Origin of the sequence: Bradyrhizobium betae, assembly GCF_050632175.1 — a bacterium.
Classification (GTDB): Bacteria; Pseudomonadota; Alphaproteobacteria; order Rhizobiales; family Xanthobacteraceae; genus Bradyrhizobium; species Bradyrhizobium betae_B.
The window spans coordinates 3404677-3516796 of record NZ_CP192576.1 but is presented as its reverse complement, the minus strand read 5'-3'; the positions used below and the strand labels follow the sequence as shown (position 1 = coordinate 3516796).

104 protein-coding genes, 2 tRNA genes and 10 pseudogenes (2 of these 116 running past the window's edge) are annotated in these 112120 nt (G+C 64.7%); 44 read left to right on the top strand and 72 right to left on the bottom strand.

Annotated elements, in window-relative coordinates; all coding sequences use genetic code 11:
* On the bottom strand, nt 1–228 hold the 5' end (the start) of the coding sequence (locus ACQ86E_RS16900; RefSeq protein WP_431206333.1) for a hypothetical protein. Its footprint begins 252 nt before the window's first position; the window shows 228 of its 480 coding nt (coding positions 1–228); the start codon lies at nt 226–228; its stop codon lies beyond the left edge, outside the window.
* A 194-nt stretch (nt 229–422) separates the two neighbouring features.
* Here ACQ86E_RS16900 and ACQ86E_RS16895 point away from each other — a divergent pair, with 194 nt between their 5' ends.
* A complete protein-coding gene (locus ACQ86E_RS16895) occupies nt 423–740 on the top strand; it encodes a hypothetical protein (RefSeq protein WP_431206494.1) in 318 nt (105 codons plus the stop codon).
* Between the two features lie 66 nt (nt 741–806).
* On the opposite strand, the gene ACQ86E_RS16890 is transcribed toward ACQ86E_RS16895, so the two are convergent.
* Complete coding sequence (locus tag ACQ86E_RS16890) at nt 807–2036, bottom strand: hypothetical protein (RefSeq protein WP_431206332.1); 1230 nt, start codon at nt 2034–2036, stop codon at nt 807–809.
* Nucleotides 2037–2106: 70 nt separating this feature from the next.
* Nucleotides 2107–2736: an NUDIX hydrolase gene (locus ACQ86E_RS16885; protein WP_431206493.1), complete on the bottom strand. Its 630-nt coding sequence runs from the start codon at nt 2734–2736 to the stop codon at nt 2107–2109.
* A 69-nt stretch (nt 2737–2805) separates the two neighbouring features.
* On the opposite strand from ACQ86E_RS16885, the gene ACQ86E_RS16880 reads away from it, so the two are divergent.
* From ACQ86E_RS16880 to ACQ86E_RS16865, 4 genes are all read left to right on the top strand, one after another.
* Nucleotides 2806–3231 carry a PaaI family thioesterase gene (locus ACQ86E_RS16880; RefSeq protein ID WP_431206331.1) on the top strand — a complete coding sequence of 142 codons (426 nt, stop codon included), beginning with the start codon at nt 2806–2808 and terminating at the stop codon, nt 3229–3231.
* Between the two features lie 159 nt (nt 3232–3390).
* Complete coding sequence (locus ACQ86E_RS16875) at nt 3391–4401, top strand: aldo/keto reductase (RefSeq protein WP_431206330.1); 1011 nt, start codon at nt 3391–3393, stop codon at nt 4399–4401.
* 13 nt (nt 4402–4414) lie between these two features.
* Nucleotides 4415–5728 (top strand): tetratricopeptide repeat protein, encoded by a 1314-nt coding sequence (locus tag ACQ86E_RS16870; RefSeq protein ID WP_431206329.1) that lies wholly within the window; start codon nt 4415–4417, stop codon nt 5726–5728.
* Nucleotides 5729–5930: 202 nt separating this feature from the next.
* On the top strand, nt 5931–6512 hold the full coding sequence (locus tag ACQ86E_RS16865; RefSeq protein ID WP_431206328.1) for a hypothetical protein: 582 nt from the start codon (nt 5931–5933) through the stop codon (nt 6510–6512).
* Between the two features lie 38 nt (nt 6513–6550).
* Here ACQ86E_RS16865 and ACQ86E_RS16860 read toward each other — a convergent pair whose 3' ends face one another.
* A complete protein-coding gene (locus tag ACQ86E_RS16860; RefSeq protein ID WP_431206327.1) occupies nt 6551–8110 on the bottom strand; it encodes an oleate hydratase in 1560 nt (519 codons plus the stop codon).
* A 94-nt stretch (nt 8111–8204) separates the two neighbouring features.
* Entirely contained in the window at nt 8205–10040 is a 1836-nt protein-coding gene (locus tag ACQ86E_RS16855; protein ID WP_431206326.1) for an AMP-dependent synthetase/ligase, read from the bottom strand.
* Between the two features lie 230 nt (nt 10041–10270).
* On the opposite strand from ACQ86E_RS16855, the gene ACQ86E_RS16850 reads away from it, so the two are divergent.
* Both ACQ86E_RS16850 and ACQ86E_RS16845 read left to right on the top strand, forming a co-directional pair.
* Nucleotides 10271–10846 carry a cysteine hydrolase family protein gene (locus ACQ86E_RS16850; protein ID WP_431206325.1) on the top strand — a complete coding sequence of 192 codons (576 nt, stop codon included), beginning with the start codon at nt 10271–10273 and terminating at the stop codon, nt 10844–10846.
* Between the two features lie 127 nt (nt 10847–10973).
* A complete protein-coding gene (locus ACQ86E_RS16845; RefSeq protein ID WP_431206324.1) occupies nt 10974–11291 on the top strand; it encodes a hypothetical protein in 318 nt (105 codons plus the stop codon).
* A 32-nt stretch (nt 11292–11323) separates the two neighbouring features.
* Here the strand turns inward: ACQ86E_RS16845 and ACQ86E_RS16840 are convergent, their stop codons facing one another.
* The 3 genes and pseudogenes from ACQ86E_RS16840 to ACQ86E_RS16830 form a co-directional block, all read right to left on the bottom strand.
* On the bottom strand, nt 11324–12595 hold the full coding sequence (locus ACQ86E_RS16840) for a flavin monoamine oxidase family protein (protein ID WP_431206323.1): 1272 nt from the start codon (nt 12593–12595) through the stop codon (nt 11324–11326).
* Between the two features lie 8 nt (nt 12596–12603).
* Nucleotides 12604–13304, bottom strand: a pseudogene (locus ACQ86E_RS16835) (RibD family protein).
* A 23-nt stretch (nt 13305–13327) separates the two neighbouring features.
* Entirely contained in the window at nt 13328–13990 is a 663-nt protein-coding gene (locus tag ACQ86E_RS16830) for an FABP family protein (protein ID WP_431206322.1), read from the bottom strand.
* A 140-nt stretch (nt 13991–14130) separates the two neighbouring features.
* Between ACQ86E_RS16830 and ACQ86E_RS16825 the strand changes: the two genes are divergently transcribed.
* The 3 genes from ACQ86E_RS16825 to ACQ86E_RS16815 all read left to right on the top strand — a co-directional run bounded on the left by ACQ86E_RS16825 (nt 14131) and on the right by ACQ86E_RS16815 (nt 18905).
* Nucleotides 14131–16254: an ATP-binding protein gene (locus ACQ86E_RS16825; protein WP_431206321.1), complete on the top strand. Its 2124-nt coding sequence runs from the start codon at nt 14131–14133 to the stop codon at nt 16252–16254.
* A gap of 321 nt (nt 16255–16575) precedes the next feature.
* Nucleotides 16576–17721 (top strand): helix-turn-helix transcriptional regulator, encoded by a 1146-nt coding sequence (locus ACQ86E_RS16820; protein WP_431206320.1) that lies wholly within the window; start codon nt 16576–16578, stop codon nt 17719–17721.
* A gap of 41 nt (nt 17722–17762) precedes the next feature.
* Nucleotides 17763–18905: a helix-turn-helix transcriptional regulator gene (locus ACQ86E_RS16815; RefSeq protein WP_431206319.1), complete on the top strand. Its 1143-nt coding sequence runs from the start codon at nt 17763–17765 to the stop codon at nt 18903–18905.
* Nucleotides 18906–18918: 13 nt separating this feature from the next.
* On the opposite strand, the gene ACQ86E_RS16810 is transcribed toward ACQ86E_RS16815, so the two are convergent.
* Nucleotides 18919–19167 (bottom strand): hypothetical protein, encoded by a 249-nt coding sequence (locus ACQ86E_RS16810; RefSeq protein ID WP_431206318.1) that lies wholly within the window; start codon nt 19165–19167, stop codon nt 18919–18921.
* 136 nt (nt 19168–19303) lie between these two features.
* Nucleotides 19304–20236, bottom strand: a complete 933-nt coding sequence (locus tag ACQ86E_RS16805) for a LysR family transcriptional regulator (RefSeq protein WP_431206317.1) — start codon at nt 20234–20236, stop codon at nt 19304–19306.
* A 137-nt stretch (nt 20237–20373) separates the two neighbouring features.
* Here ACQ86E_RS16805 and ACQ86E_RS16800 point away from each other — a divergent pair, with 137 nt between their 5' ends.
* Genes ACQ86E_RS16800 through ACQ86E_RS16785 form a run of 4 tightly spaced genes read left to right on the top strand, consistent with a single transcriptional unit; the run spans nt 20374 to nt 25130 of the window.
* Nucleotides 20374–21414 carry an ABC transporter substrate-binding protein gene (locus ACQ86E_RS16800; protein ID WP_431206316.1) on the top strand — a complete coding sequence of 347 codons (1041 nt, stop codon included), beginning with the start codon at nt 20374–20376 and terminating at the stop codon, nt 21412–21414.
* Complete coding sequence (locus tag ACQ86E_RS16795; protein WP_431206315.1) at nt 21411–22193, top strand: ABC transporter ATP-binding protein; 783 nt, start codon at nt 21411–21413, stop codon at nt 22191–22193. Before ACQ86E_RS16800 ends, ACQ86E_RS16795 begins: the two co-directional genes overlap by 4 nt.
* The gene (locus ACQ86E_RS16790; protein WP_431206314.1) at nt 22190–23062 is read left to right on the top strand and encodes an ABC transporter permease; all 873 of its coding nucleotides are present in this window, start codon (nt 22190–22192) and stop codon (nt 23060–23062) included. Before ACQ86E_RS16795 ends, ACQ86E_RS16790 begins: the two co-directional genes overlap by 4 nt.
* Nucleotides 23063–23069: 7 nt before the next feature.
* Nucleotides 23070–25130 carry a molybdopterin-containing oxidoreductase family protein gene (locus ACQ86E_RS16785; protein WP_431206313.1) on the top strand — a complete coding sequence of 687 codons (2061 nt, stop codon included), beginning with the start codon at nt 23070–23072 and terminating at the stop codon, nt 25128–25130.
* 104 nt (nt 25131–25234) lie between these two features.
* On the opposite strand, the gene ACQ86E_RS16780 is transcribed toward ACQ86E_RS16785, so the two are convergent.
* From ACQ86E_RS16780 to ACQ86E_RS16740, 9 genes are all read right to left on the bottom strand, one after another.
* Nucleotides 25235–25310, bottom strand: a tRNA-Phe gene (locus ACQ86E_RS16780).
* Nucleotides 25311–25507: 197 nt separating this feature from the next.
* A complete protein-coding gene (gene yacG, locus ACQ86E_RS16775) occupies nt 25508–25690 on the bottom strand; it encodes a DNA gyrase inhibitor YacG (protein ID WP_431206312.1) in 183 nt (60 codons plus the stop codon).
* 143 nt (nt 25691–25833) lie between these two features.
* A complete protein-coding gene (locus tag ACQ86E_RS16770; protein ID WP_015688969.1) occupies nt 25834–26463 on the bottom strand; it encodes a Maf-like protein in 630 nt (209 codons plus the stop codon).
* A gap of 155 nt (nt 26464–26618) precedes the next feature.
* Nucleotides 26619–27086 (bottom strand): low molecular weight phosphatase family protein, encoded by a 468-nt coding sequence (locus ACQ86E_RS16765; protein ID WP_431206311.1) that lies wholly within the window; start codon nt 27084–27086, stop codon nt 26619–26621.
* 71 nt (nt 27087–27157) lie between these two features.
* Nucleotides 27158–27655 carry a UPF0262 family protein gene (locus ACQ86E_RS16760; protein WP_431206310.1) on the bottom strand — a complete coding sequence of 166 codons (498 nt, stop codon included), beginning with the start codon at nt 27653–27655 and terminating at the stop codon, nt 27158–27160.
* Entirely contained in the window at nt 27652–28947 is a 1296-nt protein-coding gene (hisD, locus tag ACQ86E_RS16755) for a histidinol dehydrogenase (RefSeq protein WP_431206309.1), read from the bottom strand. The genes ACQ86E_RS16760 and hisD overlap by 4 nt, the downstream gene beginning before the upstream one ends.
* A gap of 199 nt (nt 28948–29146) precedes the next feature.
* Nucleotides 29147–29596, bottom strand: a complete 450-nt coding sequence (locus tag ACQ86E_RS16750) for a DUF2948 family protein (RefSeq protein WP_431206308.1) — start codon at nt 29594–29596, stop codon at nt 29147–29149.
* 82 nt (nt 29597–29678) lie between these two features.
* Nucleotides 29679–30338: an NAD-dependent epimerase/dehydratase family protein gene (locus tag ACQ86E_RS16745; RefSeq protein ID WP_431206307.1), complete on the bottom strand. Its 660-nt coding sequence runs from the start codon at nt 30336–30338 to the stop codon at nt 29679–29681.
* 25 nt (nt 30339–30363) lie between these two features.
* Complete coding sequence (locus tag ACQ86E_RS16740) at nt 30364–31302, bottom strand: SDR family oxidoreductase (RefSeq protein WP_431206306.1); 939 nt, start codon at nt 31300–31302, stop codon at nt 30364–30366.
* Between the two features lie 82 nt (nt 31303–31384).
* Here ACQ86E_RS16740 and ACQ86E_RS16735 point away from each other — a divergent pair, with 82 nt between their 5' ends.
* A complete protein-coding gene (locus ACQ86E_RS16735; RefSeq protein ID WP_431206305.1) occupies nt 31385–32038 on the top strand; it encodes a TetR/AcrR family transcriptional regulator in 654 nt (217 codons plus the stop codon).
* 12 nt (nt 32039–32050) lie between these two features.
* On the opposite strand, the pseudogene ACQ86E_RS16730 reads toward ACQ86E_RS16735, so the two are convergent.
* From ACQ86E_RS16730 to ACQ86E_RS16710, 5 genes and pseudogenes are all read right to left on the bottom strand, one after another.
* Nucleotides 32051–32874 (bottom strand): annotated as a pseudogene (locus ACQ86E_RS16730) (alpha/beta fold hydrolase).
* A gap of 125 nt (nt 32875–32999) precedes the next feature.
* The gene (locus tag ACQ86E_RS16725; RefSeq protein ID WP_431206304.1) at nt 33000–33509 is read right to left on the bottom strand and encodes a hypothetical protein; all 510 of its coding nucleotides are present in this window, start codon (nt 33507–33509) and stop codon (nt 33000–33002) included.
* A gap of 290 nt (nt 33510–33799) precedes the next feature.
* The gene (locus tag ACQ86E_RS16720) at nt 33800–34108 is read right to left on the bottom strand and encodes an EthD family reductase (RefSeq protein WP_375312305.1); all 309 of its coding nucleotides are present in this window, start codon (nt 34106–34108) and stop codon (nt 33800–33802) included.
* Between the two features lie 128 nt (nt 34109–34236).
* A complete protein-coding gene (locus tag ACQ86E_RS16715; protein WP_431206303.1) occupies nt 34237–35955 on the bottom strand; it encodes an FAD-dependent oxidoreductase in 1719 nt (572 codons plus the stop codon).
* A gap of 27 nt (nt 35956–35982) precedes the next feature.
* A complete protein-coding gene (locus tag ACQ86E_RS16710; protein WP_431206302.1) occupies nt 35983–36183 on the bottom strand; it encodes a hypothetical protein in 201 nt (66 codons plus the stop codon).
* 326 nt (nt 36184–36509) lie between these two features.
* Here ACQ86E_RS16710 and ACQ86E_RS16705 point away from each other — a divergent pair.
* Nucleotides 36510–36584 (top strand) — tRNA-Thr (locus ACQ86E_RS16705).
* Nucleotides 36585–36668: 84 nt separating this feature from the next.
* Here the strand turns inward: ACQ86E_RS16705 and ACQ86E_RS16700 are convergent.
* The 3 genes from ACQ86E_RS16700 to ACQ86E_RS16690 all read right to left on the bottom strand — a co-directional run bounded on the left by ACQ86E_RS16700 (nt 36669) and on the right by ACQ86E_RS16690 (nt 40365).
* Nucleotides 36669–37649: an outer membrane protein gene (locus tag ACQ86E_RS16700; protein ID WP_431206301.1), complete on the bottom strand. Its 981-nt coding sequence runs from the start codon at nt 37647–37649 to the stop codon at nt 36669–36671.
* 901 nt (nt 37650–38550) lie between these two features.
* Nucleotides 38551–38979: an MgtC/SapB family protein gene (locus ACQ86E_RS16695; RefSeq protein ID WP_431206300.1), complete on the bottom strand. Its 429-nt coding sequence runs from the start codon at nt 38977–38979 to the stop codon at nt 38551–38553.
* Between the two features lie 222 nt (nt 38980–39201).
* Nucleotides 39202–40365, bottom strand: coding sequence for a mandelate racemase/muconate lactonizing enzyme family protein (locus ACQ86E_RS16690; RefSeq protein ID WP_431206299.1), 1164 nt, complete (start codon nt 40363–40365; stop codon nt 39202–39204).
* A 221-nt stretch (nt 40366–40586) separates the two neighbouring features.
* Here ACQ86E_RS16690 and ACQ86E_RS16685 point away from each other — a divergent pair, with 221 nt between their 5' ends.
* Complete coding sequence (locus ACQ86E_RS16685) at nt 40587–41594, top strand: LLM class flavin-dependent oxidoreductase (protein WP_431206298.1); 1008 nt, start codon at nt 40587–40589, stop codon at nt 41592–41594.
* A gap of 91 nt (nt 41595–41685) precedes the next feature.
* Here ACQ86E_RS16685 and ACQ86E_RS16680 read toward each other — a convergent pair whose 3' ends face one another.
* The 6 genes and pseudogenes from ACQ86E_RS16680 to ACQ86E_RS16655 all read right to left on the bottom strand — a co-directional run bounded on the left by ACQ86E_RS16680 (nt 41686) and on the right by ACQ86E_RS16655 (nt 46296).
* Nucleotides 41686–42561, bottom strand: coding sequence for an amidohydrolase family protein (locus ACQ86E_RS16680; RefSeq protein WP_431206297.1), 876 nt, complete (start codon nt 42559–42561; stop codon nt 41686–41688).
* 13 nt (nt 42562–42574) lie between these two features.
* Nucleotides 42575–42967 carry a RidA family protein gene (locus tag ACQ86E_RS16675; RefSeq protein ID WP_431206296.1) on the bottom strand — a complete coding sequence of 131 codons (393 nt, stop codon included), beginning with the start codon at nt 42965–42967 and terminating at the stop codon, nt 42575–42577.
* A gap of 26 nt (nt 42968–42993) precedes the next feature.
* A complete protein-coding gene (gene hpaH / locus ACQ86E_RS16670) occupies nt 42994–43797 on the bottom strand; it encodes a 2-oxo-hept-4-ene-1,7-dioate hydratase (RefSeq protein WP_431206295.1) in 804 nt (267 codons plus the stop codon).
* A 2-nt stretch (nt 43798–43799) separates the two neighbouring features.
* Nucleotides 43800–44660 carry a fumarylacetoacetate hydrolase family protein gene (locus tag ACQ86E_RS16665; protein WP_431206294.1) on the bottom strand — a complete coding sequence of 287 codons (861 nt, stop codon included), beginning with the start codon at nt 44658–44660 and terminating at the stop codon, nt 43800–43802.
* A gap of 49 nt (nt 44661–44709) precedes the next feature.
* Nucleotides 44710–45326: pseudogene (locus tag ACQ86E_RS16660) on the bottom strand (flavin reductase family protein).
* 79 nt (nt 45327–45405) lie between these two features.
* Nucleotides 45406–46296, bottom strand: coding sequence for a Bug family tripartite tricarboxylate transporter substrate binding protein (locus tag ACQ86E_RS16655; protein ID WP_431206293.1), 891 nt, complete (start codon nt 46294–46296; stop codon nt 45406–45408).
* A 130-nt stretch (nt 46297–46426) separates the two neighbouring features.
* On the opposite strand from ACQ86E_RS16655, the gene ACQ86E_RS16650 reads away from it, so the two are divergent.
* The 4 genes from ACQ86E_RS16650 (at nt 46427) to ACQ86E_RS16635 (ending at nt 50270) form a co-directional block, all read left to right on the top strand.
* On the top strand, nt 46427–47227 hold the full coding sequence (locus ACQ86E_RS16650) for an IclR family transcriptional regulator (RefSeq protein WP_431206292.1): 801 nt from the start codon (nt 46427–46429) through the stop codon (nt 47225–47227).
* Nucleotides 47228–47422: 195 nt separating this feature from the next.
* On the top strand, nt 47423–48718 hold the full coding sequence (locus tag ACQ86E_RS16645; RefSeq protein ID WP_431206291.1) for an O-acetylhomoserine aminocarboxypropyltransferase: 1296 nt from the start codon (nt 47423–47425) through the stop codon (nt 48716–48718).
* Nucleotides 48719–48722: 4 nt separating this feature from the next.
* A complete protein-coding gene (locus tag ACQ86E_RS16640) occupies nt 48723–49505 on the top strand; it encodes an alpha/beta fold hydrolase (RefSeq protein WP_431206290.1) in 783 nt (260 codons plus the stop codon).
* A gap of 30 nt (nt 49506–49535) precedes the next feature.
* A complete protein-coding gene (locus tag ACQ86E_RS16635; RefSeq protein ID WP_431206289.1) occupies nt 49536–50270 on the top strand; it encodes an SDR family NAD(P)-dependent oxidoreductase in 735 nt (244 codons plus the stop codon).
* Between the two features lie 190 nt (nt 50271–50460).
* On the opposite strand, the gene ACQ86E_RS16630 is transcribed toward ACQ86E_RS16635, so the two are convergent.
* From ACQ86E_RS16630 to phnG, 9 genes are read right to left on the bottom strand one after another with little or no spacing between them, the layout of a single operon-like run.
* Nucleotides 50461–51072, bottom strand: a complete 612-nt coding sequence (locus ACQ86E_RS16630) for a pyridoxamine 5'-phosphate oxidase family protein (RefSeq protein WP_431206288.1) — start codon at nt 51070–51072, stop codon at nt 50461–50463.
* Nucleotides 51073–51094: 22 nt separating this feature from the next.
* Nucleotides 51095–51691, bottom strand: coding sequence for a phosphonate metabolism protein/1,5-bisphosphokinase (PRPP-forming) PhnN (phnN, locus tag ACQ86E_RS16625; RefSeq protein ID WP_431206287.1), 597 nt, complete (start codon nt 51689–51691; stop codon nt 51095–51097).
* Nucleotides 51688–52845 (bottom strand): alpha-D-ribose 1-methylphosphonate 5-triphosphate diphosphatase, encoded by a 1158-nt coding sequence (locus ACQ86E_RS16620; protein ID WP_431206286.1) that lies wholly within the window; start codon nt 52843–52845, stop codon nt 51688–51690. The genes phnN and ACQ86E_RS16620 overlap by 4 nt, the downstream gene beginning before the upstream one ends.
* An 11-nt stretch (nt 52846–52856) precedes the next feature.
* Nucleotides 52857–53555 (bottom strand): phosphonate C-P lyase system protein PhnL, encoded by a 699-nt coding sequence (gene phnL / locus ACQ86E_RS16615; RefSeq protein WP_431206285.1) that lies wholly within the window; start codon nt 53553–53555, stop codon nt 52857–52859.
* Between the two features lie 22 nt (nt 53556–53577).
* On the bottom strand, nt 53578–54375 hold the full coding sequence (gene phnK / locus ACQ86E_RS16610) for a phosphonate C-P lyase system protein PhnK (protein WP_431206284.1): 798 nt from the start codon (nt 54373–54375) through the stop codon (nt 53578–53580).
* Nucleotides 54368–55276, bottom strand: a complete 909-nt coding sequence (locus ACQ86E_RS16605) for an alpha-D-ribose 1-methylphosphonate 5-phosphate C-P-lyase PhnJ (protein WP_431206283.1) — start codon at nt 55274–55276, stop codon at nt 54368–54370. The genes phnK and ACQ86E_RS16605 overlap by 8 nt, the downstream gene beginning before the upstream one ends.
* Entirely contained in the window at nt 55273–56388 is a 1116-nt protein-coding gene (locus tag ACQ86E_RS16600) for a carbon-phosphorus lyase complex subunit PhnI (protein WP_431206282.1), read from the bottom strand. The genes ACQ86E_RS16605 and ACQ86E_RS16600 overlap by 4 nt, the downstream gene beginning before the upstream one ends.
* Nucleotides 56389–56390: 2 nt before the next feature.
* Entirely contained in the window at nt 56391–56999 is a 609-nt protein-coding gene (gene phnH / locus ACQ86E_RS16595; protein ID WP_431206281.1) for a phosphonate C-P lyase system protein PhnH, read from the bottom strand.
* Nucleotides 57000–57003: 4 nt separating this feature from the next.
* Entirely contained in the window at nt 57004–57417 is a 414-nt protein-coding gene (gene phnG / locus ACQ86E_RS16590) for a phosphonate C-P lyase system protein PhnG (protein ID WP_431206280.1), read from the bottom strand.
* Between the two features lie 170 nt (nt 57418–57587).
* Between phnG and phnF the strand changes: the two genes are divergently transcribed.
* A complete protein-coding gene (gene phnF / locus ACQ86E_RS16585) occupies nt 57588–58319 on the top strand; it encodes a phosphonate metabolism transcriptional regulator PhnF (protein WP_431206279.1) in 732 nt (243 codons plus the stop codon).
* A 104-nt stretch (nt 58320–58423) separates the two neighbouring features.
* Here phnF and phnE (ACQ86E_RS16580) read toward each other — a convergent pair whose 3' ends face one another.
* The 4 genes from phnE (ACQ86E_RS16580) to phnC all read right to left on the bottom strand — a co-directional run bounded on the left by phnE (ACQ86E_RS16580) (nt 58424) and on the right by phnC (nt 62040).
* Complete coding sequence (phnE, locus tag ACQ86E_RS16580) at nt 58424–59272, bottom strand: phosphonate ABC transporter, permease protein PhnE (RefSeq protein WP_431206278.1); 849 nt, start codon at nt 59270–59272, stop codon at nt 58424–58426.
* On the bottom strand, nt 59269–60153 hold the full coding sequence (phnE, locus tag ACQ86E_RS16575) for a phosphonate ABC transporter, permease protein PhnE (protein ID WP_431206277.1): 885 nt from the start codon (nt 60151–60153) through the stop codon (nt 59269–59271). The genes phnE (ACQ86E_RS16580) and phnE (ACQ86E_RS16575) overlap by 4 nt, the downstream gene beginning before the upstream one ends.
* Before the next feature lie 76 nt (nt 60154–60229).
* Nucleotides 60230–61165 carry a phosphonate ABC transporter substrate-binding protein gene (gene phnD / locus ACQ86E_RS16570; protein ID WP_431206276.1) on the bottom strand — a complete coding sequence of 312 codons (936 nt, stop codon included), beginning with the start codon at nt 61163–61165 and terminating at the stop codon, nt 60230–60232.
* A 65-nt stretch (nt 61166–61230) separates the two neighbouring features.
* Nucleotides 61231–62040, bottom strand: coding sequence for a phosphonate ABC transporter ATP-binding protein (gene phnC, locus ACQ86E_RS16565; RefSeq protein WP_431206275.1), 810 nt, complete (start codon nt 62038–62040; stop codon nt 61231–61233).
* A 174-nt stretch (nt 62041–62214) separates the two neighbouring features.
* On the opposite strand from phnC, the gene ACQ86E_RS16560 reads away from it, so the two are divergent.
* Genes ACQ86E_RS16560 through ACQ86E_RS16550 form a run of 3 tightly spaced genes read left to right on the top strand, consistent with a single transcriptional unit; the run spans nt 62215 to nt 64781 of the window.
* Nucleotides 62215–62874: a chloramphenicol acetyltransferase gene (locus ACQ86E_RS16560; RefSeq protein ID WP_431206274.1), complete on the top strand. Its 660-nt coding sequence runs from the start codon at nt 62215–62217 to the stop codon at nt 62872–62874.
* Nucleotides 62871–64064: an alpha-D-ribose 1-methylphosphonate 5-triphosphate diphosphatase gene (locus ACQ86E_RS16555; protein WP_431206273.1), complete on the top strand. Its 1194-nt coding sequence runs from the start codon at nt 62871–62873 to the stop codon at nt 64062–64064. The genes ACQ86E_RS16560 and ACQ86E_RS16555 overlap by 4 nt, the downstream gene beginning before the upstream one ends.
* Before the next feature lie 18 nt (nt 64065–64082).
* Nucleotides 64083–64781, top strand: coding sequence for a DUF1045 domain-containing protein (locus tag ACQ86E_RS16550; RefSeq protein WP_431206272.1), 699 nt, complete (start codon nt 64083–64085; stop codon nt 64779–64781).
* A gap of 129 nt (nt 64782–64910) precedes the next feature.
* Here the strand turns inward: ACQ86E_RS16550 and ACQ86E_RS16545 are convergent, their stop codons facing one another.
* Nucleotides 64911–65849 (bottom strand): dihydrodipicolinate synthase family protein, encoded by a 939-nt coding sequence (locus tag ACQ86E_RS16545; protein ID WP_431206271.1) that lies wholly within the window; start codon nt 65847–65849, stop codon nt 64911–64913.
* Nucleotides 65850–65972: 123 nt separating this feature from the next.
* Nucleotides 65973–68056 (bottom strand): annotated as a pseudogene (locus tag ACQ86E_RS16540) (methyl-accepting chemotaxis protein).
* Between the two features lie 384 nt (nt 68057–68440).
* Here ACQ86E_RS16540 and ACQ86E_RS16535 point away from each other — a divergent pair.
* The 3 genes from ACQ86E_RS16535 to ACQ86E_RS16525 are packed head-to-tail and all read left to right on the top strand — an operon-like array spanning nt 68441 to nt 73028.
* Nucleotides 68441–71257, top strand: coding sequence for a patatin-like phospholipase family protein (locus ACQ86E_RS16535; protein ID WP_431206270.1), 2817 nt, complete (start codon nt 68441–68443; stop codon nt 71255–71257).
* A 20-nt stretch (nt 71258–71277) separates the two neighbouring features.
* Nucleotides 71278–72234: a hypothetical protein gene (locus ACQ86E_RS16530; protein WP_431206269.1), complete on the top strand. Its 957-nt coding sequence runs from the start codon at nt 71278–71280 to the stop codon at nt 72232–72234.
* Between the two features lie 20 nt (nt 72235–72254).
* A complete protein-coding gene (locus tag ACQ86E_RS16525) occupies nt 72255–73028 on the top strand; it encodes a hypothetical protein (RefSeq protein WP_431206268.1) in 774 nt (257 codons plus the stop codon).
* Nucleotides 73029–73051: 23 nt separating this feature from the next.
* On the opposite strand, the gene ACQ86E_RS16520 is transcribed toward ACQ86E_RS16525, so the two are convergent.
* The 3 genes and pseudogenes from ACQ86E_RS16520 to ACQ86E_RS16510 all read right to left on the bottom strand — a co-directional run bounded on the left by ACQ86E_RS16520 (nt 73052) and on the right by ACQ86E_RS16510 (nt 74949).
* Nucleotides 73052–73822 carry an enoyl-CoA hydratase gene (locus ACQ86E_RS16520; protein WP_431206267.1) on the bottom strand — a complete coding sequence of 257 codons (771 nt, stop codon included), beginning with the start codon at nt 73820–73822 and terminating at the stop codon, nt 73052–73054.
* A gap of 11 nt (nt 73823–73833) precedes the next feature.
* A pseudogene (locus tag ACQ86E_RS16515) lies at nt 73834–74296 on the bottom strand (MarR family winged helix-turn-helix transcriptional regulator).
* A 44-nt stretch (nt 74297–74340) separates the two neighbouring features.
* Nucleotides 74341–74949 carry a TetR/AcrR family transcriptional regulator gene (locus tag ACQ86E_RS16510; RefSeq protein WP_431206266.1) on the bottom strand — a complete coding sequence of 203 codons (609 nt, stop codon included), beginning with the start codon at nt 74947–74949 and terminating at the stop codon, nt 74341–74343.
* Between the two features lie 142 nt (nt 74950–75091).
* Here ACQ86E_RS16510 and ACQ86E_RS16505 point away from each other — a divergent pair, with 142 nt between their 5' ends.
* From ACQ86E_RS16505 to ACQ86E_RS16495, 3 genes are read left to right on the top strand one after another with little or no spacing between them, the layout of a single operon-like run.
* Nucleotides 75092–76339 (top strand): HlyD family secretion protein, encoded by a 1248-nt coding sequence (locus ACQ86E_RS16505; RefSeq protein WP_431206265.1) that lies wholly within the window; start codon nt 75092–75094, stop codon nt 76337–76339.
* Nucleotides 76287–77900 carry a DHA2 family efflux MFS transporter permease subunit gene (locus ACQ86E_RS16500; RefSeq protein ID WP_431206264.1) on the top strand — a complete coding sequence of 538 codons (1614 nt, stop codon included), beginning with the start codon at nt 76287–76289 and terminating at the stop codon, nt 77898–77900. Before ACQ86E_RS16505 ends, ACQ86E_RS16500 begins: the two co-directional genes overlap by 53 nt.
* A 15-nt stretch (nt 77901–77915) precedes the next feature.
* Nucleotides 77916–79730: an ATP-dependent Clp protease adaptor ClpS gene (locus ACQ86E_RS16495; protein ID WP_431206263.1), complete on the top strand. Its 1815-nt coding sequence runs from the start codon at nt 77916–77918 to the stop codon at nt 79728–79730.
* Between the two features lie 37 nt (nt 79731–79767).
* Here ACQ86E_RS16495 and ACQ86E_RS16490 read toward each other — a convergent pair whose 3' ends face one another.
* From ACQ86E_RS16490 to ACQ86E_RS16455, 8 genes and pseudogenes are all read right to left on the bottom strand, one after another.
* Nucleotides 79768–81429 carry a tannase/feruloyl esterase family alpha/beta hydrolase gene (locus tag ACQ86E_RS16490; protein ID WP_431206262.1) on the bottom strand — a complete coding sequence of 554 codons (1662 nt, stop codon included), beginning with the start codon at nt 81427–81429 and terminating at the stop codon, nt 79768–79770.
* A gap of 82 nt (nt 81430–81511) precedes the next feature.
* A complete protein-coding gene (gene serA / locus ACQ86E_RS16485; protein WP_431206261.1) occupies nt 81512–82756 on the bottom strand; it encodes a phosphoglycerate dehydrogenase in 1245 nt (414 codons plus the stop codon).
* 286 nt (nt 82757–83042) lie between these two features.
* Nucleotides 83043–84275, bottom strand: coding sequence for a rhodanese-like domain-containing protein (locus ACQ86E_RS16480; protein ID WP_431206260.1), 1233 nt, complete (start codon nt 84273–84275; stop codon nt 83043–83045).
* A gap of 122 nt (nt 84276–84397) precedes the next feature.
* The gene (locus ACQ86E_RS16475; protein WP_431206492.1) at nt 84398–85519 is read right to left on the bottom strand and encodes a DUF1963 domain-containing protein; all 1122 of its coding nucleotides are present in this window, start codon (nt 85517–85519) and stop codon (nt 84398–84400) included.
* 290 nt (nt 85520–85809) lie between these two features.
* Nucleotides 85810–86713, bottom strand: a pseudogene (locus ACQ86E_RS16470) (PepSY-associated TM helix domain-containing protein).
* Nucleotides 86714–86909: 196 nt separating this feature from the next.
* Nucleotides 86910–86990: pseudogene (locus ACQ86E_RS16465) on the bottom strand (hypothetical protein); the annotation flags it as partial.
* A gap of 63 nt (nt 86991–87053) precedes the next feature.
* A complete protein-coding gene (locus ACQ86E_RS16460) occupies nt 87054–89381 on the bottom strand; it encodes a TonB-dependent siderophore receptor (protein ID WP_431206259.1) in 2328 nt (775 codons plus the stop codon).
* Nucleotides 89382–89590: 209 nt separating this feature from the next.
* Entirely contained in the window at nt 89591–90475 is an 885-nt protein-coding gene (locus tag ACQ86E_RS16455; RefSeq protein ID WP_431206491.1) for a dihydrodipicolinate synthase family protein, read from the bottom strand.
* A gap of 179 nt (nt 90476–90654) precedes the next feature.
* Here ACQ86E_RS16455 and ACQ86E_RS16450 point away from each other — a divergent pair.
* Together ACQ86E_RS16450 and ACQ86E_RS16445 are read left to right on the top strand one after the other, a co-directional pair.
* Nucleotides 90655–92068: pseudogene (locus tag ACQ86E_RS16450) on the top strand (FAD-binding oxidoreductase).
* Nucleotides 92069–92074: 6 nt separating this feature from the next.
* Nucleotides 92075–92740, top strand: a complete 666-nt coding sequence (locus ACQ86E_RS16445; RefSeq protein WP_431206258.1) for a GntR family transcriptional regulator — start codon at nt 92075–92077, stop codon at nt 92738–92740.
* Here the strand turns inward: ACQ86E_RS16445 and ACQ86E_RS16440 are convergent.
* Nucleotides 92694–93086, bottom strand: coding sequence for a hypothetical protein (locus ACQ86E_RS16440; RefSeq protein ID WP_431206257.1), 393 nt, complete (start codon nt 93084–93086; stop codon nt 92694–92696). The genes ACQ86E_RS16445 and ACQ86E_RS16440 overlap by 47 nt on opposite strands.
* 291 nt (nt 93087–93377) lie before the next feature.
* Here ACQ86E_RS16440 and ACQ86E_RS16435 point away from each other — a divergent pair.
* The 3 genes and pseudogenes from ACQ86E_RS16435 (at nt 93378) to ACQ86E_RS16425 (ending at nt 96434) form a co-directional block, all read left to right on the top strand.
* Nucleotides 93378–95398: pseudogene (locus ACQ86E_RS16435) on the top strand (YgiQ family radical SAM protein).
* 252 nt (nt 95399–95650) lie between these two features.
* Complete coding sequence (locus tag ACQ86E_RS16430; RefSeq protein WP_431206256.1) at nt 95651–95977, top strand: type II toxin-antitoxin system HigB family toxin; 327 nt, start codon at nt 95651–95653, stop codon at nt 95975–95977.
* Entirely contained in the window at nt 95964–96434 is a 471-nt protein-coding gene (locus ACQ86E_RS16425) for a helix-turn-helix domain-containing protein (RefSeq protein WP_431206255.1), read from the top strand. Before ACQ86E_RS16430 ends, ACQ86E_RS16425 begins: the two co-directional genes overlap by 14 nt.
* A 202-nt stretch (nt 96435–96636) precedes the next feature.
* Here ACQ86E_RS16425 and ACQ86E_RS16420 read toward each other — a convergent pair whose 3' ends face one another.
* From ACQ86E_RS16420 to ACQ86E_RS16395, 6 genes and pseudogenes are all read right to left on the bottom strand, one after another.
* Nucleotides 96637–96954: a hypothetical protein gene (locus ACQ86E_RS16420; protein WP_431206666.1), complete on the bottom strand. Its 318-nt coding sequence runs from the start codon at nt 96952–96954 to the stop codon at nt 96637–96639.
* A gap of 67 nt (nt 96955–97021) precedes the next feature.
* A pseudogene (locus tag ACQ86E_RS16415) lies at nt 97022–97561 on the bottom strand (acetamidase/formamidase family protein); the annotation flags it as partial.
* 73 nt (nt 97562–97634) lie between these two features.
* A complete protein-coding gene (locus tag ACQ86E_RS16410) occupies nt 97635–98462 on the bottom strand; it encodes an ABC transporter permease (RefSeq protein WP_431206254.1) in 828 nt (275 codons plus the stop codon).
* 20 nt (nt 98463–98482) lie between these two features.
* Nucleotides 98483–99310, bottom strand: a complete 828-nt coding sequence (locus ACQ86E_RS16405; RefSeq protein WP_431206253.1) for an ABC transporter ATP-binding protein — start codon at nt 99308–99310, stop codon at nt 98483–98485.
* Nucleotides 99307–100338 (bottom strand): ABC transporter substrate-binding protein, encoded by a 1032-nt coding sequence (locus ACQ86E_RS16400; RefSeq protein ID WP_431206252.1) that lies wholly within the window; start codon nt 100336–100338, stop codon nt 99307–99309. The genes ACQ86E_RS16405 and ACQ86E_RS16400 overlap by 4 nt, the downstream gene beginning before the upstream one ends.
* A gap of 307 nt (nt 100339–100645) precedes the next feature.
* Nucleotides 100646–101026, bottom strand: a complete 381-nt coding sequence (locus tag ACQ86E_RS16395) for a transposase (protein WP_431206251.1) — start codon at nt 101024–101026, stop codon at nt 100646–100648.
* A 195-nt stretch (nt 101027–101221) separates the two neighbouring features.
* On the opposite strand from ACQ86E_RS16395, the gene ACQ86E_RS16390 reads away from it, so the two are divergent.
* The 3 genes from ACQ86E_RS16390 to ACQ86E_RS16380 all read left to right on the top strand — a co-directional run bounded on the left by ACQ86E_RS16390 (nt 101222) and on the right by ACQ86E_RS16380 (nt 103439).
* Nucleotides 101222–102160 carry an acetamidase/formamidase family protein gene (locus tag ACQ86E_RS16390; protein WP_431206250.1) on the top strand — a complete coding sequence of 313 codons (939 nt, stop codon included), beginning with the start codon at nt 101222–101224 and terminating at the stop codon, nt 102158–102160.
* A 110-nt stretch (nt 102161–102270) separates the two neighbouring features.
* Entirely contained in the window at nt 102271–102729 is a 459-nt protein-coding gene (locus ACQ86E_RS16385; RefSeq protein WP_431206249.1) for an Rrf2 family transcriptional regulator, read from the top strand.
* Nucleotides 102729–103439, top strand: a complete 711-nt coding sequence (locus ACQ86E_RS16380; protein ID WP_431206248.1) for a class I SAM-dependent methyltransferase — start codon at nt 102729–102731, stop codon at nt 103437–103439. Before ACQ86E_RS16385 ends, ACQ86E_RS16380 begins: the two co-directional genes overlap by 1 nt.
* 7 nt (nt 103440–103446) lie before the next feature.
* Here the strand turns inward: ACQ86E_RS16380 and styB are convergent, their stop codons facing one another.
* Complete coding sequence (gene styB / locus ACQ86E_RS16375; RefSeq protein WP_431206247.1) at nt 103447–103932, bottom strand: styrene monooxygenase NADH-dependent flavin reductase subunit StyB; 486 nt, start codon at nt 103930–103932, stop codon at nt 103447–103449.
* Between the two features lie 24 nt (nt 103933–103956).
* Nucleotides 103957–105207, bottom strand: coding sequence for a styrene monooxygenase subunit StyA (gene styA / locus ACQ86E_RS16370; RefSeq protein ID WP_431206246.1), 1251 nt, complete (start codon nt 105205–105207; stop codon nt 103957–103959).
* Nucleotides 105208–105311: 104 nt separating this feature from the next.
* Here styA and ACQ86E_RS16365 point away from each other — a divergent pair, with 104 nt between their 5' ends.
* From ACQ86E_RS16365 to ACQ86E_RS16345, 5 genes are all read left to right on the top strand, one after another.
* Complete coding sequence (locus tag ACQ86E_RS16365) at nt 105312–106241, top strand: LysR substrate-binding domain-containing protein (RefSeq protein WP_431206245.1); 930 nt, start codon at nt 105312–105314, stop codon at nt 106239–106241.
* On the top strand, nt 106238–107293 hold the full coding sequence (locus ACQ86E_RS16360) for an LLM class flavin-dependent oxidoreductase (protein ID WP_431206244.1): 1056 nt from the start codon (nt 106238–106240) through the stop codon (nt 107291–107293). Before ACQ86E_RS16365 ends, ACQ86E_RS16360 begins: the two co-directional genes overlap by 4 nt.
* 123 nt (nt 107294–107416) lie before the next feature.
* Nucleotides 107417–107851: a DUF2846 domain-containing protein gene (locus ACQ86E_RS16355; RefSeq protein WP_431206243.1), complete on the top strand. Its 435-nt coding sequence runs from the start codon at nt 107417–107419 to the stop codon at nt 107849–107851.
* 27 nt (nt 107852–107878) lie between these two features.
* Complete coding sequence (locus tag ACQ86E_RS16350; RefSeq protein WP_431206242.1) at nt 107879–108793, top strand: M48 family metallopeptidase; 915 nt, start codon at nt 107879–107881, stop codon at nt 108791–108793.
* The gene (locus tag ACQ86E_RS16345) at nt 108759–108956 is read left to right on the top strand and encodes a hypothetical protein (RefSeq protein WP_431206241.1); all 198 of its coding nucleotides are present in this window, start codon (nt 108759–108761) and stop codon (nt 108954–108956) included. The genes ACQ86E_RS16350 and ACQ86E_RS16345 overlap by 35 nt, the downstream gene beginning before the upstream one ends.
* A gap of 54 nt (nt 108957–109010) precedes the next feature.
* Here ACQ86E_RS16345 and ACQ86E_RS16340 read toward each other — a convergent pair whose 3' ends face one another.
* From ACQ86E_RS16340 to ACQ86E_RS16325, 4 genes are all read right to left on the bottom strand, one after another.
* On the bottom strand, nt 109011–109307 hold the full coding sequence (locus tag ACQ86E_RS16340) for a hypothetical protein (protein ID WP_431206240.1): 297 nt from the start codon (nt 109305–109307) through the stop codon (nt 109011–109013).
* Complete coding sequence (locus ACQ86E_RS16335; protein ID WP_431206239.1) at nt 109301–110503, bottom strand: hypothetical protein; 1203 nt, start codon at nt 110501–110503, stop codon at nt 109301–109303. Before ACQ86E_RS16335 ends, ACQ86E_RS16340 begins: the two co-directional genes overlap by 7 nt.
* A gap of 146 nt (nt 110504–110649) precedes the next feature.
* Entirely contained in the window at nt 110650–111798 is a 1149-nt protein-coding gene (locus ACQ86E_RS16330) for a glycoside hydrolase family 5 protein (protein ID WP_431206238.1), read from the bottom strand.
* Between the two features lie 2 nt (nt 111799–111800).
* A protein-coding gene (locus ACQ86E_RS16325; RefSeq protein ID WP_431206237.1) for a GumC family protein crosses the window boundary here: on the bottom strand, nt 111801–112120 show its end. The gene runs 1816 nt beyond the window's last position; the window shows 320 of its 2136 coding nt (coding positions 1817–2136); the start codon falls outside the window, past its right edge — the gene reads right to left on this strand; its stop codon occupies nt 111801–111803.

Below are 112120 nucleotides of genomic sequence, written 5' to 3'. Positions count from 1 at the left end.
GCGGGTCAGCGCCAACGAGACCTGGCAGCGGAAATATTCCGAGGTCTTGGTATTGAACAGATACGTGTAGGACTTGCAGGTCGCGGTGTTCAGCTTGCCCGGGGCCAGGCCGCGGCTGCACGAAATCCGTTGGTTGTGGCTGAGCTGGTAGTCATCGGCCCAGGCGGTCGGCGCCAGCGCCGCCAGCAGCAGCCCGGCAGTCCCGCAAACTTTAACGACATGGCTCATTCGAATCATCCCCACCAATATTTTTGTCGAATTGCGTTCTAGACGGAAAGCGGAACATAGTCGCGCGGGGGCGAAGGGAAAATCACAAACTGCTGGCCAGGACGTGATGCGCTGCGGCGCTTTTGCGAATTGACCCGGAGTTGCCGTTCGTGATTTGTTCAAGCCGGACACCCCAATGACGGGGAGGATGGATGATGGCATTTTCAAAAAAGACATTTGCACTGGTTTCGGTTGCACTCGCAGCCACGCTCGGCGCGTTCGCCGCGCCAGCATGCGCGCAGGCACCGGCAACGCCGTGGGAGCTCAAGCCCGACACCGGCTATGCCTATGACAAGGACGGCAAGACCTTCTCCTACAAGATGGGCACCAGCAATGCCGGTGAACTCTTGAAGGGCGCGAAGAAGGTGCCGAAGGGCACGTTGTTCTTCATCGGCCAGAACGGCCAGCTCTACATGCGCAGCGGCCCGTATCTCGAGGGCAACGGCAAGTTCAGGTTCGGGTCGGATCAGTAGGCGCTCGCCGCACCCGAGATACTCCCCCTCGCCCCGTTGTTACGGGGAGAGGTGAGAGAGACCGCTCTAGAACGCCCCCGCCAATTCCCTTGCACCGGGTTTGCTGCTGTTGCTGTCCATCCGCGTATCCGTGATCGCCAGCAGCTTCGCCACCGTGTTGTGGCGGATCGCGACCGGGTTGCGCTCGTAGCCGCCGCGCTGGAAGAAGTTCGAGGTCGGCACCTGCTCGCGCATGACCTGCGGCATCGTCACCATGTCGAGGCCGGTGCCGTCGCCGGTGAGGTTCATCATCTCGAGCTCGGCCGCGGTGAGCGGGCGGGTATAGCCCTTGGCGCGCGCGAACAGCACCGATGTCAGCAGCTTGTGGGTCTGCAGCATCGGGCCGATGTCGATGTCGAGCACCATCGCATGCATGGCCCAGCCCTGCGCGGTGTTGCCGATCTTCTCGTGCTCCGACCAGGTGTCCGGCACCGACTTTGCGTGCGCCACCATCTTCTTGAGAACGGCGAGCTTGTGCTCGATCGCCTGGCGGGCCGGGCCTGAGGTCCGCGCCATCTTGTCGGAGAGCGCGCGAATGAATTCATGGCCTTGCTCGGCGAGCAGCTCGACGCTGTTGGTGGTCAACAGCTGATTGTAGCCCATCGCAGTCGAGATCGCGCGCTTGCCGCCATGCTCGATGCCTGCCTGCACGTCGTAATTGCCGGTGCCGCCAGTCTCGAACGAATAGACCCGCACCGCCTGCTCGCGCGTCAGCCCAGAGGCGAGCGCATAACGCGCATAGGCGCGCTTGAACTCCAGCTCGGACGCGGGCCGCTGCGGGGTGAACTGGTAGAGTTCGCGCGCCGCTTGCAGCAGATCGGCGACCACGGGAATCGGCTTTCGGGTCGGACGTTCAGGCGTTTCCTCCGGCTCCGGATTCACCGGTCGCTTCGGCCCGTTGTAGAGCGGCGGATGCTCCAGCACGTAATCATCCAGCGTCACCTGCTGTCCACTGCGCCGCTTGGCATTGCGGCCTTTGCGCTTCTCCGAGATCTGGCTCCAATAGGCGCCAGCCTCCTGGTCGAAAGCGGCACGCGCGGCCTGATATTCCCCGAGCTTGCGGCGATATTCGAGTACCGCCGGCGAGGCGCCTCCGCCTTGCGCAAAGAACTGCGACAGCAGCTGGGCCTTGGCATCGCGGACGGCCGGCGGCAGCGCGTCGGCCTCGCTGCTGCGCGCGGCGGGCGCGAGCAGGAGGAACGCGAGTGGAACCAGCGCCAGGGAAACTGTCAGGCCATTTCGAATCGATCGATGCATGCTGCCCTCTTAGCAGGCATCCGGTAACCGTCACGTTAACGCGCCGTTTACCTCTTTTTCGCGCCTTGCGTCACTTCCAGGCGAACACCGGCTGTTCCAGCTCGGTGACGCGGGTGGTCCGGCCCGCGAGGACCTCGCGGAACTGGTAGATCAGCGCCGCCGTCGGCGCGTGAATCAGGCTCATCTGGTGGTGGAAGCGGATCACGCGGCGCGCGCTTTCGGGGATGTCGGTGAAATCGAAAGCGTCATCGTGCTCGATCGTATCGAGCGCGATACGATGGACCGACGCGACCTCATCCGGGTTGGGCTTGATCGCGGCACTGTCCGCGGCCCAGACCACCACCGGCGTGATCAGATAGCCGGAGCGGGTCGGATAATCGTCGAGCAGGCCGAGCACCGCATCGGCAGAAAGCTTGAGCGCCAACTCTTCCTCCAACTCGCGCAGTGCCGCCTCGACCGGCGTTTCGCCGGAATCGCAACGCCCACCCGGCAGCGCCCACTGGCCGCGATGGGCACGCAGATGTGAAGCACGCTTGGTGAGCAGGAAAGCCGTGTCGTCACCGTCATTGGATTCAGTCAGCGCCAGCACCACCGCGGCACGCTTCAGTGCCGACGGCGCGGCCGCGTCGGGCAGCCGCGCGAAGGCCGCACAGGCCTCTGCGATATTCCGTCTGGTGGCATCGCCGAAAGCTCTCATGATGCTTGACTACACCATGACTGCATCTGATGAAACGAGGAGAGAGATGCGCCTGCAGGAATGGACGGTGAGATGACGAACAAGGCCGCCGCAAGGCTGAAATCAGACGGCTGGACGATACTGGAGACCACCGGCTTCCTGCATCTGATCGGCCCCTTGTGGGAGCGAAAGTTCGACGGCAACCACGAATTCGCACTCGCGACCGAAGACAAGCACCACAATCGCCGCGGCATGGTCCAGGGCGGCGTCATGATGACCTTCGCCGACCGCACCTGCGGCATGGCCGCCCGCTACGTCTCGGGCAGGGAGTATCTGGCGACGGTGCAGCTCGACACCCATTTCGTCGAGGCCGGCAAGATCGGCGACATCCTGATCTCCCGCCCCCGCGTGGTGCGAACGACGCGCAGCCTGATCTTCGTGAGCACGGAGGTCAGCGTGGACGATCGCTGCGTGGTGATGGCCAATGGCGTGTTCAAGATCTTGAAGGGGCCGGAGTAGGCGCGGTCAGGCTGCCATAGCCCTCTCCACGTCATTGCGAGCGCAGCGAAGCAATCCAGAATCCCTCCGCGGATACATTTCTGGATTGCTTCGCTGCGCTCGCAATGACGAAACGACACGGCTATGCTGCCGCCACAAAAAGCAGCAAGGACTTAGCCCATGCAATACCGCCAGCTCGGCCGCAGCGGCCTGAAAGTGTCGCCGATCTGCCTGGGCACCATGATGTTCGGCGGGCCGACCGATGAGGCCGCATCGAAACGGATCATCGGAAAGGCGCTCGATGCCGGCATCAATTTCATCGACACCGCGGACGCCTATTCGAAAGGCGCATCCGAAGAGGTCGTCGGCCGCGCCATCGGCGACAACCGCCACGCCTGGGTGCTCGCCACAAAACTCGCCAATCCCATGGGGAAAGACCCGAACCGCGTCGGCCTGTCGCGACGCTGGGTGCTGCAGGCCGCCGACGAAAGCCTGAAGCGACTCGGTACCGACCACATCGACATCTACTATCTGCACAAGGAAGACCATGCGACGCCGCTGGAAGAGACGGTGCGCGCCATGGGCGACCTGATCCGCGCGGGCAAGGTGCGCTATTTCGGCGTCTCGAACTATCGCGCCTGGCGCGTCGCCGAGATCTGCAACATCTGCGACCGGCTCGGCATCGACCGGCCCGCGGTGAGCCAGCCCTACTACAACGCCATGAACCGCATGCCCGAGGTTGAGCATTTTCCGGCCTGCTCCTATTACGGCCTCGGCATCGTGCCTTACAGCCCGCTGGCGCGTGGCGTACTCACGGGCAAGTACAAGCCGGACACGGCTCCCGACAAGGAGACGCGCGCGGGCCGCAACGACACCCGCATGATGCAGACCGAATGGCGGCCGGAATCGCTGCAGCTCGCGCAGGAGATCAAGAGCCACGCCGAGAAGAAGGGCATCACCGCCGGCCAGTTCGCGGTCGCCTGGGTGCTCAACTCCGCTTTCGTCTCGTCGATCGTCGCCGGCCCCCGTACCGAGGAGCAATGGGACGGCTACATCAGCGCACTCGACTATCGCTTCACTGCGGATGACGAGGCCCTGATCGACCGGCTGGTCGTACCCGGCCATCCCTCGACACCCGGCTACAACGACCCGGCCTATCCGATCGAGGGCCGCCGCGCGCGGACGGCGTGAGACGGAGACGACGATGGCGCTTGAAGACCGCTACGGCCTGCCGCTCTCCACCTCGTCGGATGAGGCCGCAAGCGCCTATCGCGAGGGCGTCGATCTCATGCTCGCGGGGTGGACCGGCACGGCGGAGACGCTGGAGCGTGCGATGGCGGCCGATCCGGATTTCGCGCTGCCTCAGATCGCCCGCGCCCGCGTGCATGCGTTCTACCAGCAGGGTGATCTCGCGCGGCAGAAGGCGGCGGTCGCGCGCGAGCTGGTCGCCAAGCGCGGCACCGGGCGTGAGCGCTCGCATGTCGAGGCGTTGGCGCTCGCGATCGAGGGTCGCCTACCCGAGGCGATCGCGGCGACGCTGAAGCACATCGAGGCGTGGCCGCGCGATGCCGTCGTGCTGTCGCTGCCGCTCGGCGCGTTCGGCCTGTTTGCCTTCTCCGGCATGGCCGATCACGACCGCGCGCGGCATGAGCTCTGCGAGAGGGTCGCGCAGCATTATGGCGAGGACTGGTGGTTCCTCACGATGTCCGGCTGGGCGATGACCGAGAACGGCGACGTCGCGCGCGGCCGCGCCGTCACCGAGCGCGGCTTTGACCTGCGCCGGGCAAATGCGCACGCCGCGCACGCGGTGCTGCATGCGATGTTCGAGGACGGCTCGATCGAGGCGGCCGATCGTCTCGTCGACGAATGGCTACCGACTTACGACCGCGCCGGCATCCTGCACGGCCATATCCGCTGGCACCAGGCGCTTGGCGCACTCGAGCATGGCGACGCCGCGCGAGCGCTTGCGATCTATGCCGATGTGCTGCAACCGAATGCGACACACGCGCCGCCACTGAACGTTATCACGGACGGCGCCTCGCTGCTCTGGCGTCTGTCGGCCTACGGCCACACTGTGCCGAAATCGTTCTGGCGCGAGGCCGATGCCGCCGCGCAAAAACTGTTTCCGAAGTCGAGCCTGCCCTTCGCCGACGTCCACATGGCGCTGTTCGCCGCGGCCACGCAGAATCGGGAAGTGCTCGCCGGGCGCCTTGCCGTGATCGAGCAACGCCTCGCCGACGGCAAGCTGCCGGCCGGCCCCGTGGTGCCGGCGATCTGCCGCGCGCTCATGGCCTTCGCCGACGAGGACTACGCGGCGTGCGTGCAAACGCTCACGCCTGTGCTCGCGGATGTCGCGCGCATCGGCGGCAGCCATGCCCAGCGCGAGCTGATCGAGGACACTTACCTCGTCGCCCTGATGCGCAGCGGCGAGTTGCCGCGCGCCCGCGCGATGCTGGACGCCCGCCTGCACCGGCGGCCGTCCCGGCGCGATACACGCTGGCAGGCGGAGATGGGCTAGCGCTGCCACGAAAAAAACATCGGTCTGGAGGCAAGTGCCTGCTAAGGACGCTTAGGGCGATCGGGGGCGAATCGCCGATGGGTGGCACCGTGGTATCCCAGGCTGGACCAGCAGCACGAACCGGATCGCAACCCATTTGCGGTTCGATGGTTGTCGGGCGGAACTTTCCCGCTTCCGTGGCCCCTGGCATGCGAGCCTGACGATGCGCCGCCTCCGCCGACCGGTACTGGCCGCCACCCTGATCGCGCTCGCAAGCCCTTGTTTTGCCGAGCCTTCCGCCCCGATCCCGGTCAACAATCCGCCGACGCTGCAAAACTCCTTCATCGACCTGCTGGCGCTGATGTCCGGCCACTGCAAGACGCTGAAGGTCGCGGGACGTGCGTTTGCCTGCAAGACGGTGGCTTACGCCCATGGCGACAAGGGCCGGGTCAATTTCGCGGTCGCGGTCGATGATCCCAGCGATGCGAACCACGTCGTCTCGTTCTCCGGCGAGAACGGCAAGCGCGCCGACGACAATTCCTACGAGCTGCCGATCGACCGCATGCTGCTCAACTCCAAGGACCGGCCCAAGGTCGACGGCCTGCCGGTGCCGGCGGAGCAGGCCTCCACGGGCATCTGCCGCCAGACCGGCAATTTCGCTGCCAAGAAGGTGAATGACGTCACTTGTTCGGCGACCGACAGCGAAGGCCGTAGCTACGAACTGCTGTTCATCTCCGACGGCACGCCCGTGAGCGTGCGCCGCATCAGGCAGTCGTCACCGTCGATCCAGGACCCTTTCAAATAGTGCCCTTCAAATAGCGCCCGTCCAAATCGCGGCCGCGGTCATGCGAACGCCTTTTCCAGCGTCGCGAAAATCACCGAAAGCGATTTGTCGTGGCGGGTCACCGGCGGCACCGGGCGATCGACCTTCATGAGCTGATAGACCGCCGTCTGCGCCGCGCGCACCGAATATTCGACCGTGAACACGACGTCCTCGGGGATCTCGACGAACTGGCTGACGAAGGCGAGGTTCACCGAATTCCTGGGCACCGGCAACGGCCGGTCGGTGACGTTGCGCGGCATGAACATGCTGGTGATGTAGGGCATCCGGCAGGGAATGCAGATCGAATTGTCGAACACGCCCGCATCGAAATTCAGGTGCCCGCACAGCTCCTTCAGGATATCCGCGCCGCCGCATTCGGACATCGGCCTGGCGACGAAATTGCCGATGCGGTCCGGATGCAGCGCGTAGCCCCAGAACACCTGCACGTCCTTCGGCTGGCCGGAGAAATGCGGCTGGTGATAGAGCACGACCGACAGCAGCCAGTTGGAATCCTTGAAGGTCACGAGGCCGCCGGTGCCGGCCCGGTTGCCGGAGAACGCTTCCATCTTGTCGAAGAAGCGCGGATCGCGGCAGGTCACGGTGAACGACTGCCACCATGATTCAGGGATCGAGGTGTTGAACGCGGACGGATTGCCGAACTCGGGGCGCCCCTTCGCGATGGTCTCCCAGAGCGCCCATCCCTGGCTGTCGGCCTTGGTCAGGCGCGGAGCCGGATCGGTCATGGAGCCGAGACTGGACGCATCCGTCATTGAGCCGTTCTGGAAGAATACGAGGTCGCCGTCCTCGATGCGGACATTGGCGATGCGGCTGTCGCGGTCGAGCACGAGACCTCGCACGCGCACGCGACCATCCTCGTCTTCGAGCGCCATGTCGGTGACGCGGGTGCCGCGCACGAACTGCACGCCCTGCCGCTTCAGCCAGTCGGCGAGCGGCCGCACGATCGAGTCGTACTGGTTGTAGACGGTGCGCTTGACGCCGGCGAGCGTCTCGATGCGCGGGAATTCGCTCATGAAGCGGTGCAAATAGCGCTTCAGCTCGACCGCGCTGTGCCAGGGCTGGAAGGCGAAGGTGGTCTGCCACATGTACCAGAAGTTCGACTCGAAGAAGCCGGCCGACAGCCAATCGGTGATGCGGCTATCGCCGAGCGTCTCCTCCGAGGCCTCCGTGAGCCGCAGCAGCTCGAGCCGGTCGCGTGCGGAAAAGCCCATATGCGAGACGTCGACCTTGAAGCGGTTGCGGTCGACCAGCCGCGCCTGCGAATGCGCCGGATTCTCCACGTTGAACGCGACGGTCTCGTCGCGCACGCTGAGGCCGGGACGTTCCAGCGAGGGAATATCCGACAGCAGATCCCAGGTGCACTCGTAGTGATCGGTGGTGAGCATGCGCCCGCCGCGCAGCGAATAGGCGCCATTTGCGAGCTGCGCGCCGTCGAGGCTGCCGCCGACCAGAGGCTGCGCCTCGTAGATGACGATATCGCGACCCGGCATCTGTGCATCACGGATCAGGAACGCCGCGCCCGCGAGCGATCCGATGCCACCACCGATGAAATACGCCTTCATGACTTGCCTCGATTGCAATTCGAATTCTCGCAGCGAGATTGCATGCGGGGCACAGGGCGGGATTGCGCTGGATCAAGCGCCGTGGACGCAGCGTTCAAGAGGACGTGAGTGGCTTCTTGGCGTAGATCTGCGCGATCTCGTCCGCAAAGCGATGTTCGAGCGCCGGGCGCTTGTTCTTCAGCGTCGGCGTGAGCAGGCCCGCCGCAATGGTCCAGGGGTCGAGCGTCCACCAGACCGCGCGCGGCGTCGCGTAGGATGGATAGGCCTTCACCGCAGCCGAAATTCGCGCCAGCAGCGCTGCCCGCTCCGACGCACCACCCTGCTTGCCGCTCGCCGCCAGCCTTTCCTTCTCCTGCACCCAGGCTTTGGCGTTGAGCACGACCAGAGCCGTGAGGAACGGCCGCTGCTCGCCGACCACCAGCGCCTGCTCGAACAGCGGATCGGCAAGGATCGCGGTCTCGAGGTCGACCGGCGCGATCTTCTCGCCGGTCGAGGTGACGAGGATGTCCTTGATGCGGCCGGTGATGGTGATGCGTCCGTTCTCGATGCGGGCCTGATCACCGGTGTGCAGCCAGCCATCGGCGTCCTTGACGCGCCGCGTCTCGTCCGGCTTGTGCCAATAGCCGAGCATCACGCTGGGGCCGCGCACCAGCAGTTCGTCGTGGTCACCGAGCCTGACTTCGATGCCGTCGAGCACGTGGCCGACCGAGTGCGGATCGTTGTCCTCGACCGTGTTGACCGAGACCACCGGCGAGGTTTCGGTCATGCCGTAACCCTGGAGGACGTCGAGCCCGAGTGACAGGAACAGCCGGATGACGGGCTCGGCGATCGGCGCGCCGCCGGAGACTGCGACCTTCAGGCGGCCTCCCAGTTGCGCCAGCACCTTGTCCGCCACGAGCCGCTTGAGCAGCGGCCAGGCCAGCCGGTCGCGCAGCGACAGCGCGCCATGTCCCTGCCGCGCGTCAAACCGCCGGCCGCCAATGGCGAGCGTGAGATCGAGCAGCGCGCGCTCGACGGCGCCGGCCGTTGCGCGGTGCTGCATGATCAGCGCGTAGATGCGCTCATAGATTCGCGGCACCGAGATCAGGACCGTGGGCCGCACCTGCTTCAGATCCTCCGACAGCAGCGGCACCGAACGCGCATAGGCGACGCAGGCGCCGGCCGCGATCGGATAGTAATAGCCGCCGGTACGCTCGAACGTGTGCGAAAGCGGCAGGAAGGACAGGAAGACATCCTCCGGCGAGGCTGCGATGCGATTCGCGATCGCCTTCACATTGGCGATGATGTTGTCATGCGACAGCATCACGCCTTTGGGCCGTCCGGTCGTGCCCGAGGTATAGACGATGGCGGCAAGATCGTCCGGCTTCACCGCAATGTCGGGCAGCGGCGAGGTCGCGCCCGATCCAGCCGCGAGCCAGTGGTCGAGCCCGACGATGCGCGCATCGGGCGTAATGAGCCCGCCCGCATCCGCGCAGACGACACGCTTGAGATGGTCGAGCGGCTGCCCGGTGGCCACGATCGCCTGCCAGCGCGCCAGCGAATCCACCAACAGCAGCAGCGCGCCGCAATCGGCGAGGATGTAGGCGATGCTGTCGGGGTTGTCGACCGCGTGCATCGGCACCGGCACCAGACCGCGCGACAGCGCCGCCTGGTCCATCGCGATATGCGGGATCCCGTTCGGCATCAGGATCGCGACGCGCTCACCGGGCGCAAAACCTTCAGCGGCCAGCGCCCGTCGCCACAGCTCGAATTCGGCGTCGATCTCCTTCCAGGACTGGCCGACCCAGCGCCTCGCATCCGCGTCGAAATGGCGATAGGCCTCGGCCGCCGGCGTCGTCTTGATGCGCCAGCGCAGCAACTCCGGCAACGTCCTCACCTCGGCAAGCCCGTGCGCCCGACTGATCGGCGGTTGACTGAGTAGCGCTGGCATGACGTCCTTTCGCAACTTGATCGATTCCCGGTGTATCTGGGACCTCGACCCTAGGCCAACCAGCCCTCGCTGCCTTGATCCTCAGCAAGGCGGCCATGCTTCGGAGCGACCATGACACGCGACCACGTTCGTGGGCACCAGAGCTGTCCCGAAACGAGGGAAGATCGGCATTGCCCGCATCGGCAGGCGCCTCGCATACTCGCCGCAACAGAATTCGAAAGCGGTCCTTCATGCCCAATCCCCTCCCCGCCCTCATCGTCGTCGACGTCCAGCGCGCGTTCGACGAGTGGGAGGCGGCGGGCAAGCGGCGCAACAATCCGGATGCGGTGGCGCGCATCGTCGATCTGCTGACGGCATTCAGGGCGCACGGCGCGCCGATCTTCCACATCCGCCACGAAGGCACCAAGCCGAACTCGTCGTTCCTGCCGTCGCGCTCCGGCTATGCGGTCAAGGACGAGGCACGCGAAGCACCCGGTGAGGCGGTGATCGTCAAGCGCGTCAACAGCGCCTTCATCGGGACCGACCTCGAAAGCCGGCTGCGTGCAGGCAAAATCACCACGCTCGTCATCTGCGGCGCCACCACCAATCATTGCGTGGAGACGACGACGCGGATGGCCGGCAATCTCGGCTTCGATACAAGGCTGGTGCGCGATGCGACCTGGACCTTCGACCGGATCGGGCCCGATGGCGACGAGCATTCCGCCGACGAGATCCATGCGATGACGCTGTCAAACCTCAACGGCGAATTCGCGCGCATCGTCGCCACCCATGAGGTGATCGCATCGCTCGAAGCCGTGCGACGATAAATCGCGCGCCAATCGATCAGTCACACGCCGTTAAATGGAACTGATCTGCGTCGTTTCGACGCCCGCCTCAATCGGAACGCTGGCGAGACGCTTCCGTTGTCACTCCACATTCAACTGGAGTGATGACATGAAGTATCTCTTTGTCGCAATGGCGCTCGGTGCTGCGGCGCTTGCCGGCGGAACCACGGCCAATGCGGCGGACAAGGCCAGCGCGAAGCCGAACGCGACAGCCGGCAAATCGACCGACCTCAGCGCGCAGCACAGGCGCCATCATCATGGCCACCGCCATCATCACTGGCGTCAACACTACGGCCACCATCGTCCACACTACCGGAGCTATGGCTATTACCCGCGTCACCACGGCTACTATGGCGGCGGACCGTACGGCTATTACGGCGGCGGCGGTCCCGGCGTGACCTTCAGCTTCGGCGGCAGCCGCTGGTAAGACAAAAGGCCCGCACCGCTGCGGGCCTTTTTCTATTCCCGCAAGATCCGCCCCGCTGTCTCCAGCCCGCTCGCCAATGCCGCCTCGACCGTGCCCATGTCGCGGCCGCGATAGAGCGCTTCGCCCGAGAACAGCACCGGGCCGTCGGCCCGCGCGAGGATCGTCTGCGCCGCACGCGTCCGCGGCGTCGCCCATGAATAGGCGCCGCGTGCGAAAGGATCGTGCGCCCAGTTGGTCGCGGCAGCCGCGACGAGGTCGCGCGCGATGTCATCGCGCGGCAGGCCGAAGATGGCGGCGAGCGAACCCAGCCCGGCATCGATCAGTCCTTGCGCATCGAGCCTGTCCAGCTCCGCGGTCCGCGGGCCGCCGAACCATCCGGTGAGCACGGGATACTCGTCGGGATATCGCGTCCACCACACCGGGATCGTCTGGTCCGACAGCAGGAAGGTCATGTCGGCGAGCTCTTGCCGGCGTTCGCGCCACCATGGCCGCGTGAACCGCAGCAGGATCTTGATGACGCTGCCGAAGCCGATGTCAGCCGCAGCCGCGGCTTGCGCGCGTGCGGCCGAGGGCAGAGCGATGTCGCGCAACAACGGCAGCGGCACGGTGAGGACGACGCGATCGCAGGTCTGCACGTCGCCGCCGGCGCAACGGACCGCCAGCGCGTCGGCCTCCTCCGTGATCTCCGACACCACGCAGCCAAAGCGGATCGCAACGCCGTGCCTGCGGCACTCCTCCGCCAGGAAATCGATCAGCGCGCCGTAGCCTCCGACGATGCGCGCCTGGATGTGGTGCCCGCCGTCCATCCATTCCTCGCGCAGCGCCAGCGTCGAGGCGCGCTCCGGGTCGGCGGCGTCGTAGCCTTCGACCATGCGTTCGATCGAATAGCGCATCCGCGCATAGTTCTCGCCGGAAAAATGACGGCGCAGGAAATCGGCGACCGTGAGGTCGTCCTTCAGCTGCCCGAGCACGGCATGCAACTCGGCCTCGTGCGGATCGTGGCGATCCTCACGCGACAACATGGCGCCGTCGAAGCTCCATTGCCGGCCTTCGATCAGCTGCGACGACAGCCCGGCCTCGCGCAGCAACGCGCGCGTGACGGGCGCATCGCCATGGATGAATTCGGCGCCGGCGTCGGCGGGGTAGCCGAATTCCGACGCCGGCAGCGGATGGATCCGCCCGCCGCAGCGCTCGCGCGCCTCCAGGATCGTCACGGTCCTGCCCGCACGCGCCAGCGCGCGCGCCGCCATCAGCCCGGCCGCGCCGGCACCGACGATGACGATGTGCTCGGATTGCCCCGACATGCCGATTCTTACTTGCTCGCGTCGTTCTGGATCAGGTAACGCAGCAGCAGGACGCCGCCGCCAAGATCCCGCGTGCTCTCCAGCGTCATTGCGGTCAGCGGCGCGCGCCGCTCGCTGTCGGCTTCGGTCGAATCGAACACGAAGGGTGCGCCCCTGGCGCCATCGATCGCGGGGCTGAGGATCAGGTTGAATTCGTCGATCAGGCCGGCGCGCAGGAACGCGCCATTGGCGACGCCTCCCCCTCGACCAGCAGGCGCTTCACACCGAGCTCGCGGTTGAGGATGTCCAGCGTCAGGGCCAGATCGATCCCGGACTTGCCGGCAAAGATATAGGACACGCCTTCGGCACGGAGGCCCGCGAGGTACGAATCCGGCACGCCTTCGGTCAGCACCACGACGATCGGATCGCCGCCGATGTCCGAGCGGCCCCAGCCGATCTTGCCGTGCGCGTCGAGCACGACGCCATAAGTCTTCGCATCGCGCCGCGCGATCCAGTTTTCGCGCGGAAACTCTTCGCGCGACGTCGCGGGATAAGGCTTGCCCTTGGCGAATTCCGAGCCGGTGACGCGGCCGATCACCCAGGCATCACCACCAAGCTCGTCATGGATCTTCTCGAACCAGTCGCCGCCAACGCCCTTCGGACGCCAGCGGCTGGGATGCGTGCGGCCATCCAGGCTGGAGGCCATCAGACAGATGACGTAGGGCTTCATGCGAAATCTCCGGACTTCTTTTCTCAGGCCGCCGTGCCGCTGCCTTGGGCGCGATCGTTCACGATCGCCGCGAGCGGATTGAGCTTCGGCGGCGCGACCATCTTGAGCGTGTTGCTGTCATGATGATTGAACGGCGCGCCGCGGACGAACAACTCGGTCTGGATCAGATAGGTCCAGCTGCCATCATCGTTGAAGGTGATATCGCAGCGGTAAGAGTCGGTGCGGAAAGCCTGCTCGAGAAAATCGGTCGAGCAGATCCCGTAGGCGGTGTCACCGCGCTTCGCCGTGACCGCGATCTTTCGATCGTCCGGCTTGGCGTTGCCGAACGCGAGCAGCACCTGTCCGCGCGGGATCGCCAGCGTCTGCATGATCAGCCCGGTCGCGGGCTCCCACAGCCAGTAGCCGACCTGGTCGTGGAAGGTGATGTCTTCCTCGGGCGTGTTGATGTGAATGTGATAGCGCAGCCCGTAGAGCAACTGCGGCCCGTTGGCTTGCGGATCGATCGGGTCCATCCGGATGTGCTCGATGAAGGTCCGCCGCTCCGGCCCCTCCGCCTTTGGATTGACGTCGATGCCCTTGTCAGCCTGCCAGACGCCGGCAAGACGGCGGAGCGGCCCGAGATTGGCTAGGCCGTCCGGGGAGACGTCCTCCGGTTCGGTGAAGATGTCGGCGGGAATGGGGAGCATGGGATTCCTCGGGTCGTTGCGGGGCAGCAATAGCATAATGACCGCGCAAATCGACTGCGATGGAACCAGAAGCTTCTCTGTGCGTTACAGCCCTCGAGTACGGGTCCTTGAATTGGGGGCTCGAATGGACAAAGACGTCCATGTCGCGCGTCGCGAGGGGTCCGGTGCTGTCTGAGAAAGCTGCTCGGCAGTCAACTGATATGGGCTTCCTCGCTGAAGGGGGCGAGCTTGGCGCCATGATGTGCGCCCTCGACTGGTCGGATTCACCGCTCGGTCATCCCCGCCAATGGTCCCAGGCCCTGAAGACGACGGTCGGCATGCTGCTGGCAGCCCAGGCCCAAATCGTCCTGTTCTGGGGGCCCGAATACGTGGCGCTTTACAATGACGCCTACGCACCGGGTATCGGCGCCAATCACCCCCGCGCCCTTGGCCGCCCCGCGATCGAGAACTGGGGCGAGTTGTGGGACGATCTCGAACCTTTGCTGGCCGGCGTCCGCCGAACAAGGAAGACATTCGCCGCCAAGGATCGTCCGTTCTACGTCGAGCGCCATGGTTATGGCGAGACGAGTTACTGGGACGTTTCCTACTCGGCGGTAGCTGATGACGATGGCTCGGTCGGCGGCGTGCTCTGCATCGTCTCCGAGACCACCGAGCGTGTTCTCGGTGAGACGCAGTTGCGGGCGAGCGAAGCGCGCTACCGGGAGCTCAATGCCACGCTCGAGCAGCGCGTGACCGAACGGACCGCCGAGCGGCACCTGCTTGCCACGATCGTGGAAACCACCGACGGGCAGATTCAAGCCCTCGACCTCGACTATCGCTGGCTCGCCATCAACACGGCCTGCGCCGAGGCTTATGAGCGCATCTACGGCAAGCGGCCGAAGGTCGGCGATTCCCTGCATGAATTCCTCGCCGACCGGCCCGAGCATCTCGCGGCGGCAACCGCAATCTGGACCCGCGCGCTGGGCGGCGAAGCCTTCACCAACATCGATGAGTTCGGCGATCCCAGGTTCGACCGCCGGGTCTTCGAAATGAAGTTCGAAACGCTGCGCGCGCCCGACGGCACGCGAATCGGCGCGTTCCTGACCGGAACGGACGTGACCGATCGCCTGGAGGAGCAGGCACGGCTGGCGCAGGCGGAGGAGGCGCTGCGACAGGCGCAGAAGATGGAGGCCATGGGCCAGCTCACCGGCGGCGTTGCGCACGACTTCAACAATCTGCTGACGCCGATCGTCGGCCTGCTCGACATGTTTCAGCGCAAGGGCATCGGCGGCGAGCGCGAGCATCGCCTGATCGCCGGCGCGGCACAGGCCGCCGAGCGCGCCAAGACGCTGGTCCAGCGCCTTCTTGCTTTCGCACGCCGGCAACCGCTCCAGGCTGTTCCGGTCAACATCGGCCGGCTCGTTGCCGACATGGGAGATCTGATCTCGAGCACCACCGGACCGCAAATCCAGGTGACGGTGGACACACTGGAAGGCCTTCCCGAAGCCATGGCCGATCCCAACCAGATCGAGATGGCCATCCTGAACCTCAGCGTGAATGCCCGCGACGCAATGCCCGACGGCGGCCGATTGCGCATCTCCGCCAAGGCACGGACCGTCGCTGACGAGCACAAATCCGGCCTGGCACCCGGCGCCTATATCTGCATCTCGGTCGCCGATACCGGCATCGGCATGGACGAAACGACACTGGCCCATGCCGTCGAACCGTTCTTCTCGACCAAGGGTGTCGGACAAGGCACCGGCCTCGGCCTCTCGATGGTCCACGGCCTCGCATCGCAGCTCGGCGGCGCGCTGACGATCAGGAGCGCCGTGGGCGCGGGAACAACGGTGGAGTTGTGGCTGCCGGTCAGCCACGCAGCGGCCGCGGCCGCGATCGACACGGCCCCGCAACCCGAACTGCGGCCGCTCCCCGTCGGCACGGCACTGCTGGTGGATGACGAGCCTCTGGTGCGCATGAGCACCGCCGAGATGCTGAGCGAGCTCGGCTACAGGGTCGTCGAGGCCGCCTCCGCCGAGGACGCGCTTCAGCGCGTTAGCGACGGACTGCGGCCGAACCTGCTCGTCACCGACCATCTGATGCCGGGCATGAGCGGGACGGACCTCGGCCTCGCGTTGCGTAATCGATATCCCGACCTGCAGATCCTCGTCGTCTCGGGTTACGCCAACAACGAAGGGATCACGCCGGATTTGTCCCGGCTGACAAAACCATTCCGGAGCGACGAGTTGGCGGCGAGCTTGGCGAATTTGGCGAAGGTGGGACGGTAGGGAATAAGCAGCCTGCATGAGCGATCGTGTACACCGCAACTAGAGGAGTGAAGGCAACATCGCGTCTGCCGCAATATTAATCAGCCTCGCGCGGAACGGGTACTGGACTCGCGCTTTCCGCGCGCGGCACGCCATTCGCGAAAATCATGGCAGCTCCGCAAGAGGCGCGAGAACAGCTTGTGTTCGGGGTTCCCGTTTGCTCGGCGGAATCGCAATGATAAGACCATTGGCCTCAGGATTGTGAAATTTGCCATAGGCGATGAAGCCGCTCCGACGATAGCTTTCAAGTGACGTCAGTGATTTTCAAGCAAGTGGTTCGGAATGCAGCAGGCTTCGGTCGAAAGATTCTCAGACCTCATCGGCAATATCTACGATTGTGTCATCGCACCGGAACGCTGGACTGAGGTTCTGAACGAGATTCGTACCGAGTTCAGATTCGCGACCGCCGTGCTCTCGGCCTACAGCCTCACGAATGTGAGGATCGGCGTCAACGCCGCTTCCGGAACCGATCCTGTCCCGACGATGGCCCAGACCAGCAAGGAGTATGTGGCCGATATCGTCGAACTCTGGGGCGGCATCGAGCGTATCAGGCAATATCCGCTTGGAGAGCCGATCATTCGATCCCAGGCCGTTCCGGAGGAGATCATCCTCGGCAATCGGTATCACCGGGAATGGGCTCTCCCCAAGGGCTTGTTCGACGCCGTCGGAGTCGCGCTCGTTCGCGAGAAAACCATGATCGGAAATGCGACATTCAGCCAGCATGAGTCGGATGGGGCGATTGATGATGCACAGGTCGACGGATTGCGCCTTCTGGCACCTCACATCCGCCGCGCCGTGATCATCAGCAATCTGTTCGACATGAAGACCGTGGAAGCCGCGACATTCGCCGCGACCATGGAAACCCTGACGGTCGGCGTCGTCCTGACGGACGAGGATTCCAAGATCGTTCATACCAACGCCGCAGCCTCCGCGATGCTCACGGCTGGCGATCCGATTCTGACGCGGCATGGCCGGATCGCGGTTCAGTCCGTGGCGACGACCGCCTCATTGCAATCGGCCGTCGCACAGGCCGCGAAGGAGGAGGCGGCACTCGGCCAGAAAGGCATCGGCATCCCGATCCCGCGCCCCGGTAGCGCCCCTCTCGTCATCCACGTTCTGCCGTTACGGCGCGGCCAAATGCGATCCGCCCTGGTCCAGCGCGCTGCCGCCGCGCTGTTCGTGGCGTCGGCCTCCGGTCCGCCGCAATTGCCTCATGATGCCCTCGTCCACCTCTATGACCTGACGCCCGCCGAGATTCGAATCTTCGAGCTCATCTGCGACGGACAGACACGTGACGCGATCTCGTCGGCGCTCGGAGTGTCCCTCAGCACCGTGAAGAGCCACCTGTTTCATGTGTTCGAGAAGACGGGGTGCCGGCGCCAGGTCGATCTGGTCAGGCTGGCGAAGTCGCTGACATTCCCGGTGTAGTTCTCGCCTAGCGTCCGTGACTTTCAAGTGAGTGGTTTGGAATGCAGCAGGCTTCGGTCGAAAAATTCTCGGATCTCATCGGCGATATCTATGATTGTGTGATCACGCCTGAACGCTGGACCGGAATTCTGGACGACATCTGCACCGAGTTCGGTTTTGCCACCGGCGCGCTCTCGGTCGCGAGTCTCACCAACATGAAGGCCGTCGTCAACGCGGTCTCCGGGAGCGACCTTGCCCAGATGGCGCAGAACGGTATCGGCTACGGCGCCGACATCATCGAGCTCTGGGGCGGCGCCGAGCGCATTCAGCAATATCCGCTGGGGGAGCCGATCGTTCAATCCCAGGCCGTCCGACAGGACGTCATCGCCGGCAATCGCTATTATCGCGAATGGGCCCTGCCCAGGGGCCTGTTCGACGCCGTTGCCGTCGGCCTCGTCCGCGACAAGGCGATGGTCGGCAATGCGATCTTCAGCCAGCATGAATCGGCCGGATCCATTGACGATGCGCAGGTCGGCGGACTGCGCCTTCTGGCACCTCACATCCGCCGGGCGGTGACGATCAGCCACTTCTTCGACATGAAGGCCGTGGAAGCCGCGACGTTTGCGGCAACAGTCGAGGCCCTGACGGTCGGAGTCGTGCTGGCGGACGAGGATTCGCGGATCGTTCACGCCAACGCCGCAGCCACGTCCATGCTCGCGGCCGGTGACCCGATCGTCGATCGACAGGGCCGGATCGCGGTTCGATCCACGGCGACCACCGGCGCATTGCAATCCGCCGTGGCGCAGGCCGCGAAAGACGAGGCGACGCTGGGCCAAAAAGGCATCGGCATCCCGATCCCGCGCCCGAGCGGCGATCCCTTTGTCATTCACGTTCTGCCGCTGCGACGCGGCCACATGCGATCCGGCCTGATCCAGCGCGCCGCCGCCGCTCTGTTCGTGGCGTCAGCCTCCGGGCCGCCGCGAATGCCTCACGATGCGCTCAACCAGCTCTACGACCTGACGCCGGCCGAGATTCGCATCTTCGAGCTCATTTGCGACGGACACACGCGCGCCGCGATCGGTGAATTGCTCGGCATTTCCCTCAGCACCGTGAAGAGCCATCTGTTTCATGTCTTCGAGAAGACAGGGTGCCGGCGCCAGGTCGATCTGGTCAGGCTGGCGAAGTCGCTGACGTTTCCGGTGTAGCCGAAGACCGCTCTCAAGCCGCTTCGGATGCCGGTTTCGTACGTTGCTCGAGCACGCCGATCGTCGAGACCAGGTTGTCGCGACGTGATCGAAGGTTAAGCGCGAGCAGCGGATATGTCGGCTCCCGCACGTCAAACACCCCGGCTCGGGCTTCTTCTTCGAGAATGTCGGTGTTCATGAGCCGGACACGCCACCACAAATCGGCGATCAGCGCATTGAGCTGGAGTTCTCCTGCAGCACCAGAATGGGACACTTCGCGCATCGTTTGCCTCGACTTGAAACGGCCCAGCGAGTTGGGCCTGGCTTTGGCTCCAACTGAGCAAGCGGAATGCCAATGGTGGAGTGCGTTCAAGTTCTGGCTTCGGCAGCCTCAGGGGGGCATTGCCCGTCAGTCCATTTCACCTGTCGGCGTCTGCCTGCAGCAGACGAGCTCCTGGCCAATCTCCGCTGCGAATGAGACGCTCGACGACGTCGCGCAGGACACTGCCGACCTTGCGGACCAAGCGGTCTGGATTGGTCTTGGTAGCCACGTAGCTGCGCAATTTGATCGAGGGCTCGATCGCCAGAATTTGCGCACGTTCCGTCGGTGCTTCCGTTGCGAGCGCCACGCGCGGGAGAATGGTGTGGCCACGGCCTTCACGCGCGAGGGCTTTGAGCTGCCCCACGGAATTGATCTGGGCCCCAAATTTCAGCGTGAGATGATGAGCCTTTGCGGTCTTGTTCAGCAGTGGGCGCACCGGATGCTCACCGTCGGTCGTATAAATTGGCCAACGGGGGAGCTGCTCAATTGCAATACTTTGCCGCCCCGCCGCTTCTTCGCCGACTCTGCCGAACAACACCAGTTCATCCTCGGCAAGCCCGATCAGCGACAGGCCGTCAGCCTGGTCGTCGCCGTAGAGGATGCCGGTATCGATCTTGCCGGATCGGAGCCAGCCCCGCAGGTCACCCGTCAGACCTTCGAACACGTGGACCTGCGCGCCAAGAAATTCGCCCTCGAGGGCCTGCAGCAGCGGCAGCGTCAGCACCGAGGCCATGCTTACGGGGATGCCGATGGTGACCTCTCCGGCCACGTCGGCAGCATCCCGAACCTCCCGGCGGGCTTGCTCGAACTGGGCGCGGATCTGCCGGGCATGATCGAGCAGAACTTCGCCACAAGGGGTCAAGGTCACACCGCGTGCGTGGCGGAAAAGGAGCTGGACCCCGAGATCCGCCTCCAGTGCCGCAATCTGGCTGGAAAGTGCCGACTGGGCGATGTTGCAACGTGCAGCGGCGGTTGTGATGCATCCATGAGTCGCAACATTCTGAAAATGTACGAGTTGTTTGAGATTCATGGGTGCGCCATTGCAGCCGGATCCGATCAGCCAGCAATCTTAAAATCAGATCGCAGTCAGCGCAATTTACTGTTTGATGAATTTTGAGGCAGGCCCGAAGATTGCCTCGCCGGTTAGCAGATCGTTCCGGAGGGAAGATGACGAGCAGAAATGGCAATGGCCGGTGGAGCCGTCGCGAAGTCGCCAAAGGGTTGCTGGCCGCACCCTTCGTTCTGTCCACGGCAGCCAAAGCACAGTCGTCCGCGAAGTACGAATTCGGCGTGGCCGGCATCGACCCGATCTACAGTGCGCCCTACATCGCGTTCAAAAAGGGGTACTTCAAGGAAGCCGGCATCGACGTGGGCTACCTGAATTCCCAGAGCGGCCCTCGCACCAAGCAGATCCTCACGGCGGGGCAGGTGCTGGTGGGGTGCAGCGGCGTCAATGACGCCCTCGCCACCACCGTTGCCGGCAAGCCCACCACGGTCGTGTTCGGGCTCGATCGCAGGATTACGTACGCGAACATCCTGATCCGGAAGGAAGACGCCGGCAAGTTCAAGTCGGTTGCCGACCTCAGTGGTCAACGACTGGCCGTGACTCAACTCCAATCGGCGACATGGCTGATGGCCGTCTTCATCACCGAGAAGGGCGGCGCCAAGGATGTCGATATTCGCGGCCTGGGCGACTTCGCCACCATGCTCGGCGCGCTGAAATCGAAGCAGGTTGCGGCGACGATCGCGACATCGGCGATGCTCGAACAGATGAAGGGCGAGGATTGGGCGGTGCCGCTGTTCAGTATCGGCGACGACGCCAGCTGGAAATCGACCTTCGGCGGCGACGTCCCGGGCATCGGCTGCTATGTCCTGCAGGAACAGATCGACAAGAATCCGGCAGCGATCCAGGCGACCGTTACCGGCCTCGTGAAGGCGCAGAACTTCATCAATTCGAGTTCGCCGGAGGAACTCACCGAGTTGCTGCACGAAGACTTCATGAGCTCGCTGCCGAAGCCGACCGTGAAGAGTGGCCTGACCTTCTACAAGCAGAACGTCTTTTCGCCAGACAACATCATTTCCGAGGACAGCTACGCGCTTCTCTCCAGCATCATCAAGGATCGTCAGTTCACACCCGATCAAATGGCGAAGATTCCGTACAAGGCGGCGATCAACATGGATTTCGTTCGCAAGGCGCGCGCGGCATGAGCGCGATGATCGAGCTTCGTCACGTCAGCAAGTCGTTCGAGAGCAAGAGCGGCGAGATCGTGAAGGCCGTAGGCGATGTCTCCCTGACCGTCGAGAAGGGAGAATTCGTCTGCATCGTCGGACCGTCCGGTTGCGGCAAGAGCACCATCCTCAACATGATCGCCGGTTTCATGCCGCCGTCCAGCGGCGAGGTCTATGTCGACGGCGCGCGCGTCGACCGCGACGTGCCGGCGTCGCTGGGATACATCTTCCAGAAGGACACGGTACTGCCCTGGTATACAGTGCGGCAGAATGTAGGTCTCGGCCTCAAATTCGTCGGTGCGGCCAGGCAAGACACGGACAAGAAGATCGACCGGCTGCTGCGGCTCGCGCATCTCAGCAATTTTGCGGAGGCTTACCCGCATCAGCTTTCCGGCGGCATGCGCCGCCGGGTCGCGCTTTGCATGAGTCTCGCGGTGAATCCGAAGATCCTGCTGCTCGACGAACCTTTTGGCGCCCTCGATACGCATACCAAGACGCATCTGCACAGCGAACTGCTCGATATCTGGCGCGAACTGGGCCAAACCGTGGTCATGATCACGCATGATCTCGACGAGGCGGTCACGCTCGCCAGCCGCGTCATCGTTCTGTCGACGCCGCCGAGCCACACCCTGCTCGAAGAGATGATCGACATTCCCTATCCGCGCGACGTCTTCGAATTGCGTCAATCGAGCCAATTCACCGCCCATATCCAACGCGTCTGGAAGGTGCTCGGCAACCAGTTCAGGGCGGCAGCATGAGCAGCGACCAGGTGCAGATCGCCGGTCCGGAGGTTTCCGCAGGCCGCACGTCCATGACGCAACCCCGGCATCGTTTGGCCGGCGGCTTGCGGATCACGCTCACGCAAGTTCTGATCCTGGCCTCAGTGCTCGGAGTCTGGGAAATGCTGACGCGCATTACCTGGTTTGAGCAGAATACGATCTTCGATCCGTTCTTCATCAGTCGACCGTCGCTGATCGGCGCACGGATCTGGCAGTGGATGCAGCCAGGCAAAAACGCCATCTGGCCCCATCTGGCGTCGACCCTCTATGCCACCGGCCTGGGGCTGTTTGTCGGAACCCTGTCCGGCTTCACGGTCGGCGTGCTGCTGGCTCAGAGCCGGTTCTGGGCAAAGGTGCTCAACCCGTTCATCGTCTCGCTCAACTCGATGCCGCGCATCGCCTTCGTGCCGCTGATCACGATGCTGTTCGGGCTGGGCCTCGCCTCCAAAGTCGTGACCGCCTGGTTCATGGTGTTCTTCCTCGTCTTCTTCAATACCTACAAGGGTGCGAACAGCGTCGAGCAGGAACTGGTGAATTTCTGTCGGACACTTGGCGGCCGGCCTTCGCAGATTCTCTGGCGCGTGCGCATTCCGACGGCCGCGGCATGGACCTTCGCATCGCTCCCCAATGCGATCAGCTTTGCATTGATCGGCGTGGTGCTTGCGGAATTCGTGGGATCGACGACCGGCGTCGGCTATCTCCTGACAACGTCGCTGGCGACGCTCAATGCGACGGACATGTTCGCCTCGATCGCCATCCTGAGCCTGGTCGGCGTCAGTCTCGTGTATCTGATCAGCGCAATCGAGCGACGCTTGCTGCATTGGTCGTCCGAATTCCGCAACGATTGAGGCGCGCATGCCGAGCAGCAGCTTCGTCAAGACAGCCTGCCCGCACGACTGTCCAAGCGCCTGCGCGCTGGAAGTCGAACGTCTGTCATCGACCAAAATCGGACGCGTTCGCGGCAGCGCCGGGAACAGCTACACGTCGGGCATCTGCTGCACCAAGGTGTCGCGCTATGCCGAACGCGTGCACCATCCCGCCCGGCTCGCGCAGCCGATGCGGCGCGTGGGCCCCAAGGGATCGGGGGAATTTGCGCCGATCGGCTGGACCGATGCGCTCGACGAGATCGCCGACCGGTTCACCCGCGCGACCCAGACCTATGGGTCGGAAGCCGTCTGGCCCTATCATTCCGGCGGCAATATGGGCGTGATCCAGCGTTGGGGTCTCGACCGGCTGCGCCACGCCTTCCGCTATTCGCGTCAGCAGACCACCATCTGCGTGACGCCGGCAGAATCGGGCTGGAAGGCCGGCGTCGGCGAATTGCGCGGGTGCGACCCGCGCGAGATGGCCGAGGCCGATCTGATCCTGATGTGGGGCGGCAATCCCGTCTCCACTCAGGTCAACGCGATGACCCACATCGCGCGGGCGCGCAAGCGCGGCGCGAAGCTGATCGTGGTGGACGTCTATCGGACGCCGACCATCGCTGCAGCGGATATCGCCGTCATTGTCCGCCCCGGCACTGATGCTGCCCTCGCGCTCGGCATGATGCATGTCCTCCTCAAGGAAGGATTCGCGGATGAGGCCTATCTCGCGCGCCTGACGGATTTCGACGGCGACGTGCGGCGTCACATCCAGAGCTGGACACCGGAGCGGGCGGCGCAGGTGACCGGCGTCGATGTCGCGCAGATCGTCGACATCGCACGGCTTTACGGCCAGACCAGGCGCAGCTTCCTGCGTCTCGGCTTCGGCTTCACACGCTCGCGCAACGGCGCTGCCAGCATGCACACGGTGACGTGCCTGCCGGCGATCACGGGCTCCTGGCAGCACAAGGGCGGCGGCGCTTTCTTTCTCGCGCTCGACAACTGGCGACTCGATACCACGTTGGCGCATGGCCTCGACATGCGCGATCCTCACACCCGCATCCTCGACCAATCGCGCATCGGCGCAATCCTGACCGGAGATCCGGTTGCCCTCAAGGACGGGCCGCCGGTTGCCGCGATGATCATGCAGAATGCGAACTCGGCCAACGTAGCCCCGGATAGTCGCAAGGTGGCTCAGGGGCTCGGCCGGGAAGACCTGTTCCTTTGCGTGCACGAGCAGTTCATGACGCCGACGGCCCGCTATGCCGATATCGTCCTGCCGGCGGCCATGTTTCTCGAAGCAGACGACATCTATTACGGTCTCGGGCACACCTACATCACGGCGGGTCCGCGCGTCCTCGACCGCTATCGCGAGAGCTGGACCAATCACGAAGTGGTCTGTGGCATCGCGCAGCGGCTGGGATCGGATCATCCGAGCTTTCGAATGAGCGCGTTCGAACTGATCGACAAGACGCTCTCCGCGTCGGGTCGGGGAACGGCGGCGGAGGCCTTCAGCACCGGCTGGGTGGAATGCGCCGAGTCGTTCGACGACGCTCATTTCAGCAATCGCTTCCCGACCTCTGACGGCAAATTCCATTTCAAGCCGGATTGGACAGGGATAGGTCCGAACGGCCATGGCATGCGAGCGTTGCCGGACTTCATGGAGAATTATGAAGTCGCCGACGACGAGCACCCGTTCCGCCTCGTGGCGCCGCCGGCGCGGACCTTCCTCAACACCACCTTCACGGAGATTGACAGCTCGCGGAAGCGCGAAGGAGCGCCCCAAATCATCATCCATCCCGACGACGCAGCGCGGCACGGGGTGACCGATGCCGAGATCGTGCAGATCGGCAATCGCCGCGGCCGGCTCGAGCTGCCGGCGAAAATCGACCTGAGCGGTCGTCCCGGGGTCGTGATCGTCGAAGGAATCTGGCCGAATACGGATTTCTCGGGAGGACTTGGCGTCAATCAGCTGATCGGCGACGATCCCGTGCCGCCGAACGGTGGAAGCGCCTTCCACGATACCGCCGTCTGGATGCGTCGGCTAAGTCAGTAGGCGGTGATCGAAAATGGATGGAACCTGACCGCGCACATCCAGACCGAAGCCGCGCCGCACGCCCGCGTTCCACTGGTCGCAGCCGGCTCGGTTTGCACGAGAGATGGTGCCCAGGGGCGGGATCGAACCACCGACACTGCGATTTTCAGTCGCATGCTCTACCAACTGAGCTACCTGGGCGTGCTCCAAGAGAGGACCGAACACAAGGTCAAGGCCCATCGAGCGGGCGGTTTATAGTGGGGCGAAGGCTGCCTGTCCACCCGGCTTCGCCAAGAGGCTTCGCCGGGCGCGGCCCGGCTGTGCACAAGATGGCGCGGCCTCGTCGCGGTCGCCGCGCGGCCCGGCGAAAAATCAAACAAGACATTGATATTGTTTAGTTATTCCTCGCCATCCGCCTCGTCGTCGCGGCCTGGGATGACGTAGGAGCCCTTCAGCCAGCGGTTCAGATCGACGTCGCGGCAGCGCGAGGAGCAGAACGGACGGGTGGCCTCGGCCTGCGGCTTGCCGCAGATCGGGCAGGTTTTGAGGGGCCCGGCGGGCTTTTTGACGTGGTCGTCCATGATGGCGGCAGCCTACACGAGGTGATCAGGTTCAAGGGCCTATCGGCAACGGGTTTCCGCAGCGGACGCGCAAGCTGGCCGCCGGCCGATTCTACTGTGCATGGGGTTGTTTTCGAGATTTTTGTCCGGCGCGGCTGGCGCGCTCATATGGCCGTGGCGTTGAGCCAGCCGAAGCGGATCGGAAACCCCTCGCCGCCGAGCAGGGTCGTGGTCTCGTAGAGCGGCAGGCCGACGACATTGGTGTAGGACCCCACCATCTTCACCACGAAGGAGCCGGCGATGCCCTGCACGGCGTAGCCGCCGGCTTTGCCGCGCCATTCCCCGGAGCCGATATAGGCCTGGATGTCGTCCTCCGACAGGCGCTTGAAACGGACGCGGGTCTCGACCAGCCGTTGGCGGAAAGCCTCGCGCGGCGTCACCAGACAGATGGCGGTGTAGACGCGGTGGTTGCGGCCCGACAGCAGCCGCAGGCACTGCGCCGCCTCGTCCACGAGATTGGCCTTGGGCAGGATGCGGCGGCCGACCGCCACGACCGTATCGGCGGCGAGGATGAAGGCCCCGCGCAGTTCGTCGTCGAGCTGCACCGATTTCAACGCCGCATCGGCCTTGGCGCGGGCGAGGCGATTGGCGCAGGCGCGCGGCAGCTCGCCCCGCTTCGGCGTCTCGTCGACGTCGGCCGGCCGGAGCGCGTCCGGCTCGATGCCGGCCTGGTTGAGCAGCGACAGGCGTCGCGGCGAACCGGAGGCAAGTACGAATTTGGGGCGGCCGAGCATCAGGTGATTTGGGGGATGAGGCAGGGGGTGAATTGCGCGCGGAACCTATCGGACGGGGGCTGATTTCACAACCCGGGAACCCGAGGTTTGGTGATTCGAGGTTTCCGACATGCCTGTGCCCTCAGTCTGTGACGCCGGTGTTACGGCGCGGGATGCTAGCCGCTCGCTGCACCGACCTTCGCAAAGCGCCGGCGGATGCGCATCAGGAGCTGGTCGCAGACGTCGCGGTAGGCGGCGAGCTTCTGGTCGCGCGTGCCTTCGATCGTGGTGGGATCCTGCGTCGGCCAATATTCGACGTCGGCGGCGAGCGTGCGGGTCAACTCCAGCGCCTTGTGGTGCGCCTCCGGCGAGAGCGTGATGATGAGGTCGAAATTCAGCCCCTCCCAATCCTCCAGTTCCTCGAAGGTCTGCGGCTTGTGGGCGGAGATGTCTTGTCCCAATTCGTCCATCACCGCGACCGCGAACGGATCGAGCTCGCCGCGCCGTGCGCCGGCCGACTTCACGTAGAGGCCCTGCGGAAACATGTGCCGCAACAGGCTCTCGGCCATCGGCGAGCGCACGCTGTTCATGGCGCAGGCGAACAGCACCGATTGCGGATTGCTTGCGCGTGGCGAACCCGCCATCGCGGCTAGGCCGTTTTGGTAGAGGGCATGGCCTTGTCGGAAAACCGCTGCACACTTTTCCGGGCCATGCCCTAACCCTTCCAGTGCAGGACGGTAATGAGCGTGAACAGCCGTCGCGAGGTCTCGAAATCGACCCGCACCTTGCCCTTCAGCCGCTCCTGCAGCGTGCGCGAGCCCTCGTCATGGATGCCGCGGCGGCCCATGTCGATGGCCTCGATCTTGTCCGGCGTCGCGGTGCGGATCGCCTGGTAGTAGCTGTCGCAGATCATGAAATAGTCCTTCACGATCCGTCGGAACGGCGTCAGCGAGAGCAGATGCGCGACCACGGGCGTGCCGTCCTCGCGCCGGATGTCGAACATCAGGCGGTTGCCGGTGATGCCGATATGCAGCGTGAACGGGCCTTTCCCGTCCGCGCCATCGGGCGCGAACAGGTTCTGCTCGATCAGGTCGTAGATCGCGATCGCGCGCTCATGCTCGATGTCGGGCCCGGAACGGCCGATCGATTCCTCGTCGAGGGTGACCGCGACGATGCGATTGGTCTGGTCGTCCTGTTCGGGCGGCTGGGTCATGACAGGTTGAGGCGCAATCCAATCGAGCGCGAATGGGCATCCAGCCCCTCCGCTTGCCCGAGCGTCATCGCGGCCGGACCCAGCGCACGCAGCTGGTCCGGACCGCATTTCAGGATCGAGGTACGCTTGATGAAGTCGTGCACCGACAGGCCTGAGGAGAACCGCGCCGAGCGCGCCGTCGGCAGCACGTGGTTGGAGCCGCCGACATAATCGCCGATCGCCTCCGGCGTATGCGCACCGAGGAACACCGCACCGGCGTTGCGGATCCTTGCAGCCAGCGCATCGGGATCCTGCGTCATGATCTCGAGATGCTCGGCGGCGATCGCATCCGCCAGCGGGATCGCCTCGCTCATGTTCTTCACCATAATGATCGCGCCGAAATCGGCCCAGGAAGCACTGGCGATCGCGGCGCGCGGCAGCGTCGTCAACTGCGCCGCGACGGCCTTTTCGACATCGGCAGCAAGGCGCGCGGAATTGGTGATCAGGATTGATTGCGCGCTGGCATCGTGCTCGGCCTGCGCCAGGAGGTCCGCGGCGATCCAGTCGGCATTGCCGGTGTCGTCGGCGATCACCAGCACCTCGGAGGGACCGGCGATCATGTCAATGCCGACCTTGCCGAACACCAGTCGTTTTGCAGCGGCGACATAGGCATTGCCGGGGCCGACGATCTTGGCGACCGGCGCGATCGTCGCGGTGCCATGCGCGAGCGCGGCCACGGCCTGCGCGCCGCCGACGCGGTAGATCTCGCTGACACCGCCGAGCCTGGCGGCGGCCAGCACCAGCGGGTTGAGCTTGCCGTCCGGCGACGGCACCACCATCACCAGGCGCGAGACGCCGGCGACCTTGGCAGGCACCGCGTTCATCAGCACCGAGGAGGGATAGGCGGCGGTACCGCCGGGCACGTAGAGGCCGGCGGATTCGATCGCGGTGTAGCGCCAGCCCAGCTCGACGCCGAGCGGATCGGTGAAGCGCTCGTCCTTCGGAAGCTGGCGGCGATGATAGGTCTCGATGCGGTCGCGTGCGAGCTTCAGCGCGTCCAGTGTCGCGGCATCGCAGGCCCTCACAGCGTCCTCGATCTCGACTGCGGTCACACGAAGTCCGGATGCCTCCAGCGAAAGCCGGTCGAACTTCGCCGTGGCCTCCAGCAGGGCGGCGTCGCCACGTTTGGCCACATCGTCCACGATGGCGCGCACGGTGGCCTCGACGTCGGCCGAGACCTCGCGCTTGGCGGCGAGGAAGGCCGCGAATCGCTGGTCAAAATCGGCGCTGCTGCGGTCGAGACGAACGGGCATCTTGGCTTGGCTTCTGCTGGTTTTGGGGGCGCGGCTTGGCTCACCGGGCCCCCTGCTCAATGGCGCGGCGGGGAAGCTGCGTCAACCCTTGGCGCTCAGCCCTTGGCGGTCACCCCTTGGCGGTCGACCTCTGACAGCCCCCTTGGACGGCAGCGTTCCGGCAACGGCCCGGGCCGGTCTGATTGGTATACTGGTCATCTCACCCTTCCCCCTCGATCCCCATTCCCGCCCCCAGTTCGTCCGCCCCGAGGTCCGTCAGCTCGCATTCCAGGCATTCGACGTCGAGGCGGATGGCGCCGCCCTGGGCGAACAACAGCAGAGCGCTCCCGCCGGGCTCTTCATCGCGGTCGTCCTGGGGGTGAAACTCGATGCCGACGAGGTCCAGGACCTCGTTCGAAGCGCCGAGGTCGATGTTGCGCGACTTGCACGCGAGCACGCGGTCGAAGCGGAGCGCGGCAACCAGCCGGCGCGGCTCGGCGTCGCCGTCCAGCGTCTGCTCCCAGTCCAGCCGGCTCATGCCGACCACCAAACGCTTCTCGCTCTGCCGCCAGATGATATCGGCGGGCTGGACGCGAGCGTCCTGCACATGAGTCGAGATCACGGCCAGATCATCGGCATCGAGCGCGATCAGTTTGAGCGGGGGAGACATCAACGACACTTCTCCTCTGGGGCGGATACGGCTCAACGCGCGCCGACGCCGAAATTTCCGCGCAAACTAACGGGCCGGCGGATCAGAGGCTATTGATATCCTCCATCTCCAGCACCTTCCTGGGAAAACCGGCCCGGGCGACATGGATCATGGCGCGGCCCATCTGCTCGGTCGAGGTGACGAGCCGCGGCGAAATCCGGCGCAGCACCGACCAGAGTGGCCAGGTTGCGGTATAGACCGCCTGCACCCAGGCGGTCTTGGAGCGGATGCCGTGCAGAGGCTGGATCGCGCCGGGCCGGAACATAAAGGCCGCCCTGAACGGCAGCTTGAGCAGATCGTTCTCGGTCTTGCCCTTGACCCGTGCCCACATCCGCGAGCCCTGCTCGGTGGAATCGGTGCCGGCACCGGTGACATAGGTGAAGGTCATCTGCGGATTGAGCCGCGCCAGCGTGGTCGCCGCAGCCAGCGTGAGGTCATAGGTGAGATGGCGATAGTGCTCTTCGCTCATGCCGATCGAGGAGACGCCGAGACAGAAGAAGCAGGCGTCGAAACCCGTCAGCTGCGACTCGATCGCCGAATAGTCCCAGAAATCGCCGTGCGTGATCTCGGTGAGCTTGGCGTTGCGCACGCCGGTCGGGCCACGGCCCACCGCAACCACGCGCGTGATGCCGCGATCGATCAGGCACTCACGCAAAACACCCTGCCCGACCATGCCGGTCGCGCCGAAGATGATGACTCGCATCGGGACGTCCCCATGGTGCCGCGGCTCAAGCGGCGGCCGCGATCTCGTCGAAGGATACACCGGTCAAGGTTGCCGACACATCCCACAGCATGGCTGCGGCGGCAAAATCCTTCGCCTGCGACATGATCCTCGCCGCCGCGGGTGCCCCCTTCAATTCGTAAAACCAGTTCGGACCGTAGTAGCCGCCGGGCTCTGCAGCCGGTGAGGTCGCCGCGAACAGGGTGGGCAGCGCGCCTTCGGCGGCAGACTGGCTGATGAAGGGTTGCAGCCACCGGCTCACGCGCGACTGGAACGTGTTGGCGCCCGGCCCGTTCGAAATGAGATCGGTCCGCGCATAGCCGGGATGGGCGGCAAGGCTGGTCAGGCCCCAGCCGGCAGCGAGGCTGCGGCGCTGCAATTCGAGTGCGAACATCAGCATCGCCAGTTTGGACTGGCAGTACGCCCGCCACGGACGATAGGAATGCTTGCTCTGCAGATCGTCGAAATTGATGGCGCCGGAGCGGTGCGCGAGACTGGAGAGATTGACGACGCGCGCACCCTTTGCGCGGCGGAGATGCGGCAGCAGGCGCGCCGTCAGCGCATAATGGCCGAGATAATTGGTGCCGAGCTGCATCTCGAAACCGTCCTCGGTCTGCTGCCGTTTCGGCAACGCCATCACGCCGGCATTATTGACGAGGAGATCGAGCTGCTCGTTGCCGGCGGCAAAGCGCCGGGCGAAATCGGCGACGGAGGCAAGACTTGCGAGGTCGAGATGCTCATAGGCAATCAGGGCGTTGGGAAACCGCTCGCAAATGCCCTCGATGGCCCGCAGGCCCTTTGCGTCGCTGCGCCCGGTGAGTATGACAATGGCGCCGGCGCCCGCCAGCGCCATCGCCGTCTCGTAGCCGAGGCCGCCCGTCGCTCCGGTCACGACGGCGGTCTTGCCGCCGAGAGAGGGGATGTCTGCCGTCGTCCAGTCGGTCATGCCATAACTCCGTTCGGCCTGGAAAAGGCCCGCGACCGGTCTAAATGTGCACTGAGTGCAATTTTGCAAGAGGTGAAACAATTTGAAGGTTTCGAAGCCCGCCGCAAAATCGGTCAGGAAGAGTGCCAAGTCCTTGCCGGCAGGCGTAAAATCCCCTGATGCCCCCGGCCTGCGCCAGCGCAAGCTGCAGGAGACCCGCGAGCGGCTGACCCGGGGGGCGATGGCGCTGTTCCTGGAGCGCGGCTTCGAGGCCACGACCATCGACGACATCGCGGCCTCCGCGGACGTGTCGCGACGCAGTTTCTTCCACTATTTCGCCTCCAAGGAAGACGTGGTCGCCGCCTGGCAGGAGGGCGCGGCAAGCGCATTGGTCGCCGAGATCGTCGCGCGGCCCGCGGGCGAATCCATGCTGACGGCAGCCGAGAATGCGATTGCGGCAGCACTCGAGCGGATCGACCCGGCTGAGGCTGCGGCGATGTCGCGGCTCAAGCGCGACAATCCCGCGCTTCAGGCCCGTGACCAGCTGAAATACGAAAAGCTCGAGCGGGCACTCGCCGAAGGGCTCGCGCAGCGCGCCAGGACGAAAGCCGACAGGTTGAAGGCGCGACTCGTCGCCATGATCGCCACCGGCGCGATGCGCGTCGGCGGCGAAAGCTGGATCGGCGAAGGTGCGCGCGAGAAGCCGGACATTTTCGTCAAGCGCACCTTCGATGCGATCAGGTCGATCTTGACGTGAGGCGCTTCAGCCTCACGCCTTGAAGAACGCCAGCAGGTCCGCGTTGATGGTCTCGGCGTGTGTGGTCGGCATGCCGTGCGGGAAACCCTTGTAGGTCTTCAGCGTGCCGTTCTTGAGCAGCTTGGCCGACAGCGGCGCCGAGTCGGCGTAAGGCACGATCTGGTCGTCGTCGCCGTGCATCACCAGCACCGGAACGGTGATCTTCTTGAGGTCCTCGGTGAAGTCGGTCTGCGAGAACGCGACGACGCCGTCATAGTGCGCCTTGGCGCCGCCCATCATGCCCTGGCGCCACCAGTTCTGAATCACCGCTTCCGACGGCTTTGCGCCGGGACGGTTGTAGCCATAGAACGGGCCGGAGGCGAGGTCGCGGTAGAATCCGGTGCGGCTGGCGGCGAGCTGGGCCTGCAGACCGTCGAACACGCTCTTCGGCAGGCCGCCCGGATTGGCCGCCGTCTGCACCATCAACGGCGGCACGGCGGAGAGAATCGCAGCCTTCGCCACCCGGCTCTCGCCGTGGCGCGCGATGTAATGCACTACCTCGCCGCCGCCGGTGGAATGGCCGACGTGAATCGCGTTCTTCAGGTCGAGATGCGCCGTTACGGCCGCGAGATCGTCGGCGTAGTGGTCCATGTCGTGACCGTCGGAGACCTGCGACGAGCGGCCGTGGCCGCGGCGGTCATGGGCGATGACGCGGTAGCCGTGGTTCGCGAAGAAGATCATCTGCGTGTCCCAGTCGTCGGCCGATAGCGGCCAGCCATGGCTGAACACGATCGGCTGACCCGCGCCCCAGTCCTTGAAAAAATCTCGACGCCGTCCTTGGTGGTGATGGTGGGCATGGTGGGACTCCTTCAGTGAAAATCATTCCGGGGCCCGCGAACCACGAGCCGTCGACATGAAGATAATGATGCGATGTCCGGAGTGCGATGCCGCGCACCGCCCGGTAACGATGACAATCGGGCGATCAGGCAAACGCCATCGGCTTGAAGCGGCGCCAGGCGCCGATGGTCAGCACCACGAAGAACACCAGCACGATGCCCTGCACCGCGGCGAACACGGGGCCTCCCGGCGGATTCGGCGGCACTGCGGGGGCGAGCGCGGCGAGGGCCGGCACCTTCAGGAACGACTGGATCACCAGCACGAACACGTTGAAATAGAGCGAGATCATCGCAGTTACGATGTAGACCGGACGCCAGACGCCTCGAAGCTTCATGCCGTAGAGTGCGAAACAGGCGATCGCGAGCAGCACCAGCGAGATGATGCCGATGATGTGCGACGGCAACAGCTCCTTGAACGGAAACAGGAAGCCAGTGGCGCTGGTGAGGATCGTGAACAACAGGAAGATCGCGGTGAGGCCGGGCATCGGCTTCGAGCCGAGCAGGCCGAACATCACGACGAGGCCGGCGGCGATGGCGATCAGGCTGATGATGACGTGGACCAACGTGAAGGCGGGCAGGCTCAATCCAAGCATCACGACGTCTCTCCTACTCTCAGCGTTGAGATCGGAGGATTAGTATTACGGTCCTCATTGAATGGCTACATGCGCAATGTCACAGGCACGTGCAGAGCCATGCGTCGTCGTGCGAATCGACAAACGCATGGCTGAATTTTTTGCAGCGTCGTCACAATCGAGAGCAGTTTGACGTTTGTAGCCCGGATGGAGCGATAGCGTAATCCGGGAATCTCGCGTGCGGTTGGTTACCGTCCCGGATTGCGCTTCGCTCCATCCGGGCTACGAGCCCCTCGACCAAAGTCGAAACGGGCTCACACTTCCTTGGTGTCGAAGATCAGCAGGTCGGCGCCGCCGCTGGCGAATTTCGGCACGTCGCCTGCCGCGGCCTTGCCTGCTTCGCTGCCGAAGGCCGCCTGGATGTCGGCCACGCTGTTGAAGGTGAGGACGGCGACCAGGTGGATGCCGGACGGCCCGGCAGGCGAGCCGACCGGCCCGGTGCTGACGGCGTATTTCTTCAGACCCGGCAGTTTCTTGGCGAGCGGAATGTGGGTCTCGGCATAATGCTTGTCGAAGGCGGCAGCGTCCTTGGGTGTCTTGTAGAGCACGACGAGTTCGGCCATTGAGTCCTCCCTTGTGAATCTTTGTTTTTCAACGCGCGATTGACCTCGCGACGAGGACAGATAGTCACGCATCACACGGCAGGATGGCAAGCCTCATTCGGCTTGCCATCTGCTTGTCTTGTCCGTGACTAAAGCGCCGGTTTTGCGGCGTCGCCAAGATAGCCGTGCAGAGACGCCACGACCTGCGCGCCTTCGCCGATGGCGCCGCCGACGCGCTTGACCGAGCCGGAGCGGACGTCGCCGACGGCGTAGACGCCGGGCACGGAAGTTTCGAGCGGCGCGACGAGCCGGCCCTGGTTCTGCTCGGATTGCGCGCCTGTCACGACGAAGCCGCCGCGATCGAGCGTAACGCCGCAGCCGTCGAGCCAGGAGGTGGCGGGATCGGCGCCGACGAACAGGAAGAGATTGCTGATGTCGGCAAAATCCTCGTCATCAGACAGCCGGCTCTTCCAGCGGATGCGCCGCAGCAGCGAGGCCTCGTCACCCTCGAGCGCTGATATCTCGGTGTTGAACATCAATTCGATGTTCGGCGTCGCCTCGATGCGCTCGATGAGATAGCGCGACATGCTGGCGCCGAGACCGCCGCCGCGGATGATCATCAGCACCTTCTTGGCGTGACCCGACAGGAACACCGCGGCCTGCCCCGCCGAATTGCCGGCGCCGACCAGGGCCACTTCCTCGCCGGCGCACAGCTTCGCCTCGACCGGGGACGCCCAGTACCAGACACCGCGCCCCTCGAATTTGGCGAGGTTCTCGATCTCCGGCCGGCGATAGCGCGCACCGCTCGCGACCACCACCGCGCGCGAGCGCAGGGGATCGCTGCCGTCGAGCGCCACTGAAAACGCGCCGTCCGTGCGCGTGCAGTCGAGCGACTTCACCGTGACGGGGATCATGATCTCGGCGCCGAATTTCTGCGCCTGGTTGAAGGCACGCGCGGTGAGGGCCTGGCCGGAGATTCCGGTCGGAAAGCCGAGATAGTTCTCGATGCGCGCGCTGGCGCCGGCTTGGCCGCCGAAGGCGCGGGTGTCGAGCACGGCGACCGAAAGTCCTTCCGAGGCGGCATAGACCGCGGTGGCGAGCCCCGCCGGCCCGGAGCCGACGATCGCGACGTCGTAGATGCGGTCGTTGCGGGGGCCGCCGATCATGCCGATCGCGCGCGCGATTTCGGTTTCGCCGGGATTGCGCAGCACCGCACCGTCGGGGGTTACGACCAGCGGCCAGTCTTCCGGCTTGGGCGAATAGCGTGCGATGACGTCGGCGGCGTCGCGGTCGCGCTCGGGATCGAGCAGATGATGCGGCTGGCCGTTGCGGGTGAGGAAGCTCTGCAGCCGCACCACGCCGGCCGAATGCGAGGGACCAATCAGAACGATACCGCCGACGCCGGCCTGGAGCAGATTGACCCGGCGCAGGATCAGCGCGCGCATGATGCGCTCGCCGAGCTCGGCCTCGGCAACCAGCAGCGCACGCAGGCGCTCCGGCGGCAGCAGCAGCGTATCGACCTCGCCTTCGGCGCGGCCGTCGACCAACGCCGGCCGGCCGGAGAGCTGGCTGAGCTCGGCCAGAAACTGCCCCGGCCCCTGGTCGATCAGCGGAGTGACATTGCCGAGCCCGTCGCGCTGGGTGATGGCGACGTGGCCGCTCAGTACGACGAACATGCCCGGCCCCGGCTTGCCGGTCTCGAACAGCCACTCGCCGTCGGCGTAACTGCGGACCTCGCCAAAATGGCGCATCCGCTCGATCTCGGCCGATGTCAGCGTCGGGAAAGTCTGTTCGGGGCGGGTGAACCGCGCCATCTGCGCGTCACTGTCTGCTCGTTGCGAATAGTCCTGCCCGCTTGCCACGTCCATGCACTCCAAAAATTCCAGTTGCCGGTCTCAAGCGCCGGTCTTGCCGGCGGCCCCCTCATTTAGGCAATCATCATCGTTCTGCGAGGGACCGTCGGTTGCGGAGCGTTCGCGCGCCTGCAGCTTCCGCCGCTTCAGGTTTTCGCGCAGCGCCGATTTCAGGCGATCGTCCCGGGACGCCCTCGCCTGTCTCGATTCCGGTCTCGCGCTTGTGTCGTTCTCGTCAGCCATCACGGGTCCATACAGCGATCTGCGATAACTTGCCCAGGGAATGCGGCAGCTCAAGAGGCCCACGCCCATCCGATCGTGCGAAACTCAAAATGTGCCAGCTCCGGGAGATCAGCCAACTGGCCGGATGGCGAGGACACCGGAACCGAAATCAGCGGCAAAGTCAGCGGAAAGTCAGTCGTTTCGCGCCAAAACGGGCGTTTTGGACCTGATATCGCCCCGATTTTCTCATTTGTCAGGGCCAGCAAGCTTGCACAGGAGGGGGCTTGTGGCAGATATCGGCCCGCTTGGTAGGCCCCTCGTGGCGGCCGATTCTCATCCCAGCACATGCTGCCGTAGCTCAGTGGTAGAGCACTCCATTGGTAATGGAGAGGTCGACAGTTCAATCCTGTCTGGCAGCACCAGTTTCCTCAGAAAATCGCCTTGTTCGGTTGTCCGATTGCTCCCTTGGAGGGGCAGGACGTGTTGTCCGCCCCTCACCGGTTCTCCTAGAAGCCGAAGCCGATGCCGCCGGCCGCCAGATGGTGGGATGTGCCGCCGAAGCTCGCCGTCCACGGACTGGTCGGAGCGTGAGCGGGATCCACGGTGGAGCCGAAAACCTGATTCACGTCGCCGACATACAGATAGCGGTACTCGCCGAACAGGTAAGCGCCGCTATTTCCGAGGGCGAAGCGCGCCCCGGCCTTGGCCTGTGCCGCAAAGGTCCAGGCTGAGGAGTCCGGCCTCGCGTTGAAGTGGTTGATGCCGGGCTCGGCCGGGTCGGTCTGGGTGGACGTGGCGCCGTTGATCGAAACATTCGCGGCCCCGATCCCGCCGCCGATATACGGCGTGATGCCTTGATAAGGTGTGTTGAAGCCGACGACCATGTTCGCCAGCAGCACCGTCGTGCGCATCGGGAAAGTCGTGTCGAAGGTGTGTTCGGCAAGCCGGTCTGTGGGGTTCACCAGTGTCGCACGCGGCTGGTTGCCTGCCAGATAGAAACCTTCGATCTCCAAAGCGGGCCGCACATACGCGCCATACGACCATTCATAACCGAGATGCGCGCCGCCGAACCCGACGCCGCCGCTGCTGGTGCGCCCCGACGCATCGACGGCCAGGGGGCCTCCGACGGCCTCAACGAGAAAGACGGTGCCCAACTGGCTGACGTCGGTGCCGCCACGGCTGCCGCCGCCCCCGAAAACGCCGACATAGGCGCCGCCGCTGCGCGTCGGCGCGACCGCGGGCCCCTTGCTGTACATCGCATAGGCCTGCGTGGGTGCGGTGGCCGCCACGGCTTCCTTCGCGGCGTCGCGTCCGGCTGGCCTCGCTGCCGGTGCAGCCGCCTCTCTCGGCGCGGACGCGCGCCGCTCTTGTTTGGCCTGCTTCAATTCGGCGCGCAGCTCGGAAATGGTCTGCTGCTGCGCTTTCAGCATGCGAAACAGTTCGGCGTTCGATGGAACGTCCTCGGCATGCACGGTGCTCGCAGTCATCAAGCCCGCAGCCACGATGAAATACTTACGCGCTGTCATTTGTACCCCGCCCTTTGGTTGCAAATCACCCGCCGACACTATGGAACGTGGTTGGGAAAGCGCAAAGGCATCGTCCGCGAACGCTGGCCTTCAGACACAAAAGCCGGAGCTTTCTGGCACGGTGTGGGATTTGAGCGACACGCGCCGGCGTTTCCATCCATCCTGTCGGACAGCGCCATTCTCAATTCACGCATAAATCCGCATTCTCGCGGCGCGAAACGCCCGAGTTTTGCGCTCCTCTTTCGCCCTCTCTTGTGAAGAGGGCGCAGGGAAGGCCGGGTGCCGGCTGGCACCCATGATCCGCTGCGCGACAAATTTGCACACGCAAATGCGCAGGCGGAAAAACAGGTGGGCCGGAAAACACCCGGCCTTCCCTGCGCGATGGTCGGACGGCTTATGCCGAGCTCTCCCGGGAGCCGAACTTTCCCTCTGGCCTCCCTCGCCCCGCGAATTGACGATGCCGTTCGCCCGGTTGGGCTCGCGCACATCTCCGCTAAGGGCTTGACCGTAGCAACGACGGCCAGGACGACCCGGTTTTGCCGTACGCTTCAGCGTCGCTCGTCCGCACGTGGCTACGGGCTCACAGGGACTACCCGCCCTGCCCTCAGCCTCTCGCGCACGACGCTGCCGCGTCCACCGCACCCCAGCCCACGTTCGTTGCGACGTACGATCGCCCCTCTCCTCGGACCGGGATGGGCAGAATATGCCGCAATTCCGAATTTCGGTAAAGTGGAATATTTTTATGGGGGAGGGTTGACGGGGTTTTACTGAAGGCGGGTGTTTTGCCCGACGGGTTAATACCGGTGGAAGCAGCGATGGGCTTTGCAAGGGCTCAACCCATCGCGACGCACCGAGCATGCCGTCAGCCGTCCTCCTCCCCCTCCTCCTTCACCAGCGTCAGCAAGCGAAGCGTCAGGAACGTGAACACCGCGACCGTCGCCGCGACATCGTAGGCACCGAGGCCGACGGAGACGCCGATGGCGCCGGTGGCCCACAGGCTCGCGGCCGTCGCCGTGCCGTGGACCGAATTGCCGTTCTTGAGGATCGCGCCGCCGCCGATGAAGCCGATGCCGGTGATGAGGCCCTCGATTACCTTCGACATCCCTTCAGGCGAATGCATCAGCAGGCTCTCGCTGGCCTGCACGAAGCCGCAGCTTGCCATCGCGACCAGCGGAAATGTGCGCAGGCCCGCGCTGCGCGCCCGCTTCTCGCGGTCCCATCCGATCGGAACGGCAAGCGCGAACGCGGCGGCGAGTGCGATCACATGAGCGCCGATATTGAATTTGTCCAAAGCAAATCCCCGAAACCAAAGCAGCCATCGAAATCAAGCCGGCCTGCAACGCGGCGGGGCGGCGGATGGTTTCAGGACGGGCGGATTTGCCGCATGCCGCAGTGCGGGGATACGTTTGGCGTGTAGCCCGAATGGAGCGCAGCGCAATCCGGGATTGGTTGCCACATTCGAGAGGGCCCCGGATTTCGCTACGCTCCATCCAAGCTACAAAACTGCGCGTCCCTACTCCGCGAGATCGCGCATCACCTTGATCAGATCCGACTTGCCCTCGAAGCCGATGCCCGGAAGCTCGGGCATGACGATGTGGCCGGCTTCGACCTTCACGCCGTCAGGAAAGCCGCCATAGGGCTGGAACAGATCGGGGTAGCTCTCGTTGCCGCCGAGGCCGAGGCCCGCCGCGATGTTGAGGGACATCTGGTGGCCGCCGTGCGGGATACAGCGGGACGGCGACCAGCCAAACTGGTGCAGCACGTCGAGGGTGCGCAGATATTCGACCAGGCCATAGGACAGCGCGCAATCGAACTGCAACCAGTCGCGGTCCGGCCGCATGCCGCCGTAGCGCAGCAGGTTGCGCGCGTCCTGATGCGAGAACAGGTTCTCGCCGGTCGCCATCGGACCCGGATAGAACTCCGAGAGCGCGGCCTGGAGCGCGTAGTCGAGGGGATCGCCGACCTCCTCGTACCAGAACAGCGGATATTGCCGCAGCATTTTTGCGTAGGCGATGCCGGTTTCCAGATCGAAGCGGCCGTTCGCATCGACGGCGAGTTGCGCCTGCGAACCGATCTCGGACAGTACCGCCTCGATGCGGCGTTGATCGTCGTCGAGGGAAGCGCCGCCGATCTTCATCTTGACGACGTTGTAGCCGCGATCGAGATAGCCGCGCATCTCGGCGCGTAGCGCCGTGTTGTCCTTGCCCGGATAATAATAGCCGCCGGCTGCATAGACGAACACGCGCGGATTGGCCTGAAGCCCCTTCTGCTCGGCGAGCAGGCGGAACAGCGGCTTGCCCGCGATCTTGGCCGTGGCGTCCCAGATCGCCATGTCGAGCGTGCCGACCGCGACCGAGCGCTCGCCGTGGCCGCCGGGCTTCTCGTTGCTCATCATCGCCGCCCAGAGCTTGTGCGGATCGAGATTGTCGCCGGCCTCGTTGAGGACGCTGTTGGGCTCGGCCTCCAGAATGCGATTGCGGAACCGCTCGCGGATCAGCCCGCCCTGGCCGTAGCGGCCGTTGGAGTTGAAGCCGTAACCAACCACGCGCCGGCCGTCGCGCTCGACATCGGTGACGACGGCGACGAGGCTCGCCGTCATCTTCGAGAAGTCGATATAGGCGTTCCGGATCGGGGACGCGATCGGCTTGGTGATCTCGCGGACGTCGACGATGCGCATGGGGGTCTCCTGGCTTCGTGATATGGCTGCATTGTCTATCGCGGCCACGCAGGCGCTGTCATTCATCTTCTTTCCAGGAAAGATCCGGGAACATCTTCGATTCGAGGCTCCAGCAGTCCTCAGCCTGATTCCGGATGGATGGGCCAGATGCACTACCATTTTCATAGCCGGCGCCTACATGTGAAGTCAGCGCTCCAACGCCCTCCATCCGGACCCCTCGCATGATCCCCTTTTCCGTGCTCGACCTCGCGCCCATCCGTCAGGGCAGCAATGCGACGCAGGCGTTTGCCAATTCGCTCGATCTCGCCCGGCATGCCGAGGCCTGGGGCTACAAGCGGTTCTGGCTGGCCGAACATCACAACATGACAGGGATCGCGAGCGCCGCGACGTCGGTGGTGATCGGACATGTCGCGGGCGGCACCAAGACGATCCGCGTCGGCTCCGGCGGCGTGATGCTGCCGAATCATTCGCCGCTGGTCATCGCCGAGCAGTTCGGCACGCTGGAATCGCTTTATCCCGGGCGGATCGATCTCGGGCTCGGGCGGGCGCCGGGCACCGACCAGTTCACCGCACGGGCGATGCGGCGCGATCTTGCAACGAGCTCCGAGAACTTTCCGCAGGACGTGCTGGAGTTGCAGGCGCTGCTCGGCGATGTGGAGCCGAACCAGACCCTCCGCGCCGTGCCCGGCATGGGAACGAAGGTGCCGCTCTGGATCCTGGGATCGAGTACATTTGGCGCGCAGCTTGCGGGCATGCTCGGGCTGCCCTTTGCGTTTGCCTCGCATTTCGCGCCGCAGATGATGATGCCGGCGCTGCGTGAGTATCGCGCGCGCTTCGCGCCGTCGGCGCAGCTCGACCAGCCCTATGCGATGGTCGGCGTCAACGTGTTTGCTGCCGACAGCGACGTCGAGGCGCAGCGCATGTTCACCTCGCTGCAGCAGCAGTTCATCAATCTGCGCCGCGGCACGCCCGGGCAGCTGCCGCCGCCGGTCGACGACATGGACGCGCTGTGGTCGCCGGCCGAGAAGGCGATGGTCGGCCAGTCGCTGTCCTGCTCCGCGGTCGGCTCGCCTGATGTGGTCGAAGAAAAGCTGAAGGCGCTGATCGCCGAGACCGGCGCGGACGAGCTGATGACCACGGGCCAGATCTACGACCACGCCGCGCGGCTGCGCTCGTTCGAGATCGCCGCCGAGGTGCGGGACCGGCTGGAGAAGCAGCGGGCAGCGTAATCGTTGTCCGATTGCTGCGACGGTGAAGGTGCGCTCCCTCCCCGCACGCGGGAGAGGGCGCACACTGCGCTCGTGGCGAGCCTCGCTTGCTCTAATCCGGAAAGCCGAACAACTTCGCCGGATTGTGCACCAGGATCTTTTCCAGCTCCGCTTGATCCGCGGCGAAGCGGAACATCAGTTCGAGCAAGTCGGCATCGTTCGGCGGTTGTTTGACGGAGACCGGATGCGGCCAGTCGCTGGCCCAGACGCAGCGGTCGAGCGCGGCCTCGATATAGGTGCGCGCGATCGGGATCACGTCGTCCCAGGGCGGGCCGACCTGCGAGGTCTTCTCGCCGAGCGACAGCATCACCCAGAAATTGCCCTTCTCGAGCAGCTCCAGCATCTTGCGCAGGTTCGGATCGTCCTTGCCGTTCGCCGGCACGGGCCGCGCCATGTGGTCGATCAGCACGGGCACGTCGAGATTCTCGTACTTGGCGACGCTGGAGACGATGCCGTCCTTCTCCGGCTGGATCTTGACGTACCAGCCGAGCTCGCGGATGCGTGCGATGGCGCGGGCGAAATCGGCATCCGACAGCACGGCGCCGAGCTCCTGGCGGAAGCTGAAGCGCGCGCCGCGCACGCCGGCGTCATGCAGCCTGGCGAGATAGGAATCGTTTGCCTCCGCGAACACCAGAGCGTTGGCGCAGCCGCGATAGTTCGGACCCATCGCGGCGAGGCCGTCGAGCACGACGGAATGATCGGCGCCGTAGGTCGTGGTCTGCACGATGATGCCGCGCTCGATGCCGAGCGTCTTGTGCACGCGCAGCGCAGCTTCCCAGGTCGCACTCGGCATCCGATAGGCCGCGCCGGGACGCTCCGGATATTTGTCGATGGGACCGAGGACGTGAAACTGGCTGTCGACGGTCTTCGGCGGCGGTGCCTTGAGCGGACGGCGCGGATTGGGGTCGAACGGCAGATAGGTCGGCATGCGCTGAGCTCCTTCAGTCGATCATGGCAGTGAAGTCGCACTGCACCAGCGCGCCGCCGTCCATGTTGTCCATCGGCAGCGCGTGGCGCGCCGGGCGCGAATGCTCGTCCGGAAACATCTTGAGCCATTCGACATTGACCGGACCGCGCTGCGTGCGGTCCTTCAGCCACACCGTCATCTTGATGATGTCGTCGGTGGTGCCGCCGGCGGCCTCCACCGTCGCCTTCATATGCGCGAACATGTTGGCGCATTGGGCGTCGAGACTCTCCGGCATCACGCCGGCCGCGTCGCGGCCGAGGATGACGCCGGACATCACGAGACCGCCGATGCGGCAAGCGTTCGGAATCGGATTGGCGTGCTTGAAGCCGCCGATATGGATGCTCTTGCGCCGCGATTGGCCCGTCATGGTGCGCTCCCTCTCTGTTTATTGGTTCAGACGAACTGGCACGACACCGAGCCGAACGCGCCGTAATCCGCGTGGAAGGTGTCGCCGCGGCGGATATCGACCGGACGCGTGAACGATCCCGCCAGCACCACTTCGCCGGCGCCGAGATGTTCGTCGTGCGGCGCGAGGCGGTTGGCGAGCCAGGCGATGCCGTTGGCGGGATGGTTGAGCACGCCGGCGGCAAGCCCGGTCTCCTCGACCTCGCCGTTGCGGAACAGCAGCGCGCCGATCCAGCGCAAATCGGCGTCCATCGGGCGGAACGGCCGGCCGCCGAGCACCAGCGCGGCGTTGGCTGCGTTGTCCGAGATCGTATCCATCACCTTGCGCGGCTTGCCCGTTTCGGGATCGACACGATGCATGCGTGTCTCCAAAATCTCCAGCGCCGGCGTGACATAGTCGGTGGCGTTGAGCACGTCGAAGATGGTGCAGTCGGGTCCGCGCAACGGCGCCTTCAGCACGAAGGCGAGCTCGACCTCGATGCGCGGCGCGTGGAAACGATCGAACGGGATCGGCGTCGCATCGGCGTAGAACATATCGGCGAACAGCACGCCGTAATCCGGCTCGGAGATGCCGACCGCATTCTGCATCGCTTTCGAGGTCAGGCCGATCTTGTGACCCTTGATGATTCGGCCGCGGCCGAGCTGGAGTTTGGTCCAGGCGCGCTGGACCGCATAGGCATCCTCGATGCTGAAATCGGGATAGTCCTTCGTGAACATCGTGATCAGCGTTTTGCTGCGCTCGGCCTCGTCCAGGCGCGCGGCAAGGCGTTCGATCGTTGCGGTGTCGAGCATGATCACTGCTCCGCGGCGACGGTGTTGCGCAGCACACCGATACGGCTCGACTCGACCTCGACGACGTCACCAACCTTCAGCCAGCGCGGCGGATCGAAGCGCACACCCGCTCCGGTCGGCGTGCCCGTCACGATCATGTCGCCGGGCTTCAGCGTGGCGAAGGTCGAGAGATAGGAGATCAGATAATCGAACGGGAACATCAGCCGCTCGGTTGTGTCCTGCTGGCGCACCTCGCCGTTGACGCGCGTGATGATGTCGTGGGGACCGCGCGGATCGAGTTCGTCCGCCGTGACGATCCACGGGCCGATGCTGCCGGAGCGATCGAAATTCTTGCCTTGCGTGACGTTGAACTTGCCGTGGCGCAGCCAGTCGCGGACCGTACCCTCGTTGCACAGGGTCATGCCGAAGATGTGCGACCAGGCCTGCTCACGCGGGATGTGGCGACCGCCCTGCCCGATCACGATGACGAGTTCGCCCTCATAGTCGAGCTGCTCCGAGACCTTGGGCTTTTCCAGCGGCTGGCCGGAGCCCGTCATCGACGACATGCTGCGCACGAACAGGCTGGGATATTTGGGCAGGTCGGAGCTGTCCTTGTATTCGGCGTTGCGCTCGGCGTAGTTGACGCCGATGCACCAGAGCTTTTCGGGCGCCAGCACCGGCGGCAGCAGGACGAGCTTGTCCAGCGGGTAATCCGGCTTCTGCCCGGTCGCGGCCTCCTGCGCATCGGCCAGCGCGTTGGCCGCAATCAGAGCCTTCACGTCGGAGAAGTCGCGACCGATCCGCCTGGTCAGGTCGATCACACCGCCTTCGACGGCGGCGCCGTAGCGCGGCTCTCCGTCCAGGAGATAGCTCAGGAGTCGCATGGTCGTTCTCTCCGATAGTGTTCGGGCACTGGGCCGGCGCGATGCGCGCTCAGTCTTTCGATTTGGGCGTCTGGAAGACAGTGTTCAGCGTCACGATCTCGCCGAGGCTGGCGTAGCGCGGTCCGCCGATGCGCGCGATCGGGTCGAGTGCCTTGGTCTCGACCTTGCCGTCGTTCACGAGACCGTCGCGCAGATGGAACATCACGACCTCGCCGACGATCAGCCGGCTCCTGGCATCGCCGAATTCCAGACACTGCCGGAAACGGCACTCCATCGCGACGGGCGCCGCAGCCAACCGCGGCACCTTGATGCGCTCGCTCGCGAGCGTCTCCAGCCCGAGATGCTCGACCTCGCTGACTTCGGGGGATGCTCGACGGAGCTGTCGTGCACCGCGGACATCAGCGGGGTGTCGGCGATGTGGATCACATATTCCTCGGTATCGAGGATGTTGTGCGCGGTGTCCTTGTAGTTTGCACCCTTGCGGCCGACGCTGATGGCCAGCATCGGCGGCTTCTGCGAGACGAAGGTGAAGGCGCTGAACGGCGCGAGGTTCAGCACGCCGGACCGCGACAGGCTCGTCACCCACGCGATCGGACGCGGCACCACGATGCCGGTCATCAGCCGGTAGATGCGCTCCGCGCCGAGCTCGGTGGGATCGATCCGCATGGTTCAGTCAGCCCTGATGTTGGCCTTGCGCACGACAGGAATCCACTTGGCGTCCTCGCGCTCGAGATAGGCCCTGAACTCAACCGGCGTCATCGCGACGGCTTCGCCGCCGAGCTTCTCGAACTTGTCGACCACGGCGGGATCTTTCCAGAATCGCGGTCAGAGCCTCGTGCAGCTTGTCGACGACCGGCGCCGGCGTGCCGGCCGGTGCGAACAGGCCGGTAAAAGTCTGGCCGTCGAAATCCTTGTAACCGAGTTCGGCAAAGGTCGGCACGTCGGGCAGCGACTTCAGGCGATGCGGGCTGGTGACCGCGAGAGCACGGAACAGGCCGGCCTTGATGTGCTGGAGGCTGACCGTAAGCTGGTCGAATGCGAACTGGACCTGGCCGCCGAGCAGATCGTTGATCGCAGGCGCGTTGCCGCGGTAATGCGCGGTGACCCATTGCAGGCCGAGGTTCTCCTGCATCAGCTCGCTGAGCAGATGGTTGGTGGTGCCGGGGCCCGGCGAGGCCATGGTCAGCTTGCCGGGGTCACGCTTGGCGAGCGCGATGAATTCCTTGAAATTATTGGCCTGCACCGACGGATGGACCTCAAGCACCAGCGGCGTCATCGAGATCGTCGTGATCGGCATGAAGTCCTTCTTCCAGTTATAGGCCTCGCGCTTGTTGATCTCGGTCGCGAACAGCACCGGGCCATTGGCGCCGACGAACAGCGTGTAGCCGTCGGGCGCCGACTTCGAAAAGGCCTCGCCCGCAATCATGCCGCCGGCGCCCGCCTTGTTCTCGATGATGAAGGGTTGGCCGAGCTTCTCCTGGAGCTTGTCGGCGACGATGCGCGCAGCGCTATCGACGTTGCCGCCGGCCGGATAAGGCACGATCAGCTTGACGCTGCGCGCCGGCCATTGCTGGGCCGATACGGGCCCTGCCAGGATTGCGGTGACAGCAGCTATGGCAATCGCGATTAATCTCATGTTAACCTCCCGGCGGCGCTTCTCATTTCACGTCGATCGCCCTGACATCGCGCAAGGCATCCCGATCGGAGCGCAATCTCCAGATGCGCGCTTTACCTGTCGAGCGAATTGTGTCGTTCTTGTCCATATTATGGACAAGCGTCTTTCACCGAAATCAATCCGCAACGCAATGGAACCCCGACAAGGCGCGCAGGCGATCCGGCGCGCGCTCGCGGTGCTGCGCATTCTTGCCGCGGGCCGCGAAGATGGTGTGCCATTGGCCGAGGTCGTACGCGCCACCGGCCTCACCCGTCCGACCGTGCATCGCATCGTCCACGTGCTGATCGAGGAAGGCATCGTCGAGCGGCACGACAGAACCGGCCGCTACGCGATCGGCAACCAGGTGCCCGAGCTGGCGCTTGCGCGGGCGCGGCCATCGCGGCTGCTGGTCGCCGCAAGTCCGTCGCTGCGGCGCGCGTCCGCCGAGATCGGCGACACGCTGTTCCTGACGGTGCGGACCGGCAACGACACGCTGTGCGTCGATCGCAGGATCGGCACTTACCCTATTCAGGTGTTGTCGATCGAAGTCGGCGCGCGCCGACCCCTCGGCGTCTCCAGCGCGGGCGTCGCCATCCTCGCCGCGATGCCGGCGCCGGACGCGCGAAAAATCGTCGCAGCCAACGAGAAGCGACTGGCCGCCTACCAGACCGACACTGCCACCGTGCTCGGCCAGGTCACTGCGGCGCGGCGGCGGGGATATGGCATGCGGGAGATCGGTCTCGTGCAGGGCACCAAGTCGATCTCCACCTGGATCAAGACCCCGGATGGGCAGCCGGCCGCGGCGATGACCGTCTCCGCCGTTCGGACGAGGCTCGGGCCAAGGCGCGAGCAGGAGGTCGCGGAGATCCTGCTGCGCGAGGCGCAGATCATCGAGCAGGCGATACGGGGCTAGCTTCGCTGCTCCAGTTGCCGAGCGTCATGGCCGGGCTTGTCCCGGCCATCCACGCGTGGCCGCGCGGTACGAAGAACGTGGATGCCCGGGACAAGCCCGGGCATGACGACCTCCTGTTCATAGTCAATGGGCTGACGTGGCCCGCCATTTTGTGGCACAAGGGCCGCCATCGCCGACCGACCCACGAGGCCAAGCATGCCCGCGCCGAAACCGCCTGCCTTCGAGACCCTGAGCCTGCATGCGGGCCAGCATCCGGATCCCGCGACCGGCGCCCGCGCGGTGCCGATCTACCAGACCACGTCCTACGTGTTCCAGGATTCCGACCACGCCGCCGCGTTGTTCAATCTGGAGCGCGCCGGCCACATCTATACGCGCATCTCGAACCCGACCACCGGCGTGCTGGAGGAGCGGCTTGCGGCGCTGGAGGGCGGCGTCGGCGCGATCTGCACCGCAAGCGGCATGGCCGCGCTGCATCTGGCCATCGCGACGTTGCTCAATGCCGGCGACCACATCGTGGCATCGAGCTCACTCTATGGCGGCACCATCAACCTCCTGGCGCACACGCTGCCGCGCTTCGGCATCACCACCACCTTCGTGAAGCCGCGCGACCACGACGCGTTCCGCGCGGCGATCAAGCCGAACACGAAGCTGGTGATCGGCGAGACCATCGGCAATCCCGGCCTCGAAGTGCTCGACATCCCCAAGGTCGCGCAGATCGGGCATGACGCTAAAATTCCGCTGCTGATCGACAACACCTTTGCCACGCCCTATCTCAGCCGCCCGATCGAGCTGGGGGCAGACATCGTGATGCACTCGGCGACCAAATGGATCGGCGGCCACGGCATCGCGATCGGCGGCGCCCTCATCGACGGCGGCCGCTTCGACTGGCGCGACTCCGGGAAATTCGGCGTGCTGACCGAGCCCTATGGCGGCTATCACGGCATCGTCTTCGACGAGCAGTTCGGCACCGCCGCCTTCATCATGCGCGCGCGCACCGAAGGCCTGCGCGATTTCGGCGCTTGCCTGTCGCCGACCAACGCATTCCAGCTCCTGCAGGGCGTCGAGACGTTGGGCGTGCGCATGGACCGCCACATCCAAAATACGCACCTCGTGCTGGAAGCCTTGAAGTCGAACAAGGCGGTCGACTGGGTATTGCATCCCTCGCTGGAGGACCACACGGACTATCAGCTCGCAAAGCAATTGCTGCCGCGCGGCGCCGGCTCGATCGTCTCCTTCGGCATCAAGGGCGGGCGGCCTGCGGGACGCAAGTTCATCGAAAGCCTGCGCATGATCAGCCATCTTGCCAATGTCGGCGACGCCAAGACGCTGGTGATCCACCCGGCGTCGACCACGCATCAGCAGATGGACGCCGAGCAGCTCAAGGCCGCGGGCATCGGCGAGGAGCTGGTGCGGCTGTCGGTCGGCATCGAGACGGCGTCGGACATCATCGACGACCTCAATCAAGCGCTGCGCATCTCGCAAAAGGTCTGACACCATGAAGCTCACCGTCAACGGCGCCGAGGTGTTTGTCGCAACCGGCGGCCGCGAATTCGACAAGTCCCTGCCCGCGGTGGTCTTCCTCCACGGTGCCGGCTTCGACCGTTCGACCTGGGCACTGCACACGCGCTGGTTCGCCCATCACGGATTTGGTGTGCTGGCGCCTGATTTGCCCGGCCACGGCCGCTCGGCCGGGCCTTCGCTGTCATCCATCGCGGAGATGGCCGACTGGACCGCGGCATTGCTCGATGCCGCCGGCGTGGCGAAAGCACACCTGATCGGCCACTCCATGGGATCGCTGATCTCACTGGAGACGGCTGCACGTTACCCCGACAAGGTCTCCGCGCTGAGCCTGATCGGCACCGCCGCGACCATGACGGTAGGCCCCGACCTGCTGAAGGCGGCCGAGGCCAACTCGCAGGATGCGAGCGACATGGTCTCGATCTGGGGTCTCGGCTTCAACGCGGAACTCGGCGGCAGCCTTGCACCGGGCCTGTGGATGCATGGCGGCGCACAGGCTGTGCTGAAGTCCTGCGAGCCAGGCGTGCTGTTCAGGGATCTGTCGGCCTGCAATTCTTATTCGAACGCACTCACCGCTGCCGCGAGCGTGAAAGTGCCTGTGACCCTCATTCTCGGCGAGCGCGACATGATGACACCGGTCAAAGCCGGCAAGGCCCTGGCCGCAGCTATCCCGCATGCGAGGACGGTCGTGGTGCCGGGCGCCGGTCACATGATCATGGCCGAGCGCCCGGATGAGTTGCTGGCGGCGCTGAAAGGCTGAGCGGATCAACCAGGATCGATCGGAGTTCCCATGAGCAGCGAGAATTTGAAGGGGCGCACGGCGCTTGTCACCGGCGGCTCGCGCGGAATCGGCGCAGCCGTCTGTCGTGCGCTCGCTGCATCAGGTGCGGCCGTGGCGATCAACTGCCGCGAGCAGCTCGAACAGGCCGAGAAGGTGGCGGGCGAGATCGTCAAGCAGGGCGGCCGTGCCAGCGTCGTCGCCGCCGACGTCTCACAGCGCGAGGCCGTCGCTGATATGATCGCGCGCGTCACGGCCGGGCTCGGGCCGATCGACATCCTCGTCAACAATGCCGGTATCGCCATCACGCGCGGCGTCGACGATCTCACCGAAGACGATTTCGACCGCACCATCCTGGTCAATCTGAAGTCCGCCTTCCTGTGCACGCAGGCGGTGCTGCCGTCGATGCGCGCCAAAAAGTGGGGCCGCATCGTCAACATCTCCTCCGGTGCCGCGCGCGGCGCCGGGTCGATCGGCCCGCATTACAATGCGTCGAAGGCCGGCATGGAGGGCCTCACCCGAGGCTATGCAGCGCGGTTGGTGAAAGATGGCATCACCGTCAACGCGGTGGCGCCGTCGCTGATCGAGACCGACATGATGAGCGGCCAGCCCCAGCTCGTCAGCCGTATTCCGCTCGGCCGCTTCGGAACGGCGGATGAGGTGGCGAAGGCCGTGATGCTGCTGGTCGACAATGCCTACATGACCGGGCAGACGGTCGCGCTGAGCGGCGGGATGGCGTTTAATTAGAAGCCCGCTATTCGCCGCGGGCGCCCTCTTCCTTCTCGCCTTGTGGGAGAAGGTGGCGCGAAGCGCCGGATGAGGGGTATCTATCGGCGAGTCCAAATTCCGAAGATGTACTCGGGGACAGATACCCCTCACCCGTCTCGCCGCTTTGCGGCGAGCCACCCTCTCCCGCAAGGGGAGAGGGTAAGAAAGATCACCACATCGTTGCCGCAGCGCGCTCCGGCCAGATGCGGTCGTACTCCGCCCCGCCAACCTTGTTCTCGCTCATCTCGGCGAGAATCTGACCCGGCGTCGGAAGCGTCTTCGGATCGATGTGCTTGTCGGGATTCCAGAGATCGGAGCGGACGATGGCGCGGGCGCACTGGAAGTAGATTTCTTCCACGTTCATCACCATGACGCTGCGCGGCGCCTTGCCCTCGACCTTGAACGAGGCCAACAACTCCGGATCGACCGACAGATGCGCGCGGCCGTTGGCGCGGACCGCGTTGCCGGAGCCGGGGATCAGGAACATCAGCGACACCCTGGGATCGCGGACGATGTTGCGCAGGGAGTCGACGCGATTGTTGCCGCGCCGATCCGGCAGCATCAGTGTCCTGGGGTCATGAATGCGAACGAAGCCGGGCAGATCGCCGCGCGGCGAGCAGTCGATGCCTTCCGGCCCGATGGTGGCGAGCGCCGCGAACGGCGCCTTCTCGATGAAGATGCGGTAGAGCGGGGTAACGTGGTCGGCGACTTTCACGGTCGAGGCATCACCAACGTCACCGTAGATGGCCTCCAGCTGTTCGACCGTCTCAATCACCGACATTCCGTTCTCCTTGCTGTGCAGGCTATTCGTGCCAACCTTCATTCCTGATCACGCGCACGAGCTGGCGGCTGTGATAGTCCGCGCTGCCGGCATTAAGGATGGTGACATCGGCATTGGCCGATGCGTCACTGATGCTGCGCGCGAGGCGATCCCCGATATTGCCGTCGCTGTGCCGGGCGCGGGCGGCGAGCCGCTGTGCCAGCACGTCCGGCGGCGCGGTGACCGCGACGACGATGACGTTGGCGTAGGCCTTGCGCAGTTCGCCGATCACGGTGCGCGAGACATTGGCGACGACGGCTCGGCCGGCCCGGATGTCGTCGTTGATGCCGAGCGGCAGTGCATAGCAATGCCCGTGCGCCTGCCAATGCACGGCAAAATCGCCGTGCTCCTGCGAGCGGCGGAATTCCTCGATACTGACCGCGATATTGTCCTCATCCGCGGAGGACTCCCGCGTGACGACACGGCGCGGAAAGACGACGTCGCGGTCGTCGACACAGGCCGCCTGCGCCAGCCGCAGCAAAGTGTCCTTGCCGGCGCCGCTCGGGCCGACCACGAGCACGAGCCGGCCGGGGCCGATCATACCCGCCTCGCCCCGCGTCATGGTCGTGATCTCGCTCATGCGACACGGTTTCCTTCGCGCCAGACGCTGCGAACCACCGGAACGCTGCCGACAACGTGCACGCGGATCAGATCGGCGCGCTTGCCGGTTGCGACCTCGCCGCGATCGGCGAGGCCGACCGCCTCGGCCGGTGCCTTGGTCACGGTGCGAACCGCCGCCGGAAGGCTGATCGCGGGCACATGCTCGGGCAGTTGCAGCGCGGCCATCAGCAGGCTCGATGGAATGTAGTCCGACGACAGGATGTCGAGCAGGCCTTCACGGGCAAGATCGACCGCGGCGATATTGCCGGAATGCGAGCCGCCCCGCACCACGTTCGGCGCCCCCATCAGGATGTCGATGCCGGCCTGGTGCAGTCCGCGCGCGGCTTCCAGCGTGGTCGGGAACTCGGCCACCGACACGCGATCGCGCACGGCGTCCACGACGTTCTCCTCGGTGGTGTCGTCGTGGCTCGCGAGCGGAATGTTGTACTTGTGCGCCAGCGACACGATCTCACGCATGTTGGTCGCGGCATATTTCTTCTGATATTCGAACCGCTTTGCGAACAGCTCGTCGAGTTCTGCGTCGGTCTTGCCGCCGCCCTTGCCGCGGTAATAATCGCGCAGCTTGACCTCGTCGCGGAACTGGCGCTGGCCGGGCGTATGATCCATCAGTGACATCAGCCGCACGTCGGGACGGTCGATCAGCTCTTTGGCTTCCTCGACCACGCTCGGCATCGGAATTTCGCAGCGCAGATGCAGGAAGTGGTCGGCACGCAGCAGGTCGGCATCGCGTGCGGTCGTGATCGCCGCGGCGAGCACGCCGGCGCGGCCATCGACTTCCTCGGCGCCGTCCTCGCGCCAGACCCGGAGCGAATCGAACACGGTGGTGATGCCTGACGTGGCAAGCTGGCCGTCATAGGAGATCACGGCCGCCACCGGATTCCAGAACACCTTCGGGCGCGGCACGTAATGCGCTTCGAGATGGTCGGTATGCAGCTCGATCAGGCCGGGCATGATGAGGTCACCGCCGGCGTCCTCCGCGCCCGCGGGCGCCCTGCCCTCGCCGATCTCGGCAATGCGTCCATCGGCAAGCGCGAGCCAGCCCTGCTCGATCACCCGGTCGGCCAGCACGATCCTGGCGTTGGCGATCACGGTATCCTTCGGCTTGGCATTCATGTCCGTGTCCTTCAGGCCGCGGCGGCAAAGCTGGTGACGTCAACGATGCGGTCGGCAATCAGATGGCGGATTTCGTCGTCATGGACAATGGCGACCATGGCGACGCCCTGACGCTTTTTCTCGGCCACCAGCTCGACCACGACGGCGCGGTTGGCGGCATCGAGCGAGGCGGTCGGCTCGTCGAGCAGCAGGATCGGCAGCTCGGAGATGAAGCCGCGCGCGATGTTGACGCGCTGCTGCTCGCCGCCGGAGAAGGTTGCCGGCGGCAGCTGCCAGAGCCGTTCGGGGATGTTGAGACGATGCAGCAATTCGCCGGCGCGCGCCTGCGCATCGGCGCGGGCCATGCCGTTCACGATCAAGGGCTCGGCGACGACGTCGATGGTCGCAACGCGCGGCACCGCCCGCAGGAACTGGCTGACATAGCCGATGGTCGCACGGCGGACGTTGAGGATCTGCCGGGGCTCGGCGGTGGCGAGATCGATCACGGCGCCGCGATGGCGGATTCCGATGCGGCCGGAGTCGCAGCGGTAATTGCCGAAGATCATTTTCAGGATGGACGATTTGCCGGCGCCCGACGGCCCAGACAGCACGACGCATTCGCCAGGATTGACGTGGAAGGTCACGCCGCTCACGACAGGCAATTCGATGCCGCCCTGCAGGTGCATCGTAAAGGTCTTGTTGGCGTTGGCGATGTCGATCATGGCGGTCATTGGAATGCTCATGTTGAAGGCGTCATGGCGGCAGTATCGAGGAGACCAGAAGCTGCGTATAGGGCTCGCGCGGATCGTCGAGCACCTGGTCGGTGAGGCCGGTCTCGATGACGCGGCCACCCTTCATCACCATCACGCGGTGCGACAGCAGTCGTGCGACGGCGAGATCGTGGGTGACGATGACGACCGCGAGGCCCAGCTCGGCGACGAGGCTGCGCAGGAGATCGAGCAGGCGCGCCTGCACGGACACGTCGAGGCCGCCGGTCGGCTCGTCCATGAACACCAGCCGCGGCTCGGTGACGAGGTTGCGGGCGATCTGGAGACGCTGGCGCATGCCGCCAGAATAGGTCCGCGGCGCATCGTCGATGCGCGCGATGTCGATCTCGACGCGGGTCAGCCAGTCCGACGCGGTGTCGCGGATGCGGCCGTAGTGATTCCAGCCCACCGCCATCAGCCGCTCGCCGACATTGGCGCCGGCCGACACCGCCATGCGCAGGCCCTGCGCGGGATCCTGATGCACGAAGCCCCAATCGGTGCGGAACAGGAAGCGCCGCTCGGCCTCGCCGAGCGTGGCGAGATCGCGAGTGACGCCGTCGCGCATCCGGTAGGACACATGGCCGCTGCTGGCCGCGAGCTGGCCCGACAGCAGTTGCAGCAGCGTCGACTTGCCCGAACCGGATTCGCCGACGATCGCCAGCACCTCGCCGGGATAGAGCGAGAATGACACGTCACGGCACGCGGCGATGCGACCGTAGGATTTGCTGAGGCCTTCGGCGATCAGCAGCGGATCATCGTTATCGAGCATATCGCGATCAGCCATGTGAGCCCTCATGTGAGTCCCTTGGCGCCTTCTCCTTGTACGGCGCAGCGCTCTCGCTGCCGTGATGGCCGGCGGCCTGGCGTCCCTCGCAATAGTCGGTGTCCGAGCAGACGAACATCCGCCCGCCCTTGTCGTCGGTGACGATCTCGTCGAGGTAGGAATTTTCAGCCGCGCACAGCGCGCAGGGCGCGTTGAACCGATAAGGCTCGAACGGGTGATCCTCGAAATCGAGCGACACCACCTGCGTATAGGGCGGGATCGCGTAGATGCGTTTCTCGCGGCCGGCGCCAAACAGCTGCAGCGCCGGGCAATTGTCCATCTTGGGATTGTCGAATTTCGGCGTCGGCGACGGGTCCATCACGTAGCGCGCATTCACCTTCACCGGATAGGCGTAGGCGGTCGCGATGTGGCCGAAGCGGGCGATGTCCTCGTAGAGCTTGACATGCATCAGGCCATATTCGGCGAGCGCGTGCATGCGCCGCGTCTCGGTCTCCCGCGGCTCGAGGAAGCGCAGCGGCTCCGGGATCGGCACCTGATAGACCAGCACCTGGTTCTCTTGCAGTGCCGTCTCCGGGATACGGTGACGGGTCTGGATCACGGTCGCCTCATTCGTCGCCGTGGTCGTCGCAACGCCCGCGGTCCTGGCGAAGAATTTGCGGATCGAAATCGCGTTGGTGGTGTCGTCGGATCCCTGGTCGATGACCTTCAGCACGTCCTGGGGACCGAGGATCGCCGCGGTCACCTGCACGCCGCCGGTGCCCCAACCATAGGGCATCGGCATCTCACGGCTGGCGAACGGCACCTGATAGCCGGGGATCGCGATCGCCTTGAGGATCGCGCGGCGGATCATCCGCTTGGTCTGCTCGTCGAGATAGGCGAAATTGTAGGCGGGCGCGTTCATTCCGCGGCCTCCTTCATGGCGTCGGGCGCATTGGCTTCCGCAAACGCCTTGGAAAATTCCTGGCGCAGCTTGCGGAGCAGGCCGAGCTCGGACTGGAAGTCGACATAATGCGGCAGCTTCAGATGCTCGACGAAGCCGGTCGCCTGGACGTTGTCCGAATGCGACATCACGAATTCTTCATCTTGCGCCGGGGCGAGGGCCTCCTCACCCAGCTCGCGGGCGCGCAACGCGCGATCGACCAGCGCCATCGACATGGTCTTGCGCTCGCTCTGACCGAAGGCGAGGCCGTAGCCGCGGGTGAAGCATGGCGCTTCGGTCGCCGAGCCCTTGAACTGGTTGACCATCTGGCACTCGGTGAGTTCGATCGAGCCGAGCGGCACGACGAAGCCGACGTCCTCCGCCGCGAATTCGACCTCGACCTCGCCGAAGCGAATCTCGCCTGCGAAGGGATGGTTACGGCCATAGCCGCGCTGGGTAGAGTAGCCCATCGCCAGCAGAAAACCTTCGTCGCCGCGCGCGAGGTTTTGCAGGCGCAGGTCGCGATCAGCCGGGAAGTTCAGCGGCTCGCGGGTGAGATCGCCGACGCTGGCGCCTTCCTCCGCTTGCGGTGACGATTCGATCAGCCCGTCGCGGCCCAGAATGTCGGTCACGCGCGGCGTCGGCGCGGTCGAAGCTTCCGCCGTCGCGGGCGCCTCGGGCACAAAGCCCTGGCTGAGCGAAGGATCGAGCAGGCGATGCGTGTAGTCGAAGGTCGGCCCGAGAATCTGGCCGCCCGGAATGTCCTTGAAGGTCGAGGACACGCGCCGCTGCACGCGCATCGCGCCGGTGTCGACCGGCTCGCTGGCGCCGAAGCGCGGCAGCGTGGCGCGGAAGGCGCGGACCAGGAAGATGGCCTCGATCAGATCGCCGCGCGCCTGCTTGATCGCGAGCGCCGCCAGCTCGCGATCATAAAGCGAGCCTTCGCTCATGACGCGGTCCACGGCGAGGCCGAGCTGCTCCGAGATCTGGTCGAGGGAGACTTCCGCTACGCTCTGGTCGCCACGCCGCGCATTGGCAAGCAGGCGATGGGCGTTCTCGATGGCGCGCTCGCCGCCCTTGACTGCGACATACATGCTTAGCTTCCCTTACTCATGACACGCGTCGTCCGCGGGATTGCCACCACCGAATCATCGGCGACCAGCACCAGATCGATGCCGCGCGGGAACAAGGCCTCGTTGAGATGCAGGCGCTCGAACAGATCGGCGGGCTTGATCGTCGCCTTGAGCGTGGCGACGCCGTCGATGCCCGGGCCGCGCAGCTCGAAGCTGCGGCCCGCATCCAGGCTCTCGACCTGAACGATCACGGTGGTCGAACGGTCGGGGTACTCGCTGGTGCCGAGCGCGAAGCGCTCGAGCGCCGGAAGCAAGCCGCCGTCGCTGATCAGCGCGAAGCTCGCGATCGAGGAGTCCTGCACCACCGGCGCGCCGGTATGGAATTTCAGCCACTTCACCAGGTCGGAGCTTTCCGACATCCGCGCATCGAGCCAGAGCGGCGTGTCGTGGTCGAACAGCGTCAGCGCGATCGCGGCGGTGCCGCGCATCATCGTATCGGGCGCTCCTGCCATCGGCACGATGCGCTGGACCGAGCCCGGCCGCGCCATCGCGTCCATGACCGAACGGAAGGTCGACTGCGCCGACAGCACCTTGTCGGCGAAACCCGGCGGCAATTCCGCAATCGTCGTCATGGCCTCACCCCTCACCGCGCACCATGGTGTAGAAATCCACCTTCGTCGCGGCGGTCTCCGCCGCCGCCTGCTTGCGACGCATCGCAAGCTGCTCGCGCAACGGCGCGATAATGTCCCGCTCGACCGATGCGCCGAAATCCCGCGATTGCACCAGCGCGTCGCACAGCGCGATCAGCCGCGCCTTCTCGCCGTCGCGCCCAAGCGTGTAGCCGAAACCGACCTCGCCGCTCGCAAGCCGCACCGCGGCGCGCGACACCGTCGCTTCGCCGAGATTGAACGGTGCGCCGTCGCCGCCGACCCGGCCGCGCAGCATGACGAGGCCGTTTTCCGGCGCGCGCAGATCCTGATGGGGTGGAAGCGCGAAGTTGCGGAGGCGGGCGGCGATCTCGCCCGCCTCCGCATGCGCCAGCACGGCCATCGCGGCCTGACGCTGGGCTTGTTGGGTATTGTGCTGGGTCACCAAATCCACCGAGCTCTTTTGCGAAACTTGCCGAATCCAAGTTGTCTATGATACTAGACAACTTGATACGCAAGCGCCATGACTGTTTCGTGACAAAGGTGTGATTTCTGGGGTAGGTTGCCGGCGACATGAGCATGCAGGACACCGCCTCCTCCGGCGTCGCATTGTGGCGCCTCGTTGCCGACGGCATCGAGCGCGGCATCGCCGACGGCCGCTTTGCGGCCGGCGACAAGCTGCCGGGCGAGATGGAGATCGCCGAAACTTATCGCGTCAACCGCCACACCGTGCGGCGCGCGCTGGCAGCCCTAGCCGAGCGCGGCATCGTGCGTGCCGAGCGCGGCAGCGGAACCTATGTCGAGGCGCAGAAGCTTGCCTATCCGTTGCGCTCACGCACACGCTTTTCCGAGATCGTCGGCGCGGAGGGACGCGAACCGCATGGCCGGCTGATCGAGGCGTCCGATGACGTCGCGACCCGTGAACTGGCGCGGGAGCTCGGCCTGAAGACGGGCGCGCCGCTGGTGCGGATCGAGGCGATCCGACTAGCCGACCGCACGCCGATTTGTGTCTCCACCACCTGGCTGTCAGCGGAATTGTTTCCGGGCGCAGGCGACGTGTTCGCCGCGACGCGCTCGATGACGAAATTGCTCGAGCATTATGGCGTCCGCGACTATCGCCGCGGCGCGACGAGGATCACGGCCGGCATCGTGGATGCGACCGACGCTGCACGGCTGGATCTGCCGCTGGGCCGGCCGATCCTGGTGGTCGATGCGACCGATCACGATCTCGACGGCAAGCCGCTGGTGACCAAGCACTCGCGGTTTGCTGCGGAGCGCGTGGAGTTTTTGGTAGAGAACGGATGAGGCTTCGTTGGGTGGATTAGCGAAGCGTAATCCAGCTACTTCGTTCCGCACGGGTCGAGGCATGGTGGATTACGCTTCGCTAATCCACCCTACAGCAGCGATGATCAGGCCACAGCCCTTGGTCCAATAATCGCAAACCGCAACTTGCTCGAAATGAAATCGATCGCGGCAACAGCGACCAGGATCATCAGGATCAGGAACGACACCTTCTGCCATTCCAGCACGCGGATCTGCTCGGCGAGCTGAAGGCCGATACCGCCGGCGCCGACGATGCCGATGATCGTGGCCGAGCGCGTGTTCGACTCGATGAAATAGAGCACCTGACCGGCGATGACAGGCAGCACCTGCGGTAGCAGGCCGAAGCGGATCTCGTGCAGCGGGCTGCCTCCGGAGGCACGGATACCTTCGACCTGCTTCTGGTCGGCGCCCTCGATCGCCTCGGAGAAGAGCTTGCCGAAGGCGCCGAAATCCGACACGGCGATGGCAAGCACGCCCGCGAACGGGCCGAGTCCGACCACGTTGATCCACACCAGCGCCCAGATCAGCGTGTCGACGCCGCGGATCGAATCCAGGAAGCGTCTGATAGGGAAGCGCAGGATCTTTGACGGCACGATGTTGCGTGCAGCAAACAGGCTGACCGGGAGCGCAAATAGCGCGGCCAGCGTCGTGCCGAGCAGCGCGATCGAGAGCGTCTCGCCGAGCGCCTTCAGATAGATCGGCAGCGACGAGCCGGGATCCGGCGGGAGCATCATCATGCTGATCCAGCCGAGCTGGTTGAGTCCACTGATGAACCGCGACGGCGAGAACTCAAGATCGACGAGGCCATAGATGAAAATGGCAAGCGCCGCGACGATCATCGCCGGTGTAGCGAGCCGCGCCGCGGCCGGGCGGTCGAACACATCGGGATAGCGCGCACGAAGCTGCGCGGTATCGACCTGCTGCGGCTTCGTCACGTCCGCGCCTCCTTGCCAAACAGGCGGCCGCGCAGCCAGCCGGTGGTGATGTCGATGATGAACACCGTGACGATGATGGCGAGAAGGATGGCGCTGACGTCCGAATAGTAGAATTTGCGGATGGCGACGACGAGCTCCTGACCGATTCCGCCGGCGCCGACGAAGCCCATCACCGAGGCCTCGCGGACGTTGATCTCGAAGCGCAGCAACGCGTAGCTGGCATAACCGGCCGTCACCTGCGGCACGATCGCAAAGCGCATGCAGGCGAGCCAGCTCGCACCGGTCGAACGAATGCCTTCGACCGGCTTCATGTCGGCGTTCTCGACGATCTCCGAGAACAGCTTTCCGAGCGCGCCCGTGGAATGGATCGCGATCGCCAGCACGCCCGCCATCGGGCCGAGGCCGAAGGCGATCACGAAGATGAGCGCGAAGACGATGCCGGGGACGGTGCGCGCGAACTCCAGCAGACGCCGCACCACGAACCGCAGCCAGGGCGCAGGCGAGGTGTTCTCCGCCGCGAAGAAGTTCAGGCAGAAGGCGAGGATCGCGCCGGTCAGCGTGCCGACGTAGCTGATCAGCAAGGTCTCGCCCAGCATCTTCAGCCATTTGCGCCAGCCCCACAGCCATTCGCCGACATCGGTCCAGACCCGCTGGCCGTTGTCGAGGGTCAGGATGCGATCGAAATAGCTGATGAAGTTGCCGAAATAAGTGAACAGCGTGCGCAGATTCACCTCCGCGCCGATCGCGGCGAGAAGCAATGCTGCGACGAACACCGCCGCTCCGAACAGAAGACGCCATCGCCTGCGCGCGACCGCCTGGTCATAGGCGGCGTTCAGCGCAGCCAATTGCTGCTCGGGGAGGATCGAAACCGCGACAGTCATCTGATCAGGGCGAATGTTCGCTCAAAGAGAGAAGAGCCGGGTCCGTCGACCCGGCTCCAGTTGCATCGTCCCGAGATCAGGACGCCTTCTTCTTACGCAGCGCATCGACGAATTTGATCAGCTCGATCGTGCCATCCCAGTCCTTGGTGGTGGCGGGATGAAAACCCTTCTTCTGGCCGTCGGAGAGGCGGTCGAATGCCGCCTTGTCCTTGGACGGCGCGTCGAAGAACGCCTTGGCGATTGCCGCCTTGGCGTCTGCCGGCAGGTCGGAGTTGTAGGCATAGGGGCCGTTGATGATCGGGGCTGATTTGTGGATGATACGGAAATCATCCTTCTTCATCGCGGAGCCGTCGGCATTCTTCAGCATGCCCTTGGTCAGCATCTGCGCCAGCGTGGAATCGTCGTCGCTGGTCCACTGGTTGGCGGCGACGTCGACGGTGCCCTGCGACAGCGCGAGGACCGCGTTCTCATGGCTACCGGTGAAGACGACCTTGCCGAAATAGCTCTCGGCATCGGCAATGCCCATCTTGTCGAGCTCGAAACGCGGCACGTTGTTGCCGGAAGTCGAGTTCGGGTCGACGAGGCCGAGGTTCTTGCCCTTGAGCTGATCGACGCTCTTGTAGGGAGTGCTCGCCTTGACGAAGAACACCGAGTAATAGCCGGTCGAGCCGTCGGCGTTGATGTCGTTGGCGAAGGCATCGGTCTTGACGCCGGTCAGGCGGGCACGGGCGAACGACGCCGAGCCGTAGCTGGCGATGTGGATGTTGCCGGCGCGCTGGCCTTCGATGACCGCGGCGTAGTCGTTGGCGATGCGCAGCGTGACCTTCACACCCAGTTCCTTGGAGAGATAGCTCACGAACGGCGCCCAGCGCTCGGTGACGCCGGAGGCGTTCTCGGCCGGAACGACTGCGAAGGTCAGTTCGGGATACTTGGCCTTCCAGTCCTCTGCGGAGGCGGAAGCAGTGAAGGCGAGCGCGGCAGCGCCGGCAAGAACGAGTCTGCGAGTGATCATGGTACCCTCTTCATCGGTTGGGTCGGTTGACGCAAAACAAATGGCAACACCAGGCGCGATGCGGCTCACGCCGCCGCGGCGGTTCCGAGCGACGGAATGCCTTCGGGCGCGGGCGCAGGCGTGCCGCCCATCACGTCGGCGGCTTCGAGATCGTAGAGCTCGCGCGCGACATGATCGGTCAACTCAGCCGGCGCACCGTCGAACACCACGCGGCCCTGCGCCATGCCGATCAGGCGGTCGCAATAGCTGCGCGCCAGATCGAGCGAATGCAGGTTGCAGAGCACGGTGATGCCGAAATGCTTGTTGATGCGCAGCAGCGCATCCATGACGATCTTGGTGTTGCGCGGATCGAGCGAGGCGATCGGCTCGTCGGCGAGAATGATATCGGGCTGCTGCACCAGAGCGCGGGCGATCGCGACGCGCTGCTGCTGGCCGCCGGACAATTGGTCGGCCCGCTGAGCGGCGAGCGCGGCGATGTCAAACTGCTCGAGCGCGGACATCGCCAGCGCCTTGTCGTGCTCGGGCCATGTTTGCGTCAGCGAGCGCCAGGCCGGCATCGTCGCAAGGCGTCCCATCAGGACATTGGTCAGCACGTCGAGCCGCCCGACCAGGTTGAATTGCTGAAAGATCATCGCCGACCGCGCGCGCCACTGCCGCAGCTCCTTGCCGCGCAACGCGGTGACGTCGAGGCCGTCGAACAGGATGCGGCCCTGCGTCGGCGCCGCAAGGCGATTGATCATGCGCAGCATGGTCGACTTGCCGGCGCCGGAACGCCCGATCACGCCGACGAAGCCGCCGGGGGACACTTGAAAAGACGCGTCGTCCACCGCGGCTTTTGCGCCGAAGCGGCACGTTAGACCTTCAACCACCAGCATAGAGGGCTCCAGAGTAGCTGGGACCCACCGCTAACGCCGTCGCTTGACACTTGTGTGACACGCGCGCTGCAATGCGGCGATGCTACGCACTTCGTCCCCTGTCATCGCCACGTCATGACATTGTCATCAAGCCGCTCGAAGAGAAACACCCGCCCTCAAACCCTCGGATGCAACATGGCCGGCAAGGTGCTTTCGGTTCAACCGACCGTCGATGCGTCCGCGAAGCTGCAAGAAACAAAGCTCGGCGCCTATACCGAGGTCGGCGCGCGCACGATCCTCACCGAAGTCACGATGGGCGATTACTCCTATGTCGTGAACGACGCGCAGATCACCTACACCACCATCGGCAAATTCTGCTCGATCGCGGCGATGACGCGCGTCAATCCCGGCAATCATCCGATGCAGCGCGCCACGCAGGCCCATTTCACCTACCGCTCCAGCGCCTACTTTCCAGGCGAGAGCGACGACGCCGAATTCTTCGAGTGGCGGCGCCAGCATCACGTCCATATCGGCCATGACGTCTGGATCGGTCACGGCGCGGTCGTGCTGCCGGGCCGCAATATCGGCACCGGCGCGGTGATCGCGGCGGGGGCAATCGTCACCAAGGACGTGCCGGCCTACACCATCGTCGCCGGCAATCCGGCGCGCATCGTGCGACGGCGCTTCTCGGAAGAGATCTCAGGCCGGCTCGCCAGCCTCGCCTGGTGGGACTGGGATCACGACAAATTGCGTGAAGCTCTGCCCGATTTCCGCAAGCTCGGGATTGAAGATTTTCTCTCCACGTATGAAGCACGGGCACACTCCCCTGCCATTAAAAGAAGCGCGCTCGCGTGACAGACATCATCCTTGAAGGCGGCCGGGCCCTGATCGGCGCCGGGTTCGTCGAAACCTCGCTTGGCGTGTCCGGAACGGATATTGCGCAGGTCGACTCCTCACGCGGCCGCGCCCGACTGGCGATCGACGCACGCAATCTGCTGGTTCTGCCCGGCATCGTGGATCTGCACGGCGACGCCTTCGAGCGGCAGATGATGCCGCGCGCCGGCGTCGACTTCCCGATCGACGTCGCGCTCGCCGACAGCGACCGCCAGGCGATCAGCAACGGCATCACCACGGTGTTTCACGCCACGACCTGCTCTTGGGAATCGGGCCTGCGGAGTGCCGACAATGCGCGGGAGCTGATGGAAGCGATCGAGCGGCAGCGACCGCAATTCGCCGCCGACACCCGATTTCACCTGCGGCACGAGACCTACAATCTCGACGCCGAGGCCGAGATCACCCAATGGCTCGCCGAAGGGCGCGTCGACCTGTTCGCCTTCAACGACCACATGGACGGCACCGTCGCCGACATGGCCAGGCCCCGCAAGCGCAACCGCATGGTGGAGCGCACCGGACTGTCGAGCGAGGATTTTGACCGGCTGGTCGCGCGCGTGGTTTCGCGCGCAGCCGACGTGCCGGCTTCAGTGTCGCGGCTGGCCGCTTCTGCCCGCGCTGCCGAGGTGCGCATGCTCTCGCATGACGATGCGACGCCGGCAATGCGCCAGGGGTTTCGCGAACTCGGCGCGCTGATTGCCGAGTTTCCGATCAACGAGGAGACGGCGCGGGCGGCAGCCAGCCACGGCGACGCCATCGTGTACGGCGCACCCAACGTCGTGCGCGGCGGCAGCCACACCGGCTGGACCAGGGCGTCCGACATGATCGCCAAGGGGCTCTGCTCGGTGCTGGCGTCGGACTATTACTATCCCGCGCAGTTGCTCGCCGCATTTCGTCTCGCCGCCGATGACGTGCTGCCGCTGGCGAAGGCCTGGGATCTGGTCTCCGCCGGGCCCGCACGCGCAACCGGCCTGGCCGATCGCGGCCTCATCGCCGAAGGACGCCGTGCCGACATTCTGCTGGTCGACGACAGCGTGCCGCTGCGACCGCGGCTGGTCGCGGTGATCGCAGGCGGCAAGCTTGTACATCTCACCGATGCGACGCGGCTGCTCAGCGCTGCGGCGACGCCGCGCGAGGCTGTCGTTGCGGCATAAATTGGCTATGCTGAGACGATGACAGGTTTTCCCCGCTACGCGATCTATTTTGCCGCCGGCAGCCATAGCGCCCTCTCCCGCTTCGGCGCCGAGCTGCTTGGCTACGATGCCTATACCGGTCAAGAGGTGCCCTTCCCCGCTGACGCTTTGCGAATCGCGCCGGACTGGCGCGACATCACCGCCGATCCCCGCAAGTACGGTTTTCACGGCACGCTGAAAGCGCCGATGGCGCTGGCGGCCGGCAGGACCGAAGCGGAGCTCATGGCGGCGTGTGCCGGATTTGCCGGAAAAGCGCGGCCCATTCCAGTGATACGACCGGTCGTCGATGCCATCAGCGGCTTCATTGCGGTCATTCCGGCCGAGCCGGTCGACGCGCTGCAACAGCTCGCCGCCGATTGCGTCCGCGATTTCGATTGCTTTCGCACCGAGCTGACGGCCGAAGACCGCGCGCGACGCAAGCCGGAGAGACTGAGCCAGCGGCAGCGCGATTATCTCGATCGCTGGGGCTACCCTTACGTCCTGGAAGAATTCCGCTTCCACATGACGCTGACGGGACGGCTGGACGCGGAGCGGCGCGGGCCGGTTCTGGAGATGCTGCGGAAGCGGTTTAAGGGACTAAAGCTCGATACACTGGCGATCGACCGCATTGCGCTGTTCAGGCAGGATGATGCCAAGGCCCGCTTCCGCATCATCGGCGAATGCGTGCTGGCAGGATAGCCTCCACAAACTCCGTCATTGCGAGCGCAGCGAAGCAATCCAGACCATCTCCGCAGAAGCAGCCTGGATTGCTTCGTCGCTTCGCTCCTCGCAATGACGACGGAGAGACTCAATGACGGCGGAGTAGCCTTATTTCCCCCACCTTAGCGCCAGCGCATCGCGCTCCTGAGCCAGCTCCAGCAGCCCCGCGCGCGTCGCCGGGTGCAGCGGTTGCAGCGGATGGCGCACGGTGTCGGACTTGATGACGCCGCCGGCCTGCATCATGACCTTGCAGGCGATCAGGCCGCATTGGCGGTTTTCGTAATTGATCAGCGGCAGCCAGCGTTCGTAGGCGGCCTTCGCCTTTTCCCGCTCACCGGCGAAATAGGGATCGATGATCTGGCGGATGCCGTCGGGATAGCCGCCGCCGGTCATCGCGCCGGTGGCGCCCGCATCGAGATCGGCGAGCAACGTGATCGCCTCCTCGCCGTCCCACGGACCTTCGATGTCCTTGCCGCCCGCCTCGATCAGGCTGCGCAGCTTCGATGCAGCCCCTGCTACCTCGATCTTGAAATAGCGGATGTTGGCGAGTTCGCGCGCCAGCCGCGCGAGCAGCTCGACCGACAACGGCGTGCCGGCGACCGGTGCGTCCTGGATCATGATGGGAATGGTGATCGCGCCGGAGAGCACCTTGAAGAATTCGACGATGCCCTTCTCGGGCACGCGAAAGGTTGCGCCGTGATAGGGCGGCATCACCATCACCATGGCCGCGCCGGCCGCTTCAGCCTGCCTGCTGCGCGCGGCACAGACGGCCGAGCTGAAATGGGTTGTGGTGACGATCACGGGTACACGGCCTGTGACATGCTCCAGCACCGCATGCATCACGCCCTCGCGCTCGGCGTCGGTGAGCACGAACTGCTCGGAGAAATTGGCGAGGATGCAGAGGCCGTGCGAGCCGGCATCGATCATGAAGTCGACGCAGCGGCGCTGGCCCTCCAGGTCCAGCTCGCCGCGTTCGTCGAAGATGGTGGGCACGACCGGGAACACGCCGCGATAGGGGCGTTGGACCTTGTTGGGGGTGACCGGCATCGAACTCTCCATCCCTGATGTTCTTGTCGTCCGTCGCCGCGCTGGCGCGGCGTCACAGATGTACCCGGCGCTCGGATCGGCGGCAATGCCGACCTGCGCGCGGTGGGAACAGGGGAGAGAGCGTCAGGCTGACTTCACCGCGCCGAGGAAGCCCTCGACCGCGGTACGAAGACGATCGGCGTCGGCTGACATCTTCTTCACGGAGTCGGTGAGCACCGTGCCGGCGTTGCCGGTCTCCTGATTGAGCTTGGCGACGCCGCCGATAGTATCGGTGACCTCGCGGGTGCCCTGCGCAGCCTGCTGGAAGTTGCGCGAGATCTCGGTGGTCGCTGCGCGCTGCTCCTCCACAGCCGCTGCAATCGCCGTCATCTTCTCGTCGATGCCGCTGATGGCGCCGCCGATGGAGCGAGATCGCGACGACGGCCTGCCCCGTCGCCCCCTGGATCTCCTCGACCTGCCGCGAGATCTCTTCCGTTGCGTTCGCGGTCTGCGCCGCGAGGCTCTTGACCTCGCCCGCGACCACGGCGAAGCCGCGGCCGGCCTCTCCGGCACGCGCGGCCTCGATGGTCGCGTTCAGCGCCAGCAAATTGGTCTGGCCGGCGATGGCGTGGATCATCTTCACGACCTCGCCGATGCGGCTCGCGGTCTGATCGAGGATTTCGACGGTCGCGTTGGTCTGCTCGACCTGCGCGACAGCTTCACGGGCCTCGCGGGCGCTGGACTGCACCTGTGCGGAGATCTCGCCGACGGACGCCGAGAGCTCCTCGGTCGCAGCCGCGATGGTTTCGAGATTGTTGGTGGCCTGCTCGGCCGCGGAGGAGACCGCCGCGGTCTGGCTGCTGGATTCGGCAACCAGCGAGCGCACGCCCGTGGCCGTCCCATCGAGCTCCCGCGCCGATGCCGCGACGCTGTGAATGACGGCCTGCACGGTGTCGTCGAAGCTGCGGCACGCGGCATCCACGGTGCCGGAGCGTGCGAGCTGCAGTGCCTGCTGCGATTCGCGTTCCTGGCCCAGACGCTCCGCGGTCGCGGCGCTCTCGCGCAGGCTTTCGAGCGCGGCAGCCATCGTGCCGAATTCGTCGGGATATGCGGATTGCGGAACCGGCGTCGCATAGTCGCGCGCACTGATCCGGGCGATCGCATCGAGGATGGCCCGCACCGGACGCATCAGGCGGTTCCGTACCACGTAGACGCCGGCCAGCGTCACGGCGAGCGCGACCAGGAATGCGATCGACTGCAGGACGAGATTGGTGAGCGCCTTGGCCTGAATCGTCTCGGCGCGCGCAATTGATTGGTCCAGCGCCTTGGTCGCGACGCCCACGATGAGCGGGAACGGCGACTGACAGAGCGTATTCCACTCCGAGGCCGGCATCGCGGACTTACCGCTACCGTCGAAGTTCTTGGTGAGCTCGCCGATCTGCTTCAGAACGCCATTGGTTTTCGCCTGCGCCTCCTTGGCCGCGGTGACCAGGTCGGCAGTGACGTCAGGCGCGGCCAGCAACTCGGCCATGCCGGCCCAGCCCGAACCGATGGTTCCGTCCCATTGCGCCAACTGGCGTTTCTGGTTGTCGTCCAGCGGCTTGCTGCTGTTGACGTTGGAGCGCAGCATCGAGCAATGGATTCCATAGCGATCACGCACCTGCCAGGCGAGGCGGCGGACCTGGATCATGCGGGCGATGAAGGGATCGTTCATCCACGCGCGGTTCGACACTGCGGTGGAAGCGAGGTTCGCCGTTTCGATCACCTTGGTGACCGAGATCGTACCAGGGCATGGTCCGCTCGATCTTGCGCTCGGCACGCGGACGCTTGGCTTCGTCGTAAAATAGCTGGAATTGCGGCGCGGCGTCGTTCCAGCGCTGCTTCAACGTGCCGGCGAGTTCGTCGCGGCGCGCGAAATCGACAGTGGCGAGCGCCGCACCGATGCCGTCATAGCCGCCCTGCTCGGCTTTCTCGGCTTCGGCGAGTTTTGCCTTGGGATCGTCCTCGCCGAGAATGGCGCTCTGGGCATCACCGCGATTGTTACGCAAGGACAGCACGCCCTGGAAGATCGCCTTGTCGGCGGCGGCAAGCCGCTCGGTCTCGAGACTCTCGCTGTAGCGACCGAACGCCCCGACCATCTGGATCGCCGTCGCGGCCAGCGCACCGGCCGCCAGCAGAGCCATCAAGGTCAAGAGAAGCGAGCTTACCGATTTCTTAAACATTGCCATGGGGTCAAGGGGCCTACTCTGCGAGAGAGGCCACCTTGCACCGCGACATGCCAATGTTCCGTTAAGGTTTAATCGAATTGTCGGAGTTCCACAATGAGTGGGGCCGGCGCTTCTAGAAGACGCCGTGGGCAGCCCCCGGGGGGCGGCCAATCGTCCATTCTGTGGCAAAGCGCCCCCTCTATCCCAGATTGTCTGCTTCGAAAATATCAATTAACATGAAGGCTGGCGGCGACTAACGATATTAGAGCCTTTGCCGCCGACGTCTTATTTTTTGATTTTCAACGCTGAATTTCGACAGCAGGTGGATTGATGATTTGGGACGTTGGGGACGTCCTCCAGGACGAGCTGAATATAATCCAGACGCGCCGCGCGCATGGAAGCGTCATGCCCGCCACGGTCGCTCCGCCGAGTCCCATCAACAACGTCAACACCGAACAGAAGCTGCAGACGTACTACGCGCAAGCAGCCGTGCTCGACACTCCGCTCTCAGCGCTGTGTCTGTCCGGCGGCGGCATCCGCAGCGCGGCGTTTGCCCTGGGCGTGCTCCAGGGACTGGCCAAACGCGGCTTGCTCGACAAGTTCGACTATCTGTCGACCGTCTCCGGCGGCGGCTATGCCGGCAGCTTTCTCGTCGCCTGGGTTCAGCGCGCCGGCTTCGACGAGGTGCTGGAGCATCTGCGTGGCAAGCACTCGACCGATCCGGCCTCGCCTTTGCGCCATCTGCGCAGCTACAGCAACTACCTCAACCCGCATACAGGATTGCTCTCGGCCGACCGACTGGCCAACATCATCCTGTATCTGCGCAACCTGCTGCTGAACTGGCTCGTCATCCTCCCCGTCATCGTTTGTGCGATCGTTCTGGTCAAGCTCGCGACGATCGGTGCCTGGAGCCTGTCGCAGGACACCAGCGGCTTCGTCGCGATCATTGCCGCCTCGTGCATGGGGCTGAGCTTCGTCGACTCCGTCGGTCAGCGGCCAGGGCCGCATGGCGAGACCGCGGATTCGGGATTGTGGAGTTTCTACCACCTCGAGATCCTTCCGATGCTGCTCGGTGCGGGTCTCGCCACTGCGGCGGCGATGGGCTTTCTGCCGAGGGTGGACACGGCCAATGCCCTCTCAACCGTGGGCCTCCTGGCCGCCATCGGCGCGACCACCGGTCTTCTCGCCTGTCTGATCGCGCTATACTTTTCCGAGTTCGCCCGCGTCAAGAATTCGAACGATCAACTGACGCTCTGCAGGAGAGGCTGGATCGTCTTCTCGATGCTCGCCAGCTGGACCGTCGGCGCTGCGCTGTTCGGCCTGGCGATCTTCGGCGCTGCCCTGCTTCCGACTCCATTCGATCTGCTCCGGACCGAACATGTGTTCGTCCTACTCGGGCCACCGATCTGCATCTTCGCATTGTTCCTGGGCGAGGTGCTCTATGTCGCGCTCACCAACGCGTTTCACTGGAGCGATGCCGAGAGGGAGTGGCTTGCACGCGCCGCCGGCCATCACATGCTGGCGGCCACCGCTTGGCTGATCCTGTTCGGGCTAGTCCTGATCGGATCGGCGTGGTTCTTCAGTTATATGAAGAGCGCCGAGGCGGCGACGCCGAAGAGTGCGGCGGCAACACTGGCCGGCATCGGCAGTCTGTCCGGCGCCGTCACGGCGCTGCTGGCGCAGGCGAAACAGACAGCCGCTACGATCAAAGACAAGATCGCGTCCTGGAAAGACGTGCCGCGAGACCTCTTGATGGCAATCGCCACGATTGTCTGCGTCGTCACGCTCGTTGTTGCGATTTCGGTAGCCATCGACCTTGCGATCTTCGACGGGCCGCTGCTACCGCCCGCGGAGCAGGTAAGGGATTCCGTACAGGCCCAGACAAATTCGGCCTGTTGGATCACGCTCTGCATGCTCGCGGACGATGCAAGGTGGATATTCCGCCTCTCGGCCACTCACCTCACCCTGCTCGGCATCGCCGTTCTCGCTGTCGGAATGCTCACATCGTATTACGTGAACATCAATCGCTTTTCGATGCACGGCTTATATCGCAACCGATTGATCCGAACCTTTCTCGGCGCCTCGCACCACGACCGGGAACCGAACGAACTCACCGATTTCGACACGTCCGACAATGTCGACTTCGCCACGATCTGGCCGGGAGTCGCAATGGCGCCACGAAAGAAAGCCGGGGCGGCGCCACCGCTTCACGTCGTCAACATATCGCTCAACGTGGTCGGCTCGAGCCAGCTCGCGTGGCAGGAGCGCAAGGCGATTGCATTCACGGCCACCGCCCGCTGGATCGGCGCCGGGGAACCGGGCTGGTCGGAGGCGGACAAGGAGGCCACCGGCCGGCCAACGACAATCGGCGAGGAACCGTCCAGGTTTACCGGCTTCTATCGCCGCGCCGACGAGTATGGCGACAGGCTGTCGCTCGGCAGCGCCATGACGATCTCCGGCGCAGCAGTCAGTCCGAACATGGGCTACAATTCTTCACCGGCCTACAGCATCCTGATGACGCTCTTCAATGTCCGACTCGGCGCCTGGTACGGCAATCCTGGACCGAGCGGGCAGAAGATCTTCCGGCATTCCGGGCCCGTGATCTCGGCCGTGCCGCTGGTCTGCGAGGCACTGGGAATCACGACCGTCGACCGGCGCTACGTCTACCTGTCGGATGGCGGGCATTTCGAGAACCTCGGCCTCTACGAGATGATCCGCCGGCGCTGCCGCCTGGTCGTCGTCAGCGACGGCGGCGAGGATCACAAGATGGCGTTTACGGATCTCGGCAATGCCGTACGCCGAGCCGAGCTGGATTTTGGTACACGGATCCGGTTCAAGTCGTTCGGCATCACTGGTCAAGGCGGAGACACGTCACCCTGCTTCGCGATCGGTGAGATTACCTATCCGGAGCAGCCGGATCGCAAGGGCACGCTGCTGTACGTGAAGCCGTGCCGGAACGACAAGGCGCCGCTCTCGGTGCGAGGCTATGCCTCGACCAGCGAATTGTTTCCCCATGAGCCGACGACCGATCAGTTTTTCGGCGAAAGCCAGTTCGAGGCCTACCGGGCGCTCGGCGAGTACTCGATCGATTCGATAGTCCCCGCCGGCTCCTTTCAAGGCATACGCGAGTTCATCACCGCAATCGGCGAAGCAGCCTCGAAACAGCCGGCCGCCGCAAAGCCCGCGACATCCCTGAGGAGATTCCGTCGATGGTCGCTCTGACTCTTAGAGGCGGTGACGCCATGACCGTCCGCCGCTTCGGCCGCGCTGCACTAATCCTGCAGGCACTCGGATTGGCCGCTGTCGCGCCAGCGATGGCGCAAATGCCCAATTGGGATGAAGACCGGACCGTATGCAGTCAGCTTGCAGGCAATGGCGGCGGGCTGTTCGTGCTCTACCCGCCCTATGCGACGATCGATCCCGGATTGCGTGGCGGCCAGCTCAACGACGGCCGGCGCTTCGTCCGGGTCAACGGCACTCCGCTTCCCTACCAGACGGCGGCGCGCTTCTTCTACTTTCCAAATGGCGGCGCGATCATGCGGCCGGGCGAGGAGGCGGTGTGGAGCGTCCGCACCGAAACCGTGGAAACGCCGGACGCGAATTACGAACGCTTCAAGGCGAAGTTCGTGACGCTGTGGCGGCCTGGGATCAAGACAAAATGCTCGCCGAACGTCGCCCTGGAAACGTTTACGTCGTTCGAAGACCGCAACGTCACGCTTTATAAATATGCCGAGCACCATCCGATCGATCCGACCGATACCCTGTCGCGCAGCGCCAAGATTCGAAACCGCCTGCACATGGACGTCGAGTTACCGGGCTGCCCGTCGACGGACGACACGGCCGTATCGGGACCGAATCGCTGGGACGCCTACGGGTTCGAGAAGATCCCCGACGATCCCAGACTCATCAAGACCATCTTCAAAGATCCCAACAGCGTGGAGGCAACGCAGAGTATTGGTCGGGGCAACGAGCGACGCGCGGCCTATACGATGGAGTTCACCATCGCGACCGGCCAGCCGCCTGCAGCCCCGGCCTGCTTTGGCTTTACGGTTCCGATACCGGTCAAGAGTAGCTTTTGGTCAGGTGGTCCCGTGATGGGACTGGAAGAGGATTGGCGGCCGCACCTGACGAAGATTCGCTTCCGCAAGGTCCCGGGTAGTAACTTGCAACCGGTCAGCGTGCTCTGGAAGGCTCGATAGCTCCCTTTGAGGATGACGCCGTGACAATGATGTCGGAAATCGGGGCTGCTACCGCAGGACGCACACAGAGTTCGCGCTCGTTCGAGTGGCTGCTGTTCCCAAGCGGTCTTGTGGCACAGAACCGCCAGATCGAGCGTGGTTTGGCCGCTCTCATCTGGGTCGCCATGCCCTTCGTGTTCTACCTGTTCCGCACCCATCCGGGCGGACTCGGCAGACTGGTCACAATCTATCCGATCTACTTCTTCACCATCGTCCTCTACGTCGTCGCCGTCGTCATCACCACCTATCTCGCATTTTGGGGGCTAACGCGGCTGGTGTCGGCCGACACCGCCGACGCGACCCATTCAACGCGCAAGGTTACCCTTCGAGCATGGATGGATGCGATCATCTCGTGCTTCGCACTGACCGCAATTGCGTTGTCGGCCTCGATCGGTATCTCGATGGAGTTGCTCCAGAAGCGCAGCAGTCAAGTGACGATCGACGCGGCCAGTTGGATGTTGAACCTCAACGAGGAAAGCTTCCTGACACACGTGGTGGGCTATGGGTATGCACTGGCTGCCGCACTGACGATCGGGCTCGTCGTTCGTCGGCTGACGCGCAAATCGCAGACAGCCGGTACGACGGTTCGCGCAGAGGCGTTGCCGCAAACGCGGGACCGATTGGGTTTCCTGAAGGGGTTCCTAGCTTACCTACTGCGTAACCCGATGGTGTTTCTGGTAGCTCTCGTTGCCTACCTCATCCTTGTCGGCTCGCTGTGGCTGACGACGCGCCAGGCCTCATGGATGCCGTGGTAAGCTTTCAATGAGGCTGGATCGGATCAGGCGACCCTGGTGAAATCCGGCGGGCGGCGTTCGGCGAACGCGGTGAATGCCTCGCGCGCCTCGGCCGTGCGCAGCCGCTGGGCGAACTGCTCGCCTTCCGCCTGCATCTGCGCCAGCAACATTTCGCCATTGCGCATCAGCTTCTTGGTGGCGGTGAGCGCGCCGGCCGGCTGGCGGGCAAGCCGCTGGGCGAGCGCAAGGGCCTCGGCATCGAGCTTGTCGAGCGGCACGACGCGGTTGGCGAGGCCCCAGTCGAGCGCGGCCTTCGCCTGCACGGTCTCACCGAGCGCGAACATCTCATAGGCGCGGGCGTAACCGATACGCGCCGGCATCAGCAGGCTGGAGGCGGCCTCCGGCACCAGCGCCAGGCTGACAAAGGGCGTCGACAATTGCGCATTGTCGGCGAGCACCACGAGGTCGCAGTGCAGCAGCATCGTGGTGCCGACGCCGACGGCACGGCCCTGGACGGCTGCGACCAGCGGTCGGGTGCAGCGTGCCAGCGACTGGATGAAGCGTATCACGTTGCGGCTGCCCTCGGACTTGCCCGCCGCCACGGCCGCGAACTCGCCGACGTCGTTGCCGGCCGTGAACATGTCCCCTTCGCCGCGGATCAGGATCACGCGGGCGGAGGGATCGAACTCGGCGGATTCGATGGTGTCGGCGAGCTTGCCGTACATCGCATCGGTCAGCGCGTTCTTCTTGTCGGGGCGCGCCAGCGTGAGGGTGAGAATTCCGCCGTTATTCTCGATCCGGACCAGGTCAGTCATTTGTCGGCTCCTTATTCCTCTAAATCTCGCGAAGGGTCTCTTGGAAATTTGTCCTGAATGCTCGTCAGCCAGCGCGCGACGATGTCGATCTCCGCGCTGGTAAATCCTTCCGTCAATGCCGCGTTGATCCCGGCCGCATCGGTCTTTGCCTGCGCCAGCGCGGTTCGTCCCTTCGGCGTCAGCCACACGCGCCAGGCCCGGCCGTCCTCGCGATCGGCCCGCCGCTCGACCAGCCTTGCCGCAGCACTGCGGTCGACGAGACCGGAAATCCCGGCCGGCCCCATGTCGAGCGCCGCGCCCGCTTCGCCCATCAGCGCGCCGTCCTGCTTGCCGAGAATGAACAGCAGCCCCGCCTGCGCCGGCGTCACCTCGGCTCGAGGGCTGCGCCGCCATCCAGCGCTGCAACCGGCGTTGCGCGACATTCAGCAGATAGATCAGCCGGGGATGCCTCGCCGCGGCGTCTTTATTTCGCATGCGAAGTATTTACTCGGGGCGGGCCACGTTGTCAAACGCTGCCGCTAGGGCGAGTTGGCGCGGCAGCCGTGGAGGAACAGGGCCGCGCAGATCCGGACCCGGCGCTCAATCTGCTTCCGTGACGGCAATGGTATGCCGCCATAGATCGCCGCGCGCTGCGGCGCCGAGGCAACCATGCCGATCAGCATGCCCGCGGCTTCATCGACATCATCGAGCGCGATACGCTTCTTCTTCAACTGGACGCGCAACCAGCCGGCAAGGGCCTTGACCGTACGCGAGATGCCGTTCCTGTAGAAGTTCGCGGCAAGTTCCGGGAACGCAGCCGATTCCTGCAGCACCATGCGCTGCAACGCTACGACCTCCGGATCGAGCGCAAGATCGGCACAGGCCAGCAGCGCCGCGCGCAGGCCGGCTTCGAGGTCGACCTCGTCACTGGCCTGCAGATCGACCACGGAGAGCAACCGCTCGAGCCGCTCTGCGCACATCGCCTCGAAGAGCACGGCCTTGCCGGGAAACAAACGATACAGCGTCTTGGTCGAGATGCCGGCGCTGCGTGCCAGCTCTTCGGTACTCGTCGCGGCATAGCCATCGCCGGCAAAGGCGTGCCGCGCGGCCTCGAGCACGATCTGCCTCGTCTCTTCGTCGCTGCGCACCGGCGGCCGTCCGCGCGGGCGGCATTCACCTGACGATTTTGCCTGAGCCATGTCTTTAAATGATGCCTGTCATTCCATTGACAATTCCAAAGCTAGTCTCATTTTGGAAATTATCAAGTTTCCTAAATCAGGGGAGCCGGCCATGACTGTCCACACCACCCCATCCGCTGCCGCCCAGACGGCCCTTCCCGCGACCGCGCCGGAGGGCGTCTTGCCCGCCGCATCGGCCGGCGTCCGCCGGCAAAAGCTCAATCTGCGCAAGTTGTTGCTGACGGGTGCCGCGATTATCGCGCTGACCGGCGCAGGCTGGTATGGCTACGACTACTGGACCATCGGGCAGTACCTCGTCTCCACCGATGACGCCTATGTGAAGGCCGACAACACCACCATCGCACCGAAGGTCAGCGGCTATCTCAGCCGGGTGCTGGTCGCCGATAACGAGCAAGTGAAGGCCGGCCAGGTGCTGGCGAGGATCGACGATCGCGACTTCCGCGTCGCGCTCGACCAGGCCCGTGCCGACGTGCAGGCGGCGAACGCGACCATCGCCAGCAAGGAAGCGCAGCTCGAGGTGCAGCAGGCCGTGATCAAGGCCGCGCGCGCCACGCTCGATGTCGACCAGGCCAACCTCACCTTCGCGGCGCAGGACAACAAGCGCTACGCCGATCTTGCCGCCAGCGGCTCCGGCAGCCTTCAGAATGCGCAGCAGGCGCAGTCGCGCATCGCCTCGGCGCAGGCAACGCTCGAACGTGACAATGCCAACCTCGCCTCCGCCCTCAAGCAGATCGACCTGCTCAAGGCCGAGATCGTGCAGGCCAGGGCGGCCGCGGCTCGCGCGGAGGCCGTACAGCACCAGGCCGAGCTGAACCTCGGCTACACCAGCGTGGTCTCGCCGATCGACGGCGTGGTCGGCAACCGCTCCTTGCGCGTCGGCCAGTTCGTGCAGGCGGGCACGCAATTGATGTCGATCGTGCCGGCCGAAGGCGCGTATGTCATCGCCAATTTCAAGGAGACGCAGCTTACGCACGTGGTGCCGGGCCAGACCGTCGACATCGAGGTCGACATGTTCCCGGGCCAGGTGGTGCACGGCCGCGTCGATTCCATCGCGCCGGCGAGCGGCCAGGAATTCGCACTGCTTCCGCCCGACAACGCCACCGGCAATTTCACCAAGGTGGTGCAGCGCATCCCGGTCAAGATTGCGCTCGATGCCGCGCACGGCGCCGTGATTGCGCTTCGGCCCGGCATGTCCGTGATTCCGACCATCGCAACACGCTCGACCGCGCCGGCCGCGAATGCTGCGGCAGCGCCCAAAGCAAAGCTGGTTTCCGGAGGGTCGTGCCATGTCAAACAGCCTGTCAGTTTCGACGCAAGCAACATCGGCCGCGACGTCTGATCGGCCCGCCGCCGATCCCAACCGCGCGAGCCTCGCAACCTGGATCGCCGTGCTCGCCGCCATGATCGGCTCGTTCATGGCGATCCTGAACATCCAGATCACCAACGCCTCGCTGCTCAACATCGAAGGCGGCATCGGCACCGGCGCGGACAACGGCTCCTGGATCTCGACGTCGTATCTGATCGGCGAGATCATCGTGATCCCGCTGACCGACTATCTCAGCCGCGTGTTCTCGTTCCGCCGCTACATGCTGGCGAGCGCGGCGCTGTTCGCTGCCTTCTCTGTCGCCTGCGCCTTCACCCACGATCTGCCGTCGATGATCGCGATGCGCGGCCTGCAGGGCTTTGCCGGCGGCGTGCTGATCCCGATGGCGTTCACGCTGGTGCTGACCAAGCTGCCGAAGCCGCAGCAGCCGGTCGGCCTCGCGATCTTCGCGCTGTCAGTCACATTCGCGCCGGCAATCGGCCCGACCATCGGCGGCTATCTCACGGAAAACTACGGCTGGCGCACCATCTTCTTCGTCAACGTGGTCCCGACCGCCATCATGGTCGCCGCACTCTATCTGACGCTGGAGAAGCAGAAGATGCAGCTCGGCCTTCTGAAGGAGGGCGACTGGGCCGGCATTTTCACCATGGCGATCGGGTTGTCGGCGCTACAGGCCGTGCTCGAGGAAGGCAACAAGGATGACTGGTTCTCCTCGCCCTTCATCGTCAGGCTGGCGATCATCGCGGCGGTCAGCCTGACGCTGTTCGTCGTGATCGAGCTATCCATTGAAAAGCCGCTGATCCGGCTGCGCCTGCTGACGCAGCGCAATTTCGGCTTCGGCACCATCGCCATGACGATGGTCGGCTTCGCGCTGTTCGGCTCGGTCTACATGCTGCCGGCCTATCTCGGCCAGGCGCAGGGCTACAATGCCGAGCAGATCGGCAACGTGCTGGCCTGGACCGGCCTGCCGCAGCTGGTGCTGATCCCGCTGATCCCGAAGCTGATGCAGCGCTTCGACACCCGCTACATCGCGGTGACCGGACTGCTGATCTTCGCCTATAGCTGCTTCATGAACACGGCGATGTCGCCGGACTATGCCGGCGACCAGCTCTGGATCCCAAACATCGTGCGCGCCGTGGGACAGGCCATGGTGCTGACGCCGCTGACCTCGGTGCTGACCGGTGGCATCCCGCCGCAAGATGCGGCTGCAGCCTCCGGCATCAGCAACATGTTCCGCAACCTCGGCGGCGCGATCGGCACGGCGACGCTCGCGACCATCATCACCAAGCGCGAGCAATTCCACTCCAACATCATCGGCCAGTCGGTCACGCTCGGCCGCGAGGAAGTCCGCACCCGCCTCGCGCAGATGACGGACTACTTCATGGCCCATGGCATGCCCGACCCCAACGCCGCGCGCGAGCAGGCCATCATCGCGCTCGGCAAGACGGTCAAGCGCCAGGCGCTGGTGATGGGCTATTCCGACACCTTCGCGGTGATCGGCGCGGTGCTGGTGCTCGCCGCCATTGCAGTGCTGCTGACGCGACGGGTGAGAGCGGCGGGCGGGCCGGCGCATTAGCAACTCGCCCATCGATTGATATTTGTTGCGGCCGTCGCGCTTGACGACCGCTTGTTTTTATGTTCCTTATTTGTTCTGTTCAATCATAGATTGTTCAGGAGACGTTTCGTGATGAATAGTATGCGTGGCGAGAGTCAGGCGACCCATATCGTCATTCATAATGACGACGATACGCCGGACCAATTCGTGATGGATCTGCTCCGTCAGGTCTTCGGCAAATCGGAGCGCGAAGCGACCGCGCTGATCACTCAGATCGAGCAGAAGGAAAAGGCGGTGTGCGGGCCTTACCCGCAATCCGTCGCCGAAGCCCTTTTCAAATCCGCGCAACAATCCATCGGCCTGGCCGGCCACCGATTGCAGGTCACGCTCGAGGCGATCAAGACTCCCTGCGAGCTCTGTGGCAAGCCAGAGGGACAGACGGACGTTCGGATCGGCAACCGCACCGTTTGGCTGTGCAGCGAGTGCATGCGCGCAGCGGGCGAGCCCTCGAGCGAACAGGAAGACGATTTCGACTTTGCCTGCGACGTCCTCGATTGGCACTTTGCCGGCACCGCGCGCAGCAAACTCGTGACCACGATCCGCCAATTTCCCGGCCACATGCGGGTCGATGTCCAGGCGGCGGTCGAGCGGCTCTTCGGCAGGGCCATCCGGTTGTTCGGTCTGAACGAGGAACAGCGCTACGAGACTCTGTCAATTTCGCGTCTGCTCAAGGAGGGCCGCCATGCGGTCGCGATTGCCCCGCTGCAATATTCCGACGTGGATGTCGGCGAGAGGAGCCCCGCCAAGTGTCTCGACAACGGACTATGGCTGTGCGAGCAGGATGGCCTGCGCCACGCGGTCTTGCTGTGCGCTCACCGCGAGTACAGCCGCGAACCCGGAATTCGGATCGAGATCCTGGTGCCGTCGGGTTCCGCAGGCGCGGCCCTGGTCCAGCAATGCTTCGGCGAACTGGAAGAGGCCGTGCAAACGGCGCGGAGTTATCGGGGCAAGATCCTGTCGCTCGATGCCGATTCCGATTATCGCGGACGCTCGCGCGGCATCACGGTGCACCGATTGCCGCCGGTCGCTCGTAGCGAGGTGATCCTGCCGGAAGAGACCCTGCGGCTACTCGATCGCAACGTGCTGAATTTCGTCGGCATCCGCGATCAATTGCGCCGGCTCGGCCAGTCGACACGCAAAGGCATCCTGCTGTACGGGCCGCCGGGCACCGGCAAGACTCATACAATCCGCTATCTCGCGACCCATTTGCCCGGACATACGACGCTGATCATCACGGCCGAGCAGATTGGCCTTCTCGGCGCCTATATGAGCCTCGCGCGACTGCTTCAGCCGTCCATGGTCGTGATCGAGGATGTCGATCTCATCGCCCGCGACCGCGATGACATGGGCCCGTGTGAAGAATCCATGCTGAACAAGTTGCTCAACGAGATGGACGGGCTGAAGCAGGATGCGGACATCCTGTTCGTCCTGACCACCAACCGCCCTGAGGACCTCGAAGGAGCCCTCGCCGGTCGCCCCGGCCGCATCGATCAGGCGATCGAAGTACCGCTTCCCGACGAGACCGGCCGCGGCAAGCTGGTCCGACTCTACGGCAAAGGATTGCCAATCGAGGACACGGTCGTCGCCGAGGCGGCCCGGCGCAGCGAAGGTACGAGTTGTGCGTTCATCAAGGAATTGATGCGACGGCTGGCGCAAGCGAGTCTCGCACGCGATGGTGGTCACTCTGTCATCTCGGCCGATATCGACGAGGCACTGGACGACATGCTGTTCTCCGGCGGGCGGCTGAATGCGCAGTTGCTGGGAGGTGCACAAGCGATGGCGGCGGGATGAACTGCCGCCATCACGGTCTCCTTGCATTGCATTCACCTTACGGCGCGCAGGCGAAGCTTGACGCCTCTGTCACCGGTCCTGTCTTGTAATGCGGCCATGACGGCCATCGGCACAGCGGCAGCGCGCGCAACACCGCGAATGACGGCGCCTCGACCTTCTGCTCGCTCACCTCGAGGTCGCCGGGCGCGTTGCCTTTCTCGACCCAGTCGACCAGCGCGCTCAGCATGTCGACATTGGCCGGCGCGCCGGAGCCGACATGGTCGACGCCGGGCGCGGTGTAGAGCCGCGCGAATTCGGCTGTCTCGGCCTTGCCGAGCTTGCGCTCGACGCTCTCGAAATAGCGGATACCGGCGTAAGGGCTCTGCGCGTAGTCGGCCATGTGCTCGAGCATGATGAGACGGCCGCCGCGGGCGCGGAAGCGGCTCAGATCCGGATCGGTCGAATCCATCAGGCGGGAGACTTCGAGCAAGCGCGCCTTGTGGTCCTCGGGCTTGTAGGTGGTGACGTCGAGCTTGGGATCGCGTGCGAACACATATTGAATGCCGCCGGCGCCGTAGATCCAGGCGATGCCGTTATTGGGCGCAGGCGGCTGCGCGGGCGGTGCCGTGCCGAGCCACCACGCGACCCAGCCGCCGGTCGGGCCGACCGAGGGCGTATCCTCGCCCGAAACGCCCCAGCCCGGATAATCGTCGAGACCATTGGCGAGCGCGAACGGGAATTTGTAGGTCGCATGAAGCGTATTCACGGCCTTGATCTGTGCGTCGGTGAGGCACTGATCGCCCGTCTTGCCGGACTCGCAGCGCAGCGTCTCGACCTTGAATGCCGCCTTGCAGGCCACGGGATCCTGCACCAGCGCATCGTCGGAGCCATCGGCCTTGTCGCAAGCCGCCCGCACGGCGTCGCCGACGAGCTTGACCTGCGCCGGGTTGATCCAGCCCTCGCCCATGGTCGCAAGCCCCGAGCGGGTGCCGGCATGCTGCAAGCCAACCCAGTTGATGACCGGCACGCGCGCAAAGATGCCGTCGAAATCATCGGGATAGCGCTGCGCCATGGTGAGGCCTTCACGACCACCTTCGGACGAGCCCATGAAGTACATTTTCTCCGGCTTCTTGCCGTAGGCGCGCTGCATCAGCGCAACCGCGGCATCGCGCACCTTCTTGTAGGCGCGGTGAGCAAAATTCTCGAAGGCTTCGTCGTTCAGCGCGAACACCTGAGGCGGCTCGCCTTGTTTGGTCTCATGGCCTGAGTCGGTGCCGTAGGTGACGAAACCGCGCGCCAGCGGCGACGGCTTGTCGAACGGATAGGCCGGCGGCAGCCCAAGGCCCGTGATCAGCACGCCATTGAAGCCGCCGCCGCCATATTGCACCGAGCGGCCGTTCCACTCGACCGGCAGGTTGACCTGGAACCTGATCGGCGGCGCCTTGGGATCGACGGGGTCGATATGGCCGAGCACTTTGCAGAACGCGGGATTGGCGGGCGTGACGCGCCCCGACGGAGTCGGTCCACGTTCGGCAATCGCGAGAGACGACGGTGCCAGCAACGTCGCGGCGTCGATCTTCACGGCCTCCGCGCCGCCGACCAGACCCTTGCAGACCGTATCCGCATCCTCTGCCAGCGTCACCGCGAACGCGCCGTTCGCGCCCATCGCGGCCGCCGTGCCCACGAGCCATGCGCATAGCTTCGCTCTTGTCAGCGTCATCGTTTCCACCCGGTTCTTGTGTTTTCGTTCAATCCGTCAGCAGGCCGCATTCAATGCGAGCTTCCGCCGGCCGTCAACAAAGCTAGTGCTCGAATACGAGCCGCGCACCGATCGTGCCGTCGAGGCTGCGAATCTGCGCGAGCAGCGCCGCTGAATCCTGGCCGGCGAGATCGGCGTCGAGCACGACATAGCCGAGGTCGCCCGCGGTCTCGAGGTATTGCGCGACGATGTTGATGTCGCGCTGGAGGAAGACCTCGTTCAGCCGCCGCAGCATGCCGGGCACGTTGCGATGGACATGGCTGAAACGCGCGCCGGCGGGACGCAGATGCAGCTGCACCTCCGGGAAATTCACCGCGCCCATGGTCGAGCCGGTGATGAAATAGTCGACCAGCTTTCGCGCCACCTCGCCGCCGATGCGCTCCTGCGCCTCCTCGGTCGAGCCGCCGATATGCGGTGTGAGGAGGACATTGCCAAGGCCCTGCAGCGGGCTCTTGAAGCGATCCGAATTCGAGGACGGCTCGACCGGAAACACGTCGACCGCGGCACCAGCCAAATGGCCGTCGCGCAAGGCGTCCGCGAGCGCGTCCAGATCGACCACGGTGCCGCGGCTGTTATTGATCAGGAACGAGCCGGGCTTCATCGTCCGAAGCTCCTTTTCGCCGATCATGCCCGCGGTCTCCGGCGTCTCCGGCACGTGCAGGCTGACGACGTCGCTCTGCGCCAGCAGCTCCTCGAGCTTCTCGACCGGTTCGGTATTGCCGTGGCGAAGCTTGTCGGTGCGGTCGTAATAGATCACCCGCATGCCGATCGCTTCGGCGAGCGTCGAGAGCTGCGAGCCGATATTGCCGTAGCCGATGATACCGAGAGTGCGGCCGCGGACCTCGCGGCTGCCGGTCGCCGATTTGTCCCAGCCGCCCTCATGGGCCGACACCGAGCGCGGGAAGATCCGCCGCAGCAGCATTACGATCTCGCCGATCACGAGCTCGGCAACGCTGCGCGTGTTGGAGAACGGCGCGTTGAACACGGGAATGCCGCGCTTGCGCGCCGCCAGCAGATCGACCTGGTTGGTGCCGACGCTGAAGCAGCCGACCGCGAGAAGCTGGTCGGCCGCCGCGAGCACGTCATCGGTGATCTGGGTGCGCGAGCGGATGCCGAGCAGCGACACGCCCTTGAGCGCCCGCCGCAGATCCTCGCCATCCAGCGCCTTCGTCAGCCGCTCGACATTGGTGAAGCCTGCGATCCTGAACAGGTCCACGGCGCTGTCGTTGACGCCTTCGAGCAGCAGCGCCTTCGCGCTCCGCTCAGGGCTTTGGCCTGGGGCTGACATCGAATCTCCGTAGGTAGCTGCTTTGCCCGCAGCTCATAGACCGCGGACGAGACGCAGCACAATAGGGTTCGGATACGGGGAGAAGATGGCGGGACGGGAGGTATGATTGGTATCCTGGCCCCGTTATCCCCGCGCTCACAGTAGCAATCCCCGTCATCTTGAGGCGCGCGCCTTGCGCGCCTCGAAGGATGAGCGGCCCCGATGCAGCCGCACGGCGAACAGCCGGGCCGTCGCCCTTCGAGGGCCGCCGAAGGGGCCGCCACCTCAGGGGTGACGGTATTGAGGGTCAAATCACATAGAACCCATGCGTGCCGTCGAGCCGGAGCTGCTCGACCAATCCGTATTCCCAGTCGAGATAGGCCTGCATCGCACGCTCGGCCACGTCGGTGCCTTCATAGGGGCGGCGGTAGCGGTGCGCCGGGTCGGGCTTCGGCAGCACGCGCGGCGGGCCGATTTCGAGCGTGCCGTCATAGCCGCCTTCGAGCACATAAACCTCCCAGCCCATCTGCGCGAGCCAGGATGCCGTCATGTCGGCGCGCACGCCCTTGTCGTCGGTCAGGACAATGCGCGCGCCGCGCACCGGCGCGGCCATGTCGGTCTCCTGAACGAGCTGGCCGCCCGGATAATGGCGGAAGCCGGGGAGGTGGCCGGCCGTATATTCGTCCGCGTCGCGCACGTCGAAGCGATACAGCGTGCGATCGGCCTGCCCAGCAAGCGCCGCCATCTCGCCCGCACCGATATGGCGGACGCCGGCCCGATAGGCGACGTCGCGGGCATTGGCCGGGCCGCCGTCGAACGATCCGATCGCGCCGCGCCTATCGGCGCCATGGTTGAGGCTATGCCGCGCCAGCGTCCAGCCGATGGTCCCGTTGCGCAGCGCCCGCACCTTGTTGGGCACGCCGGCATTGATCAGCGACTGGGTGCCGATGATCGATCGGGTGCGTCCGGCGCAGTTGACGATGATGGTGGTGTCGGGGTCGGGCGCGGCCTGCCCCGCCCGCAGCACCAGTTCCGCACCGGGCACGCTGACCGAGCCTGGAATGTTCATGGTCGCATATTCGTCGAAGCGGCGGACGTCGAGGATGGCGATGTTGGCCTTGTCCGCGATCAGTTTTGCCACCTCGTCGGCGCTGAACGAGGGCGTATGCCTGCGCGATTCGACCAGCTCGCCGAACGCCTTGGAATAGGAATTGACGTCCTCGAACACCTGATAGCCCGCAGCGCGCCAGGCCTTCAGCCCGCCATCGAGCGCACTGACGTTGGTGTAGCCGAGCGCGGCAAGGCGTTCGGCGCCCGTGGCGACGAGGTCCTCGCCGTCATCATAGAGCACGATCGCCACGTCCTTGCGCGGCAGCCGCACCTCGGCTTCGATGGCGACCCGGTCCGCGGCCATGTTGGCGGCAAACAGCGGGTGGCCGGTGGCAAAGCCGGCCTCATGCCGGAGATCGAGCAGCGCGATCTCCTCGCGGAGCAGCAAAGCGCGGCGAACATCGGCGGGGGTGACGGATGGAAGTTTCATGGCATGGACCTTGGCGAGGGACAGACCATGGCTTTTGAACGATTGCGCCCGGCTTGGCTAGCCGCCCGAGAATGGAGGCATGAACGCATGTGCCTCTGAAGCGGACGACATGTCACAGCCAATCAGTCACATTCGTATGTCGCAACGACCCTTGAAAAATCCAGCTGGGCGAGCGCGTCGGGATCGATCCAGAAATGAAGCCAGGCCCATGTGTTGGCGTGCCAATTGAAAAATGCCGGATCTCCCTGGATACCAAGCAGCAATAAGTCCTCCATATGCTCTTCGACGGCATTTTGGGGTCCGGTGCCATAGCCGAGCATCTGATGAATCGACGAGCTGAAATGACGTTTCTGGCCGTGTTTCACCATCGGCACCTTCCAATGATTTTGCCGTGCCAGATTGGCGAGATAGCTGAGAGGGACGTCATCGCAGGCGCCGGCACTCTGGGTCGCCAGGCAACGGATGGTGTAGTTGATGGCATGACCGAGATCCGCTGCAAATGAGAATGTGGACACCTGCCCGCCCATCCTCCCATAGGCCTCGGCAAGGCCGAGCCACCAAGCGCGAAATGCAGATTTGGTGTCCACATCGACGTCATCCAGCGGGGTCAATGCCCGGCAGCGCTCGAGCCAACCAATGGTACCGCCGCGAATGCGTTGCAGCTCTGTCGCCATCTCGTCGGTCAGCGACGTATTACGAGCTTCTCGGGTCAGCTCGCGCCGAATGCACCACAACACCGACCGGACGACATGTGTGATGAGCAGCCAGTTGAAGGGCCAATCGTCGTCTTTCGCATAATCCTCCACCATTCGGTATTGCAGCAAGTCTCCCGCATCGGGTTCACCCGGGCCCAGCGTCCGGCGAAGCGACTCGATCAGCATTTCGCCTCCGACCGCATCGTCGCGAAAGTCGAAATCCTGGAAAGGCCGAAAGGTGAGCGGATACTTGAACTCGACCTTGGAATGGAGATCGAGGAGCGGATCAAGCCATTCGACCTGGGGAATGCCGTTGGGGTCGGCGAGTGGCATCAGGTCGGACGGTGGCGTTCGTTCGGGAAAGGCGTTGCCATCCGTGGGGCTATAGAGGACACGGCAGAGAGGCTTCCCTTCGTCGACAAACACGGAGCTGCAGAAGAAATAAAGTGTGCCGCGCTTTGGAAGCGGCGACCACTTCGAGGCAGACACCTCCGTGAGGTCGATCTGCGCCATGAAAGTGAGCGCGACTGTCTCCGGTTCGACATTGATCCTGACGTCCGCCTTTGGCCACGCGAATTGCGGGGGTAGCCGGGGAGACCGCCGAAGAAACTACGCGCCGGATGGGCAAACGGCACAGGCAAATCGTTGCGCCTGACGAGCACCGCGGGCAGCGCCGTCTCTTCAAGCTCGTCTCGTTCCGACATTGCCCCGCCTTCCCAAAAACCTTGGCGTGTACGAGCCGCATCGAACCACTCCAATATGCCTTAGACAAGCGCTTCTTGTCTGCAGCAGAGCGATCCGGCTTCGGCTACCCAGGTCAGCAAGCTCGCTGCAGAGAATCACTCGCCGGGAACGAGTCGCCCGAGCGGCTGCGCTGGACGCCGCAGCTTGCGCCGCGACAGATAGAGCAGGAGTCCGGTGACCGAAAACAGCGGCATCAGGGCCGCGGCGATCATGAACGCGACCTTGCCGGGCAGGCCCAGGATTGCGCCGCGATGGATGTCGAGCACGTTGGCGATGATCCTCTCGCCGAAGCTCTTGTCGGCGTAGCGCTCGGCCGAGACCAACTGACCAGTAACGGCATCGATGCGGAATTCGTCGCGGGTGGTGTCGAGCGTGGAGTCCTTCCCCCATGACCGGATCCGGATCGCCGTGCCCGGACCCGCAGGCAGCGTCAGCAAGGCCCTGGAAAAGCGCCCGCCTTCCTCCTGCCGGAACGTGGACCATGCGCGATCGAGATCCCACTGGCTGGACCGGCTCGGAACGACCGGGCGCGCGCGGTTGTTTCGGCTGCATCTTCGCGGCGGCGACATGCGGGCGCGACAGCAGCCAGACGACGCCGTCCTTGTACCAGTCGAACGAGTACCACAGCCCCGTAAGCGTCATCACCAGATAGATCGGGAGGACCCAGGTGCCGATCACGGCGTGCAGCGACCGATGCAGACCGCGGCCGCTGAGCCCGAGATTGGGCTTCAGCCACATCTTCACGCTGCCGGCGCGGCGCGGCCAGCGCAGCACGAGACCCGTGACGAGCATGACGACGAGGCCGAGCGCGGCGATGCCGGTGATCTGGCGCCCCCAGCCCTTGGCATCGCCGGGAATGAGCAGCCAGCGATGCAGCCGGCGGACGGTCGCGAAAAATTCCTCGCCGCGCGGTGAACCCAGCACGCGGGCGTCGTAAGGATCGATATACAGCGAGGCGCGCCGCGTGCCCTGCTCGTCGCGGCCGAAACGGACACGCACCGCCGCGGACGGATCGGCTCGAGAGCGTGACAGCGGCGACCTTGCCCGCAACCTGCGCCGCCTCCAGCCGCGCGACCAGCTCGTCCGGCATCAGCGCCGGCCCCTGACGCGGCGTGAGCTGCATGATCCCGGCGTTCAGACGCTCGACGATCTCATCCTCGAAGCTCATCACCGAACCGGTCAGCGCGATCAGGGCGAGCAGCAGCGCGAGGATAAGGCCCGCGATGGAGTGGACCTGGAACAGGGCCGCCTTGATCGTGAGCCACGCCTTACGCATCGACACCGACCTTCCCGAACCCGATGGTTCGGCATTCGAAGGGCTTGCGGAGCATCTCCATGCCTAGAACTTCACGGTGGCAGCGAGCGAGAAGCGCCGCGCATCGCCCACTGCGACGTTCAGATTGCTCACGGCGGAGGGATAGTAGACGGTGTCGAACAGGTTCTTGACGTTGAACTGGTAGATCACCGGCAGGTTCTGGTATTTGGTCTCGTAGGTGGCGAAGATATCGGCGACCACGTAGGACGGTAGCACGAACGTGTTCAAGGCGTCGCCGGGCCGATCACCGACATAGCGCGGACCGCCTCCGACTCGGAGCTGTCCTGGCAAGACCGTACCGAAATCGTAGACGAGGAACAGGGAGGCCGTGTTCATCGCGACATTCTGCAATTGCTTGCCAACGTAGGTCGGATCCTCGGTCACCCGCGCATCCGTATAGCCGTAGCTTGCTATCATGCTCCAATTGTCGGAGAGGCGACCGGTGATGTCGAGCTCGACGCCGCGCGAACGCACCTTGCCCGCCGCCGAATAGACGTTCAGGCCTGTCGTCGTGTTGAGCTGGTTGACCAGCACGTTCTGCTTCTGGATGTCATAGACAGCGAGCGTGCCTGACAGACGTTGGTCGAGATCAAACTTCAGGCCGGTCTCGTACTGCGTCCCTTCTTCCGGCGCGATGTTCGATCCGAGCACGACACCGCCGCCATTGCCCAGAGGGGCAATCGTCGAATTCGGCTTCAGCGACTGCGTGTAGCTCGCATAGAGCGAGAGCTGATCGGTCAGCTTGAGAATGGCGCCGCCAAGCGGAAGGACCTTGTCCGCAGACACATTGGTGTTGGTAATGAACGGTTTTCCGCGCCCGGCGATCTGGTCATAATCCATGTAGCGGACTCCGCCGACCAGCGCAAAGCGCTCGGTCAGGTGCAGCGTGTCCTGGAAGAACAACGACCACTGGCCGAGCTTGTCGGTCTGGGCGCTGTCGCTGTTCGACACCGTCGTGCCCGGCCCGATCAATCCATAGATGGGATTGTAGACGTTGAAGGACGGCGTCGATTGTCGGATCAGATTGTCGCGATAGATGGTGCGATACTGGGCATCGCCGCCGAACAGCACCTCGTTACGCATGTTACCGAGCCAGAAGCCTCCCGAAATGTACGACGTTCCGTAGCTGACATTGCTGAGCGAGCCCTGCGTACCGTCATTGCTGCGCGTCTCCGCGCCGGTCGTGAAATTGATGCCGGTGATGCGGAGCTGGTTGGCGCTGAAGGTCTCGGTGTTGTAGCTGTAGCCGGCGTAGAGCTTCCAATCCTGGTTGAAGCGGTGCTCGACCGATGCCTGGATCAGATCCGACGTTCCCCACGTGTTGTTGAAGGGCTCGTCGAGCCGGCGCGTCGCGGGGACGGCCAGCGGCGCTTTGGTGACCGGATTGAACGCGGTGCCGCGATCGAACGGATAGATGAACTCGCGGTGCTCGTAGTTGAGCTGAACCGTGGTGTCCTGGCCGTACCAGGCTAGCGACGGCGCGATCAGCATCTCGCGGTGGCGTCCGAAGTTTCGCCAGTAGTCCTCGCTGACCCCGTAGCCGATGAAACGGTAGGCCAGGCCTTGGTCCCCGATCGGACCGGTGATGTCGACGGTGCCGTCGGCGCCGCTTCGGTTGTTGGCATAGGTCGAGCCGAGCAGCGTAACCGAGCCGTGCTGATAAAGCTCGGGCCGCTTGCTGATGGTGTTGACGATGCCGCCGGGATCCATGATGCCGTAGAGCATCGTGGCCGGCCCCTTCAACACTTCGACACTGTCGACGGCTGGATTGAGGCTCCGGCCCTGCACCAGCGGCATGCCGTTACGCATGATCGAACCGTCTCGGTTGTCGCCGAAGCCGCGGCGGATCACCGCGTCCTGGCTGCCGGCAAGCGTATTGGTCTGGGTAATGCCGGAGACGTTGCCGAGCGCATCGTCGATGTTGCGCGGCAGTTGATCCCTCAGCACCTGCGCGGGCACGACGTTGACGGCCTGCGAGGTATTGAGCGGCGAGGCGCCGCTGCGCAGCGTGGTCGAACTCGGCATCGCGCGATAGCCGAGCTTGGCGGCCTGTTGTGCGGCGGCTTCCGCCGCTGCGCGCTCGGACAGCGTCGGCGCAGCCGGGTTGGTGGCATTCCGGTTGCGCTGACGCGCAGCCGCTTGGGTCCGACGCAGCGATGATTCCGATGCCCGCACGGGCTTCGGCCGTTGCGCCGGAGCGTCCACGGTTACCGGAGGCAATGCGGATTGCGCCTGCGCGATCGTCGTATTGGAGGGGAGTTCAGCGAGCAGCACGGCCGCTCCGATGAGAAGACCTGCACGGCTCTTGCCGGCACGATGACCCCGGATCAGGTCATCCGCATTCGCACGCACTTTCGCTCCACTTCAATTCTGCAACAGCTACCAGCTTGCGCGTCTAGCAACCGTGGCGAATGAATTGAACCGTATGCGGAGTTGAATCGCTCTAGTATTGAATCGTTCTAAACGGAGATCGACGCCACTCGGCAATCACAAATTGCCGTGATGCGTGCGCGATACGCTGCGCGCGAATTCGCGTCGCCCCGTCGCGGCATCGCGCGATCTCACGCGATGGCAGGAGCGATCAGATCGTCGAGCTTCCGCTTTAGCGCGGCGCCGTCGGACAGGGCGCGCAGCGGCGGCCGCACGCGCAGCCAGCTTGCATCGCCGGTCTGCGCGGCGAGAATGGCCTTCAGCGTCGCGAGGAAGGATGGCGACTTCACCACGATGTCGACCGCGGCCTGCATGCGCGCTTCGACGTCCTTGCCGTCGATCATCGCCTTGACCAGCTCCGGCGCGATGTTGGCCATGCCGCAGATGGTGCCGGCACCGCCACCAGCAATGGCGCGGGCGATGTCGGCCTCATTGCCGACGGTGATGGCAAGCTCGGGGCTGGCTGCGCGAAACGCCTGGAACTGCTTGAAGTCGCCGCTGGAGTCTTTCAGACCCGCAACCACCTTGCCGTAACGCTTGCGCAAATTCGCGGCGACGCTGGTCGGGATCGCAACGCCGGAGACCTGGGGGATGTGGTAGAGATAGGCGCGCAGGCGATCGTCGGCGACGCCATCGAAGATCGTGGCAAAGGCGTCCTCGATGCCTTCGGGCGCCACGCTGCGATCGAAGTAGGGCGGCAGGTACAGCACGTGGCGCAGGCCGAGGCTCAGCACCGCGCGCGTCAGTGCGATGCTGTCGCTGATGGCGGGAAAACCGCCGCCGATGCCGACGCGCTCCGCCGCGACGCCGGCCTTGAGCAGCGCCTCGATGGTCGCGACGCGTTCACCGACATTGAACGAGGTGCCCTCGCCGGTGGTGCCGAACAGGACGACGCCGTCGACGCCCTTGCCAAACAGCTGACTGGCGTGAGCAGCGAGCTTGGCGGAATCCGCGCTGCCGTCCGTTGCCAGCGGTGTCGCCGACGCCACCCAGAACCCGCGAATTGCCTCCGTCATCATACCGCCCCTTGCTGCGACCCCGGACCAAGCCTCTGATCTGCGAAGATCCTGGGAAGCCCGCTGACGCCCTGTTTTTGCTTTACTTTCTATCTTGTACCTTACATACAAGAGCGGCGCAAATCCTTTCCGCTTTCGTGGCGGACAAGAGACGCAGCCAGATCCCAAGGAGGTCTCGCATGAACATGGTGGCCCCCATTGAGCGCCCCGACCAGATGCTCGGCGCGCTGCGCGACAAGCTCGGTGCCGCCGCGGTGCTGATCGGCACCGACGTCCCTGCGCGCAACTGCAACGACTGGAGCGCGAGCCTGCCGCAGGCACCGCTCGCGGTCGTCCGCCCCGTCGATGCGCGAGGTGTTGCAGATGCGATTCTGACCTGCCGGCAGGCGCACCTGCCGTTCGTGCCGCAGGGTGGCCTGACCGGGCTCTGTCGCGGCGCCTCGCCCGAGCCGGGCTGGGTCGCGATCTCGGCTCGAGCGGATGAGCGGCATCGAGGAGATCGACCGCGCCTCGATGACGATGACGGTGAAAGCAGGCACGCCGCTGGAGACGATCCAGAAAGCCGCCGACGAAGCCGGCCTCTTCTTTCCGCTCGATCTCGGCTCGCGCGGCTCCTGCGCGATCGGCGGCAATCTCTCCACCAATGCCGGCGGCAACCGCGTGATCCGCTACGGCATGACGCGCGAACTGGTGCTCGGCCTGGAGGTGGTGCTGCCCGACGGCACCATCATCACCAATCTCAACAAGCTGATGAAGAACAATGCGGGCTATGACCTCAAGCATCTCTTCATCGGTTCGGAAGGCACGCTCGGCATCATCACCCGCGTGGTGCTGAAATTATTCCCGAAGCCGCGCTCGACCATGGCTGCGCTGTGCGCGCTGAAGGATTATGCGGCGGTGATCGCGCTGCTGGATGCGGCGCGATCCGGACTCGGCCCGCTGCTGTCGGCCTTCGAGGTGATGTGGCCGGATTATTGGGACGTGATCACGACGCGCGCGGGCGTCAAGCCGCCGGTCGCCGCTGGCGACAGCCTTTATGTGTTGGTGGAAGCGCAGGGCACCGACGAAAGCCTGGACGCGCCGCGCTTCCAGAGCTGGCTCGAAGAGCTGATGGAGCGAGGGCTGCTGGTCGATGCCGCCGTCGCGCAATCGCTGGCGCAGACGCAAGGCTTCTGGCGCGTCCGCGACATCTGCGCCGAGTTCGGCCAGGTGCTGGGGCCGCATATCTCCTACGACATCGGGCTTGCGGTGGCGCGGATGGACGAGTTCGTCGGGCGCTGCAAGGCGACGCTCGCCGGGGGCATCGCGGGCTGCGAGAGCGTCTATTACGGCCATATCGGCGACGGCAATCTGCATCTCGTCTCATGGGTGACGGGGCTCTCCGTCGAGCAGCAACCGAAGGAGGCGATGGACGCGATCATCTACGGCCTCGTGCGCGAGATGGGCGGCAGCGTCTCGGCCGAGCACGGCATCGGCACGCTGAAGAAGAAGTGGCTGGGACACGCCCGCGGCGAAGCCGAGATCGCGCTGATGCGGACGCTGAAGGCCGCGCTCGATCCCGATCATCTGCTCAATCCTGGCAAGGTGTTCTGAGATCACATGCGATCGCTCAAGCTCGATACGCCGAAATCGCTGTCGCAGCGGGTGATGCAGCGGCTGCGGCAGGCCATAATCGACGGCGAATTCGCGCTGGGCGCTGCCATCTCCGAGGAGATGGTGGCAAATTCCTTCGGCGTCAGCCGCACACCTGTGCGCGAGGCGATGGGGCAGCTTCAGGCACAGGGCCTGGTCGTGATCCGGCCGCAGGTCGGCAGCTTCGTGTTCACGCCGAGCGCGGAGGACATCGACGCGCTCTGCACCTTCCGCATCGCGCTCGAGCCCAAGGCCGCCGAGCTCGCCTTCCGACACGACCGCGACGGCGCGGTCGCAACGCTGAGCGAAGCGATCGCGGCGATGGAGCCGGCAGTCGCGGCCAAAGACAACATCGCCTATGGCCGCGCCGATGCCGCCTTTCACGAAGGCCTGTTCGCACATTGCGGCAACCGCTATCTCGTCGAGTCCTACCAGCTCGCATCGAGCCGGGTTGCTGCTCTCCGCACCAATCTGACCTCGCCGATCGACGTGCGCACCCGCTCGTCGTTCGACGAGCATTGCAAGCTGCTCGACCTGTTCGCGCGCGGCGAGTTCGCGGCCTTCGAGGCTCTGATGACGACGCACATCACCAATTCGGGCGTGGTCTACGCCAAAGCGCTGACGGCGAATTGAGCGCCTCGCGCGGCCTCTGTCGATGCCGCGCGGCTTCACCGCTGCCGTCAGAAGTTTCCTTGCCCGTTTCCTTGCCCATGGAGCAATCGCATATCCGATGTCGGGCGCGGTGAGAATCCCGAGGACGGGTCGCCGAGGTGCATATGCGGCACGCGCACCATTCCGGGGGCGAGGCAATGCTCGCCAGCAACACAGGCGCAACGGGAGTGCGGGTGATCGAGACCGAGAACATCGCCAGCAGCGCGCAGAGCATGCAAAGCCTCATCCGCACCGTCCTGCGATCGGAGATCGGCAGGAACAGGAAAAACAACATCGCCAGGATCAGCAGCGCATCGACCAGAAACATGGATCTCTCCCTTTGAAACTGGAGGGAGGATGGCGCGACGACGACCGCTGGTATGTGGACGGCGTCACACACCTGACGGCGCTGACCGCGCGCATCAATCAGGCATATCGGGCGACCAGTCTCTGACTCGTCGAGGACGCCGTGCGGATGGTGCGCCAGCATGGCAGCGAGCCGGCCACCGTGGCCGAGGTCCGGCAGGCGCTTGCCCGCGGTTAAGGCACCCGCACGGAACCGCAAACTTCACGTGTCCGTCGGTTGTATTCACGGGCCCGGAGTCCTATGGCTGTGCGCATGGACACCCAGATCATCACCGCCGCAAAGCCCCTGATGGCCCAGGCGCGCCCGCGCAAGCCGGCGCCGTTTCTCCCGATGAGCCGCGCCGAAATGGACACGCTCGGCTGGGATGAATGCGACATCGTGCTGGTGACCGGGGACGCCTATGTCGACCATCCGAGCTTCGGCATGGCGATCATCGGCCGGCTGCTCGAGGCGCAGGGATTCCGGGTCGGCATCATCTCGCAGCCCGACTGGCATTCGGCCGAGCCGTTCAAGGTGCTGGGCAAGCCGAAGGTGTTCTTCGGCGTCACCGGCGGCAACATGGATTCCATGGTGAACCGCTACACCGCGGACCGGCGCATCCGCAGCGATGATGCCTACACGGCCGGCGGCGAAGGCGGCAAGCGGCCGGACCGCTGCACCGTCGTCTACGCGCAGCGCTGCCGCGAGGCGTTCAAGGACGTGCCGATCGTGCTTGGCGGCATCGAGGCCTCGCTGCGCCGGATCGCGCATTACGACTACTGGTCCGACAAGGTGCGCCGCTCGGTGCTGGCCGACGCCAAGGCCGACCTGCTGCTCTACGGCAATGCCGAGCGCGCCGTCGTCGAGGTAGCGCAGCGTCTTGCCGCCGGCGAAGCGCCGCGCGCGCTCGACGACATCAGGGGCGTCGCGCTGTTCCGCCGCGTGCCCGAGGATTACGCCGAGCTGCACGCCGACGATCTCGATTCCGCCGACGAGGGCGCAACGCGCCAGAAGGGCGCCACCGTGATCCGGCTGCCGGCGCTGGAGCAGGTCGAGCAGGACAAGGAAGCCTATGCGCGCGCCTCGCGCGTGCTGCATCGTGAAAGCAATCCCGGCAATGCGCGGCCGCTGGTGCAGCGTCATGGCGATCGTGACCTCTGGCTCAACCCGCCGCCGATCCCGCTCACCAGCGAGGAGATGGACGCGGTCTACGACCTTCCTTACGCGCGCGCGCCGCATCCCTCCTACGGGGAGGCAAAAATCCCCGCCTGGGACATGATCAAGTTCTCCGTGACGATCATGCGTGGCTGCTTTGGCGGCTGCACCTTCTGCTCGATCACCGAGCACGAGGGCCGCATCATCCAGAACCGCTCGGAGGGTTCGATCCTGCGCGAGATCGAACTGATCCGCGACAAGACCCCGGGCTTCACCGGCGTGATCTCCGACATCGGCGGCCCCACCGCCAACATGTACCGGATGGCCTGCAAGGACCCGAAGGTCGAGGCGGCATGCCGGCGGCCGTCCTGCGTCTTCCCGGAGATCTGCCCTAACCTCAACACCTCGCATGACGACCTGATCCGGCTCTATCGCAAGGTGCGCGAGACCAAGGGCATCAAGAAGGTGATGGTCGCCTCCGGCGTGCGCTACGACCTCGCGGTCGAGAGCCCCGAATACATCAAGGAGCTCGTCACCCATCACGTCGGCGGCTACCTCAAGATCGCGCCCGAGCATACCGAGCGCGGGCCGCTCGACAAGATGATGAAGCCCGGCATCGGCGCCTACAACCAGTTCAAGCGGATGTTCGATGCCGCGGCCGAACAGGCCGGCAAGAAATATTACCTGATCCCGTATTTCATCGCGGCGCATCCGGGAACGACCGACGAGGACATGATGAACCTCGCGCTCTGGCTGAAGAAGAACCGCTATCGCGCCGATCAGGTGCAGACCTTCCTGCCCTCGCCGATGGCGACCGCGACCGCGATGTACCACACCGGCGTCAACCCGCTGCGCGGCGTGCGCCACGGCGGCAGCGACAAGGTCGAGGCGATCAAGGGCCTGCGCCAGCGCCGCCTGCACAAGGCCTTCCTGCGCTACCACGACCCCGACAACTGGCCTGTGCTGCGCGAGGCGCTGAAGGACATGGGCCGCGCCGATCTGATCGGCTCCCGTCCCGACCAGCTCGTCCCCGCGCACCAGCCCCCGGCACCGGCAAGGCCGCGGGCACACGACGGCCCGTGCGGTCTGGCGGCAAGACGCAGCGGTTCACGACCAAGGGTCTGCGGGTGATGAAGTAGGCGGGAGCCGGATCAGGTCCGACTCAGCCTGCGGCTGTCGTGCCGTCCAGAACAAGAATGTCGAAACAACCCCATGCACAGTAGGCCGCATGAGCGGGATCAATGACTTACGGATTTTACGAAAGAAATTGACCCGTCGGGCAAACAGTCGTTGCTCCGTCGGGCAATACAGGTGCATGATGCCAGCATGACGACCTGCCATAGCAGACGCTCCATGTTGCGCCCATTTTGGGCGCATGATAATGTAACGGCATGCGGATCATTGCCCGGCGCACGTTGCGGGAGTTCGTCGAGACACGGCGCGGACAAAAGAACCACGCGGCGCTGAAGGCAGCCCCCGATGCATGGTTCGATGAAGTCAAGAAAGCACGGTGGTCGAGCGCAGCGGAGATCAAGCGCAGCTACGCGACCGCCAGCATCATCTCGGCAGACCGCGTTGTGTTCAACATCAAGGGCAACGACTACCGGCTGGTCACTGCCGTCGATTTCGAGAAGAGCATCGTGTGGATCAAATGGATCGGCACGCACCGGGACTACGACAAGATCGATGTAAGAGAGGTTCGACATGGCCGCGACTGAGATCAAGCCGATTCGGACGAAGCGAGACTATGATGGCGCGCTCAAAGAGGTGGAGCGCCTTTGGGGCGCTAAGTCGGGCAGTCCTGAGGGGGACCGGCTGGACGTGCTCGCCACCCTCATCGAGGCATACGAAACTGAACACTATCCAATGGATCCGCCCGATCCTGTCGAAGCCATCAAGTTTCGCATGGAGCAGCAAGGGCTGACGCGGCGGGACCTGGAGGAGATCATCGGGACACGAACCCGCATCGCCGAGGTTCTGAACCGAAAGCGCGGACTATCGATCACGATGATCCGCCGCCTTCACGAGCGTCTTGGCATCTCCGCAGATGTGCTGATCTCGACCGAGCCGAAAAAAGGCAGCGTGAGGAGCATCACTCGGCTGCACGTTCTGGTCGACTACCGAGCAAGAGAGCCGCATCATCCACGATCGCCGGAACAGTTTCACTTTGCTTGAGCCATCTGATGGCAATCTCGGTGCACCTCTCCCGCTTGCGGGAGAGGTCGGCGCACTTGCGCCGGGTGAGGGTTCTATCCTCTTGGGGGCTCTCGCATGCGGAGGCAGCCTCTCACCAACCCTCTCCCGCAAGCGGGAGAGGGAGCGCAGCTTCCTCGCGGCACGCAACTGATCTCATCCGCGCAGCACAAGTGATCCCCACTCACCCGTGATACCGCTCCAGCAAACTTCTCTCCACCTTGCAGATATACGTGTACTTCGGATTGACCACCTGGGTGCAGCGGGCTTCGGCGATCTGGCCGAGCAGCATGTAGCCTTCGGCCGCCGGGATCTTCCAGTCGTCTTCCATCCAGTAGACCATCTCCTCGAACGCGATGCGCATCGCGTCTTCGAGCGGGCGGGCGCATCCGAGGGTGCAGATGTGGGTCGCGGTCTCGATACGCGGGTGGTTCAGCCTCGCGGGGGCCTTGGCCAGCGAGACCTTGACGGTGAGATTGGCCGCGATCTCGATCGCGCCCATCCCGTTGCATCTCGCCGTCGCCCTGGATGGCGTGGCAGTCGCCGAGGAAGAGATGCGCGCCGTCCTTGTTGACGCGGAAGAAGATACTGTTGCCGGTGGTGATCTCCTGGACGTCCATGTTGCCGCCGTGCGTCCCGTTGTCGACGGTGAGAACCGCGCCGTGCACCGGCGCGACACCGGCCACGCCGATCATCGGCTTGACCGGCAGGCGGAGATGCTCGTTCCAGTGCACGTGGCCGTCCTTGACCTCGACGACGCGGGTCTGGATGCCGAATTCCTTGCGCCTGACCCAATCGGGAAACATGCCGATGCCCGGCCAGAGCGCGGTGAATCCGAGCTTGTCGAGCTCCATGTCCATCACGTCGAGACGCAGCATGTCGCCGGGCTTGGCGCCGCGCACCTCGATCGGACCGGTGGCGCCGTTGACGAAGGGCATCGTCACGTCGGCTTCGGTCAGTTGCTGGCCGAGATGACGGATCGTGCCGTCATTGGCATTGATGGCGCATTCCACCACGAAGGTTTCGCCGGGCTCGACGCTCGCGATGAACTCGTCGTCGCCGGACAGCGCGTATTTGATGTTGCCGGCCTTGCTGATGCGCTTGGACATGATCCCTCCTTGGGCGTTTTCGGATGTACTGAGGTTGACGTGCGATGCGAATGAGGGTCGGAGGCGATCTGCCCTATGCCTGGCGGCGCCAGGGCATCAGCAGCCGTTCGATCTTGCCGACAAGCCAGGTGAGAACCAGCGCGAGCACGATCGTCACGACGAGCGCGGCGAAGACCTTGGGGATGATGTAGAGCGACCCGGCCTTGAAGATGGCGTGTCCCAGCCCCTCGGACGACGACATGAACTCGCCGACGATGGCGCCGATCAACGCGAAGCCGACCGTCAGCTTCAGCCCCGCAAAGATATCGGTGAGCGACGCCGGGATCACGAGCTTCCGGAAGATCTGGAATTTCGACGCGCCCAGGGTCTTCATGAGATTGATCTGGTCGCCATCGACGCCGACCGCGCCCTTGTAGGACGTCACCAGCGCGACGATCACCACCGACAGGGTCGACATCGCAACCTTCGAGACCAGTCCGGTGCCGAACCAGATGATCACGATGGGTGCGAGCGCGATGATGGGGATCGAGCCGAGTGCGATGACGAATGGTTCGACGACCCGGGACACGAAACGCGAATACCAGAGCGACAGGCCGAGCAAGGTGCCGACCAGGTTGCCCATGAAGAAGCCGAGCAGGGTCTCCATGCCGGTGACAGCCGCATCGCGCCACAGGCTGCCGTCCTGCGCCATCTGCATCAGGAAGCCCGCGATCGCCGACGGCGATCCGAACATGAAGGCGGCCGGGCTGCCCTTCGGCGTGGCGCGTTCCCACAAGACAAGGCAAGCGGCCAGAACGAGAATTTGGGTCGCCAGTACGGCGATGCCGAAGCGCAAGCGCGTCCACTTCGCACGGGCCACCGGAGAGGGACCGCTTCCGGCAGGCTTCGATGCGTCAACCATGCTGGTCCCGATATCCGTCGTCATTGGATCGCGACGTCGAGATCGGCCCAGATCCGCCGGACGTAGCGGCTGAAATCCGGATTTTCGCGCAGCGAGATGACGTCGGCGCGATCAGATCCAAGGTCGGTTTCATAAGCCGCCTTCACCGCAGTCGGCCGCCGCGTCAGCACGATGACGCGATCCGCGATCGAAACCGCCTCCTCGATGTCATGGGTGATGAGCAGCATCGAGCGTCCGCCTTTGCGGACCAGACCGACCATGTCATTCTCGATCAGCAGCTTGGTCTGAAAATCGAGTGCGGCGAACGGCTCGTCCAGCAGCAGCACGTCCGGATCATTCACCAGCGTGCGCGCGAGCGCAACCCGCTGCCGCATGCCGCCCGACAACGTCGCCGGATAGTGGTCTGCGAACCCATGCAGTCCTAGCTGGTCGAGCATGGCCCGGCTGCGGTCTTCGGCCTCGGCAGCAGCAACGCCGCGGATCTCCAGGCCAAGCATGGTGTTGGCGAGCGCCGTACGCCACGGGAACAGGAGATCCTTCTGCAGCATGTAGCCGACGTTCTGCGGTTGACCGACGACCTGCCTTCCGTGCCAGCGGATGCGCCCGGCATCCGGCGCCAGCAGACCGCAGAGCGTGTTGAGCAATGTGGTCTTGCCGCAGCCGGAGGGACCGACGATGCTTACGATCTCCCCCTTGCGCAGCGTCAGGCTGAGATCGGCAATGACAGGCACGACCTGGCCGTTGAAGTCGTAGCCTTTGGCGACGTGCTCGACGACGAGCGGGAGGACGGTGCCGTTCACGGCCTCGCCCTCACCAGGCCTTGCGGATGTGGCAGCCTCAACGCTCATTTCAGGCTGGCAATCGCCTTTTCGGCAAACGAATTGTCGATGATCTGATCGAACGGGACCGATCCCTTGGCGTTGCCGAGGTAGATCTGCATGTCCATCAGGTTCTTCCACTGATCCTGCTTGGTGATGACCGACTGCGCCGGGATGAGATATTTCAGCTCGGCGTCGATCGCCTTGTCGACGACTTCGCCGGGAAGATCGGGGAATTCCTTGCGAGCGACCTCCTTGGCAAAGGCGGGATCGGCGTAGGTCTTGCGCGAGGCTTCCTCGAAGGACGTCACCAGCGCCTGCACCATTGCAGGGTCCTTCTGGATCGTCGAGGGCAGCACCATGATGCCGGTGTTGCAGAACGGCCCGACATAGTTCGAGAAGTCGAACACGACCTTGGCGCCTTGCGCCTCGGCGGCGGAGACGCTCGGCTGATAGGCGACCGCCATGTCGGCTTGGCCTGCCAGCATCGCCGCGATCTCGGTGCCGGGATTGACCGGAACGATGGTGGCGTCGGTGCCGAGCTTCAGGCCGGCTTTCTCCAGCATTCGCTTGGTGACGCTGAAATTGGTGTTGGGCTCGGGCGACGTGACGATCTTGAGACCCTTGAACTCCTTGGGGTCGGTGATCGGCTTGAGCGTCTTGGACACCCCAAAATAGTGCGCGCGCTGCACGACCGTGCCCACGACGACGCCGGGGCCGCCGTTCTCGCGGGAGATCTGCGCCATGGTCGCATCGCCAATCGCGAAATCCGCAGAGCCACCGAGCACGGCCGCAAAGGTCTGGGTGTCGCCGCCGGCGGCGGTCACCTTCATGTCGAGACCGTTTTTCTTGAAGATGCCGGCATGCATGCCGACGTAAAGGTTGATGTAGCCCAGATTGTGCACGGCCTCGCTGAAGCGGACGGTCTTGAGCTCGGCGGCGGAGGCGATGCGGGATCCCAGCAGCGGGACGGCGGCGATTGCGGAGGAAGCGGCAAGGAAGGTGCGGCGGCTGAGCGCGCGGCTGCGCGGCTGAGCGGGACGAACATGGTCGGTCATGGCGCTGACTTCTCCAGGGAGATGCGGATGGGGCAGCCCAAAGACTAGGCGCCGACTGCTCCGCATCAAGCCGAAATAAGCGACGCGATCTGCTTGCGATTTGGCGCGCCCCTTCAATATGTCACGCCATTGACGCAGAGTGCCAGAGCATAGCCTGAAGACGCGGCTTTGCTGCCCGCCACATCATCGCGCTGCCGAATTCAGCACCGCGCGCGAACGGTTTTCGTCATTTCTGACATTTTGACTGCATAAAAGATTTGCAGGCCGCGCAGCGTATAGTCACGCCCGTCGCGACGGCCGCACGCGACTACGGATTGACGCGCACCGACGAGAAGCGACCGGTCAGCGCCCCTCCGCATTTTTCGGCCGCGATGCGGCTTGCCCGGGTCGGCTCGCGCGGCGTCGCCGGTGCCTGCGAGGGAACTTCGTCCTTCCTGACGCCGCCATCCGCCTTGCGCAGAAGCTCGAACAGATTGTTGACCAATCCGCGCAGACGCAGATTCTCCGATCTCAGATCGTTCATCCGCTGGACGGCCGGAACATCGAGCGTGCCGAAGCTGCGACGCCACCGGTAGAAGGTGCGTTCAGTGATGCCGGCGGTCTTGCAGATTTCCGCAATGGACACCCCGGAACTCGCCTCGGCGAGGAGATGAATGATCTCATTCTCGGTGAATCGGGATCGCCTCATCGCTCTCTCCATCGGCCCGTCATTTGCAGAGGCTCGAACGCCGGCCCCGCGCTGGGCCTGAAGTCAGTATAGCCCAGAGATCGCCGGCGCCTAGAATGTCCGAGGACGATTTTGCCGGTCGCAGCCGTGGCGATCCCCGGCGGATTGCTCCTGGAGCCAACGAGTGCCCTGAACCGCCACGCCTGGAGTTGTCCAATGCAGCGCCGCCACGAGATCCCCGCCACGCCCGAAAACATGGTTTGGGGCTATCTGGACTGCAACACGCCACCTGTGCTGGAAGTCAGCTCCGGCGACAGCGTGACGCTGCACAGCTTTCCGGCCGGGGGAAAAGAGACGCTGCCGGACGATCGGTCGCTTGTTCCCGAAGACTATCTGCTCGCCCTCGACACGATGCAGCCCGGGCCGGGGCCTCACTTCATCACCGGGCCCGTCTATGTGCGCGGGGCCAATGTCGGCGATACGCTCCAGGTCGACATCCTCGACGTGAAGGTGCGCCAGGACTGGGGCTTCGTGTCGATCCTGCCTCTGCTCGGGACGCTGCCCGACGAGTTTACGGATTATGAAACGATCCATCCCGTGATCGACCGCAAGCGCGAGGTCTGCATCATGCCGTGGGGCACGGAGATTCCGCTCGCTCCCTTTTTCGGCATCGTCGCCACCGCGCCGCCACCGAGCTGGGGCCGCTGCGGCTCGCCCGTTCCACGCGCGTTCGGCGGCAACATGGACAACAAGGAGCTGCGGGCCGGCACGACGCTGTATCTACCGGTCTTCAACGAGGGCGCATTGTTCTTCGCCGGCGACGGCCACGGCGTGCAGGGTGATGGTGAAGTCTGCATCACCGCGCTCGAGACCGGCGTGACCGGGACCTTCCGTCTGACCGTGCGCAAGGACATGGATATCAAATGGCCCTTTGCCGAGAGCGCGACACATCTCATGTCGATCGGCCTCGACGAGGATCTCGACGATGCCGCCAAGCAAGCGGTCCGGGAAATGGTCAAGCATGTCTGCGCACGGACCAACCGAACGCGCAACGAGGCCTACATGCTGTGCTCGCTGGCCGGCAATCTGCGCGTCACGCAGCTCGTCGACGGCAACAAGGGAATCCACATGCTGTTGCCAAAGGCGCTGCTGTAGCGGCTCGTCCAGGCGCCGGATATCGATCCCAAACACGGCTATCGCCGGCGCGGCCCGCCATGCGTTGACGCCGGCTTGACCTTTGCCGCTTATGTAACATATAAAGTTACATGAAACGAGATAGCCGCTTGTCCGGCGTGTTGCACGTGCTGTTGCACATGGCGCAGCAGCCCGGCCCCTTCACGTCCGAGACCCTGGCGAAGGCGATGGACACCAACCCGGTGGTGATCCGCCGCATCATGGCGGGCCTGCGGGACCTCAATTACGTCCGCTCCGAGAAGGGGCACGGCGGCGGCTGGACGCTGGCTTGCGATCTTTCAAAGGTGACGTTGCGCGACGTCTACACCGCGCTCGGCAGTCCCTCGCTTCTGGCCATGGGCAACCGGACGGAGGCGCCCGGCTGCCTCGTCGAGCAGGCCGTCAACGCCGCGCTCGATCAGGCCTTCGACGATGCGGAGGCGTTGCTGCTGTCGCGCCTCGGCGAAGTCACGCTGGCGATGCTGGGCGACGATCTGCGCAAGCGCCTCGGTTCGCGCAAGCTTCAAGGCATGAGCGCGCATCACGCGTGATGAACTCCAGTCAGAAGGGCGACATCGTGACCGACATTCAAACCGCTTTCTCCGATCCGCAAATGGTGGCGAACTACACGCAAGGGCCACCGCGGTTCGTTCCGGGCTACAATTCCATGCTGGCCATGGCGGCCATCCTTCTGGCCGAGCGGGCACAGGAAGATGCACGAATACTCGTGCTTGGCGCGGGCGGCGGCCTCGAATTGCAGGCCTTTGCGCAGGCCCGGCCGCGCTGGACCTTCGATGGCGTGGATCCATCCGCAGCGATGCTCGATCTTGCGAAGCAAACGCTGGGGCGGCTTGCGTCGCGCGCGCGTCTGCACCAGGGCTATGTCGACGATGCACCCGCCGAGCCGTTCGACGGCGCGACGTGCTTGTTGACCCTGCATTTCGTCGATGTCGAGGAACGGCATCGCATAGCGTCCGAAATCCGCCGCCGCCTCAAGCCTGGCGCGCCGTTCGTGACAGCCCATTTCAGCATCCCCGGCGGCGACGTTGAACGACCGCTCTGGTTGTCGCGATATTCCGCCTTTCTCGCCGCATCGGGAGTCGAGCCCGACAAGGCGGCCGCCGCGCGAAAGGCAGTCGACGGGCAGTTGAGCATTCTGGCGCCGGAGCAGGACGAAGCGATCTTGCGGGACGCAGGCTTCTCCGATCCAACCCTGTTCTACACCGGCTTTACTTTTCGTGGCTGGGTGGCCTACGCCTGAGGCACGCTCACCGATCCACGGGCACGCCCGGCCCGAAATGATATCTGCTCGAAAAGAACACCAGCGGCGTGGTGTCGCGATAGTCGCAGGTCGAGACTTCGGCGATGATCAGCGTGTGGTCGCTGACGTCGATTTGACGTGTGACCTCGCAGGCGAACCAGGCGATGCAGCCCTGGAGGTGCGGCAGGCCGTCGACGATGTCGTAATCCGGTGTCGCGCCGGTATTCGGCTGGCTGGCGAAATGCCGCGACAGGTCGCGCCCGTGGTCCGGCAGCACGTTGACGCAGTAACGGCCGGTCGCGGAGATCGCACGGTGCATGCGGCCCGGCATGACGGAGACCAGCACGGTCGGCGGTGACAGGCTGACGGTGACGAAGCTGTTCGCGGTCATGCCGCAGACGCGGCCGTGCTCGTCCAGCGCGGTCAGCACCGCGACGCCGGTCGCAAAGCGCGACGCGGCCTCGCGAAATGACGCCGGATTGGCGCGCTGCATCTCACTCTCCGCTCGCATCTGAAATCACGCAATCGCCCTGACGGGCTCAGGTGGCGCCGACATGCGCTCGATCCAGGCCTGGATGCGCTGCGGCGTGGAGATGCGGTCCCACTGGCGGTCAGGATAGTTGAAGTTCTCGGTAAACTCGTTCGCCAGCGCCGGGTTCTGGCTCATCGCGCCGATCAGCATGCCCAGCGCTTCCGTCGGCGGCTGCAGCATCACATTGGTCCAGCGCGAGGCCGCCAGCACGCGGTCCTGCCGCTTCAGGTCGATTGTCTCGCACAGGCGCGCATCACACGCATCGGCGTTGACGATCTCCTCTCCGAGCACGAAGGCCGCATAGGAGGCGACGTTGGCGCCCTGGCCCATCATGGGATCGACGATGGCATGGACGTCGCCGAGCGCGATCGCGCATTTGCCGTCGTCGAATTCGACCATGGTGTTGCGCACCGTGGGGACCACGCCGCCCTGCAGGAGATCCTGCGGCTGCGCCAGATCGAAGCGCGCGGTGTCGATGCGGTCGTAGGTGGTCGGGTGGTGTTTCTCCAGCTTGCCGAGCAACACCTTCAGGAAGTGCTTCGGATTGTCGTCGTAGCTCAGCGTCGCCAGTTCCTCCATGTCGCCGCCCGGCACGTTCTCCATCAGCAGGGCGTTGGCGATACCGCCGAAGGTAACGGTCGGGATCATGATCATCTCGCCATGGCCGGGCGAGACCGAGAGCGTGACATTCATCGGATCGGGCTGCCGCACGCCGGTGTAGAGCCCGACGCAGAGGCGCCGCTGCGGCTGCGAATAGGGTGTGTGCTCCGGACGGTAAGTGAAGAGCTGGCCCAACGGCCCTTTGCCGGTCGACACCACGAGCAGGTCGAAGCGCGCGACCAGGGGGCGGATGTCGCGCTCCTCGATGCGGCGGTATTCGATCTTGCCCCCGCGCTTCGTGAAATCCTGCATCAGCGCTGGAAGATACAGCCGGTAGTCGACGGCGCGACTTGCCTTCGAGAAGTCGCCGCGAAAGCGTAGCGGCTCCGGGAAATTGAAGACGTGATCGTGGTAATAATAATGATCCTTCGGATCGGTCCAGTGATTGACGCCGAGATAGTCCTCGCGTGCGATCGTCACGTGGTGATGCGCGACGGTGTTGAGCAGCCGCATGTCGCGATACTCCTCCGGCGGCCGGTCGGTGATGATGGTGGCGTCGACGCCGTGCTTCTGCAGGTAGAGCGCAAGATGCAGGCCTGCGATTCCCGCGCCGACAATTCCGATATGGCGTGCCACGTGGTCCCTCCCTGTGATTGCTTGTTTTGAGGCAGCCTAGCGACCCGCGATGTTGCGCACTACGGAATAAATGGGATATAATTTATTCCAGATTGGAATTAATTATGGACCGGATCGATTGCCTGCGCGCTTTCGTTCGCACCCTCGAGGGTGGCAGCTTTTCGGCTGCGGCGAAGGAGCTCGGCATCGGCCAGCCCGCGGTCAGCAAGCGCATCGCGATGCTGGAAAGCGAATTCGGCACGCAGTTGTTCTCGCGCACGACGCGGACGCTGAAGCCGACGGCCGAGGCGCACCGGATCTACGATCTCGCGCGGCAGATCCTCGACAATTTCGACATGGCGCGGTCGAGCGTCGAGCAGGCTGCGCCCCGTCCCACCGGCACGCTGCGGATCGGCGTGCCGTCGTCGTTCGGGCGGCGCTACATGATGCCCGTGATCGCCGAGTACGTGCGGAATTATCCGGAGGTGCGAGTCGATATCCGCTTCAGCGAACGGTTCGTCAATCTGGTGGAAGAAGGCATCGAGCTGGCGCTGCGGATCGGAAACCTGGAGGCGAGCACGCTGGTCGCCCGCCGGCTTGGCACCGTGCAGCGCTACTTGGTCGCGACGCCGACCTATCTGCATGGCCGACCGCTGCCGCGCACACCTGACGATCTTGGCTCGCACCAGTGCATCGTCTATTCCAGGATGTCGCCGGCGCACCAATGGGCCTTCGAGTCCGAGCATGGCCGTCACGTCGCGTCGATCAACGGCCCCATTCATGTCGACGACGCCGATGCGATGCAGGAGGCGACGATGCAGCATCTCGGCATTGCCATCCTGCCCGACTGGAATGCCGCGGACGGTCTGCGCAGCGGCGAGCTCGAGCATGTGCTGCCGGACTACAGCATCGCCGCACTGCCCCTGCACGCGGTCTATCCGGAGACGCACTGGATGTCGCTGCGCGCGCGCAGCTTCCTGGATCTCCTGGTCGCGCGCGCCGGGCATTTTGCGCCCGCCCCGGCGCATACCCGCACCGCCGGCGCCGGCGGTTGACGCCGTCCCGGCCATCATTAAATGACGTCCATGAAAAGATCGGATTTCTGTCCTTCGGACATTGGACGCCCTCGCCGCAATCGCAGACCCGCTCGGCGGCGGACACGCTGCTGCAATCGATCGAGCTTGCGGTCGCGGCGGAGCAGTTAGGGGCCGACGGCGCCTATTTCCGCGTGCATCATTTCGCCCGCCAACTCGCCTCGCCCTTCCCGCTGCTCGCGGCCGTCGGGGCCAGGACCAGCACGATCGAGATCGGCACGGCCGTGATCGACATGCGCTACGAGAACCCGCTCTACATGGTGGAGGATGCAGGCAGCGCCGACCTCATCGCCGGCGGCAGGCTCCAGCTCGGCATCAGCCGCGGCTCGCCCGAGCAGGTGATCGACGGCTGGCGCTATTTCGGCTATCGCCCGGCCGAGGGCCAGAGCGATGCCGACATGGGCCGGCGCCATGCGGAAGTGTTCCTCGACATGTTGCGCGGCGAGGGTTTTGCGGAGCCGAATCCGCAGCCGATGTTTCCGAACCCGCCGGGGCTGTTGCGCCTCGAGCCGCATGCCGCCGGCCTGCGTGACCGGATCTGGTGGGGCGCCGGCTCGAACGCCACGGCGGTGTGGGCGGCAAAGCACGGGATGAATTTGCAGAGCTCGACGTTGAAGAACGACGAGACCGGCGAAGCCTTCCATGTGCAGCAGGCCGCCCAGATCCGCGCCTATCGCGCCGCCTGGAAGGAAGCCGGCCACAGCCGTGAGCCGCGCGTGTCCGTCAGCCGCAGCATCTTCGCGCTGATGAACGACCGCGACCGCGCCTATTTCGGCGGCGAGCGCGGTGGCGAAGACCAGATCGGCTTCATCGATCCGCAGACGCGCGCGATCTTCGGCCGGAGTTATGCGGCCGAACCGGATGCGCTGATCGCGCAGCTCCGCCAGGACGAGGCGATCGCCGAGGCCGATACGCTGCTGCTGACCATCCCGAACCAGTTAGGGGTGGATTATTGCGCGCACGCGATCGAGGCGATCCTGAAGCACGTCGCTCCGGCGCTGGGGTGGCGGTGAGGTGCTACGCTGCACGACCTTTGGTCGTGATTGACTTCAGCTACCACCCTGTCCAATATTGTCCCCGGGGACGATTGGAAGCAATTTGGGGCTGGAATGCGCGGGTTGGTGGGAATCTTTGTCGTGGCCACGTTGCTTGCGGGGTGCGCATCGGGGCAGTTAGGTGACGCGGCTCTGACTGACAACGTCAAGTCAAATACTGCACGCTTGGTGGTCTATCGCTCGTCGGCCCTCGGATTTGCGGTCATGCCCAATTACGCCGTCGATGGGCGCGTGATTGGCGGCAGCCAGGCCGCGGGGTTTGTCTCGTGCGACCTTCCTCCGGGCCGCCACGAGGTCGCCGTCAACAATCTTCCTCTGAGTACCAATCTGTTCGGGCAAGGAAGCGAGAAGGTCAGCCTGGATCTGCGCGCCGGCAGCACCACCTATCTTTCCGCCCAGCCGCAGATGGGAATCGTGACGCCCGGCGCGGTCACGCTGATCCAGGTCACCGAAGGCCAGGGCCGCGCCGACGTCGCCAGTTTGCGTCAGAGCAACGGCTCGTGCGGCAAGGCCTGATCGGGCAGTTCCACCATCTATACGCGGATGAAGCGGCTTGTCCTGAAAACGATCCTGCGTCTCGGCCGCTACGCCGTGCTTCCGGCCGTCGTGCTGGCCTGCGTGATTCTGGCCGTTTGGCTGATGGCGATGGATCGCTACACGATCACCACGTTGGTCACGGCACCGGTCGTGTTCTCGATCTTCTTGGGCGCGTTGGCACTCGCGATCGGCCTCCTGCTCCTGCCCTCGCGCAAGCATCGGGATTTTGAGGCCGACGAGGCGAACGCTCCAGGCCTTTGGGCGATGTGGAAGGAGCTCGATCACAGCTTCGCCCGGTCGCGCCGCACCCTGCTGATCGACACCGAGTTCAATGCCTCGATCGGCGAAGTGAGACGATACGCCGGACTGTTCGGGCAACGGGTCACGATGACCGTCGGCTTGCCGATGCTCATCGTCCTGGACGAGCGCGCGGTTCGCGCCGTCGTGGCCCATGAGGTGGCGCATGCCAGGCTTCGCCACACCTCGGGAAGCATCAACCTCGCGGATTTCATCGCGGCTTCGGAGAATGTCTTCCTCTACGCCAATCCGGAGTGGACCATCACGGGACGCATCGTGCGGGCCCTACTCCATTCCATGCTCGAATGGCTCGAGAAGGAATATCGCGCGCTATCGCGGGAGAACGAACTTGGCGCCGATCTCGGTGCGGCCGAGCAGGTTGGACGCGCCGAGACGGCGCGTGCCCTTGTGCTGGTCGAAGCTTGCAGAACACGTCTCGCAGATCTCGTGTTCGCTCCTCTCGAGAAAGAGATGCTGGGCGCGATCCACGCGCCAAGCCCGCCCTTCGAGCGGATCGTCAAGCAGCTCGTGGATATCAGGGCGCCGGAACCGATGGCCGCTGCTGCCGTCGCGGGTTTGAGCCGCGAGCATGATCCCGATCTCGACGCACCCGCCCTTCGCTAAGCGGCTCGCCAATCTCGGATACACCGACATTCCCGAGATCGATGGGGTTGAGATCTCATGCATCGACCGGCTGCTCTCGCGCGATGCGGCCGCCGACCTCGCCGCACGTTTCGACCGGGAGTGGCAGAAGAAGGCGCAGGAGTGGGTCAGCATCGGCAGGTGATATCTGCGAGACTGAGCAAACCGGTTCGGCGACGCGAGCCCCAGTTCGTGCAAATCAAGTCGCCGGCTGGTAATGCGCGAGCGGCTCCGGCTCCCGCACGACGACCGCCTGCATCCTGATCCGGCTTCCGATCACGAGCCCCGTCAGCGAGAGCATCAGCCCCAGCGCGGGCGGCGCGAACAGGGCCTCTTCCTGGAACAGGCCGTTGAGCAGCACGACCATGACGCCGAAGCCGGCGAGGCCCTGGGTCAGATATCCCGAGGACGCGTAGAGGCGCCAGGCCTTGAGTGCCATCGCGAAATAGAAGCCGAGCGGCACCAGGGCGGCGATGCCCATCTGGTAGATCAGCACGCCGATCGCGCTCTCCGCCGCGCCATCGATCGTTCCGGCCGCCTGTGCGGCGCTCCAGTCGATCGAGAAATAGCTGTCAGACAAATTTCCGCCGATGCCGAGACCGCGGCCGAGCGGCTTTTCCAAAAGCCGTTCAAGCCGCCCATCAGGCCGATAACGTGATAGTCGCCGATCTGCAGGCCGACACGGATCGCGACGACCGCGAACACCATCAGCGCCAGCAGGCCGAGCACGAGCGTCACCACCGCGCCGAGCAGACGGGTCGAGATCCAGGCCGCGATCACGAACACCACCGTGATGAGTGCGCCCTTGACGCTGCAGACGATCAGGAGCGGCAACGCCGCAAGGGCCAGGAACGGGCGTCCCACCGAAAACAGGAACAGCCCGAAGAAGGCGATGCCGTAGCCGAAGCTGATCGCGCTCATGTTCGGGCCGTGGATGCGCAGGATCTTCGACAGGCCGAACCCTTCGAGCAGCGGCGTGTTCAGGAAGTCGAAGCTGAAGCGGTCCTTGAGGTCGACCGGCACGTTGCCGGTGGCCCGCATCTGCGCTTCCCAGACGCCCGAATGGGTCGCCTTGAGCTCGTCGAAGCCCCAGAACGTGTAGCCGTTGGTGATGGCCAGCCAGATATCGCGGAACGCAAACTCGACATAGCCGCAGATGATGAGAATGACCGCGAGCGTCACCAGGAACGGCGTGGCCCGGACCTCGAAGGTCGCGGCCGTCAGCAGCGAGAGCTGAAACAGGAACAGCGGCAGCACGATGTTGCGCAAGTACACCGACGCCGGTTGCCCGTCCTGGACGAAGCCGATCGCGAAATACAGCCCCACCACCGCGAGGGTGACGACGCCCCAGCGCATGATCCTGACAATTTCGGCCGACTGATTCCTCTGGCCGAACACGTAGAGGCCGAACGTCGTCAGCCACATGACGGAGCAGACGAGGAAATTATAGCCCTTGATGAAATCGAGATCGGACGGGATCGACACCAGCGGCGACAGGATCGAGACGAACAGGTTCTGGAAGAACAGGACGAAGATCGCGACGGCCGGCGCGTAGGTCGGAACCGCGAGGACGATGGCGATGGCGACGAGGACTTCGACTGTAAGAGACAGCACCGGGCTCGCCACGTGCAGGAGCGGAACGAAGCCGATCGTCGCTACCGCGATCAGAAGCGTCGGGACCAGGTCGCGCAACGGCGATGGCTCGGACGCACCGGCCTGCACGGTCTGATATCGCGGTGAGGTCCCGCCACTCATCCTTGGCGTCGTCCTTTGGCGTAGCGCGAGAGCCACGATAGCTATGGGATCTGTAAGGATTCGTTAACGATAGCGAACCGGCATCATCGCTTGCCCGGCTTGCTCGCCCCGAGCAGCGCCCGCATCACGCCGGGATCGGGCTTGCCGGTGCTGCTGTCGACCAGGCCGAAACCCTGCGCCAGCTCCCAATGCGTCCAGCCCCAGCAATGCGCCCTGGCATAGGCGGCGACTGACGCCAGCCAGCGCAGGCGGCTGTCGCGGGGCGCGCCGGCTTTCAGGACCCCGAATTCGTTGATGATGAGCGGCCGCGCAAACTTCTGCTGCCATGCGACCGCGGGCTCGAGCCATTGATCGACGCTCGGCTTGTCCCGGGCAATGGCAATCGCGGTGTCGAGCATGCCGAGCGCCTTGGTCGCGCCCCTCGCCTGCAAGTCCCGGCGGAGCATCTGGACGGCGGGATCGCTCGCGCTGATTGGATAGGGCAGATCGATGATGTCGTGCAGCGGATCCTGCGCATCCCAATGGCCCTGATGGGTGAACACCATGGGATCGTAGACGTGGATGGCGTAGACGACGTTCGGATCCGGCAACGGGCGAAATTGCGGAAGCGAGTCTGCGCGCTGCCAGTTGACCGGCCCGACAACGAGCGTGGTCGCGGGGAGCAATTGGCGAACGAAGGCGGCGAGCGATTCGACTTCCTTTTGCCAGCGGTCGGCTTCGACGTCGGGCTCGTTGAGCAGCTCGGCGAAGACGCGATCGGCTGGATAAGACCTGATGACCTGCGCGAGGCCGCTCCAGGCCTCCTCCAGCGCGCGCAATGCCGCGTCGGGATCGTCCTTGTGCAGGCGATTGAAGCGATCGCCGGGATGAAGATCGACCGAAACGGAATAGCCGAGCGTGGTGAGTTGCTTCAGCGCCGTCTCGAGCGCCCGCAGCGTCTCGTCGCGTTCGGCCTTTGCGGCAAAGCGGAGCATCACGCGCTCCGCGGGTACCGGCAGCCGGACATGACTCATGCCCGCCTTGCGGAGTTGCTGCAGCAACTCACGGCTCGGCGGTGCGGACTTCTGACCGTTGATCCAGCCGTCGGTATTGAACCCACGCGACAATGCGGCCAGCCTGTCCGGCGCGACCGTCTGCGGCACAGGCACGCAAGTGTCGGCCGAGGCCGGCGAAGCGAATGAGATCGACAACAGGATCGCGGCGGACAGCAGTCGACCGCGCGAGGCCGTCATCTTCAGACCGCCCGGCTCAATGCGCCGCCGTCGGGATGAGGCGCCGCAGAGCCCGCGGGCGCATGATTGACGACGAGGCCGGTCGGCACAGTGTTGTACCTCGCCAGCGCCGCGGTGACCCGCCGCATCGCCGCCGAACCAAGCTCGCCGGCGCGCGCCACCGGGATGATCAGGTCCGCATGCGCAGCCAGCGCAATGGCGTCGGGTTGCAGGGCGAGATTGCCCGCATGAACGATGATGAGATCGAATTCCGAACGAATGTCGTCGTCCGGCCTTGCATCGGCCTTGCGGCCGGCGCTCAGCAGCTCGTCGATCGACTGAA

Coding starts and splice junctions, on each gene's coding strand:
- ACQ86E_RS16665 (WP_431206294.1), bottom strand. CDS start 44,660: ATGCGACTCCTGAGCTATCTCCTGGACGGAGAGCCGCGCTACGGCGCC.
- ACQ86E_RS16455 (WP_431206491.1), bottom strand. CDS start 90,475: ATGACGGAGGCAATTCGCGGGTTCTGGGTGGCGTCGGCGACACCGCTG.
- ACQ86E_RS16890 (WP_431206332.1), bottom strand. CDS start 2,036: ATGCATCGATCGATTCGAAATGGCCTGACAGTTTCCCTGGCGCTGGTT.
- ACQ86E_RS16750 (WP_431206308.1), bottom strand. CDS start 29,596: ATGTCTCCCCCGCTCAAACTGATCGCGCTCGATGCCGATGATCTGGCC.
- ACQ86E_RS16855 (WP_431206326.1), bottom strand. CDS start 10,040: ATGCCAGCGCTACTCAGTCAACCGCCGATCAGTCGGGCGCACGGGCTT.
- ACQ86E_RS16520 (WP_431206267.1), bottom strand. CDS start 73,822: ATGACTGACCTGGTCCGGATCGAGAATAACGGCGGAATTCTCACCCTC.
- yacG (WP_431206312.1), bottom strand. CDS start 25,690: ATGGACGACCACGTCAAAAAGCCCGCCGGGCCCCTCAAAACCTGCCCG.
- ACQ86E_RS16385 (WP_431206249.1), top strand. CDS start 102,271: ATGAAACGAGATAGCCGCTTGTCCGGCGTGTTGCACGTGCTGTTGCAC.
- ACQ86E_RS16560 (WP_431206274.1), top strand. CDS start 62,215: ATGGCCGGCAAGGTGCTTTCGGTTCAACCGACCGTCGATGCGTCCGCG.
- ACQ86E_RS16805 (WP_431206317.1), bottom strand. CDS start 20,236: ATGAATCTCAAACAACTCGTACATTTTCAGAATGTTGCGACTCATGGA.
- ACQ86E_RS16505 (WP_431206265.1), top strand. CDS start 75,092: ATGACTGTCCACACCACCCCATCCGCTGCCGCCCAGACGGCCCTTCCC.
- ACQ86E_RS16500 (WP_431206264.1), top strand. CDS start 76,287: ATGTCAAACAGCCTGTCAGTTTCGACGCAAGCAACATCGGCCGCGACG.
- ACQ86E_RS16635 (WP_431206289.1), top strand. CDS start 49,536: ATGAGCAGCGAGAATTTGAAGGGGCGCACGGCGCTTGTCACCGGCGGC.
- ACQ86E_RS16650 (WP_431206292.1), top strand. CDS start 46,427: ATGGACAAGCGTCTTTCACCGAAATCAATCCGCAACGCAATGGAACCC.
- ACQ86E_RS16790 (WP_431206314.1), top strand. CDS start 22,190: ATGAGCAGCGACCAGGTGCAGATCGCCGGTCCGGAGGTTTCCGCAGGC.
- ACQ86E_RS16380 (WP_431206248.1), top strand. CDS start 102,729: ATGAACTCCAGTCAGAAGGGCGACATCGTGACCGACATTCAAACCGCT.
- ACQ86E_RS16765 (WP_431206311.1), bottom strand. CDS start 27,086: ATGGCGGGTTCGCCACGCGCAAGCAATCCGCAATCGGTGCTGTTCGCC.
- ACQ86E_RS16830 (WP_431206322.1), bottom strand. CDS start 13,990: ATGCTCCCCATTCCCGCCGACATCTTCACCGAACCGGAGGACGTCTCC.
- phnK (WP_431206284.1), bottom strand. CDS start 54,375: ATGGCTGATCGCGATATGCTCGATAACGATGATCCGCTGCTGATCGCC.
- hpaH (WP_431206295.1), bottom strand. CDS start 43,797: ATGCTCGACACCGCAACGATCGAACGCCTTGCCGCGCGCCTGGACGAG.
- ACQ86E_RS16825 (WP_431206321.1), top strand. CDS start 14,131: ATGTCGCGCGTCGCGAGGGGTCCGGTGCTGTCTGAGAAAGCTGCTCGG.
- ACQ86E_RS16675 (WP_431206296.1), bottom strand. CDS start 42,967: ATGACGGGCCAATCGCGGCGCAAGAGCATCCATATCGGCGGCTTCAAG.
- ACQ86E_RS16720 (WP_375312305.1), bottom strand. CDS start 34,108: ATGGCCGAACTCGTCGTGCTCTACAAGACACCCAAGGACGCTGCCGCC.
- phnN (WP_431206287.1), bottom strand. CDS start 51,691: ATGAGCGAGATCACGACCATGACGCGGGGCGAGGCGGGTATGATCGGC.
- ACQ86E_RS16875 (WP_431206330.1), top strand. CDS start 3,391: ATGCAATACCGCCAGCTCGGCCGCAGCGGCCTGAAAGTGTCGCCGATC.
- phnF (WP_431206279.1), top strand. CDS start 57,588: ATGAGCATGCAGGACACCGCCTCCTCCGGCGTCGCATTGTGGCGCCTC.
- ACQ86E_RS16700 (WP_431206301.1), bottom strand. CDS start 37,649: ATGACTGCGAGCACCGTGCATGCCGAGGACGTTCCATCGAACGCCGAA.
- ACQ86E_RS16745 (WP_431206307.1), bottom strand. CDS start 30,338: ATGCGAGTCATCATCTTCGGCGCGACCGGCATGGTCGGGCAGGGTGTT.
- ACQ86E_RS16410 (WP_431206254.1), bottom strand. CDS start 98,462: ATGGTTGACGCATCGAAGCCTGCCGGAAGCGGTCCCTCTCCGGTGGCC.
- ACQ86E_RS16490 (WP_431206262.1), bottom strand. CDS start 81,429: ATGACGCTGACAAGAGCGAAGCTATGCGCATGGCTCGTGGGCACGGCG.
- ACQ86E_RS16605 (WP_431206283.1), bottom strand. CDS start 55,276: ATGAACGCGCCCGCCTACAATTTCGCCTATCTCGACGAGCAGACCAAG.
- ACQ86E_RS16480 (WP_431206260.1), bottom strand. CDS start 84,275: ATGAAACTTCCATCCGTCACCCCCGCCGATGTTCGCCGCGCTTTGCTG.
- ACQ86E_RS16350 (WP_431206242.1), top strand. CDS start 107,879: ATGAAGCGGCTTGTCCTGAAAACGATCCTGCGTCTCGGCCGCTACGCC.
- ACQ86E_RS16770 (WP_015688969.1), bottom strand. CDS start 26,463: ATGCTCGGCCGCCCCAAATTCGTACTTGCCTCCGGTTCGCCGCGACGC.
- ACQ86E_RS16545 (WP_431206271.1), bottom strand. CDS start 65,849: ATGCCGGTCACCCCCAACAAGGTCCAACGCCCCTATCGCGGCGTGTTC.
- phnH (WP_431206281.1), bottom strand. CDS start 56,999: ATGACGACGATTGCGGAATTGCCGCCGGGTTTCGCCGACAAGGTGCTG.
- ACQ86E_RS16685 (WP_431206298.1), top strand. CDS start 40,587: ATGATCCCCTTTTCCGTGCTCGACCTCGCGCCCATCCGTCAGGGCAGC.
- ACQ86E_RS16390 (WP_431206250.1), top strand. CDS start 101,222: ATGCAGCGCCGCCACGAGATCCCCGCCACGCCCGAAAACATGGTTTGG.
- styB (WP_431206247.1), bottom strand. CDS start 103,932: ATGCAGCGCGCCAATCCGGCGTCATTTCGCGAGGCCGCGTCGCGCTTT.
- ACQ86E_RS16645 (WP_431206291.1), top strand. CDS start 47,423: ATGCCCGCGCCGAAACCGCCTGCCTTCGAGACCCTGAGCCTGCATGCG.
- ACQ86E_RS16440 (WP_431206257.1), bottom strand. CDS start 93,086: ATGTTTCTGGTCGATGCGCTGCTGATCCTGGCGATGTTGTTTTTCCTG.
- ACQ86E_RS16760 (WP_431206310.1), bottom strand. CDS start 27,655: ATGACCCAGCCGCCCGAACAGGACGACCAGACCAATCGCATCGTCGCG.
- ACQ86E_RS16420 (WP_431206666.1), bottom strand. CDS start 96,954: ATGGGCGCGATCGAGATCGCGGCCAATCTCACCGTCAAGGTCTCGCTG.
- ACQ86E_RS16620 (WP_431206286.1), bottom strand. CDS start 52,845: ATGAATGCCAAGCCGAAGGATACCGTGATCGCCAACGCCAGGATCGTG.
- ACQ86E_RS16425 (WP_431206255.1), top strand. CDS start 95,964: ATGGCCGCGACTGAGATCAAGCCGATTCGGACGAAGCGAGACTATGAT.
- ACQ86E_RS16880 (WP_431206331.1), top strand. CDS start 2,806: ATGACGAACAAGGCCGCCGCAAGGCTGAAATCAGACGGCTGGACGATA.
- ACQ86E_RS16810 (WP_431206318.1), bottom strand. CDS start 19,167: ATGCGCGAAGTGTCCCATTCTGGTGCTGCAGGAGAACTCCAGCTCAAT.
- phnL (WP_431206285.1), bottom strand. CDS start 53,555: ATGACCGCCATGATCGACATCGCCAACGCCAACAAGACCTTTACGATG.
- ACQ86E_RS16445 (WP_431206258.1), top strand. CDS start 92,075: ATGCGATCGCTCAAGCTCGATACGCCGAAATCGCTGTCGCAGCGGGTG.
- ACQ86E_RS16535 (WP_431206270.1), top strand. CDS start 68,441: ATGCCCGCCACGGTCGCTCCGCCGAGTCCCATCAACAACGTCAACACC.
- phnE (WP_431206277.1), bottom strand. CDS start 60,153: ATGACTGTCGCGGTTTCGATCCTCCCCGAGCAGCAATTGGCTGCGCTG.
- ACQ86E_RS16690 (WP_431206299.1), bottom strand. CDS start 40,365: ATGCGCATCGTCGACGTCCGCGAGATCACCAAGCCGATCGCGTCCCCG.
- hisD (WP_431206309.1), bottom strand. CDS start 28,947: ATGCCCGTTCGTCTCGACCGCAGCAGCGCCGATTTTGACCAGCGATTC.
- ACQ86E_RS16640 (WP_431206290.1), top strand. CDS start 48,723: ATGAAGCTCACCGTCAACGGCGCCGAGGTGTTTGTCGCAACCGGCGGC.
- ACQ86E_RS16630 (WP_431206288.1), bottom strand. CDS start 51,072: ATGTCGGTGATTGAGACGGTCGAACAGCTGGAGGCCATCTACGGTGAC.
- ACQ86E_RS16430 (WP_431206256.1), top strand. CDS start 95,651: ATGCGGATCATTGCCCGGCGCACGTTGCGGGAGTTCGTCGAGACACGG.
- ACQ86E_RS16870 (WP_431206329.1), top strand. CDS start 4,415: ATGGCGCTTGAAGACCGCTACGGCCTGCCGCTCTCCACCTCGTCGGAT.
- ACQ86E_RS16330 (WP_431206238.1), bottom strand. CDS start 111,798: ATGACGGCCTCGCGCGGTCGACTGCTGTCCGCCGCGATCCTGTTGTCG.
- ACQ86E_RS16850 (WP_431206325.1), top strand. CDS start 10,271: ATGCCCAATCCCCTCCCCGCCCTCATCGTCGTCGACGTCCAGCGCGCG.
- ACQ86E_RS16395 (WP_431206251.1), bottom strand. CDS start 101,026: ATGAGGCGATCCCGATTCACCGAGAATGAGATCATTCATCTCCTCGCC.
- ACQ86E_RS16815 (WP_431206319.1), top strand. CDS start 17,763: ATGCAGCAGGCTTCGGTCGAAAAATTCTCGGATCTCATCGGCGATATC.
- ACQ86E_RS16895 (WP_431206494.1), top strand. CDS start 423: ATGGCATTTTCAAAAAAGACATTTGCACTGGTTTCGGTTGCACTCGCA.
- ACQ86E_RS16710 (WP_431206302.1), bottom strand. CDS start 36,183: ATGGCTGACGAGAACGACACAAGCGCGAGACCGGAATCGAGACAGGCG.
- ACQ86E_RS16865 (WP_431206328.1), top strand. CDS start 5,931: ATGCGCCGCCTCCGCCGACCGGTACTGGCCGCCACCCTGATCGCGCTC.
- ACQ86E_RS16740 (WP_431206306.1), bottom strand. CDS start 31,302: ATGACCGACTGGACGACGGCAGACATCCCCTCTCTCGGCGGCAAGACC.
- ACQ86E_RS16345 (WP_431206241.1), top strand. CDS start 108,759: ATGATCCCGATCTCGACGCACCCGCCCTTCGCTAAGCGGCTCGCCAAT.
- serA (WP_431206261.1), bottom strand. CDS start 82,756: ATGTCAGCCCCAGGCCAAAGCCCTGAGCGGAGCGCGAAGGCGCTGCTG.
- ACQ86E_RS16800 (WP_431206316.1), top strand. CDS start 20,374: ATGACGAGCAGAAATGGCAATGGCCGGTGGAGCCGTCGCGAAGTCGCC.
- phnG (WP_431206280.1), bottom strand. CDS start 57,417: ATGGCCGTGCTGGCGCATGCGGAGGCGGGCGAGATCGCCGCCCGCCTC.
- ACQ86E_RS16530 (WP_431206269.1), top strand. CDS start 71,278: ATGACCGTCCGCCGCTTCGGCCGCGCTGCACTAATCCTGCAGGCACTC.
- ACQ86E_RS16840 (WP_431206323.1), bottom strand. CDS start 12,595: ATGTCGGGGCAATCCGAGCACATCGTCATCGTCGGTGCCGGCGCGGCC.
- ACQ86E_RS16845 (WP_431206324.1), top strand. CDS start 10,974: ATGAAGTATCTCTTTGTCGCAATGGCGCTCGGTGCTGCGGCGCTTGCC.
- ACQ86E_RS16860 (WP_431206327.1), bottom strand. CDS start 8,110: ATGAAGGCGTATTTCATCGGTGGTGGCATCGGATCGCTCGCGGGCGCG.
- phnC (WP_431206275.1), bottom strand. CDS start 62,040: ATGCTGGTGGTTGAAGGTCTAACGTGCCGCTTCGGCGCAAAAGCCGCG.
- ACQ86E_RS16715 (WP_431206303.1), bottom strand. CDS start 35,955: ATGGACGTGGCAAGCGGGCAGGACTATTCGCAACGAGCAGACAGTGAC.
- ACQ86E_RS16365 (WP_431206245.1), top strand. CDS start 105,312: ATGGACCGGATCGATTGCCTGCGCGCTTTCGTTCGCACCCTCGAGGGT.
- ACQ86E_RS16655 (WP_431206293.1), bottom strand. CDS start 46,296: ATGAGATTAATCGCGATTGCCATAGCTGCTGTCACCGCAATCCTGGCA.
- ACQ86E_RS16795 (WP_431206315.1), top strand. CDS start 21,411: ATGAGCGCGATGATCGAGCTTCGTCACGTCAGCAAGTCGTTCGAGAGC.
- ACQ86E_RS16820 (WP_431206320.1), top strand. CDS start 16,576: ATGCAGCAGGCTTCGGTCGAAAGATTCTCAGACCTCATCGGCAATATC.
- ACQ86E_RS16400 (WP_431206252.1), bottom strand. CDS start 100,338: ATGACCGACCATGTTCGTCCCGCTCAGCCGCGCAGCCGCGCGCTCAGC.
- phnD (WP_431206276.1), bottom strand. CDS start 61,165: ATGATCACTCGCAGACTCGTTCTTGCCGGCGCTGCCGCGCTCGCCTTC.
- ACQ86E_RS16785 (WP_431206313.1), top strand. CDS start 23,070: ATGCCGAGCAGCAGCTTCGTCAAGACAGCCTGCCCGCACGACTGTCCA.
- ACQ86E_RS16680 (WP_431206297.1), bottom strand. CDS start 42,561: ATGCCGACCTATCTGCCGTTCGACCCCAATCCGCGCCGTCCGCTCAAG.
- ACQ86E_RS16405 (WP_431206253.1), bottom strand. CDS start 99,310: ATGAGCGTTGAGGCTGCCACATCCGCAAGGCCTGGTGAGGGCGAGGCC.
- ACQ86E_RS16550 (WP_431206272.1), top strand. CDS start 64,083: ATGACAGGTTTTCCCCGCTACGCGATCTATTTTGCCGCCGGCAGCCAT.
- ACQ86E_RS16600 (WP_431206282.1), bottom strand. CDS start 56,388: ATGTATGTCGCAGTCAAGGGCGGCGAGCGCGCCATCGAGAACGCCCAT.